The 113501-nt window shown below is 72.3% G+C and carries 103 protein-coding genes, 1 tRNA gene and 1 pseudogene (1 of these 105 running past the window's edge); 53 read left to right on the top strand and 52 right to left on the bottom strand.

The genetic code is table 11. From position 1 onward, the window contains the following. The 3 genes from aceE to KU893_RS05085 form a co-directional block, all read right to left on the bottom strand. A protein-coding gene (gene aceE / locus KU893_RS05095) for a pyruvate dehydrogenase (acetyl-transferring), homodimeric type (RefSeq protein WP_218233263.1) crosses the window boundary here: on the bottom strand, positions 1-2106 show its 5' portion. Its footprint begins 549 nt before the window's first position; the window shows 2106 of its 2655 coding nt (coding positions 1-2106); it begins with the start codon at positions 2104-2106; its stop codon lies off the left edge, out of view. An 85-nt stretch (positions 2107-2191) separates the two neighbouring features. Beyond that, positions 2192-3088, bottom strand: a complete 897-nt coding sequence (locus KU893_RS05090) for a LysR family transcriptional regulator (RefSeq protein WP_218233262.1) — start codon at positions 3086-3088, stop codon at positions 2192-2194. Between the two features lie 45 nt (positions 3089-3133). Then, positions 3134-3805: a lipoyl protein ligase domain-containing protein gene (locus KU893_RS05085; protein ID WP_218233261.1), complete on the bottom strand. Its 672-nt coding sequence runs from the start codon at positions 3803-3805 to the stop codon at positions 3134-3136. Between the two features lie 141 nt (positions 3806-3946). On the opposite strand from KU893_RS05085, the gene KU893_RS05080 reads away from it, so the two are divergent. The 3 genes from KU893_RS05080 to KU893_RS05070 are packed head-to-tail and all read left to right on the top strand — an operon-like array spanning position 3947 to position 5231. Continuing rightward, on the top strand, positions 3947-4345 hold the full coding sequence (locus tag KU893_RS05080) for a DUF5994 family protein (protein ID WP_218233260.1): 399 nt from the start codon (positions 3947-3949) through the stop codon (positions 4343-4345). Further along, positions 4333-4911 carry a DUF5994 family protein gene (locus tag KU893_RS05075; RefSeq protein ID WP_218233259.1) on the top strand — a complete coding sequence of 193 codons (579 nt, stop codon included), beginning with the start codon at positions 4333-4335 and terminating at the stop codon, positions 4909-4911. The genes KU893_RS05080 and KU893_RS05075 overlap by 13 nt, the downstream gene beginning before the upstream one ends. After that, positions 4908-5231: a hypothetical protein gene (locus KU893_RS05070; protein ID WP_218233258.1), complete on the top strand. Its 324-nt coding sequence runs from the start codon at positions 4908-4910 to the stop codon at positions 5229-5231. The genes KU893_RS05075 and KU893_RS05070 overlap by 4 nt, the downstream gene beginning before the upstream one ends. A 57-nt stretch (positions 5232-5288) precedes the next feature. On the opposite strand, the gene KU893_RS05065 is transcribed toward KU893_RS05070, so the two are convergent. The 3 genes from KU893_RS05065 to KU893_RS05055 all read right to left on the bottom strand — a co-directional run bounded on the left by KU893_RS05065 (position 5289) and on the right by KU893_RS05055 (position 7631). Then, on the bottom strand, positions 5289-5951 hold the full coding sequence (locus KU893_RS05065) for a LuxR C-terminal-related transcriptional regulator (RefSeq protein WP_218233257.1): 663 nt from the start codon (positions 5949-5951) through the stop codon (positions 5289-5291). A gap of 189 nt (positions 5952-6140) precedes the next feature. Beyond that, entirely contained in the window at positions 6141-6863 is a 723-nt protein-coding gene (locus KU893_RS05060) for a GAF and ANTAR domain-containing protein (protein ID WP_218233256.1), read from the bottom strand. Positions 6864-6914: 51 nt separating this feature from the next. Then, positions 6915-7631 carry a GAF and ANTAR domain-containing protein gene (locus KU893_RS05055; RefSeq protein ID WP_218233255.1) on the bottom strand — a complete coding sequence of 239 codons (717 nt, stop codon included), beginning with the start codon at positions 7629-7631 and terminating at the stop codon, positions 6915-6917. Between the two features lie 88 nt (positions 7632-7719). Here KU893_RS05055 and KU893_RS05050 point away from each other — a divergent pair, with 88 nt between their 5' ends. The 8 genes from KU893_RS05050 (at position 7720) to KU893_RS05015 (ending at position 15172) form a co-directional block, all read left to right on the top strand. Next, positions 7720-8781 carry a fatty acid desaturase family protein gene (locus KU893_RS05050; protein WP_218233254.1) on the top strand — a complete coding sequence of 354 codons (1062 nt, stop codon included), beginning with the start codon at positions 7720-7722 and terminating at the stop codon, positions 8779-8781. A 97-nt stretch (positions 8782-8878) separates the two neighbouring features. Then, on the top strand, positions 8879-9415 hold the full coding sequence (locus KU893_RS05045; RefSeq protein WP_218233253.1) for a DUF5994 family protein: 537 nt from the start codon (positions 8879-8881) through the stop codon (positions 9413-9415). A gap of 110 nt (positions 9416-9525) precedes the next feature. Then, positions 9526-10947, top strand: coding sequence for an NAD(P)/FAD-dependent oxidoreductase (locus tag KU893_RS05040; protein ID WP_257440866.1), 1422 nt, complete (start codon positions 9526-9528; stop codon positions 10945-10947). Continuing rightward, positions 10944-11285, top strand: a complete 342-nt coding sequence (locus tag KU893_RS05035) for a cupin domain-containing protein (protein ID WP_218233252.1) — start codon at positions 10944-10946, stop codon at positions 11283-11285. Before KU893_RS05040 ends, KU893_RS05035 begins: the two co-directional genes overlap by 4 nt. 95 nt (positions 11286-11380) lie before the next feature. Further along, positions 11381-11968 carry a hypothetical protein gene (locus KU893_RS05030; RefSeq protein WP_218233251.1) on the top strand — a complete coding sequence of 196 codons (588 nt, stop codon included), beginning with the start codon at positions 11381-11383 and terminating at the stop codon, positions 11966-11968. Between the two features lie 6 nt (positions 11969-11974). Then, a complete protein-coding gene (locus tag KU893_RS05025) occupies positions 11975-13189 on the top strand; it encodes a hypothetical protein (protein ID WP_218233250.1) in 1215 nt (404 codons plus the stop codon). Positions 13190-13202: 13 nt separating this feature from the next. Then, on the top strand, positions 13203-14171 hold the full coding sequence (locus KU893_RS05020; RefSeq protein WP_218233249.1) for a hypothetical protein: 969 nt from the start codon (positions 13203-13205) through the stop codon (positions 14169-14171). Positions 14172-14479: 308 nt separating this feature from the next. Then, positions 14480-15172 (top strand): NAD-dependent deacylase, encoded by a 693-nt coding sequence (locus tag KU893_RS05015; protein WP_257440865.1) that lies wholly within the window; start codon positions 14480-14482, stop codon positions 15170-15172. 57 nt (positions 15173-15229) lie between these two features. On the opposite strand, the gene KU893_RS05010 is transcribed toward KU893_RS05015, so the two are convergent. Further along, positions 15230-15988 carry a TetR/AcrR family transcriptional regulator gene (locus KU893_RS05010; protein WP_218233248.1) on the bottom strand — a complete coding sequence of 253 codons (759 nt, stop codon included), beginning with the start codon at positions 15986-15988 and terminating at the stop codon, positions 15230-15232. A gap of 125 nt (positions 15989-16113) precedes the next feature. Here KU893_RS05010 and KU893_RS05005 point away from each other — a divergent pair, with 125 nt between their 5' ends. From KU893_RS05005 to KU893_RS04995, 3 genes are all read left to right on the top strand, one after another. Then, a complete protein-coding gene (locus tag KU893_RS05005; protein ID WP_218233247.1) occupies positions 16114-18288 on the top strand; it encodes an MMPL family transporter in 2175 nt (724 codons plus the stop codon). 72 nt (positions 18289-18360) lie between these two features. Beyond that, positions 18361-19647: a M15 family metallopeptidase gene (locus tag KU893_RS05000; RefSeq protein WP_218233246.1), complete on the top strand. Its 1287-nt coding sequence runs from the start codon at positions 18361-18363 to the stop codon at positions 19645-19647. Then, positions 19634-20263 carry a hypothetical protein gene (locus KU893_RS04995; RefSeq protein ID WP_218233245.1) on the top strand — a complete coding sequence of 210 codons (630 nt, stop codon included), beginning with the start codon at positions 19634-19636 and terminating at the stop codon, positions 20261-20263. The genes KU893_RS05000 and KU893_RS04995 overlap by 14 nt, the downstream gene beginning before the upstream one ends. A gap of 34 nt (positions 20264-20297) precedes the next feature. Here KU893_RS04995 and KU893_RS04990 read toward each other — a convergent pair whose 3' ends face one another. The 4 genes from KU893_RS04990 to KU893_RS04975 form a co-directional block, all read right to left on the bottom strand. Continuing rightward, complete coding sequence (locus KU893_RS04990; RefSeq protein WP_257440864.1) at positions 20298-21050, bottom strand: ABC transporter permease; 753 nt, start codon at positions 21048-21050, stop codon at positions 20298-20300. Further along, positions 21047-22075 (bottom strand): ATP-binding cassette domain-containing protein, encoded by a 1029-nt coding sequence (locus KU893_RS04985; RefSeq protein WP_218233244.1) that lies wholly within the window; start codon positions 22073-22075, stop codon positions 21047-21049. Before KU893_RS04985 ends, KU893_RS04990 begins: the two co-directional genes overlap by 4 nt. Positions 22076-22209: 134 nt before the next feature. Continuing rightward, positions 22210-22839, bottom strand: coding sequence for a PadR family transcriptional regulator (locus KU893_RS04980; protein ID WP_246591936.1), 630 nt, complete (start codon positions 22837-22839; stop codon positions 22210-22212). Positions 22840-22848: 9 nt separating this feature from the next. Next, positions 22849-25632: a helix-turn-helix transcriptional regulator gene (locus KU893_RS04975; RefSeq protein ID WP_218233243.1), complete on the bottom strand. Its 2784-nt coding sequence runs from the start codon at positions 25630-25632 to the stop codon at positions 22849-22851. An 83-nt stretch (positions 25633-25715) separates the two neighbouring features. On the opposite strand from KU893_RS04975, the gene KU893_RS04970 reads away from it, so the two are divergent. Both KU893_RS04970 and KU893_RS04965 read left to right on the top strand, forming a co-directional pair. Then, on the top strand, positions 25716-26285 hold the full coding sequence (locus KU893_RS04970; protein WP_218233242.1) for a hypothetical protein: 570 nt from the start codon (positions 25716-25718) through the stop codon (positions 26283-26285). Between the two features lie 86 nt (positions 26286-26371). Further along, the gene (locus KU893_RS04965) at positions 26372-27517 is read left to right on the top strand and encodes an acyl-CoA dehydrogenase family protein (RefSeq protein WP_218233241.1); all 1146 of its coding nucleotides are present in this window, start codon (positions 26372-26374) and stop codon (positions 27515-27517) included. 128 nt (positions 27518-27645) lie between these two features. Here the strand turns inward: KU893_RS04965 and KU893_RS04960 are convergent, their stop codons facing one another. After that, positions 27646-28146: a hypothetical protein gene (locus tag KU893_RS04960; protein WP_218233387.1), complete on the bottom strand. Its 501-nt coding sequence runs from the start codon at positions 28144-28146 to the stop codon at positions 27646-27648. A gap of 13 nt (positions 28147-28159) precedes the next feature. Next, positions 28160-28591 (bottom strand): hypothetical protein, encoded by a 432-nt coding sequence (locus tag KU893_RS22555; protein ID WP_246591934.1) that lies wholly within the window; start codon positions 28589-28591, stop codon positions 28160-28162. 162 nt (positions 28592-28753) lie between these two features. Between KU893_RS22555 and KU893_RS22550 the strand changes: the two genes are divergently transcribed. Next, positions 28754-29500, top strand: a complete 747-nt coding sequence (locus KU893_RS22550) for a VIT1/CCC1 transporter family protein (RefSeq protein WP_308167179.1) — start codon at positions 28754-28756, stop codon at positions 29498-29500. Then, positions 29500-30057, top strand: coding sequence for an RNA 2',3'-cyclic phosphodiesterase (gene thpR, locus KU893_RS04950; RefSeq protein ID WP_218233239.1), 558 nt, complete (start codon positions 29500-29502; stop codon positions 30055-30057). The genes KU893_RS22550 and thpR overlap by 1 nt, the downstream gene beginning before the upstream one ends. Positions 30058-30196: 139 nt before the next feature. Here the strand turns inward: thpR and pntB are convergent, their stop codons facing one another. The 4 genes from pntB to upp form a co-directional block, all read right to left on the bottom strand. After that, positions 30197-31621, bottom strand: coding sequence for a Re/Si-specific NAD(P)(+) transhydrogenase subunit beta (pntB, locus tag KU893_RS04945; protein ID WP_218233238.1), 1425 nt, complete (start codon positions 31619-31621; stop codon positions 30197-30199). A gap of 3 nt (positions 31622-31624) precedes the next feature. Further along, the gene (locus tag KU893_RS04940) at positions 31625-33169 is read right to left on the bottom strand and encodes a Re/Si-specific NAD(P)(+) transhydrogenase subunit alpha (protein WP_218233371.1); all 1545 of its coding nucleotides are present in this window, start codon (positions 33167-33169) and stop codon (positions 31625-31627) included. Between the two features lie 147 nt (positions 33170-33316). Then, positions 33317-33973 (bottom strand): hypothetical protein, encoded by a 657-nt coding sequence (locus KU893_RS04935; protein WP_218233237.1) that lies wholly within the window; start codon positions 33971-33973, stop codon positions 33317-33319. Positions 33974-34046: 73 nt separating this feature from the next. Continuing rightward, positions 34047-34691 carry a uracil phosphoribosyltransferase gene (gene upp, locus KU893_RS04930; RefSeq protein WP_218233236.1) on the bottom strand — a complete coding sequence of 215 codons (645 nt, stop codon included), beginning with the start codon at positions 34689-34691 and terminating at the stop codon, positions 34047-34049. A 96-nt stretch (positions 34692-34787) separates the two neighbouring features. On the opposite strand from upp, the gene KU893_RS04925 reads away from it, so the two are divergent. From KU893_RS04925 to tadA, 3 genes are all read left to right on the top strand, one after another. Continuing rightward, positions 34788-35441: a class F sortase gene (locus KU893_RS04925; protein WP_218233235.1), complete on the top strand. Its 654-nt coding sequence runs from the start codon at positions 34788-34790 to the stop codon at positions 35439-35441. 58 nt (positions 35442-35499) lie between these two features. Then, positions 35500-35988 carry a tRNA adenosine deaminase-associated protein gene (locus KU893_RS04920; protein ID WP_218233234.1) on the top strand — a complete coding sequence of 163 codons (489 nt, stop codon included), beginning with the start codon at positions 35500-35502 and terminating at the stop codon, positions 35986-35988. 159 nt (positions 35989-36147) lie between these two features. Continuing rightward, the gene (gene tadA, locus KU893_RS04915; protein WP_218233370.1) at positions 36148-36582 is read left to right on the top strand and encodes a tRNA adenosine(34) deaminase TadA; all 435 of its coding nucleotides are present in this window, start codon (positions 36148-36150) and stop codon (positions 36580-36582) included. A gap of 79 nt (positions 36583-36661) precedes the next feature. Here tadA and eda read toward each other — a convergent pair whose 3' ends face one another. From eda to zwf, 3 genes are read right to left on the bottom strand one after another with little or no spacing between them, the layout of a single operon-like run. Continuing rightward, complete coding sequence (eda, locus tag KU893_RS04910; protein WP_246591932.1) at positions 36662-37285, bottom strand: bifunctional 4-hydroxy-2-oxoglutarate aldolase/2-dehydro-3-deoxy-phosphogluconate aldolase; 624 nt, start codon at positions 37283-37285, stop codon at positions 36662-36664. Further along, positions 37272-39122 (bottom strand): phosphogluconate dehydratase, encoded by a 1851-nt coding sequence (edd, locus tag KU893_RS04905; protein ID WP_218233233.1) that lies wholly within the window; start codon positions 39120-39122, stop codon positions 37272-37274. Before edd ends, eda begins: the two co-directional genes overlap by 14 nt. Continuing rightward, positions 39119-40582, bottom strand: coding sequence for a glucose-6-phosphate dehydrogenase (gene zwf / locus KU893_RS04900; RefSeq protein ID WP_218233232.1), 1464 nt, complete (start codon positions 40580-40582; stop codon positions 39119-39121). Before zwf ends, edd begins: the two co-directional genes overlap by 4 nt. A gap of 102 nt (positions 40583-40684) precedes the next feature. Here zwf and KU893_RS04895 point away from each other — a divergent pair, with 102 nt between their 5' ends. After that, positions 40685-41869 carry an ROK family protein gene (locus KU893_RS04895; RefSeq protein ID WP_218233231.1) on the top strand — a complete coding sequence of 395 codons (1185 nt, stop codon included), beginning with the start codon at positions 40685-40687 and terminating at the stop codon, positions 41867-41869. Between the two features lie 27 nt (positions 41870-41896). On the opposite strand, the gene KU893_RS04890 is transcribed toward KU893_RS04895, so the two are convergent. Together KU893_RS04890 and KU893_RS04885 are read right to left on the bottom strand one after the other, a co-directional pair. Then, a complete protein-coding gene (locus KU893_RS04890) occupies positions 41897-42472 on the bottom strand; it encodes a YceI family protein (RefSeq protein ID WP_218233229.1) in 576 nt (191 codons plus the stop codon). Further along, positions 42469-42807, bottom strand: a complete 339-nt coding sequence (locus KU893_RS04885; protein ID WP_218233227.1) for a rhodanese-like domain-containing protein — start codon at positions 42805-42807, stop codon at positions 42469-42471. The genes KU893_RS04890 and KU893_RS04885 overlap by 4 nt, the downstream gene beginning before the upstream one ends. Positions 42808-42912: 105 nt before the next feature. Here KU893_RS04885 and KU893_RS04880 point away from each other — a divergent pair, with 105 nt between their 5' ends. The 5 genes from KU893_RS04880 to KU893_RS04860 all read left to right on the top strand — a co-directional run bounded on the left by KU893_RS04880 (position 42913) and on the right by KU893_RS04860 (position 49995). Continuing rightward, positions 42913-43365, top strand: coding sequence for a MarR family winged helix-turn-helix transcriptional regulator (locus KU893_RS04880; RefSeq protein ID WP_218233226.1), 453 nt, complete (start codon positions 42913-42915; stop codon positions 43363-43365). 204 nt (positions 43366-43569) lie between these two features. After that, the gene (locus KU893_RS04875; protein ID WP_218233225.1) at positions 43570-44271 is read left to right on the top strand and encodes a hypothetical protein; all 702 of its coding nucleotides are present in this window, start codon (positions 43570-43572) and stop codon (positions 44269-44271) included. A 54-nt stretch (positions 44272-44325) separates the two neighbouring features. Beyond that, positions 44326-44415 (top strand) — tRNA-Ser (locus KU893_RS04870). A 377-nt stretch (positions 44416-44792) separates the two neighbouring features. Continuing rightward, positions 44793-49217 carry a CshA/CshB family fibrillar adhesin-related protein gene (locus tag KU893_RS04865; RefSeq protein ID WP_218233224.1) on the top strand — a complete coding sequence of 1475 codons (4425 nt, stop codon included), beginning with the start codon at positions 44793-44795 and terminating at the stop codon, positions 49215-49217. 163 nt (positions 49218-49380) lie between these two features. Then, complete coding sequence (locus KU893_RS04860; RefSeq protein WP_218233221.1) at positions 49381-49995, top strand: class E sortase; 615 nt, start codon at positions 49381-49383, stop codon at positions 49993-49995. Between the two features lie 36 nt (positions 49996-50031). Here the strand turns inward: KU893_RS04860 and KU893_RS04855 are convergent, their stop codons facing one another. Continuing rightward, positions 50032-50394, bottom strand: a complete 363-nt coding sequence (locus KU893_RS04855; RefSeq protein ID WP_218233220.1) for a hypothetical protein — start codon at positions 50392-50394, stop codon at positions 50032-50034. A gap of 130 nt (positions 50395-50524) precedes the next feature. On the opposite strand from KU893_RS04855, the gene KU893_RS04850 reads away from it, so the two are divergent. Both KU893_RS04850 and KU893_RS04845 read left to right on the top strand, forming a co-directional pair. Next, positions 50525-51409, top strand: a complete 885-nt coding sequence (locus tag KU893_RS04850; protein ID WP_218233219.1) for an AAA family ATPase — start codon at positions 50525-50527, stop codon at positions 51407-51409. Positions 51410-51411: 2 nt separating this feature from the next. Beyond that, on the top strand, positions 51412-52818 hold the full coding sequence (locus KU893_RS04845; RefSeq protein ID WP_218233218.1) for a vWA domain-containing protein: 1407 nt from the start codon (positions 51412-51414) through the stop codon (positions 52816-52818). A gap of 22 nt (positions 52819-52840) precedes the next feature. Here KU893_RS04845 and KU893_RS04840 read toward each other — a convergent pair whose 3' ends face one another. From KU893_RS04840 to KU893_RS04800, 9 genes are all read right to left on the bottom strand, one after another. Next, a complete protein-coding gene (locus KU893_RS04840) occupies positions 52841-54304 on the bottom strand; it encodes a flavin-containing monooxygenase (RefSeq protein ID WP_218233217.1) in 1464 nt (487 codons plus the stop codon). Next, on the bottom strand, positions 54305-55015 hold the full coding sequence (locus tag KU893_RS04835; protein WP_218233216.1) for a TetR/AcrR family transcriptional regulator: 711 nt from the start codon (positions 55013-55015) through the stop codon (positions 54305-54307). It abuts the gene before it with no gap. Between the two features lie 28 nt (positions 55016-55043). After that, on the bottom strand, positions 55044-56741 hold the full coding sequence (locus KU893_RS04830; RefSeq protein ID WP_218233215.1) for an FAD-dependent oxidoreductase: 1698 nt from the start codon (positions 56739-56741) through the stop codon (positions 55044-55046). Positions 56742-56756: 15 nt separating this feature from the next. Then, the gene (locus KU893_RS04825; protein ID WP_218233214.1) at positions 56757-57761 is read right to left on the bottom strand and encodes an AurF N-oxygenase family protein; all 1005 of its coding nucleotides are present in this window, start codon (positions 57759-57761) and stop codon (positions 56757-56759) included. Positions 57762-57991: 230 nt separating this feature from the next. Continuing rightward, positions 57992-59404 (bottom strand): hypothetical protein, encoded by a 1413-nt coding sequence (locus tag KU893_RS04820; RefSeq protein WP_218233212.1) that lies wholly within the window; start codon positions 59402-59404, stop codon positions 57992-57994. Next, positions 59401-60330, bottom strand: a complete 930-nt coding sequence (locus KU893_RS04815; protein ID WP_218233211.1) for a hypothetical protein — start codon at positions 60328-60330, stop codon at positions 59401-59403. Before KU893_RS04815 ends, KU893_RS04820 begins: the two co-directional genes overlap by 4 nt. Positions 60331-60337: 7 nt before the next feature. Further along, the gene (locus tag KU893_RS04810) at positions 60338-60790 is read right to left on the bottom strand and encodes a WXG100 family type VII secretion target (RefSeq protein WP_218233210.1); all 453 of its coding nucleotides are present in this window, start codon (positions 60788-60790) and stop codon (positions 60338-60340) included. Between the two features lie 75 nt (positions 60791-60865). After that, the gene (locus KU893_RS04805; RefSeq protein WP_257440863.1) at positions 60866-62035 is read right to left on the bottom strand and encodes a pyridoxal phosphate-dependent aminotransferase; all 1170 of its coding nucleotides are present in this window, start codon (positions 62033-62035) and stop codon (positions 60866-60868) included. Between the two features lie 95 nt (positions 62036-62130). After that, positions 62131-63639, bottom strand: coding sequence for an FAD-binding protein (locus KU893_RS04800; protein WP_218233209.1), 1509 nt, complete (start codon positions 63637-63639; stop codon positions 62131-62133). 68 nt (positions 63640-63707) lie between these two features. Here KU893_RS04800 and KU893_RS04795 point away from each other — a divergent pair, with 68 nt between their 5' ends. Then, a complete protein-coding gene (locus KU893_RS04795; RefSeq protein ID WP_218233208.1) occupies positions 63708-65201 on the top strand; it encodes a potassium/proton antiporter in 1494 nt (497 codons plus the stop codon). 21 nt (positions 65202-65222) lie between these two features. Here KU893_RS04795 and KU893_RS04790 read toward each other — a convergent pair whose 3' ends face one another. Then, a complete protein-coding gene (locus KU893_RS04790; protein ID WP_218233207.1) occupies positions 65223-65765 on the bottom strand; it encodes a LytR C-terminal domain-containing protein in 543 nt (180 codons plus the stop codon). 7 nt (positions 65766-65772) lie between these two features. Beyond that, entirely contained in the window at positions 65773-66069 is a 297-nt protein-coding gene (locus tag KU893_RS04785) for a type II toxin-antitoxin system VapB family antitoxin (protein ID WP_218233206.1), read from the bottom strand. Positions 66070-66136: 67 nt separating this feature from the next. Between KU893_RS04785 and KU893_RS04780 the strand changes: the two genes are divergently transcribed. After that, positions 66137-67726 (top strand): helicase HerA-like domain-containing protein, encoded by a 1590-nt coding sequence (locus KU893_RS04780; RefSeq protein WP_218233205.1) that lies wholly within the window; start codon positions 66137-66139, stop codon positions 67724-67726. A gap of 89 nt (positions 67727-67815) precedes the next feature. Here the strand turns inward: KU893_RS04780 and KU893_RS04775 are convergent, their stop codons facing one another. After that, on the bottom strand, positions 67816-68031 hold the full coding sequence (locus KU893_RS04775; protein WP_218233386.1) for a hypothetical protein: 216 nt from the start codon (positions 68029-68031) through the stop codon (positions 67816-67818). 83 nt (positions 68032-68114) lie between these two features. Continuing rightward, the gene (locus KU893_RS04770) at positions 68115-68885 is read right to left on the bottom strand and encodes a helical backbone metal receptor (RefSeq protein ID WP_218233204.1); all 771 of its coding nucleotides are present in this window, start codon (positions 68883-68885) and stop codon (positions 68115-68117) included. 191 nt (positions 68886-69076) lie between these two features. Here KU893_RS04770 and KU893_RS04765 point away from each other — a divergent pair, with 191 nt between their 5' ends. Both KU893_RS04765 and KU893_RS04760 read left to right on the top strand, forming a co-directional pair. Then, entirely contained in the window at positions 69077-69985 is a 909-nt protein-coding gene (locus KU893_RS04765; RefSeq protein ID WP_218233203.1) for a glycoside hydrolase family 16 protein, read from the top strand. A 63-nt stretch (positions 69986-70048) separates the two neighbouring features. Then, positions 70049-70399 carry a YrdB family protein gene (locus KU893_RS04760; RefSeq protein WP_218233202.1) on the top strand — a complete coding sequence of 117 codons (351 nt, stop codon included), beginning with the start codon at positions 70049-70051 and terminating at the stop codon, positions 70397-70399. Positions 70400-70458: 59 nt separating this feature from the next. Here the strand turns inward: KU893_RS04760 and KU893_RS04755 are convergent, their stop codons facing one another. Then, on the bottom strand, positions 70459-70956 hold the full coding sequence (locus KU893_RS04755) for a thioesterase family protein (protein ID WP_218233201.1): 498 nt from the start codon (positions 70954-70956) through the stop codon (positions 70459-70461). A 146-nt stretch (positions 70957-71102) separates the two neighbouring features. On the opposite strand from KU893_RS04755, the pseudogene KU893_RS04750 reads away from it, so the two are divergent. Continuing rightward, positions 71103-72173, top strand: a pseudogene (locus tag KU893_RS04750) (MFS transporter); the annotation flags it as partial. Positions 72174-72412: 239 nt separating this feature from the next. Here KU893_RS04750 and KU893_RS22545 read toward each other — a convergent pair. From KU893_RS22545 to KU893_RS04735, 4 genes are all read right to left on the bottom strand, one after another. Then, a complete protein-coding gene (locus KU893_RS22545) occupies positions 72413-73804 on the bottom strand; it encodes an MFS transporter (protein ID WP_308167178.1) in 1392 nt (463 codons plus the stop codon). A 59-nt stretch (positions 73805-73863) separates the two neighbouring features. Beyond that, positions 73864-75135, bottom strand: coding sequence for an RNA polymerase sigma factor (locus KU893_RS04745; protein WP_218233198.1), 1272 nt, complete (start codon positions 75133-75135; stop codon positions 73864-73866). Between the two features lie 98 nt (positions 75136-75233). Beyond that, entirely contained in the window at positions 75234-75602 is a 369-nt protein-coding gene (locus KU893_RS04740) for a YciI family protein (protein ID WP_218233196.1), read from the bottom strand. A 127-nt stretch (positions 75603-75729) separates the two neighbouring features. Then, on the bottom strand, positions 75730-75990 hold the full coding sequence (locus KU893_RS04735; RefSeq protein WP_218233195.1) for a metal-sensitive transcriptional regulator: 261 nt from the start codon (positions 75988-75990) through the stop codon (positions 75730-75732). A gap of 126 nt (positions 75991-76116) precedes the next feature. On the opposite strand from KU893_RS04735, the gene KU893_RS04730 reads away from it, so the two are divergent. After that, complete coding sequence (locus KU893_RS04730) at positions 76117-77574, top strand: NAD(P)/FAD-dependent oxidoreductase (protein ID WP_218233194.1); 1458 nt, start codon at positions 76117-76119, stop codon at positions 77572-77574. 5 nt (positions 77575-77579) lie between these two features. After that, complete coding sequence (locus KU893_RS04725; protein ID WP_218233193.1) at positions 77580-77765, top strand: hypothetical protein; 186 nt, start codon at positions 77580-77582, stop codon at positions 77763-77765. 81 nt (positions 77766-77846) lie between these two features. On the opposite strand, the gene icmF is transcribed toward KU893_RS04725, so the two are convergent. Continuing rightward, positions 77847-81017 (bottom strand): fused isobutyryl-CoA mutase/GTPase IcmF, encoded by a 3171-nt coding sequence (icmF, locus tag KU893_RS04720; RefSeq protein ID WP_218233192.1) that lies wholly within the window; start codon positions 81015-81017, stop codon positions 77847-77849. 83 nt (positions 81018-81100) lie between these two features. On the opposite strand from icmF, the gene KU893_RS04715 reads away from it, so the two are divergent. Next, a complete protein-coding gene (locus KU893_RS04715; RefSeq protein ID WP_257440862.1) occupies positions 81101-81604 on the top strand; it encodes a MarR family winged helix-turn-helix transcriptional regulator in 504 nt (167 codons plus the stop codon). A gap of 138 nt (positions 81605-81742) precedes the next feature. On the opposite strand, the gene KU893_RS04710 is transcribed toward KU893_RS04715, so the two are convergent. From KU893_RS04710 to KU893_RS04695, 4 genes are all read right to left on the bottom strand, one after another. Continuing rightward, a complete protein-coding gene (locus KU893_RS04710) occupies positions 81743-82588 on the bottom strand; it encodes a 3-hydroxybutyryl-CoA dehydrogenase (protein ID WP_425575335.1) in 846 nt (281 codons plus the stop codon). 96 nt (positions 82589-82684) lie between these two features. Beyond that, positions 82685-83188 carry a low molecular weight protein-tyrosine-phosphatase gene (locus KU893_RS04705; RefSeq protein WP_218233190.1) on the bottom strand — a complete coding sequence of 168 codons (504 nt, stop codon included), beginning with the start codon at positions 83186-83188 and terminating at the stop codon, positions 82685-82687. After that, positions 83188-83580, bottom strand: a complete 393-nt coding sequence (locus KU893_RS04700) for a phage holin family protein (protein ID WP_218233189.1) — start codon at positions 83578-83580, stop codon at positions 83188-83190. The genes KU893_RS04705 and KU893_RS04700 overlap by 1 nt, the downstream gene beginning before the upstream one ends. Before the next feature lie 12 nt (positions 83581-83592). Then, complete coding sequence (locus KU893_RS04695) at positions 83593-84297, bottom strand: GntR family transcriptional regulator (RefSeq protein ID WP_218233188.1); 705 nt, start codon at positions 84295-84297, stop codon at positions 83593-83595. A gap of 39 nt (positions 84298-84336) precedes the next feature. Between KU893_RS04695 and KU893_RS04690 the strand changes: the two genes are divergently transcribed. From KU893_RS04690 to KU893_RS04650, 9 genes are all read left to right on the top strand, one after another. Further along, positions 84337-84771, top strand: coding sequence for a hypothetical protein (locus KU893_RS04690; RefSeq protein WP_218233186.1), 435 nt, complete (start codon positions 84337-84339; stop codon positions 84769-84771). Further along, positions 84771-85739 (top strand): nuclear transport factor 2 family protein, encoded by a 969-nt coding sequence (locus tag KU893_RS04685; protein WP_218233185.1) that lies wholly within the window; start codon positions 84771-84773, stop codon positions 85737-85739. Before KU893_RS04690 ends, KU893_RS04685 begins: the two co-directional genes overlap by 1 nt. A gap of 201 nt (positions 85740-85940) precedes the next feature. Next, positions 85941-86192, top strand: a complete 252-nt coding sequence (locus KU893_RS04680) for a hypothetical protein (RefSeq protein ID WP_218233184.1) — start codon at positions 85941-85943, stop codon at positions 86190-86192. 66 nt (positions 86193-86258) lie between these two features. Next, positions 86259-87137 (top strand): hypothetical protein, encoded by an 879-nt coding sequence (locus KU893_RS04675; protein ID WP_218233183.1) that lies wholly within the window; start codon positions 86259-86261, stop codon positions 87135-87137. A 10-nt stretch (positions 87138-87147) separates the two neighbouring features. After that, complete coding sequence (locus KU893_RS04670; protein WP_218233182.1) at positions 87148-88011, top strand: hypothetical protein; 864 nt, start codon at positions 87148-87150, stop codon at positions 88009-88011. Between the two features lie 256 nt (positions 88012-88267). After that, positions 88268-89401 carry a pyruvate dehydrogenase (acetyl-transferring) E1 component subunit alpha gene (gene pdhA / locus KU893_RS04665; protein WP_218233181.1) on the top strand — a complete coding sequence of 378 codons (1134 nt, stop codon included), beginning with the start codon at positions 88268-88270 and terminating at the stop codon, positions 89399-89401. Beyond that, the gene (locus tag KU893_RS04660) at positions 89398-90375 is read left to right on the top strand and encodes an alpha-ketoacid dehydrogenase subunit beta (RefSeq protein WP_218233179.1); all 978 of its coding nucleotides are present in this window, start codon (positions 89398-89400) and stop codon (positions 90373-90375) included. Before pdhA ends, KU893_RS04660 begins: the two co-directional genes overlap by 4 nt. Before the next feature lie 15 nt (positions 90376-90390). After that, positions 90391-91767, top strand: a complete 1377-nt coding sequence (locus KU893_RS04655) for a dihydrolipoamide acetyltransferase family protein (RefSeq protein ID WP_218233178.1) — start codon at positions 90391-90393, stop codon at positions 91765-91767. Between the two features lie 169 nt (positions 91768-91936). Further along, positions 91937-92926 (top strand): serine/threonine-protein kinase, encoded by a 990-nt coding sequence (locus KU893_RS04650; protein WP_218233177.1) that lies wholly within the window; start codon positions 91937-91939, stop codon positions 92924-92926. On the opposite strand, the gene KU893_RS04645 is transcribed toward KU893_RS04650, so the two are convergent. From KU893_RS04645 to KU893_RS04630, 4 genes are all read right to left on the bottom strand, one after another. Continuing rightward, a complete protein-coding gene (locus tag KU893_RS04645) occupies positions 92913-94433 on the bottom strand; it encodes a hypothetical protein (RefSeq protein WP_246591957.1) in 1521 nt (506 codons plus the stop codon). The genes KU893_RS04650 and KU893_RS04645 overlap by 14 nt on opposite strands. Before the next feature lie 76 nt (positions 94434-94509). Continuing rightward, entirely contained in the window at positions 94510-96300 is a 1791-nt protein-coding gene (locus tag KU893_RS04640; protein WP_218233175.1) for an alpha/beta fold hydrolase, read from the bottom strand. Beyond that, positions 96297-96896, bottom strand: a complete 600-nt coding sequence (locus tag KU893_RS04635) for a TetR/AcrR family transcriptional regulator (protein WP_218233174.1) — start codon at positions 96894-96896, stop codon at positions 96297-96299. Before KU893_RS04635 ends, KU893_RS04640 begins: the two co-directional genes overlap by 4 nt. A 64-nt stretch (positions 96897-96960) precedes the next feature. Next, entirely contained in the window at positions 96961-98430 is a 1470-nt protein-coding gene (locus tag KU893_RS04630) for a M1 family metallopeptidase (RefSeq protein ID WP_218233173.1), read from the bottom strand. Positions 98431-98555: 125 nt separating this feature from the next. Between KU893_RS04630 and KU893_RS04625 the strand changes: the two genes are divergently transcribed. From KU893_RS04625 to KU893_RS04615, 3 genes are all read left to right on the top strand, one after another. Then, positions 98556-101138: an amidohydrolase family protein gene (locus tag KU893_RS04625; RefSeq protein ID WP_218233171.1), complete on the top strand. Its 2583-nt coding sequence runs from the start codon at positions 98556-98558 to the stop codon at positions 101136-101138. A gap of 179 nt (positions 101139-101317) precedes the next feature. Beyond that, positions 101318-104623, top strand: coding sequence for a heterodisulfide reductase-related iron-sulfur binding cluster (locus KU893_RS04620; RefSeq protein ID WP_218233170.1), 3306 nt, complete (start codon positions 101318-101320; stop codon positions 104621-104623). Positions 104624-104796: 173 nt separating this feature from the next. Continuing rightward, complete coding sequence (locus KU893_RS04615) at positions 104797-106425, top strand: AMP-binding protein (protein WP_218233169.1); 1629 nt, start codon at positions 104797-104799, stop codon at positions 106423-106425. 36 nt (positions 106426-106461) lie between these two features. Here KU893_RS04615 and KU893_RS04610 read toward each other — a convergent pair whose 3' ends face one another. Next, positions 106462-107448, bottom strand: a complete 987-nt coding sequence (locus tag KU893_RS04610; protein WP_218233168.1) for a type IV toxin-antitoxin system AbiEi family antitoxin domain-containing protein — start codon at positions 107446-107448, stop codon at positions 106462-106464. Between the two features lie 161 nt (positions 107449-107609). On the opposite strand from KU893_RS04610, the gene KU893_RS04605 reads away from it, so the two are divergent. Further along, positions 107610-109727, top strand: a complete 2118-nt coding sequence (locus tag KU893_RS04605) for a CocE/NonD family hydrolase (protein WP_218233167.1) — start codon at positions 107610-107612, stop codon at positions 109725-109727. 10 nt (positions 109728-109737) lie between these two features. Here the strand turns inward: KU893_RS04605 and KU893_RS04600 are convergent, their stop codons facing one another. Continuing rightward, complete coding sequence (locus KU893_RS04600; RefSeq protein ID WP_218233166.1) at positions 109738-110511, bottom strand: IclR family transcriptional regulator; 774 nt, start codon at positions 110509-110511, stop codon at positions 109738-109740. 69 nt (positions 110512-110580) lie between these two features. Here KU893_RS04600 and KU893_RS04595 point away from each other — a divergent pair, with 69 nt between their 5' ends. The 3 genes from KU893_RS04595 to dmpG are packed head-to-tail and all read left to right on the top strand — an operon-like array spanning position 110581 to position 113398. Next, complete coding sequence (locus KU893_RS04595; protein ID WP_218233164.1) at positions 110581-111390, top strand: 2-keto-4-pentenoate hydratase; 810 nt, start codon at positions 110581-110583, stop codon at positions 111388-111390. A 2-nt stretch (positions 111391-111392) separates the two neighbouring features. Next, positions 111393-112349 carry an acetaldehyde dehydrogenase (acetylating) gene (locus tag KU893_RS04590; protein WP_218233163.1) on the top strand — a complete coding sequence of 319 codons (957 nt, stop codon included), beginning with the start codon at positions 111393-111395 and terminating at the stop codon, positions 112347-112349. Continuing rightward, on the top strand, positions 112346-113398 hold the full coding sequence (dmpG, locus tag KU893_RS04585; protein WP_218233162.1) for a 4-hydroxy-2-oxovalerate aldolase: 1053 nt from the start codon (positions 112346-112348) through the stop codon (positions 113396-113398). The genes KU893_RS04590 and dmpG overlap by 4 nt, the downstream gene beginning before the upstream one ends. The last annotated feature ends 103 nt before the right edge of the window (positions 113399-113501 follow it).

Here is a 113501-nt window from a genome sequence, read left to right as displayed (position 1 = left end):
GGTGACGCCCTCGGGCATCGGCGGGTGCTCGTAGTTCTCGTTCATCAGGGTCAGGTAGTAGAAGACGTCCTCCTGCTCGGCGTACATCCGGCGCAGGCCGTCGGCGACGATGACCGCCAGCTCGTAGGCATACGTCGGGTCGTACGCGACGCAGTTGGGGATCATCGCGGCCTGCAGGTGGCTGTGGCCGTCCTCGTGCTGCAGGCCCTCGCCGTTGAGCGTGGTCCGACCGGCGGTGCCGCCGAGCAGGAAGCCGCGGGCGCGCATGTCGCCGGCGGCCCAGGCCAGGTCGCCGATGCGCTGGAACCCGAACATCGAGTAGTAGATGTAGAACGGGATCATCGGGGTGTCGTTGCTGGAGTACGACGTCGCGGCGGCGATCCACGACGACATCGCGCCGGCCTCGTTGATGCCCTCCTGGAGGATCTGGCCGCTCGCGTCCTCCTTGTAGAACATCAGCTGGTCGGCGTCCTCGGGCGTGTAGAGCTGGCCGCTCTGCGAGAAGATCCCGACCTGCCGGAACAGGCCCTCCATGCCGAAGGTGCGCGCCTCGTCGGGCACGATCGGGACGACCCGCTTCCCGATCTCCTTGTCGCGCAGCAGCTTCGTCAGGATCTGGACGAACGCCATCGTCGTCGAGATCGCGCGGCCGTTGGAGCCGGCGGTCTGGCCGAACGCCTCGACGCCGGGGGCCTGCAGCGCGCTCGACGTACGACGGCGCTCGGGCAGGTAGCCACCCAGCTCCTTGCGCCGGGCGTGCAGGTAGGTGTGCTCCTCCGAGCCCTCCGGGAAGGACAGGTAGGGCAGGTCGAGCAGCTGCTCGTCGGCGACCGGGATCGCGAACCGGTCGCGGAAGGCGCGCAGCGCGGGCTCGGCGACCTTCTTGGCCTGGTGGCTGATGTTCATGCCCTCGCCGGCCGAGCCGAGGCCGTAGCCCTTGACGGTCTTGGCCAGGATCACCGTGGGGGTGCCGGTGTGGGCGTTCGCCGCCGCGTAGGCGGCGTACACCTTCTGCGGGTCGTGCCCGCCTCGGGTGAGCCGCCAGATCTCGTCGTCGCTCCAGCCGGCCACCATCTGCTTGAGCTCGGGGTCGACGCCGAAGAAGTGCTCGCGGACGTAGGCGCCGTCCTTGGACTTGAAGGTCTGGTACTCGCCGTCGACGCATTCCGTCATCCGTCGCTTGAGGGCGCCGGTGGTGTCCTTGGCGAGCAGCTCGTCCCAGCCGGAGCCCCAGATCACCTTGATGACGTTCCAGCCGGCGCCGCGGAAGACGCCCTCGAGCTCCTGGATGATCTTGCCGTTGCCGCGCACCGGGCCGTCGAGGCGCTGCAGGTTGCAGTTGACGACGAAGACGAGGTTGTCGAGCTTCTCCCGCGCGGCCATCGAGATCGCGCCGAGCGACTCGGGCTCGTCGGTCTCACCGTCGCCGAGGAAGGCCCAGACCTTGCGGCCGGCGGTGTCGGCGAGGCCGCGGGCGTGGAGGTACTTGAGGAAGCGTGCCTGGTAGATCGCCATCAGCGGGCCCAGGCCCATCGAGACGGTGGGGAACTGCCAGAAGTCCGGCATCAGCCACGGGTGCGGGTACGACGACAGGCCCGATCCCGCGTGGCCGCCGGTCTCCTGGCGGAAGCTGTCGAGCTGGGCCTCGGTGAGCCGGCCCTCGACGAAGGCGCGGGCGTAGATGCCGGGGGAGAGGTGGCCCTGCACGTAGACCAGGTCGCCGCCGTGCTTGTCGGACGGGGCGTGCCAGAAGTGCTGGAAGCCGACGTCGTACAAGGTGGCGGCGGACTGGAAGCTGGCGAGGTGGCCGCCCAGCTCGGTGGAGTCCTTGTTGGCGCGCAGCACCATGGCGAGCGCGTTCCAGCGGATCGCGGCGCGGATCCGGTGCTCGACCGCGCGGTCACCGGGGTGGGCGGGCTCGTCGTCGACCGCGAGCGTGTTGACGTACGGCGTGGTCGCCACGAACGGCACGGGGGAGCCGAGACGCTGGGCCTCCTCGAGCACCTGGTCGAGAAGGTACTTGGTGCGCGCCTCGCCCTCGAACTCCAGGACGGCCGCGAGCGCGTCGCGCCACTCCTGGGTCTCGGCAGGATCGATGTCGGTCAACGGAGGTCCTCGGGTCGCTGGTGATGGCCGTCACCATCCTCCGGGCCTCGCCTGGAATGCGTCCAATGCCTAGTTCTCGGCTGATCTATGCATCCGAAACATGGATCTTCCGACTGGCCCTGAGCACGTGCTCACGGAAGTGCGCGGACGCCGGCGGCAGGCTGCGGTCGCGGACCCAGGCCAGCCCGATCTCGCGGGACGCGCGCACGTCCGTGACCCGCAGGGAGGGCGCGGCCGGTGACGCGCCGCCGCGCGGCTCGGGCAGCAGGGCGACGCCGAGGCCGGCCGACACCAGGCCGCGCAGGGTCTCGACCTCCTCGCCCTCGAACCCGATCCGCGGCGCGAAGCCGACCTCGGCGCAGAGCTCCTCGGTCACCGCGCGCAGGCTGAATCCCGGCTTGAGCACGATGAACTGCTCGTGGGCCACGTCCGCGAGGCGCGCGGTGCGCCGGTGCGCGAGGCGGTGGTCCGGCGGTACGACGAGCCGCAGCGGCTCGAGGAAGAGTCGCCGGCTCTCCAGGGTGGCCAGCTGCGGCCGGTCGCCGGTGATCGCGAGGTCGACCGCGCCGCCGAGCAGGTCGCCGATCAGGCCCTCGTCGCCGTGCTGGCGCAGGTCGAAGCGCACCTGGGGCCGCTTGGCGCGGAACTCGCGGATCAGCCCGGGCACCAGCCAGGTGCCGAGGGTGTGCAGGAAGGCGACCGGCACGAACCCGCCGTCCGGCGCGGTGATGTCCCGCACCGAGCGCACCCCCCGCTCGTAGGACTCGACGGTCTCGCGGGCGTGGACGGCCAGCTCGCGTCCGGCCGGCGTCAGCACCAGTCCGCGCCCGACCCGCTGGAACAGCGGCGTGCCCACCTCGCGCTCGAGCCGCGCCAGTGCGCGGGACACGGCGGGCTGGGTGCGGTGGACCTGCTCGGCCGTCTCGGTCACGGTGCTGCCGTCAGCCACGGCCAGGAATGCGCGGATGGTGTCCAGCTCCATGGACCTATGTTCTCAGTGCATGGGTTGTCTGCGACGTTGAGGAGGTCAGGGGAGCGAGCCCAGCTCCTCGAGGATCGCGGTGCGCAGCTCGGCGAGGTGGGGGCCCACACCGGTGGCCCGGTCGACCAGGTCCGCCCCGGCAGCCGCCCGGTCGGCGGCCGTCAGGTCGAGCAGGTCGAGGACGTCGTACGGGTCCCACCGGTCGTAGGCGATGCACTGGAACCGCGCTCCCGCCTTGGTGCGCCGCTGCGAGATGCCGACCAGCTTGCGGTCGCCGACCAGCACCTCGCCCGGGCCGAGCGCCGCGAAGCAGACCAGCCGTCCCCACGGCGTCTGCTCGAGCCCGCCGCGATAGAGCTCGGAGGCGATCCCCAGCCGCGCGAGGGCGCGCTGCCACGCCTCCCCGAGCCAGTACGTCGACGCGCGCACGTCGTCGCTCCACCGCTCGTCGTGCCGGGGCACCACGACATCGACCCACACCGAGCGCGCGGGGTCGACGTGGACGGCGCCGCCGCCGCTGCGCCGTCGTACGACGTCCACGCCGGCGGCTGCCGTCGCGGCAGCGTCCGCGGTGGTGGGGTCCTGGGCGCTGCCGAGCACCAGGGCCGGGGCCGAGGGCTCGAAGGACCAGACCTCGGCCTCGGCGAGGTCGTCGGGGATCACGCGGGCGTGGAAGTCCGCGATCGAGCCGGTGACGTGGCGCAGCTGCACGCTCATGGATTGTGCCGCAACGGGCGACGGAGGCCCGGCAGGGACCGGACGTGGAGCGGGCCGGGCCGGTGGCGGGAGACGTAGGATGGAGGAAGACCGCCTTCGCAGCACAACCGGTGCCGTGGAGGCGCAACGAGAGGCGGCGCCATGGGTGCCCGCGACTTCGCCTACCCGCATCGCTACCCGGATGCCCTCGGCGCCCTCCGGCTGCACCTGACCGACGTCCCCCATGTCGCCCTGGTCGACGGGATCTGGTTGCCGTACAGCTGTGACCTGGTCCGGGAGGGCGCCCACCTGGTCGACCAGTTCCCATCGTCGCGGGGGCGCATCGACCGGCTCGTATACGCACCGGGCGACTGGGACGTCGTCGCGAGCGAGATCTTCACGCGGCACGGGAGGATCAAGGTCGGCTTCCTGCCCGGTGCGCGAGGCCGCGGCGTGGTGCTGTTGCGCCTGACGACCTCCGAGGTGCTGCGGATCCGCATCGCCTGGCCCGAACGCGGCCCCGACGGTGAGCTCGGAACGATCGGTGCGTGGCCGACGTGACGGGCGGTGCCGAGATCCGTCCTATCCCAGCGGTGGATCCGGCACCGGGAGGTGAGCCGGTCCGGCTGAGCATGGCGCGCACCCTGGGGGTCAATCGACTCGACGGAGGCTGGTGGCCCCGGAGCCGGAACCTCGCCGTCGAGCTGGCCGATCTCGTCGGCCAGCTGCGTGCCGAGCAGCCTCTCGTGCGCGACGGCATCGTCAGGGCACGATTCTCCACGGCCGACTGGGACCCTGTCCCCCGGCGCGTGGCGGTGGCCGGAGGTTGGGTCACGGCGGAGCCGCTCCCCGCGGACGATGGTCACCTGGTCGAGCTGACGACCGCGGGCGGCACCGCGCTTCGCCTGCTCGTCGTGCCACCGGGCTTCAGCGCCGGCCAGGGTGCCGAGGCCCTTCTTGCCGCCGCGACCGCAGGCAACGCCCACGCCGCGACGGACCTTCTCGCCGTCGTCGCCGAGACCGCCGACGTCGACCCTGCCGATCGCTGGGAGGACGTCGGCGGGGCGTGGTGGGGAGACGACGCGACCGCTCCGTCGTTCCGGCCGGCACCGGGGGTGGGCGAATGATGAGGTTCCTGGTCGAGTCCGTGCCTCCGGGGCGCCCGGCGTGGTGGCTCATCGACGACGACGGGCTCGTGCTCGCCTGGTCCGGCAGGACCTTCGACACCCTGGCCGTCGCCGACCACGCCGCGCACCGGTTCCGCGTCGAGCACGCGGGTCGGGAGTACCGCATGCAGCCACGGCCCGGCGGCTCCTGGCGGTGGACCGCCTGGAACCGGGCCGGCGAGCGGATCGCCGTGTCCGGAGACTGGTTCAAGAGCCGTGCGGGCGCTGAGCACGCGGCGCGCGAGTGTGGCGACGTCGTCGGGGCGGCGATCGGTCCCTGACGGCCGTCGTCGAGGCCGTCCCGGACCGTCCCGGACCGGGCCGGGCCGGGCCGGGGATCAGGACGGGGGAGGCTGCCAGGCCACCCGGTGGGCCGCGCCGACGGCCGCGAGCTGCGACGACATCTCGAGCTTCGCGAGGATCGACTTGACCTGACTGCGCACGGTCGCCTCGACCACCACGCGGGCCCGGGCGATGTCCCGGACCTGGTCGCCGCGCATCAACGCGCCCAGGACCTCCTTCTCGCCCGGGGTCAGACGATCCAGCCGCCCGCGGATCGACCGCGTCTCCTCCCGATCCGCGAGTGCGGCGACGACCAGCGTCGCCCGCTGCTCGGCCGCCATCAGGGGCAGCCCGTCACGAACCCGTCGCGCCGTCGTGATCAGCTGGGCCAGGGAGCAGGTCTTGTGCAGCACGTCCTGGGCTCCCTGCCGCACGGCCTCGCCCCACAGGAAGCGGTCCCGGGACTCGGTGAGCAGCACCACGGCTGCTCCCGAGGCCGTCAACGGTGCGATCAGGCGGAGGCCGTTGCCGGCCCGCCCGAGAGTCTGCTCGAGCAGCACGAGCCGCCCGGCGCTCCGCAACCCGGCGGCGAGCACGCTCGCCGGGGAGGCGTCGCGGTCACGGAGTTCCACCGAGCTGACGATGAACCCGTCGCGCTCCAGGGTCAGCGCGAGCGAGTCGGCGAAGAGCGTGTGGTGGTCGATGATCGTGATGCGCATCGGACGCCGACGGACGATGGACGGAACCGGCACGATGGACGACATGAGACCCCCAGGGCGAGCTGCGTAGGTGACTCGCAGGGTCCGGGCGGGTCTTGCGCCCTGTCTACCAGCCGGTGTTGCCGCGCGCCAGAGTCAATGGGTGGGACGAACGACGGCGTGCCCGTGGCTGCGCGCTGGGTCCTGGTCTCAGGAACGGGGGAGCTGATCGCCCGTGAGCGAGCGGTCGACCACCTGGCGCGCGACGTCCTTCACTGGGAGGTTGTTGCGACGGCTGTATCCCCGCATCATCTGGAAGGCCACGTCGACGTCGACGTCGGCGCTCGCCATCAAGACGCCCTTGGCCTGCTCGATCAGTACCCGGTTCGCGAGTGCGGTCTGGAGCTGTTCGGCGATCAGCCCGGACTGGCGGACTGCGCGCTCCTGGAGGAGGCCGATGGTGGCGATGTCGGCGAGGGCCTGGCCGAGCGCCAGGTCGTCGTCGCTCAGTCGGGAGTCGGCGGTGCAGAACAGGTTCATGGCGCCGACGACGGACTCCCGCAGGCGCAGGGGGATGGCGTGCGCGGACTGGAAGCCGACCTCCGCGAGCGCGGTGCTGAACCGCGGCCACCGGGAGCGTGCCCGCTGGCTCCCCACGTTGACGATCGCCCGCCCGGTCTCGAGGCAGTCGAGGCAGGGGCCTTCGTCGTTCTGGAGTTCGAGGAGCTCGAGGAGCTCCGCCTGGTCGCTCGTCGACGCCACGACGTGCAGGACCCCGCGCGTGTCGATCAGGATCACCCCCGCGGCATCGGCGTCCAGGAGCTCGACGCTCCGCTCGGTGAGCGTCGAGAGGAAGTCCAGGGCGTCGAACTCGTCGACCAGGGTGTCAGCGAGCTCGACGAACACCCGGGTGAGTCGTTGTTCGCTCGTCATCGCGATCGCACCTCGCTGGTCGGGACCGGCGCGGGACGCCGGTGCTTGTACTCAATCATCCTCGTTCTCCTCGGGATGGATGTGCACCCGACCCGCCAGGACCTCGCGGGCGACGTGCACCAGGGACTGCTCGGTAGCGAAGGCGTGGGCGCGCATGAGGAGCAGGGCGTCGGCGATGGCGACCGAGGCCGTCACGGAGAGGAAGCCGGTGGCCTGGTGGACCACCGCCCGGTACGCCACCGGCTCCCCGAGCTCGGGGGGCAGCGTGCCCCGCGGCCACACCTGTTCCTGCAGGCGGAGCAGGACGACCACCGCGGCAGCGCCGTATGCCCGAGCCGCCGTTGTCCGGTCCGGGTCCAGCCGCCCCGGGGTCGAGCGGTAGAGGCACAGACTGCCGAGCCTGACCCCGCCCACCTGGAGGGGCAGGGCGGTCACAGCTCGGATCCCTGCCGCCAGCGCTGAGGACGAGAACGCGGACCACCGCGCCCGGACGGCGCTGTCGAGGTCGTCGTGGTCGACGGTCCGGTTGGTGCGCGCCGCGTCCAGGCTCGGTCCCTCGCCGAGGTCGAACTGCAGCTCCTCGAGCCACGACGCCAGCGGTCCCGAGGTGCCGACCACCGCCTGGGACCCGTCGTCGTTCATGAGCGTGATGCCGGCGCCGGCCAGGTCCAGGGACCGGGCGCAGTCCACGCACAGCAGGTCGGGGAGCGATCGGCCGGTGCCGTCGGCGGCGCCGATCGCGGCGAGGATCTGCGTCGTCGTCCTCACGCTTCCGCCCCTCGGGCCGCAGGAGTAGTCTCGAATGCAAAGCCACCTCGGACCCCGGCGGCGCCACCTGCGAGCAGCCGGGAGTGTCATGTCGACCACCGATTCGGTGCACCCACCGCCGCGCAGTGACTACGGCGAGCTGGTGCGTGAGATCAGGCGTAGAGGCCTTCTCCACCCTAGACCCGACTACTACCTGAGGCTCGGTGCCCTCGACGTGGGGTGCCTGGCCGCGCTCGTCCTCGCCCTCGTGGCGCTGCGGGACTCGTGGTGGGCCGTCGCGCTGGCCCCCGCCTTCGCGGTCGTGTCGACCCAGATCGCGTTCCTCTCGCACGACGCCGCCCACCGCCAGGTCGTCCGGGGCCGCCGTGCCACGATGGTCGCCTGCCTGGTGCTCGGCAACATGCTCAACGGCCTGAGCTACGGGTGGTGGGTCGCCAAGCACGACGCGCACCACGCCCACCCCAACGACCCGGCGACGGATCCGGACGTCGCGCCCGGCGCGTTCGTGTTCGACCCGGCGCAGGCCGGCGATCGCGCTGGTGCCGCGGCGTGGATGACCCGGCACCAGGCGGTCTTGTTCTTCCCCCTGCTCACGCTCGAGGCGTTCAACCTGCGCGTGGAGGGGGCGCGCGCGCTGCTGCGGACCGGGTTCCGGAACCGGTCGGTCGAGGCGGTTCTCCTGGTCGGTCACGTCGCGCTCTACCTCGGCCTGGTGATCAGCACGCTCACCTGGGTGCAGGGCCTCGTGTTCGTGGTCGTCCACCAGGCCCTGTTCGGTGTCTACCTCGGGTGCTCCTTCGCCCCGTCGCACAAGGGCATGCCCGTGCCCACCGCGGTGCAGAGCGCGGACCCCCTGCTCCGCCAGGTGGTGTGCTCCCGCAACATCCGGGGCGGGCCCTTCCTCGACCTCGCCCTCGGCGGCCTCAACCTGCAGATTGAGCACCACCTGTTCCCGAGCATGCCGCGGCCCAACCTCAGGTTGGCGCAGCCGATCGTGCGCCGGCACTGCCAGGAGCGCGACATCCCGTACGCCGAGGCCACGCTGGTGGCGTCGTATGGATCCGGGCTCCGGCACCTGCGCCAGGTCGGGACGGCGCTGCGGCTGCGCACCGGCACGGCGGGTGGGTCGAGACCGGGGTGCGACCGATGAGATCGATCCGTCCCTTGGGGGCCGAGGTAGCGTTGAGGTCAATCAGGCTGCGAGGACTGGCCCACCCGGCCGACAGGGCAGCACAGAGGGAGACGTCATGACGACGTCATCTGAACAGTCATCCGCACGATCGACCGACCGGGTCCCCCTGCGGATCCGGCTCGACAACGGATTCCCGTCACGACCGCTCGACGGCGCCTGGTGGCCGCAGTCGCGCGACCTGCAGGTCGAGTGCGCCGATCTCATCGACCACTTCCCCGGCCTCGTCGGCCGCCCCGCGCGACTGCTGTTCTCGCGGCCGGACTGGGACGCGGCGGCGGGAGGTCCGTCGGCGCGCACGATCAGGGCGGCACGGGGACCCGTGAAGGTGGGTTCCTTCCCGAACGACGACACGCACCTCATGATCGTCGTCATGTCCTCGCGTGAGCGCCTGCGGTTGCTGGTGATCCCCAGCAGCATGGAGCCCGACATCGCGCGGACCCTGATGGCCGAGGCTGCGGACGAGCGGAACACCAGGTCGGCAGCCGCCCTGCTCGCGACGGCACGCCTCCATTCCGGCGGCGTCTCGCCCTTCGCCACCAGCGTCTGGGAGGACGAGGGCGGAGCCGAAGGACGGAGCACGGCGTCGGCCTAGCGTCGGGGTGGAGGATCCCGTCGGTGGGCGCGACGATGTGTAACGTCGCCGACCGAACACGTGACAGTGCGTCACTGGCGGTCGGGAGTGCGGTCCGCGAGGGTGGCGGGGTGACTGCCACCATTTCGGGGACCGTCTTCTCACGTACGCCCACCGACCGGGCCGCCGTCGACCATGCCCTCGTCGGCGTCCGCGACGCCTGCTTCTGGATCGACGACCTCGGCGAGGTACCCGTCCGCCCGCCCCTGCGCAGGGCGATCGAGACCGACCTGCTGGTCGTGGGCGGCGGCTACACGGGCCTGTGGACAGCCGTTCGGGCCCAGCAGCGCGAGCCCGGCCGCCGGGTCGTGCTGATCGAGGCCGAGCGGATCGGCTGGGCGGCATCGGGTCGCAACGGCGGGTTCTGCGCGGCGAGCATCACCCACGGCGAGGAGAACGGCCGGTCCCGCTGGCCCGGGCAGTACGACGAGCTGGAGCGGCTCGGGATCGCCAACCTGGACGCCATCGAGGCGAGCGTCGAGCAGTACGCCATGGACTGCGACTACGAGCGCACCGGCGAGCTGGACGTGGCCATCGAGCCGCACCAGGTCGCCGACCTGCGGGCGAGCGGCGCCGACGTGCTGGAGGCCGACGAGGTCCGCGCGCTGCTCGACAGCCCGACGTACCTCGCCGGCGTCCTCGACCCCGACGTCGCGATGGTCCACCCGGCCAAGCTCGCCCGCGAGCTCGCCCGGGTCGCGGCTGAGCTCGGCGTCGAGATCTTCGAGGGCACCCGCGCCACCGGGATCTCCGGCGCCGGCAAGCGCGGTCCGGTCACGGTGACGACCACCGCCGGCACCATCAGCGCCCGACGCGTCGCGTTGGCCACCAACGTCTTCCCGAGCCTGCTCGCGCGCTACCGCATGCACACCGTCCCGGTCTACGACTACGCCCTCATGACCGAGCCGCTGAACGCCGACCAGCTCGCGTCGATCGGCTGGGAGGGCCGCCAGGGGGTGGGCGACCTGGCCAACCAGTTCCACTACTACCGGATCAGCCGGGACAACCGGATCCTGTGGGGCGGGTACGACGCGATCTACCACTACGGCCGCAAGGTCTCGCCGGCCTACGAGCACCGTCCGACGACCTACCGTCGCCTGGCGGAGCACTTCCTCACCACCTTCCCGCAGCTGGAGGGCCTGCGGTTCAGCCACCAGTGGGCCGGCGCGATCGACACCTCGACCCGGTTCTGCGCCTTCCACGGACGGGCCATGAACGGCCGCGTCGCCCACACCGCCGGCTTCACCGGCCTCGGGGTGGGGGCGTCCCGGTTCGCGGCCGAGGTGATGCTCGACCGCCTCGCCGGCCTCGACACCGAACGCACCCGCCTCGACATGGTGCGCCGGATGCCGGTGCCCTTCCCGCCGGAGCCGATCGCCTCGATCGGCATCCAGGCCACCCGTCGGGCGCTGGACCGGGCCGACCACCGCGGCGGCCGCCGAAACGCCTGGCTGCGCACCCTCGACAAGCTCGGGCTGGGGTTCGACTCGTGAGCGCCGCTGACCACGCGAGCTCGCGGATCGTCGACGCGACGGCGCTCGAGGTCCCGCACGAACCGGCCGACGACATCGTCGCGGGTACGCCGACGACGGGCCTTGTCGAGCTCGGCACCTTCCGTGACGTGGCGCTCGGCATCTGGGAGATCACGCCCGGCGTGGTCCGCGACGTCGAGGCCGACGAGGTGTTCGTCGTCCTCGAGGGCGAGGGCGCGGTGCGTTTCGAGGACGGCAGCGAGATCGAGCTCGCACCGGGCGCGATCGTCCGGCTGCACGAGGGCGAGCGCACCGAGTGGACCATCCGCACCCGGCTGCGCAAGGTCTACCTGGCGTAGGTGCCTGCGGTTTGTCCCGGCGAGCCTCCGGGTAGGTCACGCCAGGTTCGCGCCGCGTCCATCGGGGGCCACGCGACGTCGGAAGGAGTGGCCTCATGGGTGACGAGGACTACAGCAAGGACGAGCTGCGTCAGATCGACACCAACATCGAGCGCATCTTCTACGCGGCTCGGCACGCGGTCCCGGAGGCGGCCGGCAAGCTCTCGGGCGCTGCGAACCACCTGTCGGAGGCGCTGGCCACGCTCAACGTCCAGGCGGCGAAGACCGGAGATCCCGCCATCCTGCGCACCCTGCTTCAGCTGGGAGAGGCGATCTTCGCCGAGCTGCGGGTGGGCGTGCAGTCGGCCAACGACTTCGCTGCATCGCTCGAGCTGACCGGACAGGACTACAAGGTCACCGACCAGGGCTCCTACGACGCCATGGCACCGTTCGTCAAGGAGATGGACCAAGGTGCCCAGGCCTACGTCCCCCCGCAGCTCGATGACCGGCTCGGCGCGCCCGGCGCCACCGACCACGTCCCCTTCGTCGGCCCCGTCGCGCCGGGCCAGGGCGGACCCGACGTCGACGTCCAGGTCCCATCCACGGGAGGCCCGGACGGTGCTCCGTCGAGCGATGCCGACAACCGCCGGCAGAACGAGCTGGACAGCGAGTCCACGCACAACCAGCAAGAGCGGACCTGGTGAGGACCCATGACCTTCGACAAAGCCACCTTCGAGGCCACCCTCGACGAGATCGAGACGCTGCTCGGCTACGTCCGCGGCAACGAGAACGTCTGGGACGTCTTCCAGCAGATGCTCGAGATCCAGCGCGGCATCATGGGAACCGACGGCTACGCCGGGTTCGAGACGATCTACGTCGACCGTGAGTACCCGGCCGTGCCGTGTCCGGACAAGGGCTACGCCCTCCAGCCGAGCGGGCTGTGGCAGATCGACCTGCCGATCCCGGTGGGAAGCACGGACTTCGCGGCGTACAAGAACGAGTACATCTCGCACCTGAAGACGCAGCTCGACTGGGCCTACGAGGAGGGGCAGGCCTGGGCGAGCGGCATCGCGGGCTACTGCAAGAGCGTGTGCGACCGGATCACCAGCCCGGTCGTCGGCGAGTACGCCGCCGCGATCCGCGAGATCGGCACCCACGTCATCCAGGAGCTCACCACCGGCCCCGACAGTGACACGCGCGCATTCGGAGGGGACTGGGGAAAGGTGGGCGTCATCGTCAGGGACTGGCAGAGCAACGCCGGCAACAACGCCGAGGAGTTCTACAACGAGTTCTCCGACGTCGTCATGATCCTGGCGAACTTCACCGGGTGGATGAACTACGGCTTCTGCTCGGTCGCGACCCTGATCCAGGGCACCCAGCAGTCGCTGGCCGACTTCGTGCACGGCCTGAAGCAGGCCCTGGTGGATCAGCTGCACGAATGGCGCGACCTCCACCGCCCGCCGTTCTCCGAGCCCGAGCTGCCGCCCGAGTGGGTCGGCGACATCACCCGGCTCGGCGGCGACGTGCTGGCGATCGTCGAGGGCAAGGTCCCTGTCGTGGGCAACATCGTCGAGAAGGTCGACTCGGCCATCACCGACTTCGAGCAGTACAAGGCCGTCGGTGAGGACCTGATGGCGCTGTTCGACATCTCGGTCAAGCCCAAGAAGCAGGACAAGACGGTCTTCCTCGCCACGGCCGACCAGATCTACACGACGCTCACCGAGGTGCTCTACACCGATCATTACCAGGCGTTCATGGACGCGCTGGACAACATGCAGTCGGGTACGGTGCCGGAGGGCCTCCCGACGCCGGACGCCGCCAAGGATGGCGGCGGCACCTTCGGGGGGAAGTCGATCTGGGACGAGTGGAGCTCGGACAGCTGGGCCGGCTTCCCGGCGGTCTCGTCCGACCAGCCGCTCTCCTGAGGAGTCCCCGCCGATGCACACCCCGCTCCGTCTGGCGGCCGCGGTCGTCGCGCTCGTCCTGCCGGGTGGGTTGGTCGCCTGCTCGCCCGACGACAGGCCTGTCGACCCCGACCCGTCGGCATCGACCCCGCTCGACGTACGCAACCCCGACCCGGCCACCGAGTACGACGGTTGGTCGGCCGTCGACGTGTGCCGGCTGCTCCAGGGGGCGGGCTCCCGGACCGGCTTGGACATGGTCGACCCCCAGGCCGATCCTGATGCGGTCACCGGCCCCGGTTGCGTCGCCGACACGGCCGGGATCGGAACGGTGAGGGCATCGGTGCTCGTGCCGTTCCGGGCCGACGCGTTGCGGGGCGCGGGCTACGAGCGGGTCACGTTCGACGGTGCGGCCGGCTGGCAGAGGGCACCTGGCGGGGGCGGCTGCGAGGTCCTGCTGCCGACGAGCACGTCGCGGGGCGTGGTCCTCGAGCTCGATGACAGCGACGCCTGCGGGACGCTCGACCAGCTGGCCGGCGGCGTCGTGGCGCTGATCGGGGAGGACCCCCGTGCGGTCGACCGCACGACCGGACCTCCGCCCGCCTGCCAGCTGCTCGTCCCGGTCGCCGCGCCACAGTACGCCGACGCGACGGCGACCTACTGCGCGATCGACGGCGGGCCGTCCCTCGTCCTGACGGCGGACCCGTCACGGCCCTCCGGCGACGAGCTCGTCCGGCGGGCGGAGCGGACGATCGCGGGGCGGTCCGTGTCGCTGCGGGAGATGCGACCCACGACGCGCACCTACGCGAAGGGCAGGCGCGAGTGCGTGGGTGTGTGGGAGGTGCCGGGACCGGGCCGGCCGTCGTACGCCAAGCTCTCCGGGGCGAGCTGCCGCGACGTCGCGGCGATGGCGCGCACGATCGTCCCGGCCAGTCTGCTCACCGGCCGGCCGCCGTCGACGACCGCGCCGTTCTACCGCGACGACGAGGCCGTCCCGGGGGAGTAGCGGTCAGGCCGGTACCCCCAGCGCCTCCCGTACGACGCCCGCGAGCTCGTCGCGCGCCCCGCCGGTGAGGCTCTCTTCGTCGACTCCGCCGCCTACCGGTGGCGGGCGTGGGACGAGGTCGCAGTCAGCGGCTACTGGACCGGCCGGTACGACGAGGGCCTGGTCGCCGCACGTCGTGCGCTCGCGGCCCACCCCCGACGACTCCCGGTTGCGGGCGAACGTCGACTGGTGCGAGCGGGGACTGGCTGCGCAGCGTGAACCCGTGGACGGGTGACGGCGGTCACGAGCGGGGCGGGTAGCCTCCGATCGTGCCCCAGATCGTCGTCCTCACCGGTGCCGGCATCTCCGCCGAGAGCGGGGTGCCGACCTTCCGCGACGCCGACGGGCTGTGGGAGGGCCATCGGGTCGAGGACGTCGCCACGCCGGAGGGCTTCGATCGCGACCGGGCGCTGGTGCAGCGCTTCTACGACGAGCGCCGCGCCTCGCTCGCGGACGTCGAGCCCAATGCCGCGCACCGGGCCCTCGCCGAGCTCGAGGGGACGCTCGGGACCGGCCTGCTGGTCGTCACCCAGAACATCGACGACCTCCACGAGCGCGCGGGCTCGCGCAACGTCATCCACATGCACGGCGAGCTGCTCAAGGCGCTGTGCCGCTCCTGCGGCGTCGCGTCCCCGTGGTCCGGCACCCTCGTCGACGAGCCGGCCTGCCCGGACTGCGGCGTGCGCGAGCTGCGCCCGGACGTCGTCTGGTTCGGCGAGGTGCCCTACGAGATGGACCGGATCGCCGACGCTCTCGCCGAGGCCAGCATCTTCGTCTCGATCGGTACGTCGGGCGCGGTCTACCCGGCCGCCGGCTTCGTCCAGCACGCCCGTCGCCACGGTGCCCGCACGCTCGAGCTCAACCTCGAGCCCAGCGAGGGCAGCCACTTCTTCCACGAGTCCCGGCAGGGCCGGGCCGGAGACCTGGTGCCGCGGTGGGCGCGCGAGGTGCTCTGGAGCTGACCGGGTCGGGGCCGGGAGTCAGGGCCGGGAGTCAGGGGCGGGAGTCAGGGGCGGGAGTCAGGGGCGGGCCAGCTCCTCGTCGAGGATGGTCGTGATCCGCTCCCGCTCGTCGTGCAGCCCCAGCGGCTCGAGCCAGTCCAGCAGCGTGGCCCGGAACAGCTGGCCGGACTCGATCACCCGCGGGTCGCAGTGGCCGGTGGACTCGAGGGTGACCACCCCGTACAGCGCCGACCAGGCGCGCATGTAGACCCAGAGCAGGCCTCGGTCCTCGGTGGGGATGTGGTCGGACTTCGCCGGGATCAGCGGGTCGAGCACCGCCTCGCGGATCACCGGGTCAAGCTCGTCGAGCGCGGGGTACGGGAACCGGTAGATCTCCCAGATCTGCCAGAGCAGGTCGGTGAAGTAGTGGCCCGACGTCGACAGGGTCACCAGGTCGCGGCGCTCGGTGTCGGCGGCGACCGGGTTCGCGAAGACCAGGGCGAACCGCCGCGGCTTCGTCAGGGCCCACTGCCGGAAGCGGGTGCACGCCACGGCCAGCCGGGCCGCCGGATCGTCCTGCGGGAATCGGGCCGCGGCCTCGGCCCACTCGGCGGTCGCGGCCTTGTCGAGCTCGAAGGCGACCAGGTCGACGAGCTGCTGGTAGCTCGCGACATAGCGGTACAGCGCCGGCGCCGTCAGCCCCATCCCTGCCGCGACCGCGCGCAGGGACAGGTCCGCGCCCTCGTCGAGCAGGCGGGCCGAGACGGCGACGATCTCGTCGTACGTCGCCTCGCGCTGGCGTTCCCGACGGGTGGCGGGGGCACGGAGGTGCGGCACAGGACTCCTCGAGATGGCCCCGAGTCACCGGGGGCGAACGCTTGACGACCAAAGTTTACACTGTTTACAGTTAACGCCGTTCACGAAACTGACGGAGGTTCACTCGGCCTCCGGGAGGAGTCGTCATGATCGAGCGATGGGGCGCCCTGGTCGTGCGCCGGGCCGTGGCCGTGCTGCTGGTCGGGCTCGCGGTGACCGCGCTGGCAGCGGTCCTCGGCGTCGGCCTGGAGGACGACCTCTCGGCCGGCGGCTTCGACGACCCCGGCACCGAGTCGGCCCGCGAGCTCGCGCTCGAGCGCGAGACCTTCGGCAACCGGTCGATCGACGCCGTCGTGATCTTCTCCAGCGACGACGCCGAGGCGACCGACCCGGCGTTCCGGGCCGAGGTCGAGCGCACGGTCGCGGCGATCCCCGAGGACAGCGTCGTCTCGGTGCTGACCTGGTACGACGTCCAGGACCCCGCGATGGTGAGCAAGGACCGCCACGCGACGGCGGTCTACGTGTCGCTCGCCGGCGAGAGCCAGAACGACTTCATCGACGCGTTCGACCAGATGCGACCGGCCGTCGAGCACAGTGGGCTCCGGACCGACCTCGCCGGCCCGTACGCGGTCTACACCGATGTCAACGAGGAGACGAAGTCCGACCTGCTGCGCGCCGAGCTGGTGTCGATGCCGGTCGTCCTGATCCTGTCGCTCATCATCTTCCGCAGCGTCGTGGCGGCGCTGATGCCTCTCCTCGTCGGGCTGGTGGCCGTGCTCGGCGCCCGCGCCACGATCGCCGGGCTCAACCACCTGGTCGACGTGTCGATCTTCGCGCCCAACATCATCACGCTGCTCGGGCTCGGCCTCGCCATCGACTACGCCCTGTTCGTCGTCTCCCGGTTCCGCGAGGAGATCGCGCGCGAGCCGGCCGACACCCGGGGCGCCGTCGTCCGAACCATGGCCACGGCCGGCCGCACGGTGGCGTTCTCGGCGCTGACCGTCGCGGCGGCGATGAGCTCGCTCCTGGTGTTCCCCCAGACCTTCCTCAAGTCCATCGGGTACGGCGGCATCGCGGCCGTGCTCGTCGCGATGGTCGCCGCGCTGACGGTCCTGCCGGCGGTGCTGGCCCTGCTCGGTACCCGCATCGACGCGCTCCGGATCCCGTTCCTGCAGCGGGCGACCCCGGTCGAGACCGGCCACGGCGCCTGGGCCCGGCTCGCGCGCGCCGTGATGCGACGCCCGGTCGTGGTCGCCGCGGGCGTGGTCCTGGTGCTGCTGGCGGTCGCCTCGCCCTTCCTCGGCGTGAAGTGGGGCAGTGTCGACTACCGGGTGCTGCCCGCCGACACTCCGTCCCACCAGGCGTCCCAGCGGCTCAACGACGAGTTCGGCCCGGAGCGTTCGACCGCCAACGTCCTGCTCCGGGGCGCCGACGAGGAGGGCGTGGCGGCGTACACGGCCGCCCTGGGTGAGGTCCCCGGCGTGGTCGACGTCCGCCCAGTGGCGACCGAGGGTGACACGACCCTGCTCCGCGCCGCGTGGCAGGGCAACAGCCAGAGCGACCACTCGCAGCAGGTGGTCCGCGACCTGCGCGCCGTCGACGCGCCCGACGGCGCCGACGCGCTCGTCGGCGGCCTGACCGCCGACACCGTGGACCTGGCCGGCTCGGTCGGCGACCACCTCCCGCTGATGGGCCTGATCGTCGTCAGCGTGATGCTGGTGCTGCTCTTCCTCGCCTTCGGTTCGGTGGTGCTGCCCCTCAAGGCGGTGCTGATGAACGCGTTCTCGATCACCGCCTCCTTCGGGGTCGTCACGTGGATCTTCAGCGACGGCCACCTCGCCGACCTGCTCGGCTTCACGCCGCAGGGCTTCTTGGACCTCACCAACCCGATCGTGATGCTGGCCGTGCTGTTCGGCCTGTCGATGGACTACGAGGTCTTCTTGCTGTCACGGGTCCGCGAGCAGTGGGACCTCACCGGCGACAACGACCTCGCGGTGCAGACCGGGGTGCAGAAGACCGGCCGGATCATCACGAGCGCCGCCCTCCTGCTGGCGGTCGTGATCGGCGCCTTCAGCCTCAGCGGCGTGGTGTTCATGAAGATGCTCGGCCTCGGGATGCTGGTCGCGATCCTGGTGGACGCGACCGTGGTCCGCGCCCTGCTCGTCCCGGCGACCATGAAGCTCCTCGGGCGCTGGAACTGGTGGGCTCCCGCACCGCTCGCCCGGTGGTGGGAGCGGCACGGCTTCCGCGAGGGCGGCGAGGTGTCGGACCAGCCGCACGGCCGGGGCGTGGCGCGCTCCGAAATGGTGGAAGGTTCGTAATATCGCGCTTGTCATCTCCGTCCTTGCGGTGAGACGACACGGTCTCCGAGGTCCGTGAGGAGGGTTTCGCCGATGGTGGGTCAGGTGGCGTGGTCGCGAGGACGGCGGTCGGCACTGGGTGTGGTGTGCGCGTTGTCGGGGCTGGCGCTGGTCGCGACCGGTGGACCGGTGGCGGTGGCACAGGCCGCTCCCGCGGCGGTCGCCGTCCAGGCGGTCGAGCCCGTCGTCACGCTGTCGGCCGCTGCGGCGCGGGTCTGGGAGGACCGGGTGGTCCGGCTCGTCGGTGTCGTCACCGACCAAGGCGTGCCGGCCGGCGGGGTGGCGGTCGGACTGTGGTGGTCCCCGGCCGGCGCCGGCTCGTGGGCGCCCCTGGCCCAGGGCGTCGTCACCGATGCCGCCGGTGCGTACGCCGCCGACGTCAGCTGGCCCGATCCGGTCGGCGCGGTGGAGGTCGTCGCCCGCGCCGAGACCAACGGCGTGGAGGGCCACTCGCTCCCCGTGCCGCTCGTGGTCGACGATCGCCAGGTGGGGCTCGACGCGATGCCCTCGACCCGGGTCGTGGTCGATCGGGCGATCGCCTCGGGGGCTGTCGTACCGGCGGAGGCCGGTGTTGCGGTGAGCGTCGTCTACGAGCTGCCGGGGCGGGCGGCGGCCACGGCCGTCGCGCAGACGGACGCCTCCGGGCGGTTCACGGTGGAGCTGCCTGCCAGCGCGAGCACCGGGCGTCTCGGCATCCAGGCCATGACAGGTGGTCCGGGTGCCGACCTGGAGGCGTCGGCCGGCATGTCGTCGACGGTCCGCGCGGAGTTCGTCAGCACGACCCGCCCCGTCACGCGGCGCATGGTCCGCCACAGCTATCGCGCCGGCTGTCCGGTGGGCCCGCGGTCCCTGGTGGCGGTGAGGATGATCTACCGCACCTACCGGGACACCTACCGCTGGGGCGAGATGATCATGGCCAGGGGCGCCCAGGACGACATCCTCTCGGCGTTCGAGACGGCCTTCGACAGTGGCTTCCGGATCCGCCGGATGGTCCCGGTCGAGAAGTACAAGGGCTCTGATCCGGCTGCCATGCGGGCGAACAACACGAGCGCCTTCAACTGCCGTCACGTCACCGGTGACCCGTTCTCGCTCTCCCCGCACGCCTACGGCTCGGCGGTGGACATCAACACCGTCCAGAACCCCTACCAGGACGCCCGGGGGCGCTGGTGGCCGAGCGCCAACAAGTGGCTCGACCGGGGCCGGTCGCATCCGGGGATGATCAAGTCCGCCAGTCCTGTCCGGCTCGAGTTCGCGCGCCGCGGCTTCCAGTGGGGCGGCCTGTGGGCCCACAAGGACTGGCAGCACTTTGACCCCCGGTAGCCCACGCCGCACCGCTGCCGCCCTCGCGGTGCTGGCGATCGTGGCCCTCGCGCTCGGCGCCGGAGTCCTCGGCCTCGGCGCCCTGCGGGCGGCGAACACGGCGGGGGAGCGGTCGTCCGCACCGAGCTCGTCTCCCGCCGCGCCCGAGCCGGCGCCCTCGACCGGGACGCCCTCGACGGGGGCGCCCGTGGCGCTGCCGAGCCGGCCGGCGGCGTCGACGGCAGCGCCGTCGACCTCGGGGGAGCTCGGGGCCGACGACCTGCCGGCGCAGCTGCCCGGCGGCTATCAGCCCACCGCGGTGGCGGGCGGCGCCGAGGCGGGGTTCGTCGGCAACGGAACCCATGTCCGGGCCAAGGACCTCGCGACGGTGCTCGACCCGTTGCGCGTGCTGCGCGGCGCCGATGTGTTTCCCCGCGACCTGGTGGTCACCGAGGCCGTCCAGGGCACCTATCGCCAACCGCAGACCGGACAGGTCGCCAACGTGCTGTTGCTGACCCTGGACAGCCCGGACCAGGCGGCCCGCGTCGCGCGGGACAGTGCGGGCTGTGCGACGGACGCGGGTCGCCTCGAGGTCGAGCGGGACGGACGGCGGGTGCGGCTGACGGCCTTCGGGTGAGCGCCCCGGCGCCGACCTGGACCGCCGGCGACCCTCAGGCGTTCTCCTTCTTGAACACCGACGTGCCCCACCACACCGCGAGTCCGAACAGGGCGACCGTCCAACCGACGCCCCACAGCATCGAGGCGTCGAAGTCGCCGAAGAAGGCCGCGCGGACGGCGTCGACGACGTGGCGGATCGGCATGAAGTCGCTGAGTCGTTCCAGCCAGCCGGCGCCGAAGCTCATCGGCAGCAGGATCCCGCTGAGCAGCAGCACGGGCATCATCACGACGTTGATGATCGGCGCCATCACGTCCTCGCTCTTGGTGGTGAGCGCGAGGGCGTTGGAGGCGGCGGCACAGGCCCCGCCGAGCATGAGGGTGAGGACGACGCCGACCACGATGCCGCCGAACGAGGCGTCCATGCCCATGACCAGGCCGAGGGCGACGAGGATGACGGCCTGCACGAACAGCTGGAGCAGGTCGCGGTAGAGCCGGCCGAACAGCAGCGCCGAGCGGTGGGCGGGCGTGACCCGCTCGGCCTCGATGACACCCTCGCGCCACTCGCCGATGAGGGAGAAGCCGGCGAAGAAGGCGCCGAAGATGCCGAGCTGGACGAGCATGCCGGGCACGAACCAGGTGTACTTGTTGCCGCCGAGCTGGGCGATCACCGGCTCGAGCAGTGGCCCGAAGAGCAGCAGGTAGAGAACCGGCTGCAGCATGCCGATGATCACCCACGCCGGGTTGCGCAGGTTCATCCGCAGCTGGCGGTTGAAGACGATCCAGGACTCGCGGAAGAACGTGGTCACGCGCGGGCTCCTTCGGTCGGTACGTCGGCGGCGGGGGCGTTTGGACTCGGGGTCGCCTCGGCGGCGGCCTCGGCGTCGCGCAGCGAGCGGCCGGTCAGGGTGAGGAAGACGTCGTCGAGGGTGGGGCGGACCACCTCGATCGACTCGAGGCCGACCCCGGAGTTCTCCAGGTCGCGCAGCAGGCCGGGCACGGCCTTGCCGGCCCGGGCGACCCGGCCCCGGACGTGGTGGCCGTCGACCTCGACGTCGCTGCTGATCGAGCCGAGCTTGTCGCGGGCGATCACGACCTGCTCGTCGGTGGAGACCTCGAGGTCGACCAGGTCGCCGGCGACGGCGGCCTTGAGGTTGTCGGCGGTGTCGCTGGCGACGATCTCGCCGCGGTCGATGATCACGATCCGGTCGGCCAGGGCGTCGGCCTCGTCGAGGTAGTGGGTCGTGAGGAAGACGGTCGCGCCCTGCTTGGCCCTCAGGTCGGCGATGTGCTGCCACAGGTTGATCCGCGCCTGGGGGTCGAGACCGGTCGTCGGCTCGTCGAGGAACACCAGCGACGGCGAGTGGATGAGCGCCATCGCGATGTCGAGGCGCCGCTTCTGCCCGCCCGACATGTTCTTCGGCATCCGCCGCCACAGGCCCTCGAGCTGGAGCTTGTCGAAGAGTTCCTGGCCCTTGGCGACGGCGGCCTTCTTCGACATCCCGTAGAGCATCCCGTGGTCGACGACCTCGTCACCGGCGTAGGCGCCGGAGAAGGTCGAGCCGACCTGCGAGCAGTAGCCGATGCTGCGTCGTACGTCGACCGCCTGGGTGGCGACGTCGAAGCCGGCCACGCTCGCCGTCCCGGCCGTCGGCTTGAGCAGCGTGGTCAGGATCCGCAGCGTGGTGGTCTTGCCGGCGCCGTTGGGCCCGAGGAAGCCGACGACCTCGCCCTCCTCGACGTCGAGGTCGACGCCCCGCACCGCGTGGACCTCCTTCTTCTGCTTGCCCTGTCCGCTGTGGAAGGTCTGCACGAGTCCTCGTGCACGGATCATCGTCGTATCCCCTCGTCGTCAAGGTTGAACACTCGGAGTATTCAATGTTGAACACCGGTTCGTCAAACGGGTTCTCCGAGAACGACAGCACCGGCCACCGACATTCATCGGTGGCGGGGTCGAACCGTGCAGGGTCAGCCGCCGAGAAGCGCCCGGTAGCGCTCGCGGTCGGCGTTCATCTGCCACCCGGGGTCGTCGGCCGGCGGCGCCCAGGTGGACGCGTCGAGCGCGAGCCGGCCGGCCTCCAGGTCCTCGATGGTCTCGCGCAGCCAGGCCAGCTCGGCGACGGCGAGGTCGAGCCACATCGTCATGGTGCGCAGGGCGTGGGGCGGGGCCGCGTCCGGCGCCGGCGGCGCGGCGAGGCGGGCGACGACCTCCTCGAGCGCGCCCCGCCGCCGGACCAGCGAGCGCAGGGCACGGTCCGGCGGGACCAACGGCAGCAGGCCGAACGCCGCGCTGAAGCCCTTGCGGTCGACGACGCTGACCTCCTCGAGGCCGGCGGTGACCAGGCGCTCCAGCTCGGTGCGGCCATCCGGGGTGGACTCGTAGACCGCCACCTCGCGGCCGCCGTCCTCGAGGTCGTGGCGGACCAGGAAGCCCTGCCTGGTCAGCGTGGCGAGGCCGTTGTAGATCGAGCCCGGGTTGAGGTTGGCCCAGTCGTCGACGCTCCACGACAGCAGCTCGCGCCGGATCTGGTAGCCGTTGACCGGCTCGAACAGCGCGACGGCCCCCAGCAGCAGCATCCGGGTGTCGTGGGCGGCCATGGCCGGATTCTAGGAGTCGGGCGCGGCGGCGAGGAGGGCGGCGAGGCCGTCGCGCCCGACGCCGAGCTTGCGGTACGCGCGGGAGAGGTGCACCTCGACGGTCTTGGTGCTGAGGAACAGCCGCTGCGCGATCTCGCGGTTGCGCAGCCCGGAGGCGGCCAGCTCGACCACGCGGCGCTCGGCGGAGGTGAGCGCCGCGACGCCGCTCACCTCGATCCGGCCGGCCCGGCCGCCGGCCAGGGCGAGCTCGGTGGTCGCCCGCTCGGTGAGCACGGCCGCGCCGAGGCGGTGGGCGAGCTCGCGACCGATCCGCAGCTGCTCGCGGCCCTCCGCCCGCTGCCCGGTACGACGGAGCGCGGCTCCCAGCGCGACCCGGGACCGGGCCTCCTGGAGCCGGGCCTGGGAGCCGGTGAGGACCTCGACCGAGCGCTCCAGCAGAGCGATCCCGTCGGTGGCCGCGACCTCCCCGGCGATCCGCAGCGCCTGGCCGAGCATGCTGGGGGCCGCCTTCTGCTCGGCGACGGCCAGCTCGGTGGCCGTGAGCTCGCGCGCCTCGTCGACCCGGCCGAGCGCCCACAGGCTCTCGATGGCGACGGCCCGCCAGCCGCACCAGGTGGGCGAGTCCATGTCGAGCTCGGCCAGTCGATCGGCGCACATCCGCAGCGAGCTGAGGGCGCCCTCGTGGTCGCCGATCGCGGCGCGGACCTGGCCCCGCGCGCGGAGCAGGTGGATGCCGGTCGCGTGGTTGCGGTCGACGGCGACCTCCTCGGGGACCTGCGCGAGCGCTGCCACCGCCTCGGACAGCCGACCCTGCGCGAGCAGCGCCTCCGCCAGGCCCGCGGCGGCCATCAGCCGGACCAGCTGACCACCGGGGACGACCTCCGCGTGGCGCAGCGCCTCGGCGAAGTCGGTGCCGCTGTCGTCGAGACGCCCGGCCCACAGGTGCGCCCAGCCCCGGGTCACGGAGGCGGCGGCGTAGAGGGGGACCGAGCCCTCGCGGGCCGCGAGCTCGAGGCCCTGCGCGCAGAGCTCGGCCGCGGCGTCGTACTCCCCGGAGCAGGCCAGGTGGATGCGGGCGAGCGACCAGGCGAACGGGCTGGCCAGTTGCTCGGGTGTCGCGCCGTCGCCGATCGCGCGGCGGGCCAGCTCGCCGGCCTTCGCGATCGGCGCGAGCGTGGCGTTGGCGACCGAGGCCTGGTGGATCAGGAGCAGCCGCTCGCCGGGGGTGGTGCCGACGAGCTCACCGTGCGCGGCCAGGCGGGCGCGGGCGCTCTCGAAACGACCGGGCACCGAGATCTCTGCGGCGACGAGCGCCGCCTCGACGACCAGTGTCAGGTCGCCGTGCTCGGGCCCGAGGTGGGCCAGGGCGCCCTCGAGGACCGGCACGGAGCGCTCGTAGAACCCGCCGACGTGGTACGCCGTCGCGAGCCCCAGCGCGCAGTGCGCCCGCAGCACGGGATCGGTGACGCCGCGGCCCGCGCGCTCGAGCGTCGTCACCGACGCCGGGTCGCCGGCGTGCAGCTCGGCCGTTCCGAGCTCGACGAGCAGGCCCGGGAGCTCGCTGGCCGGGGGCGGCTCGGCCACCGCCCGGCGGAGCAGGTCGACGGCGGCCTGGGGCGCGCCGTCGGCGATCGCCGCGCGGGCCGCGGTCCGCAGCAGCGCGGCCGCCCACGGGTCCGCGATGCCCTCGGCCTCGAGCAGGTGGCCGGCGGCCGGATGGACGCCGTCGGGCTCGTCCGCGAGGACCCGGGCGGCCCGGCGGTGCAGGTCGTCGCGGGTGGCGGCGCCGGTCGCAGCGGCCACCGCGCTCCGGAGCAGCGCGTGCCGGAAGCCGAGCTGCCGCTCGGTGGCGAGCAGCCCCGCGTCGCGCAGCCGGTCCGCGGCGATGCCGGCCCTCTCCGGTGTCAGGTCGGCGAGGTCGGCGGCGATGCGGAGCGGAGCGGTCTCGAGCACGGCGACGGCGCGGGCGAGCGCCTGCTCCGCCGTACCGAGGGCGGTGAGGCGTTGCACGACGGTGTCGACGACGGTGCGGGGGACGAGCGAGCGCACGTCGGTCGTCCCGATCAGCTCGGCGAGGGCGGTGACCAGGAACGGGTTGCCGCCCGTGACGTCGGCGCAGGCCGCGGCGAGCTCGTCGCTGATCCCGGCGTGGCCCAGGTCGGCCAGGCAGGAGCGGACGCCGGCCGCGCTGAGGGGCTCGAGGTCGAGCCGGGTCGACCCCGCCACTAGCGCCGCCAGGGCGGGGCTGCGGCGCTCCGGCGAGATGTCGCGGGCCGCGACGACCAGCAGCACCGGCAGCTCGTCGGCCCGGCTCAGCAGATGCTGGCAGAACACCAGGGATGCCTCGTCCGCCCAGTGCGCGTCGTCGACGGCGAGCACCAGCGGGCCGTCGGCGGCGAGCCCGTCGAGCAGCCAGTACAGGCTGTTGAGCATCACCGACGCGTCGCCGACCGGCTCGCCGCGGTGCAGCACCAGGTCGACCGCCGCGCTGGCCGCGCCGTGCGCGATCCCGTCGAGACCGTCGAGCGCGACCGGCGCGAGCGAGGTGAGGACGCGGCCTAACAGGTGTCGGACGACGCCGTACGGCGCGTGCGCCTCGAGCTCGCCCGCCGCCGCGCGCAGCACCCGCAGGTCACCGGCCTCGCTCAGCACCGAGTCGAGCAGCGAGGTCTTGCCGACCCCGGCCGGGCCGAGCAGGCAGAGCGCGCCACCGTTCCCGGCGCGCAGCCGATCGAGGGCAGCGCCGGCCTGTGCGCGGCTCGCCTCCCGCTCGACGAGTCGACCGCTGGGCACGGAGGAAGCGTAATGCCGACGAGCCACAGCATTGGGGTCATTCCCTGATGCGAGCGCCCGGCGGGGCGTGACTGGATGGGGCCGTGACCTCTGCCCTGCGCCGCCTCGCCCCCGCCCTGCTCCTGCTGCTCGCGACCACCGCCTGCGGCTCCGACGACGGTGGAGCGAAGGCAGCCGAGCCCGACCCGGCCCCGACCAGTGCCGCGACCAGCGCCCCGACCAGTGACGTGACCGGCGCCCCGACCAGCGCCGGGCTGGCCGACCCGGATGCGCGTCTCGACTTCGCGGTGGTCGAGACCGCGACCGCCGACCTGACCAGCGACAACCCGTCGTGCGCGGTCGTGAAGTGGAGCCCCAACGAGACCGGCGCCCCGAGCCAGGTCGACTTCCGTCAGCTCGACTGCTACGGCGACCAGGACGCCGTCGACATCGGGCTCCCGGCGCTGCTTCAGACCATCATCTGGGTCGAGATGCCATCGGCGGACGAGGCCCGGGCCTACGCCCAGGACAACCTGTACGAGGACAAGCAGGCGCTCGTCGCCGGCCCGACGGCCCTGGTCGTCAACGGCCTGTGGGGCGAGCGGGGCACCGCGCTGTACGCCGAGGTGCAGGCTGCCTGTGGCTGCGGCGAGTTGGTCTCCGCCGCCTCCTGATCGTGTCCGGCGACCAACGCCGCGGCGGGCTTTGTTGTGCTCGGGGACAACGACCGCCGATGTGACCCGCGAGTAGAGTCGCCGGCATGAAGCGTGAGATCTACGACGAGGACCACGAGGCTTTCCGCGCATCCGTCAAGGAGTTCGTGGACCGCTCGGTGCTGCCGCACGCGGAGGAGCACATCAAGGCCAAGGCGCTGCCGCGCGAGTTCTGGCTCGAGGCCGGCAAGCAGGGCCTGCTCGGCCTGTGCATCCCCGAGGAGTACGGCGGCTCCGACGCCGGCGACTACCGGTTCAACGCCGTCCTCCAGGAGGAGCTCGCCAAGGCCGGCGCGGCGTACCCGACCTGCCACGGCATCCACGCCGACATCACCGCGCCGTACATCGTCGAGCTCGGCACCGAGGAGCAGAAGCAGCGTTGGCTCCCGGGCGTCGCGTCCGGCGAGATCCTGCTCGGCATCGGCATGACCGAGCCCTCCGGCGGCTCCGACCTCGCCGCGCTCAAGACCACCGCGGTGCGTGACGGCGACTCGTGGATCATCAACGGCTCCAAGACCTTCATCACCAACGGCTACTCCGGCGACCTGTTCGTCACCGCCGTGCGCACCGACCCGGAGAAGGGGCCCAAGGGCATCACCCTCTTCGGCATCGAGGCCACGATGGAGGGCTTCTCGCGCGGCCGCAAGCTCGACAAGGTCGGCATGGAGGAGTCCGACACCGCCGAGCTGTTCTTCGAGAACCTGCGCGTCACCGACGCCGAGATCATCGGCGAGCTCAACATGGGCTTCATCCACATGATGCAGAAGCTCCCGCAGGAGCGCCTCGGCTGCGCGGTCGCCAACATCGCGCACGCCAAGCAGATCCTCGAGGAGACGGTGCAGTACGCCAAGGAGCGCCAGGCCTTCGGCGCCCCGATCGGCACCTTCCAGCACAACAAGTTCCTGCTCGCCGACCTGGTCACCCGGATCGAGGCCGCCGAGGCCTACATCGACAAGTGCGTCCTCAACCACTCCCAGGGCACGCTCACCGCGATCGACGCCGCCAAGGCCAAGTGGTTCTCCTCGCAGGTGCAGTCCGAGGTGCTCGACCACTGCGTCCAGCTCCACGGCGGCTACGGCTTCATGAACGAGTACCGCGTGGCCCGCGCCTGGCGCGACGCCCGGGTCACCAAGATCTGGGCCGGCTCCAACGAGATCATGAAGGAGCTCATCGGCCGCGACCTCGGCCTCTGAGCCCGAACGTCCGGCTGGCTGCATGGATCCCCGGACATCCGGGGATCCATGCGCTTGTCGGGGGTTGCAACCCCTGACCAGCGCAGGGAACGCCCTCCCGGTGGTGCGCGAGTGACGCCTGGGACGCCTCACTCCTGCGTCGTACGCCGCGCGCCGGGTGCCCCGGGGCCCGGTACCGACCCGGGCGGCGGTGGTCCCAGCTGGCCGGTCCGGATCCAGTCGACTGCGAAGTCGAGGGGGTCGGCGGGGTCGACCATCACCGCCAGCCTCGCCTCGGGCTGGAACCGTCCCAGGTGCATCCCTGCGACGACCTGGTCGCAGGTGACGACGTACGCCTCGGTGCCGTCGGCGCGCTCCACCCGCGCCTGCACCCGCAGCACCGGCGACATCCCCGCGTAGCTGCCGACCTGCTGGGCCGCCATCACCACCGCGATCGCGGGCAGCCCCGACCCGTTGGTCAGCTCGAGGTGGCGCGCCATCCGCAGGCCGAGCTCGGTGTTGTCGGCGGCCTCCCGCATCCGGTTCGGGATGTCCGCGAGCTGCCCGACGTACGACGACGGGCGGCCCTGCTTCTCGAGGTACTCCTTGTTGGCGCGGGTCATCCGCTGCCAGTCGCGGAACAGGCCCACGGCCAGGCTCCGTTCAGTAGCCGAGGAACCGGCGGAACTGCTGCCCGACCGCCTGGGACTGGCCCATCCGCGCGATCCAGCCGTCGAGCGCGGCCTTGGTGTCCGCGGCGGTGAGGCCGCGCTCCTGGGCGAGGGCGATCATCCCGGCCTCGTCGGTCACCCCGCGGGCCTGTGCCTCACGGGAGAGGTCGGCGTAGTCCTGCAGCGAGATGCCGTTGATCGGCTCCCAGATCGGGTCGTCCTCCGCGACGGAGCGGGTGGACGGTCCGCCGAACGCCGCCGGGTCGACGGGACCCGCACCCTCGACGTGCACGTAGCCCGGCTGCTGGCCCGGCTGTTGTCCCGCCTGCTGCTGGGCGGCGGCCGCCTGAGCCTGTTGCCCAGCTTGCTGGGCCGCCTGCTGGGCGGCCCCCATCGCGTCCTTCGCCTTGCTGAAGAGTCCCACGGTGCTGCTCCTGTCCGGCCGCCCGGGCGGCCCTCGATCCCGCTTCCCCCAGCCTTTGCGAGCGTAGGTCGGGATCGGCGTCGCCGACAGGGGCCACGGCGAGTCTTTACCCTGGCGCGAGGTCGGTCGCGCACCGCATCACCCGTCGGGGATGATGGAGGCGTGACCGAGGTGAACCAGGCCGCCGACGCGGCAGACGTCCCGGTGGGACCGCACGACGACGAGCCGCACCAGCAGGGCTTCAACAGCCGACTCAACTGGTTGCGCGCGGGCGTGCTCGGCGCCAACGACGGCATCGTGTCGACCGCGGGCCTCGTGCTCGGCGTCGCGGGTGCGACGACCGACCGCACAGCCATCCTGGTGGCCGGCGTCGCGGGCCTGGCAGCCGGCGCGATGAGCATGGCCGCCGGCGAGTACGTCTCGGTCAGCACCCAGCGCGACTCCGAGGAGGCGCTGCTGGCCAAGGAGCGCCGCGAGCTGCTCGAGACGCCCGAGGAGGAGCTCGCCGAGCTGGCCGGTCTCTACGTCGACAAGGGCCTCGACCCCGACCTCGCGCTGCAGGTCGCCGAGCAGCTGACCGAGCACGACGCCCTCGCCGCGCACGCGGAGGTCGAGCTCGGCATCGACCCGGAGGACCTCACCAGCCCCTGGGGTGCCGCGGTGGCCTCGATGCTGTCGTTCACCCTCGGTGCCCTGCTGCCGCTGCTGACCATCGTGCTCGTCGCCGCCGGCGCGCGGGTTCCGGTCACCGTCGCGGCGGTCGTGGCGGCGCTGAGCCTGACCGGGTGGCTGAGTGCGAGGTTCGGCTTCGGCTCGGCGCGGACCGCCGTCGTGCGCAACGTCGTGGGAAGTCTGCTCGCCATGGCGGTCACCTACGGCATCGGTCAGCTGGTCGGCACCCAGGTCTGATGGTCCGGGTCTTCGCCGCCGTGGCGCCTCCCCCGGAGGCGGTGGCGCACCTCGACGACTTCCTCGAGCCCCGTCGCGCGGCCGGCGACTTCCGCTGGACCCGCCCCGAGCAGCTCCACCTCACCCTCGCCTTCATGGCCGAGGCACCCGACCACCGCGTCGACCTGTACGTCGACCGGTTGGCCGAGTCCCTCGACGGACTCGCCTCGGTCGAGCTGTCCCTGGCGGGTGCCGTGGTGTTCCCCAACGTCGCGCAGGGCCGGGTGCTCGCCACCGGGGTGACCGGCGGTGACGAGGTCCTCGTGGCCGCCTCCACCCGGGCGCGCAATGCCGCTGTCGCCTGCGGGATCGAGGTCGACGGCCAGCGCTTCCGGCCCCACGTCACGCTTGCCCGCACCGGCGGCCGCCCGACCGAGATGACCAGCTGGGTGCGCCTGCTGGAGACCTATGCGGGACCGGCCTGGCCGCTCGAGTCGATCTCGGTCATCGCGTCCCACCTCGGGGAGGGCCCGCGCCGGACGCCGCGCTACGAGCCGCTCGCCGAGATCCTGCTGTAACACGCTGTCCACCCGACCACCCGGCCGTTCTCAGCACGCGTCAGGCGTGTCGTACGGCGTGTCGCGACGTGGACGGCGTGTTACATGCCGAAGGGCCGGCCCCGCGGTGCGGAGCCGGCCCTTCGTCGTACGACTGGTGTCAGCCGAGTGCCTTGACGATGTCCTCGACGCGGTCTTTGGCGTCGCCGAACAGCATCTGGCTGTTCTCGCGGAAGAACAGCGGGTTCTGCACGCCGGCGTAGCCGGCGGCCATGGAGCGCTTGAAGACGATGACGTCCTTGGCGTTCCAGACCTCCAGGACCGGCATGCCCGCGATGGGCGAGGACGGGTCCTCCGACGCGGCCGGGTTGACCGTGTCGTTGGCGCCGATGACCAGCACGACGTCGGTGTCACCGAAGTCGTCGTTGATCTCGTCCATCTCGAGCACGATGTCGTAGGGCAGCTTGGCCTCGGCGAGCAGCACGTTCATGTGCCCGGGGAGGCGACCCGCGACCGGGTGGATGCCGAAGCGCACGTCGACGCCCTTGGCCCGCAGCTTCGCGGTCAGGTCGGCGACGGGGTACTGCGCCTGCGCCACGGCCATGCCGTAGCCGGGGGTGATCACCACCGAGGACGCGCCGGAGAGGAGCTCGGCCACGGCGTCGGCCTGGATCTCGCGGTGCTCGCCGTAGTCCTTGTCCTCGGCCGGGCCGGCCTCGATGCCGAAGCCGCCGGCGATGACGGAGATGAACGAGCGGTTCATCGCCTTGCACATGATGTAGGACAGGTAGGCACCGGAGGAGCCGACCAGGGCGCCGGTGACGATGAGCAGGTCGTTGCCGAGCAGGAAGCCCGAGGCGGCCGCGGCCCAACCGGAGTACGAGTTGAGCATCGACACCACGACCGGCATGTCGCCGCCGCCGATGGAGGCGACCAGGTGCCAGCCCAGCGCGAGCGCCAGGACGGTGAGCACGCCCAGCAGGATGTCGGCCGAGGTGTTGTCGTGGGTGTCCAGCGAGACGTAGACCGCGGTCAGGATCGCGAACAGCACCAGCGAGCCGACGTTGATGAGGTTCTTGCCCGGCAGCATGAGCGGGGCGGACTTCATCTTCGCCGACAGCTTCAGGTTGGCCACGATGGAGCCGGTGAAGGTGACGGCACCGATGAAGATGCCGATCGCGACCTCGGCCTCGTGGATGTTGACCAGGCTGTCCATCGACTCGTGGGAGCCGAGGATGTGCCCGTTCCATCCGATGGCGACGGCCGCGAGGCCGACGAACGAGTGCAGCATGGCGATGAGCTCGGGCATGCCGGTCATCTCGACGATCTTGGCGCGCCACAGGCCGATCGCGGCGCCGACGGCGACGGCGGCCAGCATCAGGGCGATGACCAGGCCACGGTTGTCGACGAAGTCGCTGCCGTCGATCACCGCGGCCACGGTCGCGACCAGGGCGACGGCCATGCCGACGATGCCGAAGGTCAGGCCGTTCTTGGCCGACTCGTGCTTCGAGAGGCCCGCCAGCGAGAGGATGAACAGCAGTGCGGCGACGATGTACGCCGCGCCGGTGATGGAGAGGATGTCCATGGATCAGGCTCCCTTGCTGAACATCGAGAGCATGCGGCGCGTGACCGCGAACCCACCGAACACGTTGATCGAGGCCAGCAGGATCGCGACCAGCGACAGGCCCAGCACGAGGTTGTCGTTGCTCGGCACCTGCAGCAGCGCACCGACGACCACGACACCGGAGATGGCGTTGGTGACCGACATCAGCGGCGTGTGCAGCGCGTGCGCGACCTTGCCGATGACGTAGTAGCCGATCACGATCGAGAGCATCAGCACCGTGAAGTGGCGACGCAGCTCGTCGGTCGGAGCCAGCGCGTTGACCAGCCAGAACAGGCCGATCCCGCCCAGCACCAGACCGACCTTGGTGCCCGCCGCCATCGGCGCCTTGGGCTCCTTGACCGGTGCCGGGGCAGCGGCCGCGGCCGCGGGGGCAGCCGAGACCGTCACGGCCGGCGGCGGCCACATGCCCTCGCCGTTGTGCACGACCGTGATGCCGCGCTGCACGACGTCGTCGAAGTCCAGGCCCAGCTGGCCGTCCTTCTCCGGGGTCAGCAGCTTGAGCAGGTTGACGATGTTGGTGCCGTACAGCTGCGAGGTCTGCGCGGCCAGGCGTCCGGCGAGGTCGGTGTAGCCGAGGATCGTGACGCCGTTGGCGGTGACGACCTTCTGGTCGGCCACGGTGCCGGCGGCGTTGCCGCCGTTGGCGGCGGCCATGTCGACGATCACCGAGCCGTTGCGCATGCCGGCCACGGTCTCGGCGGTGAGCAGGGACGGAGCCGGGCGTCCGGGGATCAGCGCGGTCGTGATGACGATGTCGGCGGCACGCGCCTCCTCGTCGTACATCGCGGCGGTCGCGGCGACCTGCGCGGCGGACATCTCCTTGGCGTAGCCGTCGGAGGAGACCTCCTGCTCCATGTCGACGTGGACGAACTGCGCACCCATCGACTCGACCTGCTCGGCGACCTCGGGACGCACGTCGAACGCACGCACGACGGCACCCATCGCCGAGGCCGCACCGATCGCGGCGAGGCCGGCGACACCGGCACCCACGACGAACACGCGGGCCGGCGGGATCTTGCCGGCGGCGGTGACCTGGCCGGTGAACATCCGGCCGAACTCGTGCGCGGCCTCGACCACGGCGCGGTAGCCCGCGACGTTCGCCATCGAGGACAGCACGTCCATCGACTGCGCGCGCGAGATCCGCGGCACGGCGTCCATGGCCAGGGCCGTGACGCCCTGGGCCTGGAGCTTCTCGAGCAGCTCGGGACTGCGACCCGGCGCCATCATCGAGATGATCGTGGCGCCCTTGCGCAGCCGGCCGATCTCCTCGTCGGAGGGGGCGTTGACCTTGACCACGACGTCGGCGGCCCACACCTCCTGCGTCGTCCCGACCCGCACCTTGGCGTCGTCGAGCCCCGTGAACGCGCTGTCGGGCTGGTCGGCGAGGTCGCCGGCGCCCGACTCGACGATCACGTCGTAGCCGAGGTTGGTCAGTTGGGTTACGGTCTTTGCGGTCGCCGCGACCAGGGTTTCACCCTGTTTCGACTCGCGCGGGATGCCGATCAGCATCGAGCCTCCAGCCATTCTGTGGATACAGCGCGAGCCAAGTTACACAGGCCTCACCCCCTCACGGGGGCCGTCTTACGTGTGACGTACGTCTATACGTCTAGGCGTCACCCGGTTGCGCTCGGCGGGCTGGAGAGGACGGCAGCCGTCCTAGTCGTCGAGCTCCGGCTCGTCGGCGTCGTCCGCGGCGTCGTCGGAGTCGTCGCCGCCGTGGTGGGAGCCGCACCGGTCGTCACCGGCGGCGCTGCTGTCGTCGCTGTCGTCGCTGCTGTCGTCCGTCTCGTCGCCGTCGAGGACCCCGTCGTCGTCGGAGTCGGAGTCGTCCGCGGCGTACCCGTGGTCGTTCTCGTCCTCGTCGTCGATGAGGTCGCCGTCGGTGTCGTCGTCGTCGGCGTTGCAGGTCTCGCGGGTGTCGTCCTCGTCCTCGTTCGCCACCCCGTCGTGGTCGCTGTCCTCGTCGCCGTCGAGCACGCCGTCGCGGTCGGAGTCGGAGCTCAGCAGGCGGGTGGACCGGGTGTGGTCGTGGACCTCGTCGCCGTCGTCCTGGCCGTCGCCGTCGGTGTCCTCGTCGGTTGGGTCCGAGTGCCGGCGGAACTCGGCCAGGTTGGTCAGCCCGTCGTGGTCGGCGTCCTTGCCGGCGTCGGCCCGGCGCGGGTCGAGGCCGTTGCGCGCCTCCCAGCGGTTCGGCATGCCGTCGCCGTCACGGTCCCGGGCGGCGTACGCCGGGCCGGTGAGGACGGTGGCCGCCAAGGCGACTGCTGCGACGGCGCCGGTCGCGGCGATCCGGACGAAGGGGTTGCGGGTCATGGCTGCCTCCAGTTCGCGGGGTGAGGTCCCCGCGGACTCCATCGGCGCGCCCGGATCCCGCCTGAGCGGTCGGTCAGCCCGCGGCGATGCCGTACATCCGGTCACCGGCGTCGCCGAGGCCCGGGACGATGTAGCCCTTCTCGTTGAGCCGCTCGTCCATCGCCGCGGTCACGATCGTCACCGGGATCTCCAGGTCGCCGAGCTCCTGCTCGAGCCGCGCGCAGCCCTCGGGGGCGGCGAGCAGGCACACGGCGGTGATGTGGTCGGCACCGCGGTCGACCAGGAACCGGATCGCTGCGGCGAGGGTGCCACCGGTCGCGAGCATCGGGTCGACGACGTAGCACTGGCGGCCGGACAGGTCCTCCGGCAGGCGCTCGGCGTACGTCGTCGCCGCCAGCGTCTCCTCGTTGCGGACCATGCCCAAGAAGCCCACCTCGGCCGTCGGCAGCAGCCGGACCATGCCGTCGAGCATGCCGAGGCCCGCCCGAAGGATCGGTACGACGAGCGGGCGCGGGGCCGCCAGCCGGATGCCGGTGGTCGGGGCGACCGGCGTCTCGATCTCGGTCGGCTCGACCCGGACGTCGCGGGTGGCCTCGTAGGCCAGCAGGGTCACCAGCTCGTCGGCCAGCGCCCGGAAGGTCGGGGAGTCGGTCTCCTTGTTGCGGAGCACGGTCAGCTTGTGGGCGACGAGGGGGTGATCCACGACCAGGGTGCGCATGGCGGGAGCCTAGACGCTCGCCCGGCGCTGACTATGATCCTCTCTGCGGCTCGGGTCAGATCATCCGGTGGTAGGCGCGTCGTCAGGGGGCGATCCGTGGACTTGCGCAACGGCATGGGGGACATCGTGAGCCGCCGACGTGCTCCGGGCAGAGCCAGGAGCCGGGTACGCCGGCGGGCTGCGGCCGTCGTGCTCGCGGTCGCGCTGACCGGGGCCACGGTCCCCGCAGCGGACGCGGGGCCCGCGCCCCGCGCCGGTGGCGCACGTCCGTGCGTGACGCCGGCCCGCGCGTTCAACCCGACCACGGCCACCATCCCCGCGATCGGCCGGTCGGTGGGCGTGCTCCGCGTGCGCCGTACCCCGTCGGGCGCGGTCGGCGCGCCTCCGGTCTCGGACCGCGGGAAGTGGCTGATGAGTCGCGACCCGCAGCGACGCCCGGGCGGCCGCAAGGGCACCGTGATCATGGCCGCCCACACCTGGCCCGACGGCACGGCGCTCGGCAACGCCTTGCTCGGCTCGCTGCAGGCGGGCGACCTGCTGGTGCTCGGCAGCCGGGGCGGGAAGGTGGCCGCCTGCTACCAGGTCACCCGGCGCAGGGAGTACGCCGTCAACCGGGTGCCGCGCCGCAAGGCGCTCCGGTCCGGGGGGCCGGAGCGGGTGGTGATCATCGTCTGCTCCGGTACGCGGCTCGGTCCGGGCCGGTGGACCCACCGGACCCTCTGGTACGCCACCCCGGTCCCCGACCGATGAGCGGTGCGGGCGAGGAAACCCTCTGGCCCTGCGACCGGTCCCGTGCCACGCTTGACGCATGACCGCCACGGCCATCGAATCGGTGGACTTCGCCCTTGCCGCCTACCGCGAGGAGGGCGTGTGGCAGGTGGCCGAGCTCTCGCCCGACCACGCCACCGACGTGGAGACGCTGGCCGCCGCCCTGCGCCGCTTTCCCGGTGACGGCGGTGCCGTCGGCCTGGTCGCGGTCGAGGAGGACTTCTTCGTGGTCGTCCGGGTCACCGGTCCGCGCACCCGGGTGATGCTCTCCGACATCACCGCGGCGACCGAGTGGGAGGTCGCGGCCGGCGTGGTCGAGCACCTCGGGCTGCCGCCGGTCGAGGACGAGGACGACCCCGAGCCCGCTGGCGACCTCGAGCTGCTCAGCGACCTCGGCGTGGGCGCGATGGACCTGGCCGCGATCCTCGACGACGACGAGCTGTACCCCGACGAGATGCTCTCCGAGGTCGCCCGCGGCCTCGGCTTCGGTGACCTCTTCGACGACGCCGTCGGCCTCACCTCCGCATGAGCGCCCCACCGAGTTCCTCGCCCCCGCCCCGCTCCGCCGAGCAACGCGGCGGGGACCCCGCATGAGCACCCCACCGAGTTCTTCTCCCCCGCTTCGCTCCGCCGAACAACTCGTCGGGGACCCCGCGTGAGCGCACCGCTCAGCCGCTGGGAGGACCCGATGCGGGCCGCCCTCACGGAGGCCGCCGCCGCGCTCGCGACCGGTGACGTGCCCATCGGCGCCGTCGTCGTCGACGCGTCCGGGGCGGTGGTCGGCACCGGACGCAACGTCCGCGAGCGCGACGCCGATCCCACGGGACACGCCGAGGTGGTCGCCCTGCGGCAGGCGGCCGCAGCCCGCGGCGAGTGGCGGCTCACCGGCTGCACCCTGGTCGTCACCCTCGAGCCGTGCACGATGTGTGCCGGCGCCGCCGTCCTGTCCCGGGTGGACCGCGTCGTCTTCGGTGCGTACGACGACAAGGCGGGTGCCGTGGGCTCGCTGTGGGACGTCGTCCGCGACCGCCGGCTCAACCACCGTCCCGAGGTCCTCGCCGGGGTGCTGGCCGAGGAGTCGGCCGCGCTGTTGGACGGCTTCTTCTCCGCCCAGCGCGCCTGAGATCGACCGCGCCCCATGCGTATTGGTCGTCATCTCCTCGTTTTCACGACCGATACGCATGGGGCGCGGTACCCCCCACTCAACCCAGCGCCGCCGCCTCGGCTGCGAGCTTGCTGATCCGCTCCCAGTCGCGGGCGGCGACGGCGTCGGGCGGGGTGAGCCAGGAGCCGCCGACGCAGCCCACGTTGGGCAGCGCGAGATAGCGGGGAGCCGACGTGGGCGTGATGCCGCCCGTCGGGCAGAACCGGGCCTGGGGAAGGGGGCCGGCGACCGAGCGGAGGTACGGCGCCCCGCCGGCCGCCTCGGCCGGGAAGAACTTCATCTCGGTCAGGCCGGCCTCGAGCACCCCCATCACCTCCGAGACCGTCGAGGTCCCGGGCAGGAACGCGAGACCGGTGTCGCGCATCGCGGCGAGCAGCGACGGCGTGCAGCCCGGCGAGACGAGGAAGCCGGCGCCCGCGGCGACGGCGGCCGACGCCTGGGCCGGGGTCACGACGGTGCCGGCGCCGAGGGCGATCTCGGGCACCTCGGCCGCGATCGCCCGGATCGCGTCGAGGGCGACCGGCGTGCGCAGGGTCAGCTCGATGGCGGGCAGGCCGCCGTCGACGAGGGCGCGCGCGATCGGGACCGCGGTGGTGAGGTCGTCGACGAGGACGACCGGCAGCACCGGGACCAGGTCGAGGACGGAGTCAGGCGCGGACAAGGGGGACCTCCGGGGACACGGCAGTGGGGACGGGGAAGACCGAGGCGCCCTCGTCGGCGGGGCCGACACTGGCCCGGAAGGCGGCGAACAGCTCGCGGCCGGTGCCCGCCCACGCCGTACCGGACGGCGCGGCACCGGTCGGGTCGCGGCGCGCGAGATCGGCGCCGATCCTCAGCACCCCGGCGTCCGGGTCGAGCGTGATCACGTCGCCGTCGCGCACCCGGGACAGCGGCCCGCCGAGCGCGGCCTCGGGGGTGACGTGGATGGCGGCGGGGACCTTGCCGGAGGCGCCGGACATCCGCCCGTCGGTGACGATCGCGACCCGCTGTCCCCGGTCCTGCAGGACGCCGAGCGCCGGTGTCAGCTTGTGCAGCTCGGGCATGCCGTTGGCGGCCGGGCCCTGGTACCGGATCACCGCGACCAGGTCGATCCCGTCCAGCTCGCCGTTCGCGAAGGCGAGCAGGAAGTCGTGCTGGTCGTCGAACACCCGCGCCGGCGCCGACACCACCCGGTGCCCGACCGCGACCGCCGACGTCTTCACCACCCCGGTGCCCAGCGGTCCGCGGACCACCTTGAGCCCGCCGTCCGCCGAGAACGGCGCGTTCGCCGGCCGCAGCACGGCCGGGTCCAGGCTCTCGGGGGGCCCCGGCCGCCACGACAGCTCGCCGTCGACGAGCACCGGCTCCTCGGTGTAGCGGCGCAGCCCGCGCCCCACGACCGTCTCGACGTCCTTGTGCATCAGTCCGGCATCGAGCAGGGTGCGCACCAGGAACCCGATCCCGCCGGCGGCGTGGAAGTGGTTCACGTCGGCCGCGCCGTTGGGGTACACCCGGGCGAGCAGCGGTACGACGGCCGAGAGGTCCGCGAGGTCGTCCCAGGTGAGCAGGATCCCGGCGGCGCGGGCGATCGCGACCAGGTGCAGGGTGTGGTTGGTCGACCCGCCGCTGGCGAGCAGGGCGACGCACGCGTTGAGGACGACCAGCTCGTCGACCATCTCGCCGATGCCCGGGGCGGCACCGGCGGCTCGCCGGACCGCCACCGCGGCGGCCTCGCGGGTCAGCGCGTCGCGCAGCGGCGTGCCCGGGTTGACGAAGGACGAGCCGGGCAGGTGCAGGCCCATCACCTCCATCAGCAGCTGGTTGGAGTTGGCGGTGCCGTAGAAGGTGCAGGTCCCCCGCGAGTGGTACGCCGCCGCCTCGGCCTCGAGCAGCTCCTCACGTCCGGCCTTGCCCTCGGCGTACCGCTGCCGGACCTGGGCCTTCTCGCCGTTCGGCAGACCCGAGGTCATCGGCCCGGCGGGGACGAGGACGGTGGGCAGGTGCCCGAAGGACAGCGCCCCGATCAGCAGGCCGGGCACGATCTTGTCGCAGACGCCGAGCAGCAGGGCCGCGTCGAACATGTCGTGCGACAGCGCGATCGCCGTCGCCATCGCGATCACGTCGCGGCTGTAGAGCGAGAGCTGCATGCCGTCGCGGCCCTGGGTGATGCCGTCGCACATCGCCGGCACGCCGCCGGCGACCTGGGCGAGGCCACCCGCCCGGATCACCGCGTCCTTGAGGACCGGCGGGTAGGCGCCGTACGGCTGGTGCGCGGAGAGCATGTCGTTGTAGCTGGTGACGATCGCCAGGTTGGGCTTCTGCCCGCGGGCCAGCTCGGTCTTCTCGCTGCCCTCGGCGGCGGCGAAGCCGTGCGCGAGGTTGGCGCAGGCGAGCCGCCCGCGCGCCGGGCCGCGGACCGCGGCGGCGCGCACCCGGGCGAGGTACGCCGCGCGGGTGGCCGCGCTGCGCTCGGTGAGTCGGCGGGTGACCTCGGCGAGGACCGGGTGGAGCGCGGTCATCGGCCGGCCTCCTGCCACCGCCGGCCGTCGCGGGCCAGCAGCCGGGCGGCGGCGGCCGGCCCCTCGCTGCCGGGGTGGTAGCGGACGGGTTCGACGGCGGCGCGCTCCCACTGCTCGAGCACGGGCTGCGTCCACGTCCACGCGGCCTCGACCTCGTCGCGACGCATGAACAAGGTGGGGATGCCGCGCATCACGTCCATGAGGAGGCGCTCGTACGGCTCCGGGCTGCGCTCGTCGAAGGCGTCGGCGTAGCTCAGGTCCAGCGAGGCGGGGTGCAGGCGGATGCCGCCGGGACCCGGGTGCTTCGCGGTCATGTGCAGCTGCATGCCCTCGTCGGGCTGCATCCGCACGGTGAGCCGGTTGGGCGTGGTGACGCCCTCGCTGTGCGGGAACATCGCGTGCGGCGGCTCCTTGAAGACGACCTCGATGGTCGACTCCTTGCGGGCCAGCCGCTTCCCGGTGCGCAGGTAGAACGGGACGCCGGCCCAGCGCCAGTTCTGCACCTCCGCACGCAGGGCGACGAAGGTCTCCGTCGTGCTCGGGTGCCCGACCTTCTCGCCGTACGACGTGTACTGGCCGCGCACGGTGAAGCGGTCGACGTCGGCCCCGGTGAGCGGCTTGAGGGCCTGCAGCACCTTGAGCTTCTCGTCGCGGACCGGGTCGCCGCCGACGTACGTCGGCGGCTCCATCGCGATCAGGCACAGCATCTGGAGCAGGTGGTTCTGCACCATGTCGCGCAGCGCGCCGGCCTTGTCGTAGTACTCGCCGCGACCCGCGACGCCGAGCGTCTCGGACACGGTGATCTGCACGTGGTCGACCCAGCGGGAGTTCCAGATCGGCTCCAAGAAGACGTTGGCGAAGCGGGTGACGAGCAGGTTCTGCACGCTCTCCTTGCCGAGGTAGTGGTCGATCCGGAAGATCTGTCGTTCCGCGAACACCCGGCCGACGGCGTCGTTCACCTGGTGCGACGAGGCGAGGTCGGCGCCGATCGGCTTCTCGAGCACGACCCGGCACTCCGGCGTGACCAGGCCGAGGGCGTCGAGCCGGTCGCAGATCGGTCCGAACAGCTCGGAGGCGACGGCGAGGTAGTGGATCCGGGTCGCCTCCTCCCCGGCGGGCCGGTCCGGCCGGTCCTTGAGCAGGCCGTGCAGCCGGTGCCAGTCGTCGGCGGAGCCGATGTCGAGGGAGAGGTGGTGCAGCCGGGCGGTCAGCCGGTGCAGCGCCCCGGCTTCGAGGTGGTCCTCGGCCACGTGGTCGAACAGGGCGCGGGTGACGAGGTCGCGGTAGCCGGCGTCGTCGAGCGGGCTGCGCGAGACGCCGATGATCCGGGTGCCGGCGGGGAGCTGCCCGCGGCGCTCCTGCTCGTAGAGGCCGGGCAGCAGCTTGCGCAGCGCCAGGTCGCCGGTGCCGCCGAACACGGTGAAGTCGCAGGGGGGAAGCACGAGGTCGGGTGCGGTCACCGGAGCAACGGTAGTGCGGAAGACTGCCTTCGGGAAGTCATGCTTATGTTTTTTTCGGGTTAAAGTCGCCGAGGTTTCGTTCCCGCCCTAGAGTTCGGTCGCATGACGGAGGTGCGGCAGCCGGTCGGGCGCGACACGGCGACGGCGGGGGAGCTGTTCGCGCTGGTGCGTTCGGGCCGTGCCGCCACCCGGGCCGACCTGGTCCGGCTCACCGGCCTGTCCCGGACCGCGGTGGTCGCCCGGGTCAGCGCGCTCGGCGAGGCCGGGCTGCTCCGGATCGGCGCCGAGCTCGCCTCCACCGGCGGCCGGCCCCCGGGCAGCCTCGAGCTCGACGCCGACGCCGGCACCGTGCTCGCCGTCGCGATCGGGCGCTCCCGCTCACAGGTCGCCGTCTTCGACCTCGGCGGCACCGAGCTCGCCGCCTCCGCCGTCGACCACGACGTCGGCGCCGGACCCGACCTCGTCATGCCCGGGGTCGCCGACCAGCTGGTGCGCCTGCTCGAGCCGACGACCCCGCCCGTGCTCGGCATCGGCATGTCCCTGCCCGGCGCCGTCGACACCGAGCGCGGCGTCAGCGTGGACACGCCGGTCATGGCTGGCTGGGACGGGATCCCGCTGGCGCCGTACCTCGCGAGGGTGGCCGACGCCCCGCTCTTCTTGGCCAACGACGCCGACATCCTCGCGCGCTCGGAGTACCTCGGCCACGCCGCGCAGGCCCGCGACCTGCTGGTGCTCAAGGCCTCCACCGGCCTCGGCCTCGGCGTCGTCGCGGGCGGCCGGATCGTCACCGGCGCCCTCGGCGCCGCCGGCGAGCTCGGCCACACCAAGGTCGCGGAGGCGGCCGGCCGCCCGTGCCGGTGCGGCGACGTCGGCTGCCTGGAGACCATCGCCGCGGGATGGGCACTGGTGGCCCGGCTGCGCGAGGAGGGCCGCGACGTCGAGCACGTCCGCGACCTCGTCGCCCTCGCCCTCGCCGGCGACCCCGAGGCCAAGCAGCTGCTGCGCGAGAGCGGCCGGATGGTCGGCGAGCTGCTCGCGGTCGCCATCAACCTGCTCAACCCGCGCGCCGTCGTGCTCGGCGGCGACATGGCCGCGGCCTACGACGTCTACGCCGCGGGTGTGCGGGAGGCGGTCTACGCGCGGTCCTCCGCGCTCGCGACCCGCGAGCTGCAGTTCCTGCCGTCGACGTACGGCGACCGGGCCGGTCTCGTCGGGTGCGCCGCCCTGGCGCTGGACGAGGTGCTCAGCCCGGCCGCCGTGGACGCCCGGCTGCGGCGTCCGGCCTGAGCGGCCCGGCGCCTCCGGGGGTGCCGGTCAGCCGGCGAGGACGGTCTCGACGTCGATGGTGATCTCGATGTCCTTGCTGACCAGCAGTCCGCCGGCCTCCAGCGCGACGTTCCAGGTGACGCCGAAGTCCTCACGGTTGACCCGGGTCGACGCCGAGAAGACCGCGCGCACCCCACCCCACGGGTCGCGCACCTGACCCTCGAACCGGACGGAGAGGTCGACCGAGCGGGTCACGCCGTGGATGGTCAGGTCGCCGGTGACGGTGCCGGCCCGGCTGCCGGGGTCGCCCCACGCGACCCGGGTGCTGCGGAAGGTCGCCTCGGGGAAGGTCGCGACGTCGAACAGCTCGGCGGAGCGCAGGTGCTCGTCGCGGTCCGCGCTGCCCGAGCTGACGCTCGCCATGCCGATGACCACGTCGACCTGCGAGCGCGTGATGTCCTCGGCGATGGTGAGTGCGCCGGTGACGTCGGTGAACCGGCCCCGCACCTTGGTGACCATGAAGTGGCGACCGGTGAAGGAGACGTCGGCGTGCCCGGGGTCGATCTCCCAGCGGCCGGGTGTGGGGAGTGCGGGGGCGGTGAGGCCGGTCCCGGTGGCGGTCATGCCGGCACCCCCGTCTCGACCGGGCGTCCCGACTCGACCCAGTCCTGGATCCCGTCCGGGTACGTGCGGACATCGGTGTAGCCGAGGGCCTCGAGGCGTCGGGCGAGGGCCCCGCTGTTGCCGCAGGCGCGGTTCGAGCAGTAGGTCACGACGGTCCGGTCGCGGTCGGGGAGCAGGGCGGCGGCGTGGGTGGCGGCGTCCGGCTCGACGAGGTTGACGGCGCCGGGCAGGTGGGCCTGGCGGTAGTACGCCTCCGGCAGGGCGTCGACCAGCGTCAGCGGGTGGCCGCTCTCGATGAGCTCGACGAGCTCGGTGCCGGTGAGGTCCTTGACCATGGGTGGTTCTCCTTCACTAGATATGTGCGTGTGCACGTACATGATTGCTCGGGTCGACCCTTCCGTCAAGGTGCGTGCGCACGCACGGAGATCTACGATGGCGCCATGGCACGCAACGCGCAGGATGAACCGGGCGTCACCGCATGGGCCGCACTGCTGCGGGCCCACGCGGCCGTCGTCCCCAAGCTGGGGCGGGCGGTCGCCGCCGCCGGTCTGCAGATCTCCTGGTACGACGTGCTGCTGGTGCTCAACGCCGCACCGCAGCGGCGGCTGCGGATGTCGGACCTCGGTGCGGCGGCCGTGCTGAGTCGTGAGCAGATCAGTCGTGTGGTCAGCGAGCTGGAGCGCGCCGGCCTGGTCGCGCGGGTGCCCAACCCGGACGACAAGCGCTCGTCGTTCGCGACCATCACCGACGCCGGTCGTCAACGGCTGCGGACCGCTGCGCCGGCGTACCTCGCCGCGATCGAGGAGCACTTCGCCCGGCACCTGACCGCGACCGAGGTCGCCGCCGTCAGCCGCGCGCTCGGCAAGGTGGTCGCGGCCGAGGAGCAGGCATAGGTCGGCTCGGCCCGCCCCGTGCCGTTGTGGCGCCCCGTCCGAGCGGGGCAGGGCCCGGCGCCGGGACGCGCGTCCCGGGCCGTGGGAGGACGGCCGTCCTGACTTCGCGTCCCCGCGTCCCGACCGGGGCCGAGTGTCTTCCCCGGGTGCCTGGGGCCGCCTAGCGTCCTGCCCGTCCACCCCCCGCAGCCCTGGAGAGCTCCCATGAAGCCCCGCCGTCTCGCCACCCGCTCCGCCCCGGTCGGGATCGCCGTCCTCGTCGCCGTCGCCGTCCTCGGCAGTGCCGGCGGTGCGGTCGCCGGCTCCATGATCACCGGCGCCCAGGTCAAGAACGGGAGCCTCACCGGCCGCGACCTGCGCGACGGCTCGGTCGCCGGCGCCGACGTGGGCGACGGCTCGCTCAGCGGGGGCGACGTGGGCGACGGCTCACTGACCGGCGGCGACGTCGCGGACGGGTCCCTGACCGGCGGCGACGTCGCGGACGGCTCGCTGTCCAGCAGGGACCTCGCCGACGTGCCCGCCGTGTGGGGTGCCGGCAGTGACCAGCCCGCCTCGGCGTCGGCCGACGACGGCGTCCAGGCCACCACCACCTTCACCACCGAGAAGGGCTTCCTGCACCTCACCGCCACGCTCGAGGCCGAGGACGAGGCCGGCAGCGCGGGCTTCGGGTCCGTGCTCTACCGCGTCGTCGTCGACGGCCGCCGCGTCACGCCCGTGCACCACGTCGAGTTCACCGCCCCCGGCGCCACCGTCCCCGGCGCCCTCACCGCCGTCGTCCCGGTCGCCGCGGGCCAGCACACCGTCGCCCTGCTCACCACCGAGGCCGGCACGGGCTCGGTCGTCCAGGCCCGCGAGCTCACCGTCGTCTACGCGCCGTCCGGCGGCGGGACCGTCACCGTCAGCTGACCGGCCGCCACCCGGATTTCGGACGGCCGACACCGCTCCGGTAATGTTCCCCGCGGTGACGTGTCCGAGCGGCCTAAGGAGAACGCCTCGAAAGCGTTTGTGGGCGCAAGTCCACCGAGGGTTCAAATCCCTCCGTCACCGCCAGATGAAACACGACAGAACCCTCGGTGAGCGAGAGCTCACCGAGGGTTCTGTCGTGTGCGCCCCGGGCGTCCCGGGGCGGACGCACGTCCCGGTCGGGCGGTACGGCCTGATGCAGGCGTTCCGGGAGCGCTGGGACGGATCCTTCTCATCTCCGCGCTCATCTCCGCGCATCCGGTAGGCCGAGGAACAGATTTTACTCGGCAGTCGCGTAAGCCGCGCCCGAGCGGCCGCGTCTGGGTCATAGAAGCCCCGACCGCAGTAGCTCAGGAGTAACGCATGTTTGCCGCCGAACCGACACTGTCGCCTGCTCCCTCAGGCTGCCAACGCTCGTCCAGCCACCGCGCCGGCTCCGGCGCCGTCCGGGCCGGGGGTCCGGCATGAGCAGGGGAAGGCACCAGCAGCTCGGGTTCCTGCGCCGCCGCCCCCAGGCTCGTCGTGGGATCGGCATCCTGAGCCTGGTCCTCGCCATTCTCACCGTCGGCCTCGCGGTGGCCTCCAACCCGGCGAGCGCGCAGTACGCGACCGGCGGATCGGGCCTCTACAAGGGCACGATCGACTGGTTCGAGTGGGGCAGCGCGGGGCAGTCGATCCCGGCCGGCGGGACGACCCGGACCAACACCCGGACGATCGCGGGGCAGACGCTCGCGACGACCTGCACGATCAGCAGCATCCAAGGTGGCCTGCAGACCTACCGGCCGGGAACCTGGGTCGGCGACGCGCTGGACAACCTCTACAACGTGGGCGGCGCCAACACGAGCAACCAGCTTGTCAACGGTCTGGCCAACTCCGTCTACGGCGACACGGTGAGCTTCCACTTCGCCTGCTCGGCGACGTTGGACGGCGTCCCGATCCCGCTGCAGGGACTGGTGATGGGCGACGCCGAGGCGAGCAACACCTGGGTCAACGAAGACCCGGCCGGCAACGAGTACATCCAGGCCACGCCGGACCAGGCCGGGACCGTGTGGCGGGTCATCGACCGGTACGGCAACTGCGCCACCTCGGCGGACGCGATCCTGACCGGCAACACGCTGCGGCTCGCGCCGGACGGCCTGGAGTGCTACAGCGTCAACGGCACGCCGGGGCCGATGGCGGTCGCGTTCATGGACGGCGCCACCAGCGCGAGCGTCGAGCTCAAGGGCGGCGGCCACACCGCGATCGCCCTGGGCGTGGTGCTGCAGACCGACTTCGGCGACGCGCCCGCGTCGTACGGCGCCGCCGGGTCGATCATCGACCCGGGCTGGCAGGGTGGCACCGTCCCGGCGGGCACCACCAACGTGTCGAGCACCAGCTTCACCCTCGGCACCCCCAAGGCGCCGTCGCTCATGCTCGGCTCCAGCATCGACTCCGAGGCCGCCCCCCTGTACTCGAGCGCCGCGAACGGCGATGACACCTCCGGGGTGGACGACGAGGACGCGATCGCGGCGCCCGGAACGGTGGCGACCTTCCCGGGCGCGACCTACCAACAGTCCAATGTCGCGTGTACGGGGACCGGGTTCATCACCGGCTGGATCGACTGGAACCGCAACGGGGTGTTCGATCCCGCCACCGAGGCCTCGAACACGGCGGCCTGTGTCGGGGGATCGGCGTCGCTGACCTGGACCGTTCCGGCGGGCGTGACCGCCGGCCCCAGCTACCTGCGCCTGCGCCTGGCCACCACCGCCGCGGCATCGGCCGCTCCCACGGGCCTCGTGGCCGACGGCGGCGAGGTCGAGGACTACGCGCTCACAATCCAGCTGCCCGCCGTCACCGTGCGCGTGGTGAAGAACCTGCCCGACGGCCGCAAGGCGGCCGGCGACCAGTTCGGTCTCTCGGTCACCGGAAGTGGGATCTCCACCGGGAACACCGGGACGACCACCGGCTCGGAGACGGGCCTGCAGAACCAGCAGGCGAGTGAGATCGCCGGTCCGGTCGCGGGCGTTGCGGGCGCGACGTACACGATCGCCGAGACGGCCGCGGGGACGACGTCCCTGGCCGACTACCTGTCGAGCTGGACCTGCGTGGACGCGGTGAGCGGGACCACCCTGTCGTCCGGCTCCGGTGCCACCGGGCAGTTCACCATGCCGAACGACCCGGTCAACGGCGCCAACGTGACGTGCACGATCACCAACGTGCCGGCCGCGCCGAGCATCACGATGGTCAAGTCGGCGGGTGCGCCGGTGGATGTGAACGGCAACGGGGTGACCGACGCCGGGGACACGATCCAGTACTCGTTCCTGGTGACCAACACCGGCAACGTCACGATGTCGAGCATCACGGTGTCGGACCCGATGCTGGCTGGTGCCGGGATCTCGATCAGCTGCCCGGTGACGACGTTGGCTCCGGGTGCGTCGACGACGTGTACGGCGGATGCCGGGTATCCGGTGACGCAGGCTGATGTGGATGCTGGTGAGGTCGCGAACTCGGCGACGGTGACGGGTACGCCGCCGACCGGTCCGCCGGTGACGCCGCCGCCGTCGACGACGGTGACGCCGATCGACCCGGCCCCGGCGTTGGGCTTCGTGAAGTCGGCGGGTGCGCCGGTGGATGCGAACGGCAACGGGAAGTCCGATGCCGGGGACACGATCCAGTACTCGTTCATGGTGTCGAACACGGGCACGGTGACCATCGACAATCTGGTGGTCAGCGACCCGATGCTGGCTGCGGCTGGGATCTCGATCAGCTGCCCGGTCACGACGTTGGCGCCGGGTGAGAGCACGGTGTGTGTTGCGGATGCGCCGTATGTGGTGACGCAGGCCGATGTGGATGCCGGCGAGGTGAAGAACACCGCGACGGTGACGGGTACGCCGCCGACCGGTCCGCCGGTCACGCCGCCGCCGTCGACGACGACCACGACGCTGCCGGAGGCGCCGGTGCTGGAGTTCGTGAAGTCCGCGGGTGCGCCGGTGGATGTGAACGGCAACGCGATGACCGATGCCGGGGACACGATCCAGTACTCGTTCGAGGTTGCGAACACCGGCAATGTGACGGTCAGTGACCTGGTGGTCACTGACCCGATGCTGGCGGGTGTGGGGATCACGATCAGCTGCCCGGTCACGAGCCTGGCTCCGGGTGCCTCGACGACGTGTGTCGCGGATGCGCCGTACGTGTTGACGCAGGCTGATGTGGATGCCGGTGAGGTGACGAACACCGCGACGGTGACGGGCAAGGACCCCAAGGGCAACCCGGTGACGCCGCCGCCGTCGACCACGACCACGCCGATCGACCCGGTCGCGACCCTGGACTTCGTGAAGTCGGCGGGTGCGATCGAGGATCTCGATGGCAACGGTTCGGATGCGGGTGACACGATCCAGTACTCGTTCGAGGTGACCAACACCGGCAGCGTGACCATCGCCGATGTGGTGGTCTCGGATCCGCTGGTGGGTTCGGTGACCTGCCCGGTGACGACGTTGGTGCCGGGTGCCTCGACGACGTGTGTCGCGGATGCGCCGTACGTGTTGACGCAGGCGGATGTGGATGCCGGTGCGGTGGAGAACTCCGCGACGGTGACGGGTACGCCGCCGACCGGTCCGCCGGTCACGCCGCCGCCGTCGACGACGGTGACGCCGATCGATCCGGTCGCGACCCTGGACTTCGTGAAGTCCGCGGGTGCTCCGGTGGATGTGAACGGCAACGGGGTGACCGATGCGGGTGACACGATCCAGTACACGTTCGAGGTGACCAACACCGGCAACGTGACCATCACCGACGTCGTGGTCAGCGACCCGATGCTGGCTGCGGCGGGCGTCTCGATCAGCTGCTCGGTCACGACGCTGGCGCCGGGTGAGTCGACCACGTGCACCGCGGACGCGGTCTACGTGCTGACCCAGGCGGATGTGGACGCCGGTGCGGTGGAGAACTCCGCGATGGTGACGGGCACGCCGCCGACCGGTCCGCCGGTCACGCCGCCGCCGTCGACCACGGTGACGCCGATCGACCCGGTCGCGAGCCTGGACCTGGCCAAGGACGTGGAGAAGACCAAGCTGGTCGCCGGTGACACGCTCACCTACACGATCACCGCGACCAACACCGGGAGCGTCACGTTGAGTGGGGTGTCCATCAGCGAGGACTCGTTCACCGGATCGGGCGCGATGTCGGCCCTGGCCTGCACTCCGGCGCAGCCGGCCGTGCTGGCTCCGGGCGAGAAGCTGGCGTGCACGGCCGCCTACGCGGTGACCACCGCCGATGTGGCTGCCGGCATCGTGACCAACGTCGCCTCGGCGACCGGAACCCCGCCCGGCGGCACCCCGTTGCCGCCCGTGCGTGACGACGCCCGGGTGCCGGCCCCGCCGGTCCCCGCCGCACCGGTCACGCCGGGCCTGGGCCTGCACAAGCGGGTGGATCGTGTCGTCGACGTCAACCACAACGGGAGGAACGACCAGGGCGACGAGATCTACTACGAGTTCGACGTGACCAACACCGGGAACACCACCATCACCCGGGTGCACGTTGACGACAAGCGGCTCGCCGACCGGGGGATCACGATCACCTGCCCGACCACGAAGCTGTCGCCGGGACAGATGGTCACCTGCGCGGCCGACGCGCCGTACGTGATCACCGCGGCGGACGTGAGGCGCGGTGGAGTCCGCAACGTGGCCACCGCGGACGGCACTCCGCCGAAGGGCACGAAGCTGCCGCCGAGTCCCCCTAGCAGCACCCACACCGCCACGCAGTCCTCGGCGCCCACGTCCGGCGGGCCCGAGCTGCCCAACACCGGTGGACCGGCCCTGGCGGCTCTCGGTGGTGGCCTGCTCGCTGTCGTCCTCGGCCTGGGCATGATCGTCCTCGGTCGCCGCCGGCGGGAGGAAGCGGAGAGCGCTCGTTGAGTGCGGGGGAGCACCGTCGCGCGAAACGCGGCATCAGGACGGCGCAGGCCACGGTGACTCCCGCAGGCACGCGTCGTGGGGGGGGGGGGGGGGGGGCCCGCCCCCCCCCCCCGCCCCCCCCCCCCCCCCCCCCCCCCGCAGCCCCCGGCGGATCCTCACCGTCGTGGGTGCCCTCCTGGCGGTCGGTGGCCTTGTCGTGACCGGGTATGTCGGGTGGCAGTTCGTCGGCACCAACCTGGTCGCGAGGCACCACCAGGGGGTTGTCACGGACGAGATCAACGCCGACTGGGACGAGGAGGGGACATCGGGTGACGCGGTCGATGATCGCTGGCGTCCCGGCGACGGCATCGCCCTCGTGCGGGTGCCCCGGTTCGGCGACGACTACGAGATGCCGCTGGTGGCCGGCACCAACGACGACGACCTCGCCCGAGGGATCGGATGGTTCCCCGAGAGCGCTCGTCCCGGCGAGGTGGGCAACTTCGCCATCGCCGCCCATCGGGTGACGCACGGCGAGCCGTTCAGCAAGATCCTGGACCTCCGTGCCGGCGACGAGGTCATCGTCGAGACCCGCACCCACGTCTACACCTACCGCCTGGTCGAGGACGGCGACGCGCGGGTGGTCGACTTCACCGAGACCTGGGTGCTCGACCCGGTGCCCGGCAAGCCGGCCAGCGAACCCTCCGAGAGTCTGATCACCCTGGTGACCTGCGCGGAGATCTTCCACACCGACGACCGCAACGTGGTCTTCGGTGCCCTGCAGACAGCGCAACGGAAGTGACGGCTCCCGAGGAGAGCCAGACCCCGCCGGTGCGCGTCAGGCGTCGTGGGGGCCGAGGCAGACGGCGACCAGCTCGCCCGCGATCTCGCCGGAGAACACGGCCCAGCCGCGGTCGAAGGACACCAGCTCGGTGGCGCCGTCCGGAGTGCGGACGATCGCCTTGCTCGGGATGACGTCGCGGTCGAAGCCGGTGACCGAGCACCGGTTCTCCTCCATCAACGAGTCGAGCGGACCCGCCGACATGTCGATCCGGCGAGCCGGGTCGACCGGCGGACGCTCGGTGACCGAGCCCATCGCGCCGAAGCCGACGAGCAGGGTGAGCGCGGCGACGGTGGTCGCCGTACGCACGGCGTGGACGCTCACCCGGAGCCAGGCCGGGGACGTGACGGAACCACTCATGACGTCCCCCTTGTCCATCGCCTGATCAGCCCGTTGCCGGGTCGTTCCCCACTGCCCGGGACAACGAGCAGGTGGCGTTCGGGTCACGACCGCGTGACCTGGCCGACACCCGGCACGGCAGGATGGGCCCATGACCTGGTTCGACGCACCGGCCGACGCGGCCACCCGGCTCGCGACCGCGGGCTACCTCGCGGACGCCGCCACGGCGACCACCACCTACCTCGCCGGCGCCCTCGAGAAGCCTCTGCTGCTCGAGGGGCCGGCCGGTGTCGGCAAGACCGAGCTGGCCAAGGCGGTGTCGCGGGCGACGGGCGCCGAGCTGGTCCGGCTGCAGTGCTACGAAGGCCTCGACGAGGCGCGGGCGCTGTACGAGTGGAACTACAAGAAGCAGCTGCTGCGGATCCAGGCGGCCAACGCCGGCGGCGGTGCTGACGGGGGCGTCGACTGGGATGCCACCCACGACGACATCTTCTCCGAGGAGTTCCTGCTCACTCGGCCGCTGCTGAGCGCGATCCGTCGCGAGGAGCCGACCGTCCTGCTCATCGACGAGGTCGACAAGACCGACATCGAGGTCGAGGGCCTGCTGCTGGAGGTGCTCAGCGACTTCCAGGTGACCATCCCCGAGCTCGGCACCGTGGCCGCCACGCGGCGGCCGTTCGTCGTCCTCACCTCCAACGCGAGCCGAGAGCTCTCCGAGGCGGTCAAGCGCCGCTGCCTCTACCTCCACATCGACTACCCCGACGCGGCCCGCGAGCGGCAGATCCTGCAGCAGCAGGTGCCCGGCCTCGACGACCGCATCGCAGAGCAGCTCGTGAGCACCGTCGGCCGGCTGCGGGAGCTGGAGCTGAAGAAGGCGCCGTCGATCGCCGAGTCCGTCGACTGGGCCCGGACGCTGATCGCGCTGGAGATCCGCGACCTCGACGCGAAGGCGATCGCCGACACCCTCGGCGCGGTCCTCAAGCACCAGTCCGACCACGAGCGCGCGGTCAAGGAGCTCAAGCTGGCGAGGTCCTGATCGTGGACGCGGCGGACCAGTCCGGCCTCCTCGACCGCCACCTGGCGTTCGTCGAGGCGCTGCGCGGCGCCGGCCTGTCGGTCTCGCTCGCCGAGGACATCGACTCGCTGGCTGCGCTGGGGGCGGTCCGCTGGGGCGAGCGGGCGATGGTGCGCGACGCGTTCGCCGCCACGATGGTGAAGAAGCAGGCCCAGCGCACGACCTTCGACGCGCTCTTCGACGTCTACTTCCCGGCGATGGTCGGCGACGGCGCGGCAGCAGCCGCGGCGAGCGACCAGGCCGGCGAGGGAGCCGTGCGTGACAACGCGACGGCCCTCGTCGACTTCCGCGACCGCCTCGCCGAGGCGCTCGAGGCAGCCCAGCTCGACGATGCCGAGCTGCGCCGGATTGCCGCCGAGATGGTCGGCGTCTTCGGGGCTATGCCGGGCCGAGGCCCCGGCCTGTCCTCCTGGTCGGCCTACACGGCCCTGCAGCGGGTCGCCCCCCAGGAGCTGGTCGACAAGCTGGTGGCCGGCCTGATGGGCGAGGGCGTCGACGAGGAGGACGCCCGCCGGCAGGCCAACCGTCGCGTCGGCTCCTTCACCGCGATGGTCGAGGAGGACGCCCGACGCCGGATCGCCGAGGAGAAGGGCCCCGACCACGTCGCCGACGTCGCCATCCGCCCGAGCATCGACAAGCTCGCTTTCATGGCCGCGCGCCGGACCGACCTCGACGAGATGCGCAAGGAGATCTTCCCCCTCGCCCGCCGGCTCGCCACCCGGCTCGCCAAGGAGCAGCACTCCTGGCACGCGCGCACGGCGCCGCTCGACTTCCGTCGTACCGTCCGTGCCTCGATCGCCACCGGCGGCGTGCCGATCACCACCCACCACCGCCCCAAGCGGCCGCACCGCACCGACCTCGTGGTGCTCTGCGACGTCAGCGGCTCGGTCGCCAACTTCGCCCAGTTCACGCTGCTGTTCGTCTTCGCGCTGCGCGAGGTATTCCAGAGCATGCGGGCCTTCACGTTCATCGACCACGTCCACGAGGTCACCGGCCACTTCCGGCCCGGCGCCGACCCGGTCGACGTCCTCAGCGACCTCGCCGCCGCCACCTCCCACGCAGCGCTGTGGGGACGCACCAACTACGGCCGCGCGTTCACCAAGTTCGAGGAGAACCACCTCGACGCGCTGACGCCCAAGACGACCCTGCTCATCCTCGGCGACGCCCGCTCCAACTACAGCGACCTCCACGAGGACGCGCTGCGCCGGCTGACCGGGTCGGTGAAGCGCACCTTCTGGCTCAACCCGGAGCACGAGCACAACTGGGGCACCGGTGACTCCGCCGCGCCGGCGTACGGCGAGATCGTGCGGATGATCGAGTGCCGCAACCTGACCCAGCTCGGGGAGTTCGTGCACGACCTGGCCTGGTGAGGGCGAGAAATGAGTCTTCGGCTCAGGCGCTGAACTCCAACGTCTCGTCCTCCACCGGCTTGCGGAACACGAGGATGTCCTTGAAGTAGTTCATCTTCAGCCGCCACGGGAACGTCGCCCCCTGCTTGGGCAGCGAGTCGATCGAGCGCATCACGTAGCCGGCCTCGAAGTCGAGGAAGGGCTCCTCGGTGACGGACGGGTCGCGACGGGGGACGACCGTCCGGGCGCCGGTCTCGTCCATGCGGCGCAGCAGCTTGACGACGTACTCGCACACGAGGTCGGCCTTCAGCGTCCACGACGCGTTGGTGTAGCCGATGATGAACGCGAAGTTGGGGATGTCGCTGAGCATCAGGCCCTTGTAGGCCATGGTCTCCGAGGGCGCGACCTTGGTGCCGTCGATGCCGAGGGTGGCGCCGCCGAAGAGCTGAAGGTTGAGGCCGGTGGCGGTGACGATGATGTCCGCCTCCAGCTCCTTGCCCGACGCCAGCAGGATCCCCTTCGGGGTGAACCGGTCGATGTGGTCGGTGACGATGTCGACGGTGTGCTGGCGCAGCGCCTTGAACAGGTCGCCGCCCGGCACCGCGCACAGCCGCTGGTCCCAGGGGTCGTACGGCGGCTGGAAGTGCTCCTCGAAGCTGACGTCGTCGGGCAGCTGACGCTCGAGCAGCTTGCGCAGCAGGGCGCGCGACTCCTTGGGCCGGGCCTGGCAGAACTCGTAGAAGGCGATCCGGCTGGTCAGGTAGCGGGTGCGGACCAGCTTCTGGGCGATCTTGTCGGGCAGCCGGCGGTACATCTGGGCCGACACCCTGTCGTACGTCGGCTGGCTGATGATGTAGGTCGGGGTCCGCTGCAGCATCGTGACGTGCCCGGCGCCGGAGCCGGCCAGGGCGGGGATCAGGGTGACGGCGGTGGCGCCGGAGCCGATGACCACGACCCGCTTGCCGGCGTAGTCGAGGTCCTCGGGCCAGTGCTGCGGATGGACGATCTGGCCTTCGAAGTCCTCGACGCCCGCGAAGGTGGGGGTGAACCCCTCGTCGTAGCGGTAGTAGCCGGTGGTCGACCACAAGAAGCCCGCCGTCAGCTCGATGGTCTCGCCGGTGTCGGTGCGCTCGACGGTGATGGTCCAGCGGGCGTCCTCGGTGGAGAACTCCGCGTGCACCAGCTTGTGGTGGTAGCGGATGTGCTCGTCGATGCCGTTCTCGGCCGCCGCCTCCTCCAGGTAGGCGAGGATGTCGGGCCCGTCGACGATCGCCTTGGCGCCCTTCCACGGCTTCCAGCCGAAGCCGAGGGTGTGCATGTCGGAGTCGGAGCGGATGCCCGGGTAGCGGAACAGGTCCCAGGTGCCGCCGAGGGAGTCGCGCATCTCCAGTACCGCATAGCTCTTGGAGGGAAACGCCTTGGTGACGTGGTACGCCGCGTCGATGCCGGACAGGCCGGCGCCGACGATCAGCACGTCGAGGTGCGTGGCGTTGCTGGTGTCGCTCATTCAGGCTTCCTTGAAGTTGAGGAGCTGCTCGACCGGGAGGTCGGGCACCTCGATCCTGCGGGACGCTGCGAGCCCCTCGATCTGCAGCCAGGTCACGTCGGCGAGCAGCCGGATGAACTGAGGGGCCGGGGGGAGGAGCTCCTCGCGTGAGCTCCAGCTACGGACGGCGGCGATCACGCCGCCGACGAGCAGGAAGACGTACGGCGTGAGCGCGTTGCGGTCGTCGTCGTCGACCGGCGCGTCGAGGAGGGCGAGGACGCCGCCGATGACGAGCTCGATCTGCTCGGCGATCTGACCGATCGCGTCGTCGAGGGGCTTGGAGGTGGCCCCCGCGATGTCGCGCTCGGCGAAGCGCATCCAGGCGACGTGCTCGGCGCCCCAGCCGACGTACGCGGCGATGATCCGGTGCACGATCTCGCGGGGCGTCCCCTCGAGGGTGACCGCAGCGAGCAGCAGCTCGCCGGCACGGTTGCAGATCTCCTGCTGGATGGCGACGTCGAGGTCGGTGCGGTCCTCGAAGTAGCGGTAGAGCACGGTGCGGTGCACCGACGCCTCCTCGGCGATCTGCTGCACGCTCAGCTCGGCGCCGGGCGCCAGGTCGCGCTCCAGCACGGTCAGCGCGGCCTCGATGACGGCCTGGCGGCGGTCGGCGTTGTGCTGCTGCCAGCGCCGCTTGCGCCCGTCGGTCTCGTCGCGCCGCGCCGTCCCCATGACCACTCCTCGCATCGTCACGCCGCTGTCACGACGTGAGCGACACGGTACGCCGCAGCAGTCCCCGGCGGCGTACGGCGGCCGGCGGCTCCGCGACCGAGCGCTGCTCGGCGAGGTCGGTGATCTTGGCGCGGGGCCGCCCGGTCCGCGCGCCGCGCTCGCGCTCGGCGGCGTCGAGGCGCTGCCAGCTGGCGAGGTCGCCGGCGCCGGGGTGCCGCTCGGCCACCAGTGCCGCGAGGGCGTCGGCCGAGCCGGTGGGCGCGGGCAGGCCGGCGTCGAGGTCGTCGAGGAGGGTCTGGACGGTCTCCTGGGCGTCGGTCTTGTTGGTGCCGATGAAGCCGACCGGACCGCGCTTGATCCAGCCCACGACGTAGACGCCCGGCTCGACCCGGCCCTCGTGGTGGGGGACGGTGGCGGTGCGTTCGTCGAACGGCAGCCCGGGGACCGGGGTGCCACGGTGGCCGACCGAGCGGACGACCAGGCCGGCGTCGAGGACGAAGGTGTCGTCGGTGGCCTCGGCGCGGACGCTGCCGTCGGCGGTCTCGACGAGGCGGTTGCGGGCGACCCGGACGCCGGTGACCCGTCCGTCGGCGCCGAGGACCTCGACGGGGGAGACCGCGAAGCTGAGCACGATCCGGCGCCTGGCGCTGTCGGCCGCGACCGGGCGCTCGGCGAGCTCGCGGAGCAGCGCGCTGCGCTGGTCGTGGCCGGTGAGCAGCGCGGGGTCGGCGTCGACGACCACGTCGACGTCGTCGAGCGCGGCGAGGCCGATCAGCTCGGGAACGGTGAACGCCGCCTGCGCCGGGCCGCGACGGCCGAGGACGACCACCTCGCGCACGTTGCTCGTTCGCAGCTGGTCGAGCGGTCCGGGTGCCAGGTCGGTGCGCTCGAGGACCTCGAGCGGCCGGGCCAGGATCCGCGCCACGTCGAGCGCGACGTTGCCGTTGCCGACGACGACCGCACGACCCGACGGGTTGGACACCGGGCCGAGCGGGACGTCGAGGTCCTGCTGCTCCGGGTGGCCGTTGTACCAGCCGACCAGCGCGGTCGCGGGCACGGAACCGGCCAGGTCCTCGCCGGGGATGTCGAGGCTGCGGTCGGCGGAGGCGCCGACGGCGTACACGACGGCGTCGTAGTGGGCCCGCAGGTCGGCCAGCGTCACGCCGCCGTCCGTCCCCACCTCGACGTCGAGGAAGTAGCGGAACCGCGGCTGCCGCTCGATCGCCTCGAACAGCCGGGTGACCAGCTTGGTGGAGGCATGGTCGGGCGCGACGCCGTGCCGGACCAGGCCGTACGGCGTCCGCAGCCGGTCGTAGACGTCGACGCCACCGACCTCGGGGTGCTTGAGCAGCTCGTCGGCCGTGTAGAGCCCGGCCGGGCCGGCGCCGATCACCGCGACCCGGAACGGACCGGTGCGCGTGAGCCGGCGCTGCGGCGGGACCAGCGCGACCGGCGTCCGGTCGGCGTGCGGGAACGCGTCGTAGTAGGCGGCGTTGAGCTCGAGGAAGGGCAGCTGCTTGGTCGTCAGGGCGGCGTCCGGCACCATCGCCCCGACCGGGCAGGCCGTCGCGCAGGCGCCGCAGCCGACGCACGCGGTCGCGTCGACGTACACCATCTCGGTGGTGCCGAAGCCGGGCTCGCCCGGCGCGGGGTGGATGCAGTTGACCGGGCAGGCGACGACGCACGAGGCGTCGGCGCAGCACGACTGCGTGACGACGTAGGCCATGTCAGCTCCGGACGGTCAGACCGCGGCGGACTTGGGCTCGCTGCGGAAGCGCGAGGGGCTGCCGTGGATGCCGAGCGCGCGCCACACGAGCCGGGAGACCTTGTTCATCAGGCCGAGCTCCTCGGCGAGCATCCGCACGTCGCCGAAGGTGTCACGCAGCAGCTTCTGGGACTTCTCGGACTTCCAGTAGACCTCCCGCATCACGTCCTTGGGGATGTCGAGGTCCTTCTGCATCTGCTTGGTCGGCTTCATGATCACGTCGCACAGCACCCGCATGACGACGGGGTAGGCCAGGGAGAGGCCGAAGCGCTGCAGCCGGCCGTAGTCCTTGGAGCGCTCGACCAGGTAGGTGTGCGCGAAGCCGATGTGGCGGGCCTCCTCGGCGACGTGGATCTGCATCACGCGGGTGACGATCGGGTGCAGCTCGTGGCCCGAGCGCAGTACCGACTTCTGCAGGTAGTCGATCGGCTCCTCACCGGCGAGGATGCCGAAGAAGAAGAGGTTGGGCAGCGGGCCCCCGGCCAGGCACAGGAACGGCGCGACCTTGATGAACCAGCCCGGGCCGCCCTTCACGTCGACGCCGATCCGGTTCACGCCCTCCTGGAACATCTGGGTGTGGTGGCACTCCTCGGTCACCTCGTGGGTGGAGTAGCGGAACTCCGCACGGTTGTTGCCCATCGGGATGAGGTGGCTCATGATGCCGCCGATCAGCACCTGCTCGAACTGCAGGCCGACCTTCATGATGTTGGCGAGGCGGTACTGGCCGATCTCGATCTGCCGCTCCAGGGGAAGCGACTTGTACCAGTCCGTGCCGCCGAGCGAGTCGATCTCGGGGAGCACCCAGCGCGGGTCGTCCGGGACGACCTCGAACTCCGGGCTGTCCCAGGCGATGTCGAGGAACGCGTCGAAGTGCTGGTGGACCGACGCCTCGGACAGCACGCGCAGCGTGTCTTGGTAGCTGAGGCCCGCCAGGTCGTGCGCGGTGGGGGTGTCGATCGGGGCGTCGGCAGTCGCAGTCATGGGTCCTCGGTCCGTTCTCATCATCGAAATCGGGAGCATGCACGCTGTTAGCGCAACAACATGTTGCATACATTGACCGGGGTTTTGTCAAGGAAATCGACCGGAAACGGCGCGCGAGACGGCCGGGAGCGACGGAAGGTGTGACGTGGATCGCGTCGCCGGTGCACCGCGCCCCATGCGAATCGGTCGCGGATCACCCCGATCGGCGACCAGTTCGCATGGGGTGCGGTTCAGGGGCGCAGGAAGCCGAGGGTGCGCCAGCGGGCGAGCGCCGCGAGGAGGTCGGGGTGGTCGGCACGGTCGGCCGCCCGCCCACCGGCGACGAGGGGCGGGACGTCGGGGTCCGCGCCGGCGTCGTACACGACCGTGAGGCGGTTGGGCGCGCCGGCGTTGATGAGCGAGCCGAGAAGGGCGACCGGGTTGCTGCGGTCCTCGAGCGAGAGCACCTGCACGTCGGCCGGCAGCAGCGCGAGCTGGGTCGCGGGGGCGTCGGCGGTCACGACCTGGTCGACGACGAAGCCGGGCAGGTCGGTCCGGGTGGCGACCTCGAGGGCGGCCGCGCCGCCGCTGCCGCGACCGACGAGGAGCACCCGGGTCGGCTCGTCGCCCGGCTCCACGGCGGCGGCCAGCGCACGGACGAGCGCCGAGGCCTCGCTGGAGGCGTCGCCGGAGACCAGCCGGAGCCGGCCGGCAGCCGGCGCGGGGGCGGTGTCGGGGGCGGCGTCGGGGAGGAAGGCGACCAGACGGCCGGGCGCGGCCCGCAGGACCCGGACCGGACCGCGCTGCTCCTCGGCCAGGATCGTCATGAGATCCCCCAGCCCCGACGGCACCTCGGCGCCGTCGACGCTCGCCGCGTCCCCCGCTCCCCGCCCCGGGGCCTGCGCCGTCTCGGTGCCGGCCTCGGTGCCGGCCTCGGTGCCGCCCTCGGTGCCGCCCTCGGTCAGGCCGACCGCGACGTCGCGGAGCGCGGCAGCCCAGTCGTCGGGCAGGGGGGCGATGCCGGTGGCGCGTAGGCCCCCGGCCCGTGCCGAGCGCCCAGCCTCGCCGGACAGCACGCCCGCGGTCAGCAGCCCGCGCATCTGCAGGCTGTCGAGCACGCCGCCGCCGGTGGTGACGTGCTCCATCAGCTCGGGGTGGGCCTCGGCCAGCTCGCCGAGGTACGCCGCCACGCCGTCGCGGTCGAGTGCATCGGTCTCGATCAGGCCGGCCGCGACGATCGCGCCGCCGAGGTTGACCTCGGGCGCGAGGTAGCCGATCGCCCGCCCCGCGATCGAGCCGAGGGTCTGGTACGCCGCCGCCTGGAGCTCGTCGATCCAGCGATAGGTCAGCACGGTCGCGCGCAGGACGAGCGCGTCCGCGTCGAGCTCGATCGACCGGCTCAGCAGGCTGCCCTTGCCGGTGGTCGCGGCGCGCACCTCGTCCTCGGCGGTGCGCCACGTGGTGGGGGAGAGCGACGCGGAGTCGGTGACCTCGGGGTCGGTCAGCACGTCGCTGCCGAGCTGCGACCACTCCCGCATCTGCGCGCCGGCGTCGTCGAACAGGTCGGCCAGGCGCAGCATCTGGTCGTACTTGTCGGCCAGGTCGGCGACCTCGACCGCCGTGCGCGGCTGCTGCTCCCCGATGCTGGGGTCGGGGTGGGTCATCGGGCCGCCTCCCCGAGGACGGGGGCGACGACCGCTGCCAGCTCGTCGGGCACGACGGAGCGCAGCTCCAGGCGCAGCACGCCCTCCTCGTGGTGCGGGCGCAGCGCCCGCCAGCCGTCGGCGAGCAGCGTCCAGGACACGACGCCCACGGTGTCGACCCGGGGCCCGGAGACGTCGGCGACCAGGGCCCGCAGCCGTCCGCGGGCCTCGCCGGCCAGCGCCGCGAGCAGGGCGACCGCCGACGGGTCGTCGAGCGCGCCGTCCGGGCCTCGCACCGCGCCGTGGTGGCGGGCCGCGAGCACGGGCAGCAGGTCGCCCCGGCCCGAGCCGCTCGCCTCGGCGGCCGCGTCGGCGAGCTCGAACGGCAGGTCGACGTACGACGGCACGGCGGACCGCGCGAGGGTGACCTCCGCGGAGACCGCGGCGACCCGCGCGAGCTCGGCGGCCCACGCGTCGGTGCCGAACCAGCCGATCTCGTGGACGATCCCATCGACGGTGGCGAGCGAGGCCACCGCGTCGCCGTCCTGGCGGTGCCAGACCTTGGCCTGCGCGCCGCCCATCGCCACGTCGGCGTCGAGGGCGAGGCGCGGGGACGCGAGCAGGCCGATCGCGCCGGCGAGCCCGGCGTCGAGGACCCCGTCCACGGTCAGGCCGCGACGCTCGAGCGAGTCGGCCGGGTCGTGCAGGGCGTCGACGACGGCGCGGAACGCCTGGTCGTCGAGGGTCGCCGGGCTCTGCCCGAGCCGGGCCTGCATGGCGTCGGCGGTGGACGGCGCCGAGACCTCGAACGGCAGCGGCGCGTCGCCGGCGAGACGGGCGGCGTGCTGCAGCTCGGCGAGGGTGAGGCCGATCCGGCGCGGCGCGGCGGCCAGGGCGTCGCCGCCGGGGCGCGGCGGTGAGACGGAGGTGAGGTCGACGGTCGGCATCCGCGGATCAGCGCTCCAGGCCGGGAAGGTCGATGGCGAGCCAGTCGCGGTGCCCGGAAGGCGGCGGCGTGAACGCGGCGAGCGCCTCGTCGAGAGGGTCGGGCATGACCTGCGGACTGTCGCCGGACTCGTTGCGACGGGCGATGGCGGAGATCCGGGCGTGCGCGTCGGCGACGAGCGCCGCCACTCGGGCCTCGGTGGTGGCGATCTCCTCGCGCACCGCGTCGACGCTCTCGGCGTGGTCGGCCAGGGCGTCGGCGGCACCGGTGTGCCGCTGGGCCGCCACCCGCAGGTGGCTGGCCCGCTCGGTCACCCGCTCCCGCATCGCGTCGGCGGCCCGACCGGTCCAGCCGAGGCTCTCGACCCGGGCGACCAGCTCGTCGGCGAGGGCGCGCACGTCGGCCCCCTGGTCCCGTAGCTGGGTGGCACGACGCCGGATGACCTCGCTGTCGCCGTACATGAGACGCGCCCTTCCCTGTTCCCGCTCGGGTCAAACCCCGCCTTCGACCCTAACGATCGGCGAGGGTTCGCCAGATCAGAGGTTGCCGTCGAGCCGGTCGAGCGCGGTGGTGATGTCGTCCGCGGCGCCGGCGAAGCTGAACCGCAGGAACCGGCCGCCCTCGACGGTGTCGAAGTCGATGCCGGTGGCGACGGCGACACCGGTGCGCGCCAGCAGGTCGCGACAGTAGGCCATCGAGTCGGTGGTGAGGTGCCCGACGTCGGCGTACGCGTAGAAGGCGCCGTCGGCGGGCGCCAGCCGGGTGATGCCGAGCCGCTGCAGGCCCTCGAGGAGCAGGCCGCGGTTGTGGGCGTAGCGCTGGACGTGCCCGTCGAGCTCGGCGTACGCCGTGTCCTCGAACGCCGCCAGCGCGGCGTGCTGGGCGAGCACCGGAGGGCAGATCGAGAAGTTGCCGGTCAGCACGTCGACCGGCCGGCGCAGCCGCTCGGGGGCGAGCATCCAGCCCAGCCGCCAGCCGGTCATCGAGAAGTACTTCGAGAACGACCCGAACACGACCGCCTCGCGCGAGGTCTCCCAGGCGCAGCCGGCGCGGGAGCCGGCGTACTGGATGCCGTGGTAGATCTCGTCGGAGACCAGCTGGACGCCGTTGTCCTCGCACCAGCGCGCGATCGCGGCGAGCTCCTCGGGCAACAGCATGGTGCCGGTCGGGTTCGCCGGACTCGCGACGACGAGGCCGTCGAACGGCTCGCGTGCATGCGCGTGCGCGAGCTGCTCGACGGTGGGCTGGAAGCGGGCCTGCGGACCGGTGGGGATCTCGACCACCGCGCAGCCGAGGGCCGCCAGCACGTTGCGGTAGCAGGGGTAGCCCGGCCGGGCGATCGCCACCCGCGCACCTGCGTCGAAGGCCGCGAGGAAGGCCAGCAGGAAACCGCCGCTCGACCCTGTGGTGACGACGACGTCGTCGGGGTGCACGGCGAGGTCGTAGGTACGCCGATAGTGGCCGGCGATCGCCGTCCGCAGCTCGAGGATGCCGGTCGCGGTCGTGTAGCCGAGCGGGTCGCCGCTGCCGAGCAGCCGGATCGCCGCAGCGGTGACCGTGGCCGGTGCACCCGTGCTCGGCTGGCCGGCCACCAGGTTGACCAGGTCGCCGTGGGTGCGCTGTCGCTCGGCCGCCGCGGCGAGCAGGTCCATCACGTGGAAGGGCGGGACGTTCGCGCGGGTGGCGGCGGCGAGGCGGGCGGTCACGCTCCGACCCTAGGACGGTGGGAAATGAGTTTCACCGGCCGGCCGGTGAAACTACCTCGGCGCGCCGCTCCGATCTCGGACCGAGCCGACGCTCCTCAATCCGCGGCCGTGACCCGCGTCCTCGCCGGCTCGGCCGCGGCGGCCTTGCCCGCGCGCCGGCCGAAGAACGAGCCCTCCCCGAGCTGGGTGCCCGAGCAGTAGCCCGCGCCGTCCTGGGCGATGTTGGAGGCGCAGGCGCCGGCGGCGTACAGGCCCGGGACGACCGAGCCGTCGGTACGCCGCACCTCGCCGTCCACCGTGGTCGCCATGCCGCCGATGGTGAAGCCCGCGTACAGCGCGACGCCGAGCGACAGGTCCAGCACCGCCCAGGGGCCGGCGGTCTGCGGGGCGAGCCAGTCGGGGTGCTTGTGGAGGTCGGGGTCCTCACCCCGGGCGGCGTACTCGTTGTAGCGGTTGACCGTCGCCACCAGGGCGCCGGCGGGCATGCCGAGGCCGGCCTCCATCTCCTCGAGCGTCTCGAAGCCGTCCTTGAGCGGCACGAGCGGCATGTGGTCCTCACCGAGGTGCTCGCTGTCGACGATGAGGTACGCGACCGCGTCGGGCTGCTGCAGCACGTGGTACGACGTCCGGGCGTGGTAGCTGTCCTCGGCGACGAACCGCTCGCCGTCCCGGTTGACGATGATCCCCTTGCACCGCGACGACGGCGGGTAGAAGGGGGCGGTGATGAACGGCTCCTCCATGTTCTCCAGGGCCGCGCCGACGGACTCGCCGAGGCGGATGCCGAGCCCGTCGTCGTACGTCGACCCGAGGGTGAACAGCTTGGACCCGAGCGCGGGGGTGTAGCGGGCGACCATGTCGGGGTTCATCACGAACCCGCCGGCGGCGAGCACGACGCCGTCGGCGCCGATCACGCCGGTCTCGTCGAAGGAGCGCCAGGCCACGCCGACCACCCGCCCCGACGTGGGGGAGCCGTCGACGACGAGGTTGGTCACGCCGGTCTCGTAGCGGACCTCGACGCCGGCCTTCTCGACGTGGGTGCGCAGCAGGTCCATCACGATCTTCGTGCCCTCGGTGTCGCCGGGCACCGGCACCTTGTGGCCGCGGGGCGCGGGCGGCACCTGGTCGCGGAACGGCCAGACCTTCTCGTTGCCGGTGTACATCAGGCCCTCGGTGCCGGGCTGGATCACGGCCTTGCCGGGGAAGTAGGAGCGCTCGAACTGGAAGCCGAGGTCCTCGAGCCAGTCGAAGTGGGCGACCGATCCCTCGCAGTAGGCGCGGATCTTGGTCTCGTCGGGGTCCTTCGTCGACGCCATCAGGTAGCCGACCATCGCCTCGACCGTGTCCTCGTGGCCGGTGGCCCGCTGGACCGCCGTACCGCCGCCGAGGTAGAAGTGCCCGCCCGACATGGACGAGGTACCGCCGTGGATCGCGGCCTTCTCCAGCAGGAGCACCCGGGCGCCGGTGCGCGCGGCCTCGAGGGCGGCACAGCCGCCGGCGATGCCGAAGCCCACCACGACCACGTCGTAGTGCTCGGCGTCGTCGGCCACGTCGCTGGCCGGGAGGGCGTCGGGGAGGGCGAGCCCGGCGGGCTGGGAGGTCGTCATGGATGAAATCTAGAACATGTTCTAGCGATAGACTACTGACCCGCCACCCGACGGAAGCCGAGTGACTCTTGACCTTCGATGTCCACCAGCTCGACACGTTCCTGCTGATCGGCGCCGGAGTCACGTTCCTGGCCGTCCTGGCCGTGCGGATGTCGTCGGGAGCGGGGCTGCCCAGTCTGCTCGTCTACCTGCTCATGGGCGTCGTCCTGGGCGAGTCGGGGCTCGGGATCGGCTTCGACGACGCGCAGCTCGCCCACGCGATCGGGTTCGGCGCCCTCGCGATCATCCTCGCCGAGGGCGGTCTCACCACGAGCTGGACTGACGCCCGCCCGGCGATGCGGATGGGCCTGTCCCTGGCGACGATCGGGGTGCTCCTGTCGGTCGGCGTCGTCGCCGTGGGAGCGCACTTCGTGCTCGGCCTGTCGTGGCAGTTCTCCATCCTGCTCGGCGCGGTCTGCTCGCCGACCGACGCGGCGGCGGTGTTCTCCGTGCTCCGGGTCGTCCCGCTGCCGAAGCGGATCACCGGCACCCTCGAGGCGGAGTCCGGCCTCAACGACGCGCCCACCGTCGTGCTGGTGAGCCTGGTCGCGTCGGGTGCCGTCGGCGAGTACGGCCTGCTCGGCACCACCGGGATCGTGATCTACGAGCTGGTCGCCGGCGTCGCGTTCGGTCTCGCCGCGGGCTTCGGAGGCGCCTGGGTGATGCGCCGCGTCGCGCTGCCGTCGTCGGGTCTCTACCCGATCGCCGTGCTCTGCCTGACCCTGATCGGGTACGGCGGCGCGGCTGCCGTGCACGCCAGCGGGTTCGCCGCGGTCTACGTCGCCGCGCTCGTCCTCGGCAACGCCGAGCTGCCCCACCGCACCGCCACCCGCTCCTTCGTCGAGGGCCTCGCCTGGCTCGCCCAGATCGGGCTGTTCGTCATGCTCGGCCTGCTGCTCTCGCCGGGCCGGCTGTCGTGGGACACCATCGGCATGGCCGTGGTCGTGGGCGGCCTCCTCACCTTCGTCGCACGGCCGGTCTCGGTCGTGGTGAGCGCCGTCGTAAGGCCGATGAAGTGGGCGGAGCTGGCCTTCATCTCGTGGGCCGGCCTGCGCGGCGCCGTCCCCATCGTGCTCGCGACGATCCCGCTCGCCGAGGGCGTCGCGGGCGCCGCCCGGCTCTTCGACATCGTCTTCGTGCTGGTCGTCCTCGACACCCTCATCACCGCCCCGTCGCTCCCGCTGACCGCGCGCCTGCTGCGGGTCGCCCGCCGCTCGGAGCCGCGCGGCATCGAGGTCGAGGCCGCCCCGCTCGAACGCGTCGCCGCCGACCTGCTCCTGGTCACGATCAGCCCCGTCTCGAAGCTGCACGGCGTCGAGGTCGGCGAGCTGCGGCTGCCCGTGGGAGCCAACGTGTCGATGGTCGTCCGGGAGGGCCAGACCATGGTGCCGGAGCGTCGTACCGTCCTGCGCCACGGCGACGACCTCATCGTCGTCACCCCCCGCAGGCTGCGGGAGGCCACCGAGCAGCGGCTGCGCCAGGTCAGCACCGGCGGCCGCCTCGCGCAGTGGCTCGAGGACTGACCCGTCCGGTCCCTCGGCCGGTCAGCCCTGGTCGGTGGGCCCGCTGCTGAGCGGCGGCGTGCAGACGTAGCTGTCCTGGCGCGCGGTCACCGTCGGGTTCCCCTGGACGACGCCCCGGAACCTCTTGCCGACCACGATTGTCACCCCCGGGTAGCCCGAGGGCTGGTCGACGACGTCCACGTCGTCGCCGAGGTACGACGCCAGCAGCATCGTCGCGGGGGAGTCGGGGTCGTCGGACCACACCTGCGCCGCCACCGGACCGCCGGTGTCGGGGGCGTTGCCCGTCTCGCCCTGCGCGAAGCCGTGTGCCATCAGCTGGTCCATGGTCTTGGTCGCCAGACCGTTGGCGCCGCCGCCGTTGAGCACGGTCACCATCACCTGGGGCGGTGCGAGGTCGTCGCCCTTCGGGATCAGGGTGTCGGTGCAGGGCGCCGCCTCCACCTTCTCCGGGAACGGCTGGGCCACCCTGGACCAGCCCCAGGCGGCACTGGCGACGAACACCACCGCCAGCGCGCCCAGCGTGATCGCCGAGCGGCTGCCTGCCTTGACGTCGAGGCCCACCATGCCGGTCTCAGCCCTCCATCCGGATCACGCGGGCGTGGAGGACGTGGCGCTGCTGCAGGGCCGCCCGCAGCGCGCGGTGCAGCCCGTCCTCGAGGTAGTAGTCGCCGCGCCACAGCACGACGTGGGCGAACAGGTCGCCGAAGAACGTGGAGTCCTCGTCGAGCAGCGACGACAGCTGCAGCGTGTCCTTGGTCGTGACCAGCTGGTCGAGACGCACCTGGCGCGGAGGCACGGCCGCCCACCCCTTCGAGGTGAGGCCGTGGTCGGGGTAGGGACGCCCGTCCCCCACGCGCTTGAAGATCACGGCTTCGGAGTCTACGGGGCGGTGCCGCACCCGCCTGCGACGGCATGTTCCGCCTAGAGTTCCGGGCATGACCCAGGAGCAGACGTCCCCTGCCGCTGCGGACCCCGTCGAGGAGGCGATCGCCCCCGGGTACGCCTTCGAGGGCCCGGCGCTCGAGCTCGGCGGGCTGATGACCGGACCCGACCGGCTCTGCGCCAGCACCGTCCGGATCCCGCTGGCGATGCTCAACCGGCACGGCCTGGTCGCAGGTGCGACCGGCACCGGAAAGACCAAGACCCTGCAGCTGCTCGCGGAGCAGCTCAGCGCGGCCGGCGTCCCGGTGTTCGCCGCCGACATCAAGGGCGACCTGTCCGGCATCGCGACCGCGGGCCAGGCCAGCGACAAGCTCCTCGCGCGCACCCGGTCGGTCGGGCAGGACTGGCAGGCGACCGCCTTCCCGGTGGAGTACTACGCGCTCGGCGGGCAGGGCACCGGCATCCCGATCCGGGTGACGGTCTCGTCGTTCGGGCCGATCCTGCTCAGCCGGGTGCTGGGGCTCAACGACACCCAGGAGTCGAGCCTGGGCCTGGTGTTCCACTACGCCGACAAGCAGGGCCTGCCGTTGCTCGACCTGCAGGACCTGCGCGCCGTGGTCCAGCACCTCACCAGCGACGAGGGCAAGGCCGACCTCAAGGAGCTCGGTGGCCTGTCGTCGGCGACCGCGGGCGTGATCCTGCGCGAGCTGATCACCTTCGCCGACCAGGGCGCCGAGGCGTTCTTCGGCGAGCCGGAGTTCGACTCCGCCGACCTGCTCCAGCGGGCCCCCGACGGCCGCGGCCTGGTCAACCTGGTCGAGCTGCCCCACCTGCAGGACCGGCCGGCGATCTTCTCCACCTTCTTGATGTGGCTGCTCGCCGACCTGTTCCACGACCTGCCCGAGGTGGGCGACGTCGACCAGCCCAAGCTGGTGTTCTTCTTCGACGAGGCCCATCTGCTGTTCAAGGACGCGTCGAAGCCGTTCTTGGAGTCGATCGCCCAGACGGTGCGGCTGATCCGGTCGAAGGGCGTCGGCGTCTTCTTCGTGACGCAGAGCCCGACCGACGTACCCGACGACGTCCTCGCCCAGCTCGGCTCCCGCATCCAGCACCAGCTCCGCGCCCACACCCCCAACGACGCCAAGGCGCTCAAGGCGACCGTCGACACCTACCCGAGGAGTGCGTACGCCGACCTCGGCGAGGTCATCATGACGCTCGGCATCGGCGAGGCGATCGTGACCGTGATGGGCGAGAAGGGCGCGCCGACACCGGTCGCGTGGACCCGGCTGCGCGCGCCCCAGTCGCTGATGGCGCCCAGCAGCACCGAGTCGATGGAGGCCACCGTCGCGGCCAGCCCCCGGCGGGCGAAGTACGCCGAGGTCGTCGACCGCGAGTCGGCCCGCGAGATCCTCGCGAAGAAGCTCGAGGAGGGCGCGAAGGCCGAGGCCGAGGAGAAGGTCGAGAAGTCCGAGAAGCCCGCCGCGAAGGGCAAGGCCGCGCCGAAGGCGAAGAAGGACGAGGGCGGCGCGGCGGGCGAGATCGTCAAGGACGTCGTGAGGTCCTCGGCGTTCAAGCAGTTCATGCGCACCGCGGCCGCCGAGATCGCCCGCGGCATGTTCGGCACGGCGCGCCGGCGCCGTTAGCCGGGGCGGCCCCCCGCCCCGACGACACCGCCGGGCGGCTCCTGCGTGAGGAGCCGCCCGGCGGTCAAGGGGGGAAGGTGGTCGGTGGGTCAGGCGGACCAGCGGATCGCGTCGTCGACGAAGTCGGCGAGGGGGTGCACGCCGCGCAGGTCGGTGCGCTCGTCCATCAGGCGGGCGAGGCCCTGGGCGTGGCGATCACGCAGCGCCGCACGGCGCAGGAGGGTGCGGTCCACGGCGTCGAGGTCCTCGACAGGCTCGAGGTGACGCCCTGTGGTCTGGGTCTCAGGAGAGGTCGTCTTGGTCATGCACCCAGCCTGCTGGCCGCAGGTTTCACCCCGGCCGCTCGCCGGTTACGAGTTGGTGACCCGGGCTGTGAGCCGCGCGACAGTCAGGCGTCGGCGAGGAGCAGGGCGTCGTACGCCTCGACCATCGCCGGGCCGTACCAGGTCAGCAGCCGGCCGGAGACCAGCCGCGTCGGCACCTGCCGGAAGGCCTCCGGGCCGTCCTCGGCCGTGAACACGTACGGCTCGTCGGGCAGCAGCACCAGGTCGAGGCCGGCGGTGTCCAGCTCGGCGAGGTCGACCTTCGGGTACCGGTCGGCGCCGGCTCCTCCCGTGTCGTAGGCGTTGTTCCAGCCGAGCCGGTGCAGCAGGTCGCTGGTGTAGGTCCGCGGGCCGACGACCATCCACGGGTCCCGCCACACCGGTACGGCGACCCGGCCCCGCTCCGCGGGCAGCGGCCCCGACCAGCGGGCGCGCGCCTGCTCCAGCCAGGGCGGGGCGGGGTGGCCGAGCGCCTCGTCGTACAACCGGGCGAGGGAGGTCAGCGCCTGCGGCACCGTCTCGATCGCGGTCACCCACACGGCCACGCCGGCGTCGCGGAGGCGGCGGACGTCGAGCTCGCGGTTCTCCTCCTGGTTGGCGACGACCAGGTCCGGGGCGAGCGCGCGGATCGCGGCGAGGTCGGGGTTCTTGGTGCCGCGCACCCGGACGACGGCGAGGTCGGCGGGGTGCGTGCACCACTGGGTGGCGCCGACGAGCCGGTCGGGGACGTCGGCCGCGAGGGCCTCGGTGATGGAGGGGACCAGGGAGACGATCCGGCGCGCCGGACCGGTCAGGGGGACCTCGGCACCGAGGTCGTCGACGGTGCGGACGGCCACGTCCCCCACCGTAGCCGGTGGGTCACTCGGCGATCCGGGATGGCTCGATCGGGTCACCGGCGTCCGGGCCCTCGCCCCTAGCCAGTAACACGTTCCATGCGTCAGGATCGGTCTCGACCTCGCGGTCCGGCCTACACGGGGAAGCCAGATGGGGCTGTCCGGATCGCGGTGGGGGAGAGAGAAGGTCCACCATGCTCCGTTTCCGACTTCTGTGCGCCCTGGGCGCGGCCACGGCCTCCGTGGCAGCGCTCGCGCCGGTGACCGCCAGCCCGACCGCGGCCGCGCCGGTGACCGTCGCCTCGGCGATCACCAAGACCGGCTGTGGCGGTGAGCGGCCCGCGAAGCCGGGCGGCGGGCGCTACACCTGCTCGTTCGAGGACGACTTCAACGGCTCGGCGCTCGACCGCTCGAAGTGGGTGGTGCAGGAGACGGCCGTGACGGGGATCAGCGCGCTCGGCTCCGGCTGCTACGTCGACGACCCCGACAACATCCGGGTCGGCTCGGGCCAGCTCTTCCTGACCGCGCGCAAGGAGGCGGCGCCCTTCACGTGCTCGGGCCCGTTCGGCTCCTACACCGCCGACCGCACCGCGGCCACCATCGGCAGCTACGGCCTGTTCACCCAGACCTACGGCCGCTTCGAGTTCCGCGCCAAGCTGCCGAACACGACGATCCAGGGCATCCACTCCGCGCTGTGGCTCTACCCGCAGAAGCACACCTACGGCGCCTGGCCGAGCTCCGGCGAGATCGACGTCGCCGAGTGGTTCAGCGGCACGCCCCAGAAGGTCTACCCGTCGGTCCACTACGCCGGCGAGGACACCAAGCTGAGCAGCGGCTACAACTGCCTGGTCGCGAACTCGGGTACCCAGTTCCACCGCTACGCCGTGGAGTGGACGCCGACCTCGATGCGGTTCCTCTACGACAACCGGGTCTGCTTCACCCACTCGTGGACGCCGGACGCGCCGCTGGTGGCGCCGCAGCCGTTCGACCAGCCGTTCTACGTGGTCCTCACCCAGGTCTTCGGCGGTGGTTGGAACTCCATCACCCCGAGCACCCCGACCTCGGCCACCACGACCGTCGACTGGGTCCGCGTCTGGAAGTGAGGCCGCCGCGCCCGAGCCTGCGCCTGCGCAGGCGAGACCGGGCTGGGCGGGCATGATCGGCGTGTGAACGCGATCTTCGGGTGGTCGGTCCTGGCCCTGGTGTTCCTCGACGAGCTGCTGGCCATGGCGGCGTTCGGGACCTGGGGCTGGGACCGCGACCCACGCTGGTTGCTGGTCTGGCTGCTCCCGCTCGCCGCGATGACGGTGTGGTTCCTCCTCGCCTCGCCCAAGGCGCCGTACGGCGGCCGGCTGGTGCGCCCGCTGACGAAGGTGCTGGTGTTCACCCTTGCCAGCGCTGCGCTCTGGGACGCCGGTCACGAGGGGTGGGCGGTCGCGTTGCTCGTCTTCTCGGTGGTGGTCAACGCGCTCGCGCAGCTGCCCGGCATCCGGGTGCTCGTCGAGGTCCCCGGCTGAGCAAGGAAGGCGCGGTCACGGGACCGGCGAGCTGCTGCCGGACCGGGACCTGGAACGGATCAGCGCAGGGCGAGGCAGCCCGAGGTGACCGGCTCCCAGTCCATGACCGCGTGCTCGGCGATCCGCTTGTCGAGGCCTGCGGCGATGTCGGCCGGCCACGGCGCGGTCCGGCGATCGGCGATCTCGACGCACAAGAAGATCTCCTCGAACACGCAGGCGACCCGCTGGAAGGTGTCGTCGAGGACGAAGACCAGGGCGTGCGCCGCGCGCTCCGAGCGTCCGAGCAGGCGCACGCGGACCGACATCTCGTCGCCGGTCCGCAGCTCGTGCAGGTAGGTCAGGTGGTGCTCCGCGGAGAGGCAGGCGAAGCCGCTGAGCACGGGCCAGTTGAAGGGGATCCCGATGTCGTAGAGCGACTCGTCGAGGCCCTCGCTGCCGATGCCGAGGTAGTGCCGGACGTTGAGGAAGCCGTTGCTGTCCTCGAACGCGCTGGGGACCGGCTGGACCGCGAAGGCCGGCAGGGTGACGAGCTGGTCGTACGTCGGCTGCGTGCTCATGGTCGGGACCCTAGCGAGTCCCGGCGTTGATTGGGCGGCCCCGACACGCGCGCGTAGGCTGGGCTGACAGATCCACTGCGTGTATCTACCTCGCGTCGGCTCGACCGGCGGTCCAAGGCGGCACCCGAACCCCTTGGACGAAGGACATGCCTGCTCACTCCGCGACGCTGGTGCGTGCCGCCGGCGCGTCGTACTTCCCGATCGCGCTCGTCGCCCGGATGCCCTACGCGATGATGGTCGTCGGGGTGCTCACCCTGGTCGTCGACGGCCGCGACTCGCTCGCCTTCGGTGGCCTCAACTCGGCCGTCGTCGGTCTCGGCGCCGCGAGCGTCGGGCCGCTGCTCGGCGCCGCCGCCGACCGGTTCGGCCAGCGCCGGGTGCTGCTGGCCAGCGGCATCGTGTCGACCAGCGCGCTCGGCCTGATGGCGTGGGTGGTCCACAGTCCGCTGCCCGCCGCCGCGGTGCTCGCGGTGGCCTACCTCGTCGGCGCGAGTGCCCCGCAGATCGCGCCGATGTCGCGCAGCCGGCTGGTGCAGATCATCGGTGCCCGGATCGCGCCGAGCCGTCGTTCCCGGACCTTCGACGCCACGATGGCCTACGAGTCGGCCGCGGACGAGATCGTGTTCATCATCGGCCCGTTCGTGGTCGGCCTGCTCGCCACGGCGCTCGACCCGTGGGCGCCGGTCGCCGGCGCGGCCCTGCTGACGCTGGTGTTCGTCACCGCCTTCGCGCTGCACCCCTCAGCCCTCGCGGCGGCGGGTGCCGACGAGCGGGCCACGCCGCCCGCCCCGGTGCGGGAGATCGCCCGGCCGGCGCTGCTGGCCGTGGTCGCGGGCATCTTCGGCGTCGGGCTGTTCTTCGGCTCGATGCTCACCTCGCTGACCGCGTTCATGGCCGACCACGGCGAGCCCGCCTCCGCCGGCCTCGTGTACGGCGTGATGGGGATCGGCTCCGCGGCGCTGGCCCTGGGCGTGGCACTGTTCCCGGCCACCTTCTCGCTGCGGGCCCGCTGGCTCGTCTTCGGCGCCACGATGCTCGTCGGCGCCTCGTTGCTGCCGTTGGTCTCGTCGGTCGCCGCGATGTGCGGCGTGCTGTTGCTCATCGGCTGCGGCATCGGGCCGACGATGGTGACCCAGTACAGCCTCGGTGCGCTGCGCAGCCCGGTCGGCCGGTCCGCGACCGTGATGACGATCCTCGGTTCGGCCGTCATCGTCGGCCAGTCGCTGGCCTCGGCCGTGACCGGCAGCCTGGCCGACCGCGTCGGCACCGAGGTCGCGCTGTTCGTGCCGATCATGGCTGCTGTCGTGGTGGTCGGGGCGGGCGCCGTGAACGCGGTCCTCTCGCCTGCGTCCCCGACCCGGCAGCGGTTCGCGATCCGACGTGAACGGGTCCGGTTCGCCCGCCTCGGCCGGTTCGCCGCCTTCGCGCCGGGCGCGCTACGGCGTGGCGCCGTCGGTCACCGTGCGCGGCCGGCAGCGCCGGTCCGCTCCAGCGTCGCGAGCGCGCCCGCGACGAGGCAGATCCCCGCCATGGTCAGCGCCGTGGCGCGGAAGGCGGCCGCGTCGCCGCCGTACGCCGCGAGCAGTGCGACAGTCAGCGCCGAGCCGACCGAGAACCCGAGGTAGCGCAGCAGCTGGTTGAACGCCATCGCGCTGGCCGTCTCCTCCGGGGTCACGTGGGGCACGATCAGCATCGCCATCGCGGAGAAGGTGAGCCCGCCGCCGAGCCCGCCGAGCGTCATGGCGAGGAACGCCTGCCCGAGTGTGTCGTGCCATCCGAGCAGGAGCAGGAGCGAGGATCCGAAGACCAGGCAGCCCAGGGGCAGCAGCAGCCGGGCCCCGACGCCGCGGGCCATCACCAGCGCGAGCCGGTTGGAGGCGATGCTGGCGACGGCGTACGGGACCAGGGCGAGCCCGGTCACGGCCAGCCCGGCGTCCAGGCCGAACCCGGCGGAGCCGTCGGCCTGGACCAGGACTACGACGAGGGTGAACAGCCCGTAGAGGCTGACGCTGATCGCCACCGTGACGGCGTTCGGCGCCCGGACGCCGGGTCTCAGCGCCAGCTGCAGGTCGACGAGCGTCGGTCGTCCTCTCCGGCTGCGGGCCACGCTCCAGCGCACCCATGTGGCGACGAGGAGCAGGCCGCTGCCACCGGTCGCGACCGTCGGTGCGTCGGTCCAGCCCCACCGTTCGCCCTGGCTCAGCGCCAGCAGGAACCCGAGCGTGCCCGTGCACAGCAGGACCGCGCCGACCACGTCGACGGGCTGGGGAGCGCCGTCCGGCGCCGCCGGCAGGTGGCGCACCGCGAGCACGGTGGCGGTGCCGATCAGCACCGCGCCGAACAGGTAGGCGCCGCTGATTCCGAGGTGCTCGGCGACGAGCGAGGAGACGGGGTAGCCGAGACCCGCGCCGCTCACCGTCGCCACCGAGAGCAGGGACAGCCGTGACAACAGCTCCGGGCCGGACCACAGGTCGCGGGCGACGGCGAAGGCGAGCGGCGCCAGCGCCATCCCGACGCCCTGCAGGGCCCGGCCCGCGACCATCGGCCCGATGCCGAGGGGGAGTGCGCTCAGCACCGTTCCGACGAGGACGACGCCGAGCCCGCCCAGCAGGACGGGGCGCCGCAGCCGGCCGGTGCCGAGCCGGCCGACGACCGGCGTCACGACCGCGCCGGCCAGCAGGGCCGCCGTCAGCACCCACTGCGCGGTGCTGAGGGACACGTGCTGCTCCGTGGCCACCGTCGGCACGAGCGGCGCGCCGAGGCTGCTCACCACACCCGTCACGATGGTGATCGCGGCCAGGGTCGCGAACTGCGCGCGGGTTCCCCGGTCGGTGGTCGTGGACGGCACGCAGTGATGCTCTCAGGCGCCGGGTGCCGGCCCGCCACCCACGGTCACTCGCAGGCGGGTCAGCTGCTGCGCGCCGAGGCCGCGCGGCGCTCGAGGAGGGTCCGCTCATCCCCGTTGCGGGTACGACGAGCGGCGTCGTCGAACGCGTCGGCGGCCTCGGCGTGCCTCCCGGCCCGCTCGAGCAGGTCGCCGCGGACGCTCGGCAGCAGCGGGGAGTCGCGCAGCGCGTCGGCCGGCAGGCGCGCCAGGATCGCGAGCCCCGCGTCCGGGCCGGACGCCCGGCCGTGGGCCACCGCACGGTTGACCTCGACCACCGGGCCGGGGGCGGCATCCGCCAGGACGTCGTACAGACGGGCGATGCGGGGCCAGTCGGTGGCCGCTGCTGTAGCGGTCTTCGTGTGCTCGGCGGCGATCGCGGCCTGGAGGTAGTAGCGGCCGACGGGTACGCCGCGCGCGGCGATCTCCTCCGCGCGGCGCAGGGCGGCGAGGCCGCGGCGGATCAGCAGCTCGTCCCAGCGGCTGCGGTCCTGGTCGTCGAGCAGCACCGGCGCACCGTCGGCGTCGGTGCGGGCCGGCAGCCGGGAGCCCTGCAGCTCGAGCAGCGCCTGCAACCCGTGGACCTCCGGCTCGTCCGGCGCCTGCCCGGCCAGCAGCCGGGCGAGCCGGATCGCCTCCGCGACGAGGTCGGGCCGGGTCCAGTCGTCGCCGGAGGTGGCGACGTACCCCTCCGTGAAGACGAGGTAGATCACCGCCATCACGTCGTCGAGGCGCTGGGTGCGCTCGGCTCCCGTCGGCAGCTCGAGCTGGGCGCCGGCCTCGGTGAGGGTCTTCTTGGCCCGCGAGATCCGCTGGCCCATCGTGGTGCTGGGCACCAGGAAGCCGCGGGCGATCTCGTCGGTGGTGAGGCCGCCGACCAGGCGCAGGGTCAGCGCGGCACGGGACTCGGCGGTCAGCGCGGGGTGGCAGCACAAGAAGATCAGGCGCAGGACGTCGTCCTCGATGTGGTCCACCTGGGACTCGAGGTCGGGCATCGCGCTCACCTCCTCCGCCGCCCTCGTGGCGTGGCCGAGCTCCTGGGTCTTGCGACGCAGCGTCTCGGCGCGCCGGATGTGGTCGATGCCACGGCGCTTCGCCGTGGTCATCAGCCAGGCGCCGGGGTTGTCGGGCACGCCGTGGACCGGCCACTGCTCGAGGGCGGCGACCAGGGCGTCCTGGGCGAGGTCCTCGGCGAGGTCGACGTCCCGGGTCATCCGGGCGAGCGCCCCGACCAGGCGCGCCGACTCGAGCCGCCAGGCGGCGGTGATCGCCTCGGCGGTGGTGGGCTCGGGCATGCGGCCAGCCTAGGGCTGGCGTCGACGCCGTCGGGTCGTGTGCCCGAGAACCCGCAGTGCCGGGTGCTCAGGCACACGACTCCGCGCCCGCGGGTCGCTCAGGCCTCCGGGGGAGCGTCCGAGATCTGGCGCAGGGTGGCGACCATCGTGCACTCGGGCCAGTGCTTGGCGTGGAGGGCGGCGAACTCCTCCTGGTTGGCGATCGCCTCCTCGAGGGTGTCGTACTGCAGCAGCGCCCAGCCGCCCACGGCCTCGCGAGCCTCCGCGTAGGGGCCGTCGACCCGGGTGACCTCACCGGTGCGGACCACGAAGTTGACGGCGTCCTCGAGCCCGAACAGCCCGCCGCCGTCGAGGAAGTGGCCCTGCTGGGCCTGCTCCCCGATGTAGCTGTCCATCGCGTCGAACAGTGCCTGCGGCGGGTTGCCCTGTCCCTCTTCCATCCGCACGAGTCCCATGAAACGCGGCATCTTGATCAGTCCTTCGGTTCGTTGGTGGGTGACTTACGAACCTACGTCGAACGACCGGCCGGACCTTCGACATCGCCCCCGGAGATTCTTCGAGCGGTTCCGCGGCGTCGCGGGGCCGCGGGCGCGTCTAGGCGAGGGACAAGAACAGCTTCTCCATCTTCTTGGTGTCCAAGCCGTCGGTCCCGCCCTCGAGGACGCACTGCTGCAGCCCGTTGGCCACGATCGCGAACCCGGCCCGGTCGAGAGCCTTGGACACGGCCGCGAGCTGGGTGACGACGTCCTCGCAGTCGCGGCCGTCCTCCAGCATGCGCACCACGCCGGCGAGCTGCCCCTGGGCGCGCTTGATCCGGTTCAACACGGGCTTCATCGCCTCGGAGTCAAGCTCCATCGGTTCGTCCTCCTGCTAGCTGTCGACCACGGTCCGTGCTCGGCCGAGCCTATACCCCCTGGGGTATATGGTCAGGGTATACCCCCGGGGGTATCGTGGAAGTGCCATCTCGACCTAGGAGGAGCTGTGGCTGACGTCGTAGTACTCGGAGCGGGGGTGTCCGGCCACACGGCGGCCCTGCACCTGACCCGCCTGCTCGGCAAGGGCGACACGATCACCGTCGTGTCCCCGAACTCGAACTGGAACTGGATCCCGTCCAACATCTGGGTCGGGGTCGGCAAGATGAAGAAGAAGTCCGTCGTCTTCCCGCTCGCTCCCGTCTACCGGCGCAAGGGGATCAAGTTCTTGCAGGCGAAGGCGGTGGCGATCCGTCCCGACGGCGACCTGGACGACCCGCGCGGTGCCGTCGACATCGTGCACACCGGCGCCGGGCAGCAGGGCAAGGAGGAGCGGGTCCGCTTCGACTACCTGATCAACGCCACCGGTCCCCAGCTGAAGTTCGGCGCGACCGAGGGCCTCGGGCCCGACGGCGGGCACACGGTCTCGGTGTGCACCGCGGACCACGCCGTCGAGGCGGCGCGCTCCCTCGCCGAGGCCATCGAGGTCATGCGCGGTGGCGTCCCGCAGACCCTGGTCGTCGGCATGGGGCACGGCACCTGCACCTGCGAGGGTGCTGCCTTCGAGTACGTCTTCAACGTCGACCACGAGCTGCGCGAGGCGGGGGTCCGCGACCTCGCCCGCCTGATCTACCTCACCAACGAGGCGGCGCTCGGCGACTTCGGCGTCGGCGGCATGACCTTCGAGGAGAGGGGCTTCCAGACGAGCAGCGAGCTGTGGACCGCGTCGCTGTTCCGGGAGCGCAACGTCGAGGCCATCCTCGGTGCGCACGTCGAGCGGGTCGAGCCGGGGGTGGTGAACTACGAGACGCTCGACGGTGAGCACCACAGCCTGCCGTTCGACTTCGCGATGCTGCTGCCGCCCTTCGGCGGGGTGCCGCTGAAGGCCTACGACCGTGCCGGGCAGGACATCACCGAGCGGATGTTCGCGCCGAGCGGCTTCATGAAGGTCGACGCCGACTACGGAGCCAAGCCCTTCGAGGAGTGGAGCGCTGCCGACTGGCCCGAGACCTATCTGGCGCCCGGCTATCCCAACATCTTCGCGGTCGGGATCGCCTTCGCTCCGCCGCACCAGATCTCGCGCCCCCGGACGAGCCCGAACGGAACTCCCATCGCGCCGGCACCGCCGCGCACCGGCATGCCGAGCGGCGTGATGGGCAAGACCGCCGCGCTGACCATCGCCGACCGGATCCGCCGCGGTCCGGACGCCCACCCCCACACGGCCTCCATGGCGCGGATGGGCGCCGCGTGCGTGGCCTCGGTGGGGTCCTCCCTGCGGGAGGGGTCGGCCGCGTCGATGACGATGATGCCGGTGGTCCCGGACTACTCCCGCTACGTCACCGGGCGCGACCTCAAGGGGACCAAGGGGGAGGTGGGGCTGAGCGGCCACTGGGTCAAGCTGATGCTCCACTACCTGTTCATCCACAAGGCCAAGGCCCGCTTCGGCTGGCACCTCATCCCGGAGTGATCACGATGACCGCATCCCTGCCGACCTTCACCGCCGTGCGACCCGGCTGCGACCAGCCCGTCCTCGACCTCGGCGCCGCGCCGCTCCCCACCGCGCGCACCCTGCGCCGCCGGCGCAGCATCCCGACCCAGCTGTTCCGCTTCGTCTCGTTCAGCCTGCGGATCATGCGCATGGTCAAGGCCGGGCACTAGCAAGGCCGGGTACGAACAACGCGGGCGGGCCAGCAGTGCTGGCCCGCCCGCGTCGACGGCTGTGCGGGGACGCCCCGGAGGTCAGACGTTCCTGCGGTACTGCCCGCCCACCTCGAAGAACGCCTCGGTCACCTGGCCGAGCGAGCACACCCGCGCTGCGTCCATGAGGACGGCGAAGATGTTCTCCCCGCTCGTCGCCGCCGCCCTGAGGCGGGCCAGGGCGGCGGTGGCGTCGTCCTGGTGGCGGGCCTGGAAGTCGCGGAGCCGGACCAGCTGGGAGTCCTTCTCCTCGGTGGTGGCGCGCGCGAGCTCGATCTCGTCGGGGGTCCCGTCGCCGGCGTCGGGGGCGCGGAAGGTGTTCACGCCGATGATGGGCAGGGTGCCGTCGTGCTTGCGGTGCTCGTAGAGCATCGACTCGTCCTGGATCCGGCCGCGCTGGTAGCCGGTCTCCATGGCGCCGAGGACACCGCCCCGCTCGGAGATCCGGTCGAACTCGGTCAGCACGGCCTTCTCGACCAGGTCGGTGAGCTCGTCGACCACGTAGGAGCCCTGCAGCGGGTTCTCGTTGGCGGCCAGGCCCCACTCGCGGTTGATGATCAGCTGGATCGCCAGGGCGCGGCGCACCGACTCGGTCGACGGGGTGGTGACGGCCTCGTCGTAGGCATTGGTGTGCAGCGAGTTCGCGTTGTCGTAGATCGCGATCAGCGCCTGCAGCGTGGTGCGGATGTCGTTGAAGTCCATCTCCTGCGCGTGCAGGGAGCGGCCCGACGTCTGGACGTGGTACTTCAGCTTCTGCGAGCGCTCGTTGGCGCCGTACTTGTCACGCATGGCGATCGCCCAGATCCGGCGGGCGACCCGGCCGATCACGGTGTACTCGGGGTCCATGCCGTTGGAGAAGAAGAACGACAGGTTCGGCGCGAAGTCGTCGATGTCCATGCCGCGGGCGAGGTACGACTCGACGTAGGTGAAGCCGTTGGCGAGGGTGAACGCGAGCTGGCTGATCGGGTTCGCCCCGGCCTCGGCGATGTGGTAGCCGGAGATCGACACCGAGTAGAAGTTGCGGACCTGCTGCTGGATGAACCACTCCTGGATGTCAGCCATGCAGCGCAGCGAGAACTCCGTGGAGAACAGGCAGGTGTTCTGGCCCTGGTCCTCCTTGAGGATGTCGGCCTGGACGGTGCCGCGGATCGACTTGATCGCCTCGTACGGGTCGATGCCGCGCTCGCGCGCCTGGTCCATCGCGGTGTTGAGGTAGAAGGCCAGCACCGTCGGGGCGGGGCCGTTGATCGTCATCGAGACCGAGGTGGTCGGCGAGAGCAGGTCGAAGCCGTCGTAGAGCGCCTTCATGTCCTCGAGCGTCGCGACGGAGACGCCGGACGTGCCGACCTTGCCGTAGATGTCGGGGCGCTCGTCGGGGTCGCGGCCGTAGAGGGTGACCGAGTCGAAGGCGGTCGACAGGCGGGTCGCCGGCTGCCCCTCGGAGAGCAGCCGGAACCGCTTGTTGGTGCGGAACGGGTCGCCCTCGCCCGCGAACATTCGGGCGGGGTCCTCGTCGGCGCGCTTGAAGGGGAAGACGCCCGCGGTGAAGGGGAAGTGGCCGGGCAGGTTCTCGCCGCGCCAGAAGCGGACCAGCTCGCCGTGGTCGGCGAACCGGGGTACGGCGACCCGCGGGACCCGGTTGCCGGAGAGGGACTCGCGGCCGTGGGTGGCGGTGTCCTCGTCGTACTGCGCGACCGTCGCGGGCCAGGCCGCGAGCCGGTCGCGGACGTCGAGCGGGAGGTCGTCGTTGGCGCGGGCGGCCGCGGCGGCGAGGTCCTCGATCTCGGCGAGCTCCTCGGCGACGGCGGCGAAGCGCTGCGCACGGCGCGCCTTCTCGACGAGCACCTCGGTCTCGGCGTGGTAGTCGCGGACGGTCTCGGCGATCTCGGCGAGGTAGCGGACCCGGTCGGCGGGCAGCACGGTCTGGATCCGGGTCGACTGCTTGCCCGCGACCGGGGCGAGCAGGCCTTCGCCCACGGCGAGGCCCTTGCCGGCGAGGAGGCCGCGCAGGTGCTGGTAGAGCGCGGTGACGCCGTCGTCGTCGAAGGTGGCGGCGGAGGTGCCGAACACCGGCATGTCGGAGGGCAGCTTGGTGAACGCCTCGCGGTTGCGGACCATCTGGCGGCCGACGTCGCGCAGCGCGTCCTCGGCGCCGCGGCGCTCGAACTTGTTGATCGCGACCGCGTCGGCGAAGTCGAGCATGTCGATCTTCTCCAGCTGCGACGCGGCGCCGAACTCGGGCGTCATCACGTACAGCGAGGTGTCGACGAACGGAACGATCGCGGCGTCGCCCTGGCCGATGCCGGGCGTCTCGACGACGACGAGGTCGAAGCCGGCGGCCTTGATCACGGTGAGCACGTCGGTCAGGTGCTCGGGCACCTCGTGCGCGCCGCGGGTGGCGAGGCTGCGGAAGTAGACCTGGTTGCGGTCCAGCCCGTGGCCGGTCAGGTCGAGGCTGTTCATCCGGATCCGGTCGCCGAGCAGCGCGCCGCCGCCCTTGCGCCGGGTCGGGTCGACGGCGAGCACCGCGACCCGCACCTTGTCCTGCTGGTCGACCCGCAGCCGGCGGACGAGCTCGTCGGTGAGGCTGGACTTGCCGGAGCCGCCGGTTCCGGTGATGCCGAGCACCGGCACCGCGTGCGCGGCGGCCGCGGCGGAGAGCTGGTCGAGCAGGTCGCGGTCGAGCCGGCCGAGCTCGGCGCCGGTGATGGCGCGGGCGAGGGCCGCGCGGTCGCCGCTGAGGACCTGCTCGGCGGTGACGCTGCCGGTCTCCCACAGGTCGGTGTCGCACGCCTCGACGACGGTGTTGACCATGCCCGGGAGGCCGAGTCGCTGGCCGTCCTCGGGGGAGAAGATGGTGACGCCGGACTCGCGCAGCCGGGTGATCTCGTCGTGGACGATGACGCCGCCACCGCCGCCGACGACCTTGATGTGCCCGGCGCCGCGCTCGCGGAGCAGCTGGGTGAGGTACTCGAAGTACTCCACGTGCCCGCCCTGGTACGACGACACGGCGATGCCCTGCACGTCCTCCTCGATCGCGGCCTCGACCACCTCGGCCACCGAGCGGTTGTGCCCGAGGTGGATCACCTCGCAGCCCTGGCTCTGGAAGATCCGCCGCATGATGTTGATCGAGGCGTCGTGGCCGTCGAACAGGCTGGACGCCGTGACCAGGCGGACGGGGTGCTGCGGGACGTGCAGGGCGTGCTCGGGCATCGGTCCTCCAAACTCGTTGGATCTCCGATAGTAGGACGTCCAAGTAATCTGGAAAAGTCCTCGGATGCCCTAGGGTTCGATCCGTGTCTGAGTCCCGCCTGCCGTTCGACCCGATCGACCGTGCCGGCGTCTTGTGGGAGGAGCACTTCGGCGACGCGACCGCGATGCGGCTGGCGACGTCGGTGATGCGGGTCCAACAGTTGATGATCGGGGCGCTCGACGCCGCGCTGAAGCCGTTCGGGCTGACCTTCTCCCGCTACGAGGTGCTCGTGCTGCTGCTGTTCAGCCAGCACGGCTCGCTGCCGTTGAGCAAGATCGGCGAGCGGCTGATGGTCCACCCCACCTCGGTGACCAGCGCGATCGACCGCCTGGAGGCGCAGGGCTACGTCATCCGGGTGCCCGACGACGCCGACCGTCGCCGTACCCTCGCCCGGCTGACTCCGCAGGGGCGCGCCACGGTCCGCGAGGCGACCAAGGCGGTCACCGCGATCGACTTCGCCGTCACCGGACTGGACGGCGACCAGCAGGCCGACGCCTACGACCTGCTCCGCCAGGTCCGCCAGGCCTCGGGCGACTTCGCCGGCTGACCGGTACCGCTGTAACACGCCGTCCACCCGACTGGTCGCCGGTTCTCAGCAGTTCGCCGGCGAGTCGGCCGGTGTGTCGTGCTGAGAACCGCCAGGTAGTCGGGCGGACGGCGTGTTACTTGTCCGCGCGCCGAGACCTCAGCCGTAGGTGTAGAAGCCGCGGCCGGTCTTGCGACCCAGCAGCCGCGCCTCGACCATCCGGGCGAGCAGCGGCGGGGCGGCGTACAGGGGCTCCTTGAACTCCTCGTACAGCGACTCGGCGACGGCCTTGACCGTGTCGAGGCCGATCAGGTCGGCGAGGGCGAGCGGGCCCTGGGGGTGGGCGGCGCCGAGGACCAGGCCGTGGTCGATGTCCTCCGCGGAGGCGAAGCCGGACTCGAACATCCGGATCGCCGACAAGATGAACGGGATCAGCAGGGCGTTCACGACGAAGCCGGCGCGGTCCTGGCAGTCGATCGCGGTCTTGCCGAGGTCGTCCTGGACGTACGCGCGGGCCTGCTCGGTGGTGGCCTCGTCGGTCATCAGCGACGGCACCAGCTCGACCAGCTTGAGCACCGGGACCGGGTTGAAGAAGTGCACGCCGAGGACGTGGCTGGGTCGCTTGGTGGCGACCGCCAGCTTCATGATCGGGATGGAGGAGGTGTTCGAGGCGAGGATCGCGTCGGGGCTGGTCACGATCTCGTCGAGGCGGCGGAAGAGCTCGGTCTTGGCCTGCTCGTCCTCGATGATCGCCTCGATCACGATGTCGCGGTCGGCGAGGGCGGTGAGGTCCTCCACCACCCGGATCCGGGCCAGGACGGCGTCGGCCGACTCGATCTTGCCGCGGCTCTCGGCGCGCTTGAGGGAGGTCTCCAGGCGCTGGCGGGCGGCCTCGACGGCGGCGGGGGTGGACTCGACCACGATCACGTCCTTGCCGGCGCGGGCGTTGACCTCCGCGATGCCCGACCCCATCAGGCCGCCGCCGACCACTCCCACACGCTCGATGCTCGTCATCTGGTTCCCCTTGCTCGTTTACTAGGACGTCCTAGTAAACGTAAGGGTGACCGGTGAGTAGGGCCAGTCGGGCCGGCTCGCTGCCCCTCAGCCGACGACGTCGGCCACCGCGGCCACCAGCGCCGCCGAGGTCCGCTCCACCATGGCGAGCACGGTGCCGAAGCCGTCGTCGCCGCCGAAGTAGGGATCCGGCACCTCGCCGCCCGGCCCGGCGGGGTCGAAGTCGCGGAACAGCCGCACCCGGTCGGGGTCGGCCTCGCCGAGGTCGCGCAGGTCGCGCAGGTTGTCGTGGTCCATGGCCAGGACCAGGTCCTGCTCCACCAGCCAGGACGCGAGCACCTGCTGGGCGCGGTGCCGGCTGGCGTCGTAGCCCTCGGCGGTGAGCAGGGCCGCGGCCCGGCGGTCCATCGGCTCGCCGACGTGCCAGGTCCCGGTGCCGGCACTGACCACCTCGACGCGGTCGTCGAGGCCCGCGTCGGCCACGCGGGCGGCGAGCACGACGTCGGCCATCGGGGAGCGGCAGATGTTCCCGAGGCAGACGAGCGCGACGCGGTAGCGCCCCGGCGTGCGGGGCGGGGGAGCGGCGGTCATCAGTCGTCGACGCCGATCATCGCGTCGAGGAACCAGGTCGTGATGCTGATGATGATCGAGCCCCACACCGCCGGCCAGAAGCCGTCGACGTGGAAGCCGATGTCGACCGCGTCGGCCAGCCATGCGGTGAACCGCAGCAGCAGCGCGTTGAGCACGATGAGGAACAGGCCCAGCGTGACCAGGATGAACGGGATCGACAAGAAGGTCAGCAACGGCTTCACCCACGCGGTCACCACGCACGAGATCAGCGCGACCAGCACCAGCGGAAGGACCTTGTCGTCGAGCTCGGCGCGACCTTCGCTCGCGCCCTCGAACCAGATGCCGCCGATGAGCTGCGCGGCCACGGCGAGCGCGGCGATCGTGATCACCCAACGGGACAGGAAGGCCAGCATGGGGTCAGTGTGTCATTCGAGACCGAGCGCCTCGATGATCTCGACCTCGGCGTCGTCGATGTGCCTGCGCAAGAACGCGTGGGCCCCGTCCGGACCGTCGATCCGGTCCGCCTCCAGCAGTGCGACCAGGCCTTGGTGGGACTCCGCCTCGTCGTGCGCGTTGCGGTGCATCCGCTCGACCTGGGCGAGCGCCAGCCTCAGCTCGTCCATCAGCGCCTCGGCCATCTGCACCAGCCGGGGGCTGCCGGTCAGCTCGACGAGCGAGACGTGGAAGGAGAGGTGGCGCTCGTTGAGCTCCTCGTACGACGCGTCGCCGCTCCGGATCGCCGCCGTGTAGGCGTCGAGGGTGCTGCGCACCCGCGCCCGTCGTACGGCGTCCGCGGCCGGCCATGCCTGGACCCCGGCTCCCTCGAGCACCCACCGCGCCCGGCACACGTCGCGGACCGAGTCGGCGCGCGGCGTGGCGACCGTGACCCCGCGGTGCGGCTCCCGGGTCGCGAGCCCCTCGGCCACCAGGACCGTCAGTGCCTCCCGCACGGTCGGCCGCGAGACCCCGAGCGCCTCGGCGAGCGCGACCTCGCGCAGCGCCGTACCGCTCTCCAGGTCGCCCTCGAAGATCGCGCGCCGCACCTGCGCCGCGACCCGCGACACCGTCGACTCGTTCTCGACGCTGAGCGGGGTGAACGGGCTCTTCGGTGGCGTGGACGCTCCGGCCATGCCCCCATTCTGCAAGCCCGGCTCGTCTAGGGTGAGGCCGTGTCTCCCGAGCTCCCGACCGGCGGTCCCTCCCTCGAGGTGGGCGGCGGCCGCGGCCTGAGGGCCGTCGTCGCCGTCGGCGGTGTGCTCCTGGCCATCGCCGTCGTGGCGCTCGCCGCGTTCCTCCTCGTCGGACGCGACGACGGCGACACCGACCCGGTCAGCGAGGACTCCAGCAGCAGTACGACGCCCGGCGCGCCCGCGACGGAGCCGACGCTCGACCTGCCGACGATCGACGCCTCGGACTTCCCGAGCGACCTGCCGACCGAGGGCCTGCCCGGCCTGCCCGGCGGCGGCCCGAGCCTGCCGGACCTGCCGACGAAGGTCCCCAGCGGTGTCCCGTCGGGCATCCCGGACGACATCCCCCCGTTCCCGACGGACCCGGCCGACCTGGAGTCGTGGTTCTCCGACTACCTCGAGCAGGTGAGCCCCTGATGAGCCAGCCGCCCCCCACTGGCCCGCCGTCGTTCCCGCCGCCTCCTCCGCCCGCAGGCCCGCCGCCGTTCCCGCCGCCCGGGGCGCCCCTCCCGCCGCCCCCGGGCGGTCCGGTCAGGGCCCCGGGCAAGGAGCAGGGCAAGCGGCTGTGGATCGTGCTCGCCGTGGTCGGGGTGGTCCTCCTCATCGGGGTCGCGGTCGGGCTGGTCCTCGCGCTCACCGGTGACGACGGCGATGCCGACGACGCGGACGCCCCCACCGCCGGCGCGCCCGAGGACGTCGTCGAGGAGCTGGTCGACGCGGCCGAGGACGGCGACTGCGCGGCCGCCGAGAGGCTGTTGACCGTGGAGGCGAGGGCGAGCGAGCCCTGTGAGTCGGAGGCGTTCCGCCTGCTCGCGACCGAGGACGTCGACTCCGAGGTCCACGACGCCAGCATCGACGGCTCGACCGCGAGCGTCCCGGCCGACTTCACCAGCCCCGCCGGCAGCGCCACCTACACCTTCCTGCTCGAGAAGGTCGACGGCGCCTGGCGGGTGGCGTCCTACGACGCCATGCGCAGCGCCACCTCCGCGAGCCCCAGCGATGGGGCGAGCGGCGAGCCGAGCGGCGGCGTCACGACCCCGACCGATCCGGCCAGCCCGACCGCACAGGGCTCGAGCAGTGCCGGCGCGGTGCCGGACGAGCCGGCGGCGGTCGTGGAGGCCTTCCTCGATGCGGCCTTCTCCGGCGACTGCGCGACCGCCGAGGACCTCGTCACGGCGGCCTACCTCGCCGACGAGGGCAGCTGTGACGCACAGGAGATCCCCACCGAGCTGGGTGAGGCGGTGACCTGGAAGGTCGGGAAGCCGAGCGTCGAGGCGGCGAAGGCCAGCGTGCCGGTCGAGCTCACGATCTACGGCTCGACCGAGAAGTCGCTGTTCCACCTGGTCCGCGAGAGCGGTCGGTGGAAGGTGAGCGACGCCGGCTGACCGGCCCCACAGCGGCACCTTCCTGACGAGGGCGTGTCTCCCAAGTCCCCGCCTGCTCCGCGACGTTTCCGACTCGATCTGGCGGCGTTGGCGTCGCTCGAAGGGCGATCCGGCACGACTTCGCTCCGCCGCCTTGCCAGATCGGCCGGAAACGCCGCTCGCGACGGCGCTCACTTGGGAGAAACGCCCTAGGCTGCCCGCATGAGCCAGCCGCCGTACGGTGCTCCGCCGCCGCCCCCGGGCCCGCCGCCCCCGCCGTACCTCGGAGGTCCACCGGCCTACGCCGGTGGACCACCGGCCTATGCCGGCGGACCTCCGGCCCAGGCCGGGCCCGCCCTGCCGCCCCCGCCGCCGAGCGTGAAGCGGACCATCGGCTTCCGGGTGGGTCTGATGACCACGATCGCCCTGCTGCTGTTCGTGGTACTGGTCGCGATCATCACCACCACCAACTGATCCGGCTTCGCCGACGCGGCTGAGTCGCTCATCGGGCGCTGTGCCCCTCTGCGGCATCCTGACCCGGTGCGCTCCTTCTCCGCAGCCGTCGCGGTCCTGCTCGCCACCCTCGTCGCCCCGTTCGCGATCGCGGGCACCTGGCTGACCGCCCGCGTCGACGACCGGGAGGCGTACGTCGACACCGTCGCCGACCTCGCCGACGACCCGAACGTGCAGGCGGTCCTCGCCGACGCGGCCGCGGACGCCGCGGTGCTCGCGCTGCAGCAGCACATCCCGGTCGGGCTGCCGGTCGCCGTGCGCGAGTGGGCCCAGGGCGCGGCGACGATGGCGGTGGAGAGCCCCGAGTTCCCCTCGTTCTGGCGCACGGCCAACGCCGACCTGCACGACCAGGCGCTCGCCGTCCTCGACGACCCGGACGCCCCGGCCGACGGCTCGATCACGGTCGACGCCGGGCCACTGGTCGCGCAGGTGCTGTTGCAGCTGGAGGACCGCGGCATCCCGGTCGGGCTGCTGCCCGACGTCGCCCTGCGGGTCCCGGTCGAGCGGGAGTCGAGGGTCGCGGAGGCCGGGCCGGCGTACCGCGCCGTCGACGGCACGACCCGCCTGCTGCCCCTCGTGTGGGCCGGCCTCGTCCTCATCGCCCTGCTCGCCGCCCCGGGCTGGCGCGGGCGCGCCCGGGCCGCCGGCTTCGCACTGCTGGGCGTGGCCCTCGGCGCGGTGGCGCTGCTCGCCGCCGCGGGCCCCCTGTCCTCCGCGGTGCTCGACCGGGTCGCGGTGGGGCGTCGTGAGCTTGCCGGGGTGCTGCTCGACGCGGTGCTGGACTCGCTCGAGCCCTACGCCCGCGGGTTCCTCGTGGCGGCTCCCGCCGGGCTGGTCCTCGTGGCCCTCGGGCTCTGGTCGCGCCGTCGGCGCGAATCGCCCTTCCCGGAGCCCGTCTACCACTAGGCTCACGCGCGTGAGTGACCAGTTCCCCCCACCTGGGCAGCCGGGCGAACAGCCCCCGACCCAGATGGCGCCGCCCGCGGGTGGCGCTCCTGTGCCTCCCTACGGTGCCCCGGGCCAGCCGGCCCAGCCGGGCTACCCCCCACAGCCTCCGGCCCCCGGCTACCCGCAGCAACCACCGGCGCAGGGCTACCCGCAGCCCGGCTACCCCGCGCAGCCGCCCGCTCCCGGGTACCCGGGAGCCGGCTATCCCGGCGGACCGGGCTACCCCGGTGGGCCCGGCGGTGGCTTCCCGGCCCCGCCGACCGGCGGGGGCGGGGGCAAGAAGGGCCTGGTCGTCGCGATCGTCGCAGGCGTCGTGGTCCTCGTCCTCGGTGTGGTGGCGGTGCTCGCCTTCACCGTCTTCGGCGGTGACGACGACAAGCCGTCCGCCAAGGACGACGAGACCTCCGAGACGACCGAGGCGACCGACGAGACCGATGATCCGGACGAGCCGACCGACGAGCCGACGACCGAGGACACCGACGGCGGCGACCTCGACGCGGTGCCGACCGACGACCCCACCATCACCGCGCGGGCCTTCCTCGACTCGCTGCTCGAGGGCGACTGCCTCGCGGTCGAGGGCCTGAGCACGCCGGCCTACTTCGCCTCGGAGTTCACCGACCAGGCGGGTTGCGAGGCCGTGGCCGGCAACCTGGAGATGTCCAACGCCGAGTACGACTTCAAGGACCCGGAGACGACCGCCGACGCCTTCGTCGTCAACGTCTACGGCGACGTCTACGCGCCGAGCACGGGCAAGACGCTCGTCTCGACCTGGGCACTCGACGGCAGCACCGGCTCCTGGCTGGTCAGCGGCTACAGCTACGTCGAGAAGTGACGCGGGGGTACGACGGCGCGGCTCCCCGTGCCGTCGTACCGCTGGGAGGACCGGGCGCCCGGACCGCCGTCCGGTTCGCCACCCCGGCGCCACCCCGGTGCCGGAGACCACGGACCGGACAGGGAGGCGGGTATCGTGGCAGGCGATGGTGTGCTCCGGATCACACGTCACGCCACCCCTGTGACGGACCCGGAACACGGACCGAACCGACCCGGGCCGCGGCGATCCCGCAGGCGGCGGAGGCAAGGAGTGGCGAATGACCGACCCCGTCTTCGGACCGGCCCCCGAGCGCGTACCTGACCCCGAGCTCGTCCAGCTCCTCACCCCCGAGGGCGAGCGCGTCCACCATCCCGGCTTCGACGTCGACTTCACGGCCGACGAGCTGTGCGGGTTCTACCGCGACATGGTGCTGGTGCGGCGCCTGGACATCGAGGCGACCGCGCTGCAGCGCCACGGGGAGCTCGGCCTGTGGGCCCAGCTGCTCGGTCAGGAGGCCGCGCAGATCGGGGCCGGCCGTGCCCTCGCCCCGCAGGACTTCGTCTTCCCGACCTACCGCGAGCACGGCGTCGCCTGGTGCCGCGGGGTCGACCCGGTCCGGCTGCTCGCCCTGTTCCGGGGCGTCGACCAGGGCAGCTGGGACCCGGCCGAGCACAACTTCGGCCTCTACACGATCGTCATCGGCGCGCAGACGCTGCACGCCACCGGCTACGCCATGGGCGTCCAGCGCGACGGCCTGGTCGGCACCGGTGAACCCGAGCGCGACACCGCGGTCGTCGCCCACTTCGGCGACGGCGCCTCCTCGCAGGGCGACGTCAACGAGGCGTTCGTCTTCGCCGCGTCCTTCAACGCGCCGGTCGTCTTCTTCTGCCAGAACAACCAGTGGGCGATCTCGGAGCCGTTCGAGCGGCAGTCCCGGATCCCCCTCTACCGCCGCGCCCACGGGTTCGGCTTCCCCGGCATCCGGGTCGACGGCAACGACGTGCTGGCGACGTACGCCGTCACCAAGGCCGCGCTGCAACGGGCCCGGGAGGGCCAGGGGCCGATCCTGATCGAGGCCTACACGTACCGGATGGGTGCCCACACCACCACCGACGACCCGACCCGCTACCGGCTCAGCGACGACGTCGAGCACTGGAAGCTCAAGGACCCGATCGCGCGGCTGGAGGTCTACCTGCGCCGCAACGGCCTGGCCGACGACGCGTTCCTCGCCGACGTCGCCGCCCAGGCCGACGCCCTCGGCGAGCGGATGCGCCGCGAGTGCCACGCCCTGCCGGACCCCTCGCCCCACGACCTGTGGGACCTGGTCCACGCCGAGAAGACGGCCGAGCTCGCGGCCCAGCAGGCGGAGTACGACGCGCACGCCGCCTCGTTCGAGGAGGTCTCGTCATGACCACGATGACCCTGGCCAAGGCGCTCAACGCCGGCCTGCGCAAGGCGATGGAGGCCGACGACAAGGTCGTGATCATGGGGGAGGACGTCGGCACCCTCGGCGGCGTCTTCCGGATCACCGACGGCCTGCAGAAGGACTTCGGCGACGCCCGGGTCATCGACACCCCGCTGGCCGAGTCCGGCATCGTCGGCACCGCCGTCGGCCTCGCGATGCGCGGCTACCGCCCGGTCGTCGAGATCCAGTTCGACGGCTTCGTCTACCCGGCCTACGACCAGATCGTGTGCCAGGTCGCCAAGCTGCACTTCCGCAGCCTGGGCCGGGTGAGGATCCCGATGGTCATCCGGATCCCGTTCGGCGGCGGCATCGGCGCCGTCGAGCACCACAGCGAGTCTCCCGAGGCGCAGTTCGTGCACACGCCCGGCCTCAAGGTGGTCGCCTGCTCCAACCCGGCCGACGGCTACGCGATGATCCAGCAGGCGATCCACGCCGACGACCCGGTCGTCTTCCTCGAGCCCAAGCGGCTCTACCACTCCGCGAAGGCCGACGTCGACGAGTCGGCGCCGGCCGCGCCGCTGTGGCAGTCGCGGGTCGTGCGGCCCGGCTCCGACGCGACCCTCGTCGCCTACGGGCCGACGGTCTCCACGTGCCTCGATGCCGCGACGGTCGCGGCCGAGGAGGGCCGCTCGCTCGAGGTCATCGACCTGCGCACCCTCTCCCCGCTCGACCTGGTCCCGGTCCACGAGTCGGTGCGTCGTACCGGACGCCTGGTCGTGGTCCACGAGGCCCACGTGACCCTCGGTCTGGGGGCCGAGATCGCCGCCCGGGTCACCGAGGAGTGCTTCCACTCGCTCGAGGCGCCGGTGCTGCGCGTCGGCGGCTTCGACACCCCCTACCCGCCCGCCCGGATCGAGGAGGCCTTCCTGCCCGACCTCGACCGGGTCCTCGACGCCGTCGACCGGACCTTCGGGTTCTGAGGAGTCTGAACTGACATGGCTGACCTGGCTGACCTGGCTGCCCGCGAGTTCAAGCTCCCCGACGTCGGCGAGGGCCTCACCGAGGCCGACATCGTCGCCTGGCGGGTCAAGGTGGGCGACGTCGTCGCCGTCAACGACGTCGTCGTCGAGATCGAGACCGCCAAGTCAATCGTCGAGCTGCCCTCGCCGTACGCCGGTCACGTGCTCGCGCTGCTCGCCGCCGAGGGCGACACGGTCGCGGTCGGGACGCCGATCATCCGGATCGGTGAGCCGGGCGCGGCGCCCGCGGCCCCGCCGCCGGCCTCCGAGGTGCCGACCGCGCCGACCACGCCGGCGGTGACGGTGTCGGCGGAGCCCATCGACACCAACATCCCGCCCGAGGGCAATGCCACCCTGGTCGGCTACGGCCCCAAGCAGCGCGCCCTCAAGCGGCGCGCCCGCAAGTCGGGCTCGAACCCCGTGGTCGAGGAGGCCGCGCCGCAACCGTCGCGAGACCCGCGCCCGGTCCGGGCCCTCGCCAAGCCGCTGGTCCGGCGCCTGGCGCGCGACCTCGGCGTCGACCTGACCGCGCTGGTGCCGACCGGGCCCAAGGGCACGGTCAGCAAGGAGGACGTGCTCGCCGCCGCCGGCTCGGCCGCGCCCACCGCGCCCGGCCGCGCCCATGCTGCGTCGCCGGTCGCCGTCGACCCCGCCGGCCGCGAGACCCGCGAGCCGATCAAGGGGGTCCGCAAGAACATGGCCGCCGCGATGGTCGCCTCCGCCTCCACAGCGCCCCACGTCACCGAGTGGGTCACCATCGACGCCACCGCCACCGTCGAGCTGGTCGACCGGCTGCGCGAGCGCCGCGAGCTCGCCGGCGTCAAGGTCAGCCCGCTGCTCGTCGTCGCCCGCGCGTGCCTGCTCGCGCTGCGGCGTACCCCGCTGATCAACTCGACCTGGGACGAGGCCGCCCAGGAGGTCGTGGTCAAGCACTACGTCAACCTCGGCATCGCCGCCGCCACCCCACGCGGCCTGGTCGTCCCCAACGTCAAGGACGCCCACGCCCTCTCCCTCGTCGAGCTCGCCCAGGCGCTGGAGGCGCTGACCGCCACCGCCCGTGAGGGCCGCAGCCAGCCGGCCGACCTGACCGGCGGCTCGTTCACGATCACCAACGTGGGGGTGTTCGGGGTCGACGGCGGTACGCCGATCATCAACCCCGGCGAGTCGGCGATCCTGTGCCTCGGTGCGATCAAGGCGCAGCCGTGGGTCGTCGGCGACCAGGTCGTGCCGCGCCAGGTGATGACCCTGTCGCTGTCCTTCGACCACCGCCACATCGACGGCGCCACCGGCTCCCAGTTCCTCGCCGACGTCGCCGACCTGGTCAGCGACCCCGCCACGGCGCTGGTCTTCTAGCTCGTTGAGTCGTCACTTTCTCCCGTTGAGTCGTCACTTTCTCCCCTTGAGCTGCCACCAGGTGGCCACTCAACTGAAGGTCGTGACGACTCAACGGGAGAAAGTGACGACTCAACAGGGGTGGGGAGAACCGTTCGCCAGCGTCGGACCCGGCGGGTAGAACGACGAGGTGCCCCTGCCGCCCGACCCGGCTGACCCGGCTGACCCGGCTGACCATCCTGACCGGCTCGGTCCCTACCGGATGGTGCGGTGCCTCGGGCGCGGCGGCATGGGCACGGTGTACGACGCCCTCGACACCTCGCTCGGCCGCCACGTCGCGCTCAAGCTGATCGTCCCCGAGCTCGCCGACGACCCGGACTTCCGCGCGCGGTTCGTGCGCGAGGCCCAGGCCCAGGCGTCGCTCGACTCTCCCCACGTCGTCCAGGTGTTCGCCCACGGGGAGATCGACGGGCGGCTCTACCTCGCCACCCAGCTGGTGCCCGACGGTGACCTGGGAGCGGCGCTGCGCCGGCACGGCAGGCTGCCCGTCGCCGAGGCGGTCGACGTGGTCGCGCAGGTGGCCGACGGGCTGGCCGAGGCCCACCGGGCGGGCCTGGTCCACCGCGACATCAAGGCGTCCAACGTGCTGCTGCGCCGTCGCGGCACCCACACCGTCGCCTACCTCGCGGACTTCGGCATCGCCGTCCCGGCGCGGGGCGACGCGGCCGTCGACGACGTCCGGGCCCTGGTCCAGCTGCTGCGGGAGGTGATCGCCGACGCGCCCGGCGCCGGCCCGCCGCGTCTCGCGCGGGTGCTGCGTGAGCCGCCGACCACCGCAGCAGCCCTCCGCGACGCCCTGCGGGCCGGTGAGCCGGCCCGGCCGTCGCGTCGCTGGCCGCGCCGCTGGTCGCGCCGGTGGCTGGCAGTTGCCTGCGCGGCCGGCGTCGCCTGTGCGCTGGCTCCGGTCGCCGGGATGGTCGACCGCCGGCCACCCGAGCAGGACCCCGTCGCCGCGCTCGCTCGCAGCCTCGAGCAGGAGGCCGGTCTCGACCCGGCGACCGCCCGCTGCACCGCCCGGTCGCTCGCGGCCACGCACCGCACCGAGGAGCTCGAGGACCTCCCCGTCGACGACGTCCTCGGCGCGGCCGCCGCCTGCCTGTGGCGCCCTACCCGTCGGTGAGCCGGATCAGCCCGACGATCGTGGCGACGTACAGCGCTCCGTCGGGGCCGAGGTAGATCGACGCGTAGTGGTTGTTCCACTGGATGCCCGTGCCGGTCAGTCGGTTCCAGCGGGTCTCACCCGTGCGGATGTCGATGGCCGTGACGTACCACGGGTCGACCGGGTTGCCCTGCGGCTTGGAGTACACGTAGAGGAGGCCGTTGCCGAGGGAGGCCTTCGGCACCGACGTCGGCGCGGTGGTCGGGTTGGTCCAGGCGACGTGGCAGCCGTCGGGGTCGATCATCACCCGCGAGACGCCGGGCGTCGTGGACCTGCCGAGCAGCGTGGACTGCACGCCGGCGTACCCGTAGTTGTTCTCGATGATCAGCGACTCGCCCGCGGCGACCAGGCTGTTCTCGGTGGTGCTCGCACCCGGCGCCAGCACCGGGATCGAGCAGTGCTCGCGGTCGGTGACCCCCTTGCGGCGGTCGTAGACGAGGACGTGGCTGCGCGGCTCGGCGTTGTCGGCGATCGCGATCCAGCGCTCGCCGATCAGGGTCGGTGACGTACCGGAGCCCTGCGAGAGCATGCCCGGCTTCTTCGCGCTGCCGCGGTCGTACGGGATCGCCCAGGTGATCTCGGGGGTGCCGTCGGCGGTCGCGTCGAGCCGGTACGACTGGTGGGTCGACACGAAGTAGACGCCGCCGGTCTCGTCGGTGGAGACCGAGTTGAAGATCCCCTCGCCGTCCGGCAGCTCGCGCGCCTTGACGGCGCCGGTGGTGCGGTCGAGGGTGCCGACCGTCCCTTGCTGGCTGAACCACCAGACCCGGCCGGCCCAGTCGACGCCGGTCGCCACCAGGCAGTCGTCGGCGGCGAGGTGCGCGGCGAGCGGCCAGGTCCGCCCCCGGGTGAGGGAGCCGTCGGCGTTGACGGCGACCTCGGCGATCGAGGAGTCGGTCGTCGTGGCGTACGCGCGGTCCTGGCCGTCGAGGAAGAAGTAGGTCCCGCCACAGATGTCGGTCAGCGGGTTCGCACCCGAGAGCAGGTCGCGCCGCGAGAGCCGCAGCTGGGAGACCGCGTGCAGCGTGACCGGGTCGATCACCATCAGGGTGAAGCCCTCGAGCCCGCCGCACAGCCCGACGATCCGGTCGTGCGAGTCGAACGCCATCGTCGCGCACTCCCGGATCCCGTACGACGCGGTGCGCACCTGCAGGTTGCGCCCGAGCGGCCCCGACACGGCGTAGGCGTCGGAGCTGTAGGGGTCGTTGTGCATGCTGCTGCGCCCGTTGGGCGCCAGGTGCGGGTTCTGGGGGACCGGCGCCACCGCGAGGGGCTGCGCCGTGACCGGAGCGCCGGTGAAGCGTGGCGCGAGCAGGTCGGTCGGCAGCGACGGGATGGGCAGGCCGGGGATCGTCGGCAGGGCCGGCAGGCCGGGCAGATCGAGGTCGGCATGGGCCGGCGCGGAGGGCAGGGCGCCGAGGGACAGGGCGAGGGCAGCGGCGAACACCTCGGCCGCGACGCGGAGCATGCGCACCCGGGGAGGGTAGAACGCGTTCCAAGTGCGGGGGAAGGGGGTGCGCGAGGCTCGGTCGCCGGGTCCGCCGTCACACGATGGATCCCTGGACGAGGTCGACGAGGGCAGCGCCGTGGGTCAGCTGCGGATGGTGCCCGGCGCCCGGCACCGAGATCAGCTCCACGTTCGGAAGGGACGCGAGCTGCTCGACCGCGGCCGGGGAGAGGGGGTCTTCGCTTCCCGTGACGATGCGGACCGGGCCGCTGAATCGTCCCAGCGCGTCGCGCAGCTCGGTGCGCCACTGCTCCGATCCCGCGCGAGCGAGCTGCTCGGCCACCCGGGGGGCGCTGCGTCGCCGTAGGTCCTTGACGCTGGACCGGAGCGCGCCCGCGTTCACCTTCGCGCCGGTCAGCTGGCGGGACAGCCGCACCGGGTCGGTGTGGCGCAGGTAGGTCCGGACGAGCGGGCGAAGCCTGGTCGCGGCGCCGCTGGGCGCCTGGAGGAAGAACGGCGCGACCAGCGTGAGGGACTCCACCTGCTCCGGGAAGCGGTCGGCGGCGACGACTGCCGCAGCCGCGCCGAGGGAATGGCCGATCAGGTCCGTTGCGTCCGCCAGCACGGCCGGCAGCCACTGTTCCCAGTCCTGGATGCCGGCCCCGTCGCTGAGGCCGAGGCCGGGCAGGTCGACGACGCGGGCGCCGATTCCGGCCGCGGTGTCGGCCCAGGTGTCGGCGTTCGCGGGCAGGCCCGGCAGGATCAGCCGGCTCGATCCGGGTACGCCGAGCTCGAACGTCCGCAGGCCGCCGGCGGTGACGAACCGACGGCTCCCGGCCGGGGCGGCGCCGAAGCGATGGGCAGCGAGATGGTCGGCCCACCGTTCGAGGGACACCAGTACGTCAGGCATCCGGATCCCGTGCCGGTCGGCGAGCTCGCGGGCGGGCTCGGTCGGGTAGCGGTCGGGGGAGAGGAAGGTGAGTGTCTCGGGATCTGCCTGGGTGATCCACCGCGGCAGCCGCTTGATCACGCCGACCGGCATCCGCAGGCGGGGGACCTTCGCGCCGAGGTGGCGGCCCACGTGGGTGAGCAGGTCTGCCAGCGGCGGGGTGTCGTCGTCGAGGACCCAGTAGGCCCGCTCCGCTGCTGCCGGGTCGACGGCCGCCGCTGCCATGAATGCCGCGAGGTGGTCGACCGTCACGACCGGGAGGAACGTCGACTCGTTGCCGGGCAGCGCGGATGCCGAGCCGTCCCAGATCTGCTCGATGGTGGTGGCCAGGCCGATGTGCTGGTCGGACTCACCGGTCACGCTGTCGCCGATCACGCTGGACGGGTTGACGATGGTCCAGGGGACGCCGCGCTCCCGGGCTCGGGCCTGGAGGATCGCATCGGACTCGACCTTCGAGGCCTCGTAGGCGCCGAGCTCCTCGTAGACCGCTGTGCGGTGCTCGTCGGACCACGGGATCGAGGACGGGTCCTGCCCGCCGACGCGGTAGCCCGAGACGTGCACGAGCCGCTGGAGGGCGGGGAGGTCGCCGGCGAGGTCGATCAGCCTCTCGACGATGCCGACGTTCGCGCTGCGTGCCTCGCGGGCGGTCATCCCGAACCGGTAGGAGCCGGCACAGTTGTGGATCTCGGTCACGTCCGCAAAGGCCGCCGGGCCGCCGGCGACGATCTCGGCAGCCTCGAAGTCGACGACTGTGGTCCGGATGGTCCGGGTCAGGCCGTGCTCACCGAGCCACTGCTCCAGCCGCGCTCCGGACTCGGCGGTCCGCACCGCCGCGGTCACCTCCGCGCCGGCCTCGGCGAGGGTCAGCACGAGATGCCGGCCGACCAGCCCTGAGGCCCCGAAGACCAGGGCGTGGCGGGGGTCTGCGCGCGGCGTCACCGTGTCCCTCCCGCGGGGTGGCAGCGCAGGTCGATGAGCTCGGCGACGACGTCGGCGGCGGACGTCAGCGGCTGGGTGCTGTGCAGGGCGCGCGAGACGATGACCGCCCCCTCGATGGTCGAGACGACGACCGTCGCCAGCGACCGGGCCTCGTTCGCGGCGACGCCGCTGGCTTCGAGGAACGCCGCCGTCGGCGCGATCCACGACTCGAAGGCGGTCGCGCACGCGTGTCGCAGTCGCTCGCTCTCGGCACCCATCTCCAAGGTGACCACCGAGACCGGGCAGCCCAGCCGGAAGTCGCTCTCGCTGACGATCCTCGTCAGGGCCTCGACCGCGCTGCGGACAGCCCCGGCCGGGCCGTCCGCAGCGGCGGCGGCCTCGGTGATGAGCGCCTCGAACCGCTGGGCCGCGAGCTCGACCGCCGCGACGCCCAGGCCTTCCTTCCCCTCGGGGTAGTGGAAGTAGATCGACCCCTTGGGCGCCGCGGCATGGTCGATCACCGCGTTGAGTCCCGTGCCGCTGTAGCCGCTGGTCTGGATGAGCTCGAGCATGGACTCGGCGAGCCGCGCCTTCGTCAGGGCGCCCTTGGATGTCATGACCCCAGAATAGACCGGTCTACATATTTTGCAACAAGGAAGCGTCCCGCCGACCGGGCCCGCCCTAGTCGCGCGGCGGGGTGTCGGGATCGAGCAGCCACCGGTCGAAGAAGCTCGACAGCTCCTCGCCGGTCGTCTCCTCGATCCAGTCGACGTACTCGCGCCGGTCGGCGGTGCCGTTGGCCTCCCGGGCCGGCCACTCGCGCAGCACCTCGAAGAACCTCTTCTCGCCGATCCGCTCGCGCAGCTCCTGCCACATCAGCGCCGGCCCGTAGTAGATGTTGCCGTCGCCGAACCGGTTCGGGTCGAAGGCGCCCGGGGGGCCGGAGGCCGCGCGCAGGTCGGACTCGAAGTCGGCCCACTGGTCGAGCTTCCGCACGACGGTGATGCCCTCCTGCTCCGCCTCCCACATGCCTTGGAGGTACATCGCCATGCCCTCGTTCATCCACACGTCCGACCAGTCGGCGGGGGTCACCGTGTCGCCGTACCAGTGGTGCGCGGCCTCGTGGACCAGGACCGCCTCCGAGAGGCTGTATGGCGTGTCGCCCAGCGTCACCATGGTCTGCGTCTCCATGCCGCTGTCGTTGTCGACCACGACCACCCCGAAGCTGTCGAACGGGTACGGGCCGAGCAGCTGCTCCAGCCAGTCGACCGCGTCCGGGGCGGAGCCGGTGTCGCCGGGCAGCGGGTCGCCGTCGGCGTCGGTCCAGACCTGGATCGGTACGCCGCTCGCCGACGCCAGGTCCGTGCGCTGGAAGTCGCCGAACGCCACCGTCACGAGGTACGACGCCGCCGGCTCCGCGAGGTGCCAGCGGTTGATGCTCTGCCCGTCCTGCGTGGTCGTGGAGGCGAGCACCCCGTTGGCGACGCCGGCCATCGGTGCGGGCACGGTCAGGGTGAAGTCGTAGAGCGCCTTGTCGGAGGGGTGGTCGTTGACGGCGTACCAGGTGAACGCGCCGTACGGCTCCTGCAGGGTCCAGGTTTCGTGCTCCGCGGTGATGCTCCACCCGACCCCCTGGGCGAAGTCGCCGCGCTGGCTCGGGGCGGGGGCCGTGGCCGGCGTGCCGGCGTACTCGAGGACGAGTTCGTACTGCTGGTCGGCGGTGATCGGGTGCGCGATCGTGAGGTCGTTGCCGCGGACGCTCACCTCGGCGGGCGCGCCGTCGAGCGTCGCACGCGAGATCGCGAGCCGCTCGTTGAAGTCGAGCGGGATCCGGTCCGCGTCGCCGGCCGCGCGGAAGGTGAGGGTCTCGCGCGCGCTCAGCCGGTCGTGGCCGGGTGCCCAGGTGAGGTCGAGGTCGTAGTGCAGGGCGTCGACGAGCGGGTCGCCGATCTCGGGGTAGACCGTGTCCCTGCGGGTGTCGCTGCGGGCGATCGCGAGGTCCCCGGCGGCGGCGGTGTTGCTGGGGGAGTTGGTTGGCGCGGCGGAGGCGGTCCGGCCCGCACCGGCCGGGCGGTCCGGGGCTGTGCCGGCGCAGGCCGCGAGCGCCAGGCAGCAGGCCGCCACTCCCAGGACACCCGCAGACTTCCGCATGGGCGCATCATGCCGTCCCCCGAAATCTGACAGCGATTCATCTTTGCCGTCACCTCGGGCCCGGACCTTCGTTGGACCCGTGATCGGGGTCACTGCCGTGCGCCCCGGAACGGGGAGGTGGAGTGGTGGACGCAGCACAGGTCACAGCGCAGGACGCAGCACCGGCAGGCCCGCGCGGGTGGCAGCGGGTCGGGCTCGCCGCGGTGGTCGCGCTGTCCGTGGTCGGGGTCGCGCTCGCCGTACCCGCGACCGGCTCGGGCGACGGCACCGCGTCGTTCGCCGCGGCGGCCGAGCAGCGCAAGTCCGATCTCGGTGTGCCCCACGACGACGGCCTCCTCCCGGCCCACGACCACAACGACCCGCGGACCAAGAACGAGGTCGCGCGCGGCCTCGCGGTCGGCGAGGACGTCGTCGACCCCACCACCGCCCGCGAGCGCCGGGCCGCGGCGGCGTACGTCGACACCGAGCGCGCGCTGCCCGACCCGAAGCTGGTGCCGACCCCGGCCTACCCGGCCCGGAGTGCCGTGCCCGCCGACCGGTACGCGATGGCCGGCGGCTGCTACACGCTCAACGCCGACGGCGCCTCCTTCGGCCCCTACTACTTCAAGGCCACCCGGCTGGGCGGCTACCTGCTGCACACCCAGGCCGGCGAGCTCACCCGTGGTGGTACCGGTGCCGTGAGCGTCGCCGCCAAGCCCAGCCCCCAGGCGGACTGGACCGTCACCGGCGGCAACGGCAGCTTCACCCTGCAGATCGACGGCGCCGGCGCGCTCGTCGCCCAGGGCGGCACGCTGACCACCGGCGCCTCCGGCACCGTCTTCCGAGTCGCGCTCGCGGGCGGCTGCCCGGAGTACCCCGAGGCCGACATCAACGTGACCGGGGAGCCGTTCGGCGGCGCGGCGCCGTACCAGGAGGTGCGCGGGTTCGTCGACGCCCACACCCACGGCATGGCCTTCGAGTTCCTCGGCGGCAAGGTGCACTGCGGTCGCCCCTGGCACGAGTACGGCGCGCCGTACGCCCTCGTCGACTGCGCCGACCACACCGTGACCGGTGGCAAGGGTGCGCTGCTCGAGTCGGTGTTGTCCGGCAAGCCGTCCCACGACCCGGTGGGCTGGCCGACCTTCAAGGACTGGCCGGCGCCGGAGTCGCTGACCCACGAGGGCACCTACTACCGGTGGCTCGAGCGGGCCTGGCGCGGTGGCCAGCGGCTGTTCGTCAACCTGCTCGTCGAGAACAACAAGCTCTGCCAGCTGTACCCGCTGAAGAAGAACTCGTGCGACGACATGACCTCGATCCGGCTCCAGGCCAAGGACATGCGCACGATGCAGGATTACATCGACGCGCAGTTCGGCGGCCCGGGCCGTGGCTTCTACCGGATCGTGAAGGACCCGTTCGAGGCCCGCCGCGTCATCAACGCCGGCAAGATGGCGGTCGTCATGGGAATCGAGACCTCGATCCCCTTCGGCTGCACGTACAAGACCCTGCTCGGCCGGGACTTCCCGGCCTGCACCAGCGCCGAGATCGACGCGAACCTCGACGAGATGCAGGCGCTCGGCGTACGCCAGATGGAGCTGGTCAACAAGTTCGACAACGCGCTCGCCGGTGTCGCCGGCGACGCCGGTGCGATCGGCCCGCTGGTCAACGCCGCGAACTTCCTCGAGACCGGCACCTTCTGGGCGATGGAGCACTGCGAGCCCGCCGACGGCGAGTCGGCCGACAACCCCCAGATCACCCTGCCCGACATCACCGCCGGCCAGCAGGACGCGCTCTTCGGCGCGCTCGGCAAGGTGCTCGGCCTGCTCCCGGCGGTGCCGCTCTACCCGCAGCCCGCGCACTGCAACAAGCGCGGCCTGACCGACCTCGGCGTGCACACGATCGAGGGCCTGGCCAAGCGGAAGATGGTCTTCGACCCCGACCACCTCTCGGTCAAGGCGCGCGCGGCGTCGATGGACGTCGTCGAGGGGCTGAGGTACCCCGGCGTGATCTCCAGCCACTCCTGGTCGACGCCCGACACCTACCCGCGGATCTACAAGGCGGGCGGGTTCATCACGCCGTACGCCGGCGACTCGACCGGCTTCGTCGCGAAGTGGCGTCGCCACCTCGGCTGGGCCGACCCGCGCTACTACTTCGGGTTCGGCTTCGGCGCCGACATCAACGGCCTCGGCGCGCAGGGCAACCCGCGCGGGGCCGACGTACCGAACCCGGTGCGCTACCCGTTCACCGGCCTCGGCGGGGTGCGGGTCGACCAGCAGCGGGCGGGGCAGCGGGTCTGGGACATCAACACCGACGGCGTCGCGCAGTACGGCCTCTACCCCGACTGGGTCGAGGACCTGCGCCAGGTCGCCGAGGCGCAGCACCCCGGCGACGGCGCCCGGATCGTCGACGACATGTCCCGCGGCGCCGAGGCCTACCTGCAGATGTGGGAGCGGGCGTACGGCGTCCAGCCCGACTCCTGCCGCAACCCCGACCTGCGGATGTCGCTGGCGCAGGCGAAGAAGCTCGGCAAGCGGATGGTCCGCAAGCGTCTGACCACCGACCAGGTGATCGCCCGGGTCGGACAGCCCTACCAGCGCCTCGACCGGCAGTTCACCTTCTGCGCGAAGGCGACGAAGGTCCGGGGCAACGGGACCCGGAAGACGGTCAAGGTGAGCGTGGTCGTGAAGCTCCGGGCCAACGGGACCGTGAAGAGGATCAGGTTCCGCCGGTGAGGCGCGGATCACGGCGACCGGAAGTTACCTACCGGTAGTATCCGACCCGCCCGCCGTGTCCGCGCACGTGGGTAAGGCTTGCCTATGCCGATCGGAACCGCCCGTCGGCACTAGGCTCGTCGGGCGCACTCCTGTGCGCGCCCCTTGACTCCCTCCCGGATGAGGAGCTGTTGGACACCATGCAGATCGTTGCGATCGTCGTCTCCCTGGCCGTCTCGGTCGTCGCCGTCGTACTGACGGCACGTGCCGTCAGCGCCATGCTCGGCGTGATCAAGCGCGGCCAGCCGGCGCCCGGGCGCACCGGCAACCCGGTCGGTCGCACGCTGACGATGCTCAAGGAGACCTTCGGCCACACGCGCATGCTGCAGTGGACCTGGGTCGGCATCCTGCACTGGTTCGCCTTCGCCGCGTTCATCGCGCTCTCCACCGCCGTCGCGGCCGCGTTCCCGCAGCTGTTCAAGCCGGACTGGACGATCCCGGTCATCGGCAAGTGGGTCGGCTACGAGTGGACCGCGGAGCTGCTCGGCCTCCTCGGCACGGTCGCGATCATCCCGCTGATCATCTACCGGCTCACCCACAAGCCCTCGCAGCTCGGTCGCCGCAGCCGGTTCTTCGGCTCCACCATGTGGCAGGCGTACTTCGTCGAGGCGATGGTCCTCCTCGAGAGCTCGGCGATCCTGTTCATCCGCGGCGCCGAGTACAACCTCGCGCAGGCGCACGGCGGCGAGCACGCCGAGCACGCGACCGGTGCCCACTTCCCGATCTCGCAGGCCTTCGGCAACCTGTTCCCCACCGGCCACGACTCGATCGGCACGTTGGAGAACATCATCTTCTTCATCGCGATGGTGAAGATCGTCTCCGCGATGGTCTGGCTGATGGTCATCTCGACCAACCTCACGATGGGCGTCGCCTGGCACCGCTTCACCGCCTGGTTCAACATCTGGTTCAAGCGTGAGGAGAGCGGTCGTACGGCGCTCGGCGCGGTCAAGCCGCTGACCTCCGGCGGCAAGCCGGTCACCCTCGACGACGTCGACGACCTCGACGAGGACGCCGTCCTCGGCGTGGGCTCCATCTGGGACTTCTCCTGGAAGGACATCCTCGACTTCACGACCTGCACCGAGTGCGGTCGCTGCCAGTCGCAGTGCCCCGCGTGGAACACCGAGAAGCCGCTCTCGCCCAAGCTGATGATGATGGCGATGCGCGAGCACGCGTACGCCGCCGCCGGTGGCGTCGAGGGCGCCGCCGAGAAGGCACTCGTCGGCAAGGCCGACGTCGACGCCGGCGAGTGGTTCTACAACCCCGAGGGCGGCGACTTCGTCGTCGACGAGGACGCCCTGTGGGCCTGCACCAACTGCGGTGCCTGCGTCCAGCAGTGCCCCGTCGACATCGAGCACGTCGACCACTTCGTCGACATGCGCCGCTACCAGGTGCTCGTCGAGTCGAACTTCCCCTCCGAGCTCAACGGCCTGTTCAAGGGCCTGGAGAACAAGGGCAACCCGTGGAACATGTCGCCCACGGCGCGCCTCGACTGGGCCAAGGACCTGCCGTTCGAGGTCAAGGTCGTCGGCGACGCGATCGAGGACCTCGAGTCCGTCGACTGGCTGTTCTGGGTCGGCTGCGCCGGCGCCTACGAGGACCGGGCGAAGAAGACCACCCGTGCCGTGGCCGAGCTGCTCGACCTCGCCGGCGTCTCCTTCGGCGTCCTCGGCAACGGTGAGACCTGCACCGGTGACTCCGCGCGCCGCGCCGGCAACGAGTTCGTGTTCCAGGGCCTGGCCCAGCAGAACATCGAGACGCTCACCGACGCCAAGGCGAAGAAGGTCGTCTCGACCTGCCCGCACTGCATGAACACCCTCAAGAACGAGTACCGCCAGCTGGGTCTCGAGCTCGAGGTCATCCACCACACCCAGCTGCTCAACCGCCTCGTGCGCGAGGGCAAGCTGACCCCGGTGGCCACCGGTGCCGGCGCGCACCAGCGCAAGATCACCTACCACGACCCGTGCTTCCTCGGTCGTCACAACCAGGTCTACACGCCCCCGCGCGACCTGCTGCAGATCCTCCCCGGCGCCGAGCTCGCCGAGATGGAGCGGTCGGCCGAGCGGTCCTTCTGCTGCGGCGCCGGCGGTGCCCGCATGTGGATGGAGGAGACCATCGGTGAGCGGATCAACCTGAACCGCACCGCCGAGGCGGTCGGCACCGGCGCCGACCAGGTCGCCGTCGGCTGCCCCTTCTGCCGCGTGATGCTCTCCGACGGCCTGACCAAGATGCAGGCCGACGGCGAGGCGCGCGAGGAGGTCGAGGTCCTCGACGTCGCGCAGATGCTGCTCGCGTCGGTCAAGGGCGAGCAGGCCACCAAGCTGCTGCCCGGCGAGGGCGCCCCGCTGCAGCCCGTCGCCAAGGCGGCGCCGGCCGCTCCGGTGGAGACCAAGGCGGAGCCGGAGGCCGGCGACGTCACGATCACCGAGGACACCGTCGTCGCCACCGAGGACGTCGGTCCCGCCGCGAAGGCGTCGGGTGGTTCATCGATGTTCGACGACCCGGGCTCGATGTTCGACACCCCGGCCCCGGCTGCCGCTCCGGCTGCGCCCGAGGCGAAGGCGGCTCCGGCCGAGAGCGGTTCGCTCTTCGACGACCCTGGCTCGCTGTTCGACACGCCGGCTCCGGCTCCGGCTGCTGCGGCTGCTGCGGCTCCGGCCGAGGACAAGCCGGCCGCTCCCGCGGGCGGTGGCTCGCTGTTCGACGAGGGCGGTTCGCTGTTCGACACCCCGGCGCCTGCTCCGGCAGCCCCCGCCGCGGAGACCCCGAAGGCCGAGCCGGCGCCCGCGCCGACCACCGACCTCGGCGCCGGCGGCTCGCTGTTCGACCTGGCCGCTCCCGCCGAGGCTCCGAAGGCGGACGCTCCGAAGGCGGAGGCTCCGAAGGCGGAGGCTCCGAAGGCGGAGGCTCCGAAGGCGGAGGCTCCCGCCCCGGCTGCGCCTGCGCCGTCCGTCGACCTCAACGCCGGTGGCTCGCTGTTCGACATCGCCGCCCCCGCCGAGACCCCGGCTGCGCCGGCGCCGGCAGCCGAGCCCGTCGCCGCCGAGCCCGAGCCGACGCTCGCCGAGCCGGCGGCGCAGGCCGCTCCCGCCGCGCCTGCCGCGGCACCGGCCACGGACGTGGACATCAACGCCATGGGCTCGCTGTTCGACATCGCCGCCCCCGCGGCCCCGGCTCCCGCCCCGGCCGCCCCGGCCGCCCCGGTCGCCGCGGAGCCCGAGGTCGTCGCCGAGCCCGAGCCGGCCCCGGAGCCCGAGGCTCAGCCCGAGCCCGAGCCGGAGCCCGTGGTCGAGCCGGAGCCCGTGGTCGAGGCGGAGCCCGTGGTCGAGGCGACCCCCGCCCCGGCAGCCCCCGCGGCCCCGGCCGTCCCGGCGTCGTACTCCGGCGCGGCCCACCAGCCGCGTACGGACGTCGACATCAATGCCGCGGAGTCCCTCTTCGACCTCTGAGCGGGTCCCAGGAGCCCCATCCGTCACCGCGGGTGGGGCTTTCCTGCGCTTGTCAGGGGTTGCAACCCCTGACAAGCGCATGGATCCCCGGATGTCCGGGGATCCCTGCAGCGCGGCCGCCCACCTCCTTTCGGGGGGTGTGACGGCGGTCACCGGCGCGTCACCATGGGGGCATGACGGAGTTCTCGTACGCCGCCGGTGAGACCACGACCCCCCTGCTGGACGAGACCATCGGGGCCAACCTCGAGCGCACGGTCGCCCAGTGGCCGGACCGGGAGGCGCTGGTCGAGGTGGCGAGTGGTCGCCGGTGGACCTGGCGCGAGTTCGACCACGCGGTCGACGAGGCGGCGCGGGGTCTGATCGGGCTCGGGATCGCGAAGGGCGACCGGGTCGGGATGTGGGCGCCGAACTGCGCCGAGTGGACGATCGTCCAGTTCGCCGCGGCCAAGGCCGGCGCGGTCCTGGTCAACGTGAACCCGTCGTACCGCACCCACGAGTTCGCGTACGCCGTCAACCAGTCCGGCCTGCGTCTGCTGCTCGCCGCGACCGGCTTCAAGACCAGCGACTACCGGGGCATGGTCGAGGAGGTCGTCGGCAAGGGCGAGGTGCCGGGCCTCGAGCAGACCCTGTACGTCGACAGCGACGACTGGCAGCGTCTGGTCTCCGCCGGCGCGGACCTGCCCGCCGACGCCCTGGTCGAGCGCCAGCGCGCGCTCACCCCCGACGACCCGATCAACATCCAGTACACGAGCGGCACCACCGGGTTCCCCAAGGGCGCGACGCTGAGTCACCGCAACATCCTCAACAACGGTTACTTCGTCACCGAGCTGATCGGGTTCAGCGAGCAGGACCGGCTCTGCATCCCGGTGCCCTTCTACCACTGCTTCGGCATGGTGATGGCCAACCTCGGCTGCGTCACGCACGGCGCGACCATGGTCATCCCGGCTCCCGGCTTCGATCCCGCCGTCACGCTGAAGGCGGTCCAGGACGAGCGCTGCACCGCGGTCTACGGCGTCCCGACGATGTTCATCGCGATGCAGAACACCCCCGACTTCGACGCCTACGACCTCACCACCCTGCGCACCGGCATCATGGCCGGCTCGATCTGCCCGGTCGAGGTGATGAAGCGCTGCATCAACGACATGCACATGGCCGAGGTGTCGATCGCCTACGGCATGACCGAGACCAGCCCGGTCAGCTGCCAGACCCGCGCGGACGACGACCTCGACCGTCGTACGTCGACGATCGGCCGCGCCGCTCCCCACGTCGAGATCCGGATCGTCGACCCGGCGACGGGGGAGACCGTGCCGCGCGGCGAGCCGGGCGAGTTCTGCACCCGTGGCTACTCGGTGATGCTCGGCTACTGGAACGACGACGCCAAGACCGCCGAGGCGATCGACGCCGACGGCTGGATGCACACCGGCGACCTCGCGGTCATGCGCGAGGACGGCTACTGCAACATCGTCGGCCGGATCAAGGACATGGTCATCCGCGGCGGCGAGAACATCTACCCGCGCGAGATCGAGGAGTTCCTCTACACCCACCCCGACGTCGAGGACGTCCAGGTCGTCGGCGTCCCCGACGAGAAGTACGGCGAGGAGCTCTGCGCCTGGGTCCGCCTCCGGGCCGGCGCCGATCCCCTCGACGCCGACGCCGTGCGCGCCTTCGCGACCGGCAGGCTCGCGCACTACAAGATCCCGCGCTACGTCCTGCTCGTCGACGAGTTCCCGATGACCGTCACCGGCAAGATCCGCAAGGTGGAGATGCGGGAGCGGTCCACCGAGATCCTCGGCCTGGGCTGACGCCGCCCGGAACGGGGAAGTCCCGATGCACCTGCTTCACCCGGACTTCCCCATTCCGCCGATGACGGCCGGTGGACACGCGGGACAGGGGTGCGGCTGGCCGCGCCATCCGCGGCCCTGGAACAGTCGGGCCAGGCGCCACGCCGTGGCACAGCCTCGCTCGAACACCTGGCCGTAGCCGAGACGCACGGTGTCCTGCAGGGTGAGGGCGGCGTCGAGGTCCCGGTCGAGGTCGCGGTCGCGGTCGGCGAGCGCCGAGTGGAACAGGCGTCCGTCCAGCTCGACGATCTGACGCCACCGGGGCTGCTCGCCGCCGTACCGGACGTCGCGGAACACCCGACGACCGTTCCCGCCGGTGTCGGCCACCTGACGCAGGCCTCGCGGGAGGCCATGGGGGCGCTCGACCCGGGTCAGGTAGCCGTGCTCCAGGACTGAGCAGGTGCCGAGCGCCACGTCCGCGAGCACGTCGCGCAGCCACGCCCGTCGGTGCAGACGCGCGGTTGCCTCCAGGCTGGCCAGGAGGCGAGCGGCGGTGGTCCGCCGGCCCCCGCACGCGTCGGCGATCACGGCGATCGCCGCGAGGTCGGTCGATGCCGCGTCGGCCACGGCGAGGAGGGCGTCGTCGTAGCGCATCCGCGGCGGAGAGAGGTTCCGCTGCACCGCGACGTCGAAGCGGCGCAGGCGGGTCACGACGACGCCGGTCGGCGCGACCACCCTTCGCCGGTGCGGGACCACCACCTCGATCGGGAGCCCGTCGACGCCGCGTCGGCCCGGGCCCTCATGGGCCCGCAGTGCCGAGATCCCGCCCAGCGCCGACGGTCCGCACGCGAGGACGGCGGCCCACGCGCGTTGGCGCCAGGTGAGGGGACCGGTGTGGTGGACGTACACACCGGGGTGGACCGGTGTCCATTCCCGCCGGCGGACCCGTCGGGCGATCTCGTGGTTCTCGAGGCCGCAGGCCCTGGCCTGGCGCCGGCTGATGACGCCGTCTTGTCGCTCCATGAGCTCGGCGAGTCCGTTCATGCACCTGTGCTTGTCCAGGCCCGTGACGCGGCAATCCCGGGGGCTGACGTCCTGTGGACAACCCGCCCCCCGCAGAGGGACCACCCCCGAGGAACGGTGACGCGTGACCGACGCCACGACCGGCTCGTTACCCGTGGGTACACCCACGGGAGGGAATCCGGATGACCGACCTCGACACGCGCCGCCTCGCCATCGACCCCCGGCGGCGGCGCCGGCTCACTGCTGCCCTCGCCGGCGCCGGCCTCGCCGCCGCCCTGGTGCTCCCGGTCGCCGGGGGCGCGCTCGGTGCGACGGGGACCACCGCCGCGCAGCACTCCGCCGCGCGAGGCGCCGCGAGCGCCGCGAGCGCCCCGGTCGCGCAGAAGCCGAAGAAGTGCGCGAAGGCGAAGCAGGCCAAGAAGAAGCAGGCCAAGAAGAAGCGCAGGTGCGTCAGGGCGCAGCAGGCCGCGGCAGCGACCGCCGCCCCGACCGGCAGCGGTTCCGCAGGCAACACCGCCCCGGCCCCGGGCCCCGCTCCCGCGGCCGCTGCGTGGAGCCCGCGCCCGGCGGTCTACGACGCGAGCGTCACCACCCGCGACCTCCCGATCACCATGGACGACGGCGTGGTCCTGCGCGGCGACCTGCAGCGCCCGGCCGGCGCCGACGGCAAGCCGGTGACCACGCCGCTCCCGGTCATCGTCACGATCACCGCCTACAACAAGACGGTCCTCTCGGCCGGTGCGGGCGCGACCCTCGCCGGTGCCGACCCGGGCTACCTGGTCCGGCGCGGCTACGCGCAGCTCACCGTCGACGCCCGCGGCACCGGCAGCTCGCAGGGCCAGTGGGCCGCGTTCAGCGCCCGCGAGGGCAAGGACGCCGGCGCGATCGTCGAGTGGGCGGCCTCCCAGCCGTGGAGCAACGGCAAGGTCGGGATGACCGGCGCGTCGTACATGGGCATCTCCCAGCTCTTCGCCGCGGCCCGCAAGCCGAAGGGCCTCAAGGCGATCTTCCCGCAGGTCCCGGCGGCCGACGTGTACCGCGACGTCGTCGCCTCCGGAGGCCAGATCGACGTCGGGTTCATCCCGCTGTGGCTCGGGCTCGTCACGGCGACCGGCGTGCTGCCGCCGGTGTACGGCCTCCAGGAGCCGCAGGCCGGCTTCAAGACGGCCCTCGACCACCTGCAGGGTGCGCTGGGCTTCACCCTGCCGCTGATGACCCAGGCGGTGCTCGGTGGCGACCCGGCGTACGACGGTGCGTTCTACCGCGAGCGCTCACCGATCGAGGTGCTCGACGACGTCACCGTGCCGACCTTCCTCGTCGGCGGCGAGTTCGACCTCTTCCAGCGCGGCACCCCGCTCGTCTTCGAGCGGCTCCAGCAGCGCGGCATCCCGACGAAGCTGATCCTCGGCCCGTGGGACCACCTCCAGGGCTCGGCCGGCGCCGAGGTCGGCAAGGCGGGCTACGGCTCGCTCGCCGAGCTGCAGCTGCGCTGGTTCGACCAGTACCTGGGCGGCATCGACGGCCGGCTCGACCAGATCGCGCCGCTCACCTACTTCGAGCAGGGCTCCGGGACGTGGGTGCGCAAGGCGAAGTGGATCGACAGCGACCTGTCCGCCCGCAGCTACCGGCTCTCCGGCGATGCGGCGGTCGGCGGCAAGGCCGGCGTGCTCACCACGGGTACGGCGAGCGCCGGGTCCGCGGTCGTCCCGCCGGTCCCGGTCACCGGGCTGTGCACCCGCTCGGCCAACCAGTGGACCGCGGGCCTGCCGAACGTGCTGCTCGAGGACCTGCCCTGCTTCAAGGACAACCAGCTCAACGACCTCGGCGGCGTCACCTTCGACACCGCACCGCAGGCCGCCGACGTGCACTTCCAGGGTCCGCTCAACGCCCGGCTCTACGTCTCGACACCGACCGGCGACGGGATGCTGTCGGTCGCGGTCGAGGACGTCGCGCCCGACGGCACGGTCACCCGGATCAGCGGCGGCTGGCAGACCATCGCCCACCGCAAGCTCGACGAGAGCCGCTCGCGCTACCTCGACGGCCAGCTGCTCCAGCCGTACCACCCGTTCACCCGGGCGGCGAAGGCCAAGCTGCCGGCCGGCGAGATCGCGCCCGTCGACGTCGAGGTCTTCCCGACCGGTGCGGTGGTCGCGAAGGGGCACCGGCTGCGGATCGCGGTGCAGGCGTTCGACGTACCGCACCTGCTCTCGCCGGCCCCCGACCTGCTCGGCCAGCTGGTGCCGGTCACCGTGCACACCGGCCCGCAGTACCCGTCGGTGCTGACGATGGCGGTGCGCTGACCCTGCCGTCCTACAACCCGCCCGGGCGGCGGGCCAGGGTGCTCGCGAGCGCCGTGGCCGCCGCCCGGACCGCGTTTTGGTGGGCCTCGGGACGGAACCGGCCGACCGGCCCGGTCACGCTGATCGCGGCCAGCGCACTCGCCCCGTCGGTGTCGAGCACCGGCGCGGCCACGCAGAGCAGGCCCGGGGTCGACTCCTCGCGCTCGAACGCCAGCCCGGTCTCCAGGGCCCGCCCCAGCTGCTGCTCCAACAGCCCGGGCGCCACCACCGTGTGCGGCGTACGCCGGGGGAGCGGGCCGGACAGCACCGCCGCGCGGACCGCGGGCTTGGTGTGCGCGAGCAGCACCTTGCCGATGGCGGTGCAGTGCATCGGCATCCGGCCACCGGTGCGCGAGGGGCTGCGGGCCTGCCGGTGTCCGCCGATCTTCGCGACGTAGACGACCTCGGTGCCGTCGCGGACGCCGAGGTGGACGGTCTCGTGGGTGCGCTCGTAGAGGTCCTGCAGGAAGGGCATCGCGACCTCGAGCAGGGTCCGCTCGGTGGCGGCGCGCATGCCGAGCTCGAACAGCCCGCCGGCGAGTCGGTAGCCGTGGTCGGTCTTCTCCAGCAGCCGGTGGTGCACCAGGTCGCCCGCGACCCGGTGGACGGTGCCCTTCGGCAGACCGGTACGCCGGACCAGCTCGGCGAGGGGGAGCAGCCGGTCCTCCGGGCCGAAGGCGCGCAGCAGGGCCACCGCCTTGCCGAGGACGGTGTCGAGGTCCCCGTCGCCCGCGTGCTCCGCCACCCGCACAGCGTACCGCTGAGTGGAACGCCCGGTTGGCCGCGGGACACCGGGCGGGCCGAGAGTAGGGCCATGACCGAAACCCTCGACACCGACGCCGCCGTCGGTGCCGCCGCCGAGCGGCTGCACACCGCGCTGGTCCGCAACCAGCCGTGCGCCCCGATCCGCGACCTGATCGGCGAGCGCGACATCAACCTCGCCTATGCCGTGCAGCAGCAGCTCAACGCGCACCGCATCGCCGCCGGCGCGAGTGTCGTCGGCCGCAAGATCGGCGCGACCTCCGAGGCCGTGCAGAAGCAGCTGGGCGTCGACACCCCCGATCTCGGCGTGCTCTTCGACGACATGGAGTACGACGCCTCCGCCCCCATCGACATCAGCGGCCTGCTGCAGCCGAAGGTCGAGGGCGAGATCGCCTTCGTCCTCAAGGCCGACCTCGCCGAGGGCGACCTCGACCTCGACCAGGTCGCCGCGGCCGTCGACTACGCCGTCGCCGCCATCGAGGTGTGCGACAGCCGGATCGAGGGCTGGGACATCAGCTTCGCCGACACCGTCGCCGACAACGCCTCGGCCGGCGGCTACGTGCTCGGCACCGAGCGCCGTACCCTCGACGACTTCTCGCCGAAGGACGCCGCCATGGCGATGACCGTGACCGGCCAGGACGACTCGGTCGGCACCGGCGCCGCCTCGCTCGGCGACCCGCTCGTCGCCCTGCAGTGGCTGGCCCGCCAGGCTCGCGACCTCGGTGACCCGCTGCGGGCCGGCCAGGTCGTGCTCTCCGGCGCCCTCGGCCCGATGCGTCCCGCCGCCCCCGGCGCCGACGTCGAGCTCAGCATCGACGGACTCGGCTCCGTCGCCATCAGCTTCAACAAGTCGGAGGTATGACCATGACCAAGACTGCCAAGACGAAGGTGGCCATCATCGGGTCCGGCAACATCGGAACCGACCTGATGATCAAGATCCTCCAGACCGGGCAGCACGTGGAGATGGGGGCCCTGGTCGGCATCGACCCCGACTCCGACGGCCTCGCCCGTGCCCGCGACCTCGGTGTCGCGACCACCCACGAGGGCGTCGAGGGCCTGATGGCCCTGCCCGGGTTCGACGACATCGAGATCGTCTTCGACGCGACCTCGGCCAAGGCGCACCTGCACAACGACGCCCTGCTGCGCCCGCTCGGCAAGCGGCTGATCGACCTCACGCCGGCCGCGATCGGCCCGTTCGTGGTCCCGGCCGTCAACATCGACGAGCACCTCGACGCGGCCAACCTCAACATGGTCACCTGCGGCGGCCAGGCCACCATCCCGATCGTGGCCGCGATCTCCCGCGTCGTCCCGGTCGAGTACGCCGAGATCGTCGCCTCGATCTCCTCGAAGTCCGCCGGCCCGGGCACCCGCGCCAACATCGACGAGTTCACCGAGACCACGTCGGGTGCGATCGCGCAGGTCGGTGGGGCCAAGCGCGGCAAGGCCGTCATCATCCTCAACCCGGCCGAGCCGCCGCTGATGATGCGCGACACCGTCTTCGCCCTCGTCCACGCGCCCGACCCGGCCGTGCACGACGAGATCCGCGCGAGCGTCGAGAAGATGGTCGCCGACGTGGCGGCGTACGTTCCCGGCTACCGGCTGGTCCAGAAGGTCCAGATCGCCGAGATCCCCGCCGACCAGCCTGTCGAGACCCTGCTGGTCGACGGCTCCGAGCGCCCGACCCACCAGGTGTCGGTGTTCCTCCAGGTCACCGGGGCCGGCCACTACCTCCCGGCGTACGCCGGCAACCTCGACATCATGACCTCGGCCGGCCTGCAGGTCGCCGAGCGGATCGCTGCTGCCAAGGAGGCTGCGCTGTGAGCACGACCGCCGAGAAGACCAAGATCTTCGTCCAGGACGTCACCCTGCGCGACGGCATGCACGCGATCCGGCACCGGATCTCGCCGGCCGACGTGAAGCGGATCGTCGTGGCCCTCGACGAGGCCGGCGTCGACGCCCTCGAGGTCGCCCACGGCGACGGCCTCGCCGGCGGCTCGGTCAACTACGGCCCCGGCTCGCACACCGACTGGGAGTGGCTCGAGGCCGCCGCATCGGTGCTGAAGAACGCTCGGCTGACCACCCTGTTGCTGCCCGGTGTCGGCACCGTCCACGAGCTCAAGCGCGCCTACGACCTCGGCGTCCGCTCGGTCCGGATCGCCACCCACTGCACCGAGGCCGACGTCTCCGCCCAGCACATCGCGGCCGCTCGCGAGCTCGGCATGGACGTCTCCGGCTTCCTGATGCTCTCCCACATGGCCGAGCCCGAGCAGCTCGCCCAGCAGGCCAAGCTGATGGAGTCGTACGGCGCCCACTGCGTCTACGTCACCGACTCCGGCGGCCGCCTCACCATGGACGACGTCGCCGCCCGCGTGCAGGCCTACCGTCGCGTGCTGGACGCGGAGACCGAGATCGGCATCCACGCCCACGAGAACCTCTCGCTGTCGGTCGCCAACTCCGTGGTCGCCGTCCAGAACGGCGTCTACCGGGTCGACGCCTCCCTCGCCGGGCACGGCGCGGGAGCCGGCAACTGCCCGATCGAGCCCTTCATCGCGGTCGCCGACCTGATGGGCTTCGAGCACGGCTGCGACGTCTTCAAGCTGCAGGACGCCGCCGACGACATCGTCCGCCCCCTCCAGGACCGCCCGGTGCGGGTCGACCGCGAGACGCTCACCCTCGGCTACGCGGGTGTCTACTCCTCGTTCCTGCGGCACGCCGAGCGCGCCGCCGAGCAGTACGACGTCGACGTCCGCGACATCCTCATGGAGTGCGGCCGCCGGCGTCTCGTCGGTGGTCAGGAGGACATGATCGTCGACATCGCGCTGACCATCGTCGCCGAGCGCGAGGCCGCCCTCGAGGGCGCGGCGGTCTGACCCTCGCTCCGCCATCCCCCCGAATCGTTCGATCGAACGGTTCGGGGGGATTCTCGGGCCGCAGATCCCCCGAACCGTTCGATCGAACGATCGGGGGGACGAG

The organism is Nocardioides daeguensis (assembly GCF_019192965.1).
Classification (GTDB): domain Bacteria; phylum Actinomycetota; class Actinomycetes; order Propionibacteriales; family Nocardioidaceae; genus Nocardioides; species Nocardioides daeguensis.
The sequence above is the reverse complement of the archived record's forward strand: the minus strand, read 5'-3'. Positions and strand labels throughout refer to the sequence as shown.

What these genes read in the sequence shown, in the direction of transcription:
- KU893_RS05090 (WP_218233262.1), bottom strand. Translation starts at nt 3,088, where the DNA reads ATGGAGCTGGACACCATCCGCGCATTCCTGGCCGTGGCTGACGGCAGC.
- KU893_RS05085 (WP_218233261.1), bottom strand. Translation starts at nt 3,805, where the DNA reads ATGAGCGTGCAGCTGCGCCACGTCACCGGCTCGATCGCGGACTTCCAC.
- KU893_RS05080 (WP_218233260.1), top strand. Translation starts at nt 3,947, where the DNA reads ATGGGTGCCCGCGACTTCGCCTACCCGCATCGCTACCCGGATGCCCTC.
- KU893_RS05070 (WP_218233258.1), top strand. Translation starts at nt 4,908, where the DNA reads ATGATGAGGTTCCTGGTCGAGTCCGTGCCTCCGGGGCGCCCGGCGTGG.
- KU893_RS05065 (WP_218233257.1), bottom strand. Translation starts at nt 5,951, where the DNA reads ATGCGCATCACGATCATCGACCACCACACGCTCTTCGCCGACTCGCTC.
- KU893_RS05060 (WP_218233256.1), bottom strand. Translation starts at nt 6,863, where the DNA reads ATGACGAGCGAACAACGACTCACCCGGGTGTTCGTCGAGCTCGCTGAC.
- KU893_RS05050 (WP_218233254.1), top strand. Translation starts at nt 7,720, where the DNA reads ATGTCGACCACCGATTCGGTGCACCCACCGCCGCGCAGTGACTACGGC.
- KU893_RS05045 (WP_218233253.1), top strand. Translation starts at nt 8,879, where the DNA reads ATGACGACGTCATCTGAACAGTCATCCGCACGATCGACCGACCGGGTC.
- KU893_RS05030 (WP_218233251.1), top strand. Translation starts at nt 11,381, where the DNA reads ATGGGTGACGAGGACTACAGCAAGGACGAGCTGCGTCAGATCGACACC.
- KU893_RS05025 (WP_218233250.1), top strand. Translation starts at nt 11,975, where the DNA reads ATGACCTTCGACAAAGCCACCTTCGAGGCCACCCTCGACGAGATCGAG.
- KU893_RS05020 (WP_218233249.1), top strand. Translation starts at nt 13,203, where the DNA reads ATGCACACCCCGCTCCGTCTGGCGGCCGCGGTCGTCGCGCTCGTCCTG.
- KU893_RS05005 (WP_218233247.1), top strand. Translation starts at nt 16,114, where the DNA reads ATGATCGAGCGATGGGGCGCCCTGGTCGTGCGCCGGGCCGTGGCCGTG.
- KU893_RS05000 (WP_218233246.1), top strand. Translation starts at nt 18,361, where the DNA reads ATGGTGGGTCAGGTGGCGTGGTCGCGAGGACGGCGGTCGGCACTGGGT.
- KU893_RS04985 (WP_218233244.1), bottom strand. Translation starts at nt 22,075, where the DNA reads ATGATCCGTGCACGAGGACTCGTGCAGACCTTCCACAGCGGACAGGGC.
- KU893_RS04980 (WP_246591936.1), bottom strand. Translation starts at nt 22,839, where the DNA reads ATGGCCGCCCACGACACCCGGATGCTGCTGCTGGGGGCCGTCGCGCTG.
- KU893_RS04965 (WP_218233241.1), top strand. Translation starts at nt 26,372, where the DNA reads ATGAAGCGTGAGATCTACGACGAGGACCACGAGGCTTTCCGCGCATCC.
- thpR (WP_218233239.1), top strand. Translation starts at nt 29,500, where the DNA reads ATGGTCCGGGTCTTCGCCGCCGTGGCGCCTCCCCCGGAGGCGGTGGCG.
- pntB (WP_218233238.1), bottom strand. Translation starts at nt 31,621, where the DNA reads ATGGACATCCTCTCCATCACCGGCGCGGCGTACATCGTCGCCGCACTG.
- KU893_RS04940 (WP_218233371.1), bottom strand. Translation starts at nt 33,169, where the DNA reads ATGCTGATCGGCATCCCGCGCGAGTCGAAACAGGGTGAAACCCTGGTC.
- KU893_RS04935 (WP_218233237.1), bottom strand. Translation starts at nt 33,973, where the DNA reads ATGACCCGCAACCCCTTCGTCCGGATCGCCGCGACCGGCGCCGTCGCA.
- upp (WP_218233236.1), bottom strand. Translation starts at nt 34,691, where the DNA reads ATGCGCACCCTGGTCGTGGATCACCCCCTCGTCGCCCACAAGCTGACC.
- KU893_RS04920 (WP_218233234.1), top strand. Translation starts at nt 35,500, where the DNA reads ATGACCGCCACGGCCATCGAATCGGTGGACTTCGCCCTTGCCGCCTAC.
- tadA (WP_218233370.1), top strand. Translation starts at nt 36,148, where the DNA reads ATGCGGGCCGCCCTCACGGAGGCCGCCGCCGCGCTCGCGACCGGTGAC.
- edd (WP_218233233.1), bottom strand. Translation starts at nt 39,122, where the DNA reads ATGACCGCGCTCCACCCGGTCCTCGCCGAGGTCACCCGCCGACTCACC.
- KU893_RS04895 (WP_218233231.1), top strand. Translation starts at nt 40,685, where the DNA reads ATGACGGAGGTGCGGCAGCCGGTCGGGCGCGACACGGCGACGGCGGGG.
- KU893_RS04890 (WP_218233229.1), bottom strand. Translation starts at nt 42,472, where the DNA reads ATGACCGCCACCGGGACCGGCCTCACCGCCCCCGCACTCCCCACACCC.
- KU893_RS04885 (WP_218233227.1), bottom strand. Translation starts at nt 42,807, where the DNA reads ATGGTCAAGGACCTCACCGGCACCGAGCTCGTCGAGCTCATCGAGAGC.
- KU893_RS04880 (WP_218233226.1), top strand. Translation starts at nt 42,913, where the DNA reads ATGGCACGCAACGCGCAGGATGAACCGGGCGTCACCGCATGGGCCGCA.
- KU893_RS04875 (WP_218233225.1), top strand. Translation starts at nt 43,570, where the DNA reads ATGAAGCCCCGCCGTCTCGCCACCCGCTCCGCCCCGGTCGGGATCGCC.
- KU893_RS04865 (WP_218233224.1), top strand. Translation starts at nt 44,793, where the DNA reads ATGAGCAGGGGAAGGCACCAGCAGCTCGGGTTCCTGCGCCGCCGCCCC.
- KU893_RS04855 (WP_218233220.1), bottom strand. Translation starts at nt 50,394, where the DNA reads ATGAGTGGTTCCGTCACGTCCCCGGCCTGGCTCCGGGTGAGCGTCCAC.
- KU893_RS04850 (WP_218233219.1), top strand. Translation starts at nt 50,525, where the DNA reads ATGACCTGGTTCGACGCACCGGCCGACGCGGCCACCCGGCTCGCGACC.
- KU893_RS04840 (WP_218233217.1), bottom strand. Translation starts at nt 54,304, where the DNA reads ATGAGCGACACCAGCAACGCCACGCACCTCGACGTGCTGATCGTCGGC.
- KU893_RS04835 (WP_218233216.1), bottom strand. Translation starts at nt 55,015, where the DNA reads ATGGGGACGGCGCGGCGCGACGAGACCGACGGGCGCAAGCGGCGCTGG.
- KU893_RS04830 (WP_218233215.1), bottom strand. Translation starts at nt 56,741, where the DNA reads ATGGCCTACGTCGTCACGCAGTCGTGCTGCGCCGACGCCTCGTGCGTC.
- KU893_RS04825 (WP_218233214.1), bottom strand. Translation starts at nt 57,761, where the DNA reads ATGACTGCGACTGCCGACGCCCCGATCGACACCCCCACCGCGCACGAC.
- KU893_RS04820 (WP_218233212.1), bottom strand. Translation starts at nt 59,404, where the DNA reads ATGACCCACCCCGACCCCAGCATCGGGGAGCAGCAGCCGCGCACGGCG.
- KU893_RS04815 (WP_218233211.1), bottom strand. Translation starts at nt 60,330, where the DNA reads ATGCCGACCGTCGACCTCACCTCCGTCTCACCGCCGCGCCCCGGCGGC.
- KU893_RS04810 (WP_218233210.1), bottom strand. Translation starts at nt 60,790, where the DNA reads ATGTACGGCGACAGCGAGGTCATCCGGCGTCGTGCCACCCAGCTACGG.
- KU893_RS04800 (WP_218233209.1), bottom strand. Translation starts at nt 63,639, where the DNA reads ATGACGACCTCCCAGCCCGCCGGGCTCGCCCTCCCCGACGCCCTCCCG.
- KU893_RS04790 (WP_218233207.1), bottom strand. Translation starts at nt 65,765, where the DNA reads ATGGTGGGCCTCGACGTCAAGGCAGGCAGCCGCTCGGCGATCACGCTG.
- KU893_RS04780 (WP_218233205.1), top strand. Translation starts at nt 66,137, where the DNA reads ATGACCCAGGAGCAGACGTCCCCTGCCGCTGCGGACCCCGTCGAGGAG.
- KU893_RS04775 (WP_218233386.1), bottom strand. Translation starts at nt 68,031, where the DNA reads ATGACCAAGACGACCTCTCCTGAGACCCAGACCACAGGGCGTCACCTC.
- KU893_RS04765 (WP_218233203.1), top strand. Translation starts at nt 69,077, where the DNA reads ATGCTCCGTTTCCGACTTCTGTGCGCCCTGGGCGCGGCCACGGCCTCC.
- KU893_RS04755 (WP_218233201.1), bottom strand. Translation starts at nt 70,956, where the DNA reads ATGAGCACGCAGCCGACGTACGACCAGCTCGTCACCCTGCCGGCCTTC.
- KU893_RS04745 (WP_218233198.1), bottom strand. Translation starts at nt 75,135, where the DNA reads ATGCCCGAGCCCACCACCGCCGAGGCGATCACCGCCGCCTGGCGGCTC.
- KU893_RS04740 (WP_218233196.1), bottom strand. Translation starts at nt 75,602, where the DNA reads ATGCCGCGTTTCATGGGACTCGTGCGGATGGAAGAGGGACAGGGCAAC.
- KU893_RS04735 (WP_218233195.1), bottom strand. Translation starts at nt 75,990, where the DNA reads ATGGAGCTTGACTCCGAGGCGATGAAGCCCGTGTTGAACCGGATCAAG.
- KU893_RS04725 (WP_218233193.1), top strand. Translation starts at nt 77,580, where the DNA reads ATGACCGCATCCCTGCCGACCTTCACCGCCGTGCGACCCGGCTGCGAC.
- icmF (WP_218233192.1), bottom strand. Translation starts at nt 81,017, where the DNA reads ATGCCCGAGCACGCCCTGCACGTCCCGCAGCACCCCGTCCGCCTGGTC.
- KU893_RS04705 (WP_218233190.1), bottom strand. Translation starts at nt 83,188, where the DNA reads ATGACCGCCGCTCCCCCGCCCCGCACGCCGGGGCGCTACCGCGTCGCG.
- KU893_RS04700 (WP_218233189.1), bottom strand. Translation starts at nt 83,580, where the DNA reads ATGCTGGCCTTCCTGTCCCGTTGGGTGATCACGATCGCCGCGCTCGCC.
- KU893_RS04695 (WP_218233188.1), bottom strand. Translation starts at nt 84,297, where the DNA reads ATGGCCGGAGCGTCCACGCCACCGAAGAGCCCGTTCACCCCGCTCAGC.
- KU893_RS04685 (WP_218233185.1), top strand. Translation starts at nt 84,771, where the DNA reads ATGAGCCAGCCGCCCCCCACTGGCCCGCCGTCGTTCCCGCCGCCTCCT.
- KU893_RS04680 (WP_218233184.1), top strand. Translation starts at nt 85,941, where the DNA reads ATGAGCCAGCCGCCGTACGGTGCTCCGCCGCCGCCCCCGGGCCCGCCG.
- pdhA (WP_218233181.1), top strand. Translation starts at nt 88,268, where the DNA reads ATGACCGACCCCGTCTTCGGACCGGCCCCCGAGCGCGTACCTGACCCC.
- KU893_RS04660 (WP_218233179.1), top strand. Translation starts at nt 89,398, where the DNA reads ATGACCACGATGACCCTGGCCAAGGCGCTCAACGCCGGCCTGCGCAAG.
- KU893_RS04655 (WP_218233178.1), top strand. Translation starts at nt 90,391, where the DNA reads ATGGCTGACCTGGCTGACCTGGCTGCCCGCGAGTTCAAGCTCCCCGAC.
- KU893_RS04645 (WP_246591957.1), bottom strand. Translation starts at nt 94,433, where the DNA reads ATGCTCCGCGTCGCGGCCGAGGTGTTCGCCGCTGCCCTCGCCCTGTCC.
- KU893_RS04635 (WP_218233174.1), bottom strand. Translation starts at nt 96,896, where the DNA reads ATGACATCCAAGGGCGCCCTGACGAAGGCGCGGCTCGCCGAGTCCATG.
- KU893_RS04630 (WP_218233173.1), bottom strand. Translation starts at nt 98,430, where the DNA reads ATGCGGAAGTCTGCGGGTGTCCTGGGAGTGGCGGCCTGCTGCCTGGCG.
- KU893_RS04620 (WP_218233170.1), top strand. Translation starts at nt 101,318, where the DNA reads ATGCAGATCGTTGCGATCGTCGTCTCCCTGGCCGTCTCGGTCGTCGCC.
- KU893_RS04615 (WP_218233169.1), top strand. Translation starts at nt 104,797, where the DNA reads ATGACGGAGTTCTCGTACGCCGCCGGTGAGACCACGACCCCCCTGCTG.
- KU893_RS04610 (WP_218233168.1), bottom strand. Translation starts at nt 107,448, where the DNA reads ATGAACGGACTCGCCGAGCTCATGGAGCGACAAGACGGCGTCATCAGC.
- KU893_RS04605 (WP_218233167.1), top strand. Translation starts at nt 107,610, where the DNA reads ATGACCGACCTCGACACGCGCCGCCTCGCCATCGACCCCCGGCGGCGG.
- KU893_RS04595 (WP_218233164.1), top strand. Translation starts at nt 110,581, where the DNA reads ATGACCGAAACCCTCGACACCGACGCCGCCGTCGGTGCCGCCGCCGAG.
- KU893_RS04590 (WP_218233163.1), top strand. Translation starts at nt 111,393, where the DNA reads ATGACCAAGACTGCCAAGACGAAGGTGGCCATCATCGGGTCCGGCAAC.